A 113,863-nucleotide genomic window follows, 5' to 3' on the forward strand; every position below is an offset into this window, starting at 1 on the left:
ACTCCCCGAACTGGCCGACTGCACGGTCGTCGGGGTCGCCGACGACGGCGTACGGGCGGACTGGGACGGCGACGGAGTGGCGGAGGCGTACGCGCTGCTCCAACTCGCGGACGAAGTAGGCGGCAGCGACGCGGAGTTGACCGAGCTGGTCAATACGGCCCTCAAGGCGTCCGCGTTCCCCCCGGTCACCCGCGCCCTGCGCATGAAGCCCGAAGACGTCGCCAAGGGCGCCACCGGCAAGGTCCTCAAACGGGTGATGCGCGACCGCTTCGCCGCTTCCTCGCCCAAGGAGCAGCGATGAGCACGGAGGACGTCAACTACCGTGCCCGGGCCGGGGAGGCGTACCGGCTGTGGTGGCAGCACGACGCAAACTGGTACCAGGGGGTGGCGAGCCGGTTCGGGCAGGAGGCCGCGAACGAGCTCAACGCCGAGGCGCTGCGCAAGGTCGCGACGCACGTCGGACAGCGCGTCGGCCGCCTCGCCGGCCCGCTCCCCGCCACCGGCGACACCCACAAGGACCTGGAGGAACTGCGCCGCCGGTACGACGACTGCGGCGACCGCATGTTCCCGCCGGAACTGCGCAACGCGTCCACGGAGGTCGAGGACGTGACGGAGCAGGACGGCCTGATCGTCCTCACCCTGCGCCGCAGCTTCGCCGTCACCATGGTGCGGATGGCCGGTTCGCTGGACGGCTACCGGTGCCCGTGCACCGACATCCACGCGGGCTGGTCCGAGGGCCTCGGCGTGACCTTGACGGAGAACCGCGCCGAGTCGTGCCTGCGCGACGGCGACAAGGCGTGCCGCCTGCTCATGCGCGTACGCACCCCCCTTGCTCACGACGGTACGGAGGACTGAACACCGTGCGGATACTTGTCGCCGGAGCCACCGGAGTGGTCGGACATCCACTGGTGGGCGCGCTGCGGGCGCGGGGCCACCAAGTGAGCGCGCTGGTACGGGAGGAGTCCCGGACCCGCGCTCCGGAGGCGGACGCGATGGTGGTCGCCGACGCCCTCGACCGGGAAGCGCTGCTGGCCGCCCTGACGGACGTACGGCCCGAGGTGGTCGTCCATCAGCTGTCGGCGCTGCGGCTGTTGCGCGACGACCCGCCGGAGGCCTTCGCGCGGACCGCGCGGCTGCGCACCGAGGGCACCGCCAACCTGCTGGCGGCGGCCCGCGCGGCCGGTGCCCGACGACTGGTCGCGCAGTCCATCGCCTTCGCCGCCGCGCCGACCGGAGACCCGGTCGTCGACGAGGACGCACCGCTGTACGTGGACGCCCCGGACCCCGGCTGGGCGGCCACCGTACGGGCCGTGGCCTCGCTGGAGTCACAAGTGCTCGCCGGAGAAACGGAGTTGCGCGGGCTGGTGCTGCGGTACGGGACGCTGTACGGCCCCGGCACCGCGTACGCCCGTACCGGCGGCACCGGACAGCGGGTGCTGGCGGGGAAGTTGCCGCTGCCCGAGGGCGGGGCCGGGATCACCTCGTTCCTGCATGTGGAGGACGCCGTGGGGGCGGCGGTGGCTGCCGCGGAGTCGGAGGCCACCGGGGCCTTCCACATCACGGACGACGAACCGGCCCCGGCCGCCCAGTGGTTGCCGCACTTCGCCCATGCGCTCGACGCCCCGCCGCCGCGTACGGTCCCGGCGGCGATGGCTCCCCGGCTGCTCGGCTGGTTCATGGCCCACCAGCTCACCTCGGCGGCCGGCGCGTCCAACGCCCGGGCGCGTACGGAACTGGGCTGGAAGCCGGTGCGGCCGAGCTGGCGCGACGGGCTGGGCCAGGAATGACCGGACCCGGGCCAGGCTCTTCGGGCGGCGCCCGCGGTGCCGTCGTCGTGTGCGTGATCGGTGCCGGGCCGCGCGGCCTCTCGGTCCTGGAGCGGCTGTGCGCCAACGCGGGCCAGGCGGGCCCCGCGGTCGTGGTCCACCTCGTCGACCCGTACCCGCCCGGCCCGGGCGCGGTGTGGCGCACCGACCAGCCGTCCGAGCTGCTGATGAACACGGTCTCCTCCCAGGTGACCCTGTTCACCGACGACAGCGTGCCGTGCGCGGGCCCGTCGATCCCGGGCCCGAGCCTGTACGAGTGGGCGCGCACCTTGGGCCCCGAGGGGCATCCGGCCGGGGTCCTGGCGGAGGCGCGGAGCCTCGGCCCGGACACCTATCCGACCCGCGCCTTCCACGGCCACTACCTGGAGTGGGTCTTCCGGCACCTCTTACGAACCGCCCCGCCCGAGGTCACGGTCCGCACGCACCGGACGACCGCGACCTCGCTGGCCGACGGCCCGGACGGCAGCCAGACGGTGACCCTGGCGGACGGCGAACGGCTCACCGGCCTGGACGCGGTCGTACTCGCCCTGGGACACGGCAAGTTGACCCCGAGCCCGGAGGAACGCGCCCTGCACTCCTTCGCCACCCGCCACGCACGCACCGGTTCCCGTACCCGTACCGGTTCTGGTTCGGGAGTGGCCTACGTGAGTCCCGCCAACCCGGCCGACGCCGACCTGAGCGCCCTCCTGCCCGGCAGCCCTGTCGCCCTGCGCGGACTCGGGCTGAACTTCTTCGACCAGCTGTCCCTGCTCACCGAGGGCCGCGGCGGCACGTTCAAGCAGGGCGACGACCGGGACGGCCGGGGCACCGGGCTCGTGTACATCCCGAGCGGCAACGAGCCTGTTCTGTACGCCGGTTCGAGACGCGGAGTGCCGTACCACGCGCGCGGCGAGAACGAGAAGGGCGCGCTCGGCCGTCACCACCCCCGCTTCCTTACCCCGGAGGTCATCGCCGGCCTGCGGCAACGCCCCGTCGGCTTCCGTACGGACATCTGGCCCCTGATCGACCGCGAGGTCCGGACCGTCTACTACGAGGCGTGGATCCGGGCCGCCCAAGGCCCCTGGGCGGCAGCGGAGTTCGTGCGGTCCTGCTACGCGGGCCGCGAGACCGAGTCGGTCCTCCTCGACCGGTACGACATACCGCCGGACGAGCGCTGGGACTGGCAGCGCATTGAACGGCCCTACGGGAAAAGGCACTTCACGGACCGCGCCGACTTCCGGCACTGGCTGTTGGGACATCTGCGGCAGGACGTCGCAGCCGCCCGCCTCGGCAATGTGAACGGCCCGCTGAAGGCGGCGCTGGACGCGCTGCGTGACCTGCGCAACGAGGTCCGGCTGGTGGTCGACCACGGCGGGGTCGTCGGCGAGTCGTACCGGGCCGAACTGGACGGCTGGTACACGCCGTTGAACGCGTTCACGTCGATCGGCCCGCCCGCGTTCCGGATCGAGCAGCTGATCGCGCTGATCGAGGCCGAGGTGCTGCACGTGGTCGGTCCGGGGATGCGGGTGCGTCCGACGGACGGTGAAGGCGGGTTCGGGCACGCCGGTTTCCTCGTGGACGCGGAGGGCGTGGCCGAGGCGCCGGTGCTGGTCAGGGCGCTGGTCGAGGCTCGGCTGCCCGACATCGACCTGCGGCGCAGCGCCAGTCCGCTGCTGCGGGGGCTGCTGGCTGCGGGCGGGTGCGTCCCGTACCGGCCGGGCGGCCACAAGACCCATGAGACGGGCGGGATGGCGGTGACCGACGGTGCGCCCCGGCTGCTGGACGCGGCGGGGCGACCGCACCCGCGCCGGTTCGCCTTCGGGGTGCCGACGGAGGGGGTGCGCTGGGTGACGGCGGTCGGCATCAGACCGGGCGTGGGCTCGGTGACGCTGGAGGACTCGGACGCGATCGCACGGGCGGTACTTGGGCTGGAGAAGTCCGAAGTGCTGCCGCAGCAACCAGCCATGACTGTCCCTCAGACCAGTTTCACGGGGAGTTGACGCGCATGAACGGGAGGACGACTTCCGCCTCCGTGGGCACCGACTCGGGGCTGCTCGCGCCCACCTGGGCGGGTACGCCCGCGGCGGCCGAGGTGACCGACGAGGCGTGGCTCCAGGCCATGCTGGACGTCGAAGTGGCGCTGGCCCAGGCCCAGTTCGAGGTCGGGCTGACACCCACCGAGGCACTGGCGACGATCGCCGCGGAGGCACACGCGGACCGCCTCGACCTGGTCGCCCTGGCCCACGCGGCCCGAGCCGCCGCCAACCCGGTCGTCGCGCTGGTCACGGCCCTCACCGAGGCGGTCGCCGCCAAGGACCCGGCCGCCGCCGACTACGTACACCGGGGTTCGACCAGCCAGGACATCCTCGACTCGGCGGCGATGCTGATCGCCCGCCGCGTACTCGCCCTGATCGCCACCGACCTCGAACGCACCGCCACCGCCCTGGCCACCCTCTCCGACACCCATCGCCACACCGTCCTGGCGGGCCGCACCCTGACCCAGCACGCGGTTCCCACCACCCTCGGTCTGAAGGCGGCGGGCTGGCTTCAGCTCGTCACGGACGCCCGCACGCGAGTACGGGCGGTGGCGTCCGCGCTGCCGGCCCAACTGGGCGGTGCGGCGGGCACGCTGGCCGCGTATCGCGAGTACGCGACCTTGGACGGCGGGGCGGGAAGGGCGTCCGGGGACGAGGGTGGAGTGGTGGCCGGAGCGGAGGCCGGAGTCGAGTTGCTGGCTCCGTTCGCGAAGGCCCTCGGGCTGGCGGAGCCGACGCTGCCGTGGCACACCGTACGCACGCCGATCGCCGAACTGGGCGCGGCACTTCAGCTGGTCACCGGGGCGCTCGGCAAGTTCGCGCTGGACGTGCAGACACTGTCCCGTACGGAGATCGGCGAGGTCTCCGAACCGGCGGCGGAGGGACGCGGCGCCTCGTCCGCGATGCCACAGAAACGCAACCCGGCCCTCGCCACCCTCATCGTGTCGGCCGCCCGCCAAGTCCCGGCGTACGCATTGGTGTTGGCCCAGTGTCTGCTGGCGGAGGACGAACGCCCCGCCGGGGCGTGGCACGCCGAGTGGCAGCCGTTGCGGGAGGCACTGCGGCTGGCGGGCGGCGCGGCGCACACGGCGGTGGAGCTGGCGGAGGGCCTGATCGTCCACCCGGACCGCATGCTGGCCAACCTCGAACTGACCGGCGGAGCCGTCGTCACCGAGCGACTGGCGGTCGTACTGGCCCCGTTGCTCGGCAAGGCGCACGCGAAGAAGCTCCTGTCGGCGGCCTCGGCCGAGTCGGCCGCCACCGGCCGCCCGCTCACCGAAATCCTCGCCGCACAACCGGAGTTGGCGGCCGGACTCACCCCCGCCCACCTTTCGGACCTGCTCGACCCGACCCGCTACACGGGCGCGGCGGACGCGCTGATCGACCGAGCACTGCGTACATACGAGGGCAACGGAGGCGTCGTCCGATGGGCGAAGTGAGAGCGAGCGATGTGAGCGGACCAGGTGCCGCGGGTGCTCCTGACGCTACGGGGAAGGCCGGTCGACCGCCGTCGTGGCCCGTCCTCCTGGTCGTCGTCTGCGCGCAGATGCTGATCTGGCTGGACACTTCGGTCCTCAACGTCGCCGTCACCACCCTGGCCGACCCGGCGGACGGACTGGGCGCGACCCCGGCCGAGTTGGAGTGGGTGGCGAGCGCCTACACCCTGGTCTTCGCCGGTGCCCTCTTCGCGGGCGGTGCGCTGGCCGACCGCTTCGGCCCCCGGACCACACTCCTCGCGGGCCTTGCACTGTTCGGCGCGGCCTCGGGAGCCGGTGCTTTCGTCTCGTCGCCCGGCTGGCTGATCGTGGCGCGGGCCGGGATGGGCGCGGGCAGCGCGCTGCTGATGCCGGCGACGCTGTCGGTGATCGTGCAGACCACTCCGGAGGAGAAACGCACCCGGGCGATCGCGATCTGGAGTTCGTCCAGCGGTCTGGGGGTGGCTGTGGGCCCGGTGGTCGGCGGGGCGCTGCTCGGCAACTTCTGGTGGGGCTCGGTGTTCCTGGTCAACGTACCGATCGTGGCACTGTGCATGGCCGGAGTGGCGGCCGTCGTACCGGAGTTGAAGGGCCCGAGGCGCAGACAGCTGGACCTGCCCGGCCTGACGCTCTCGGTCCTGGGCCTCGGCGGGGTGGTCTACGGCATCATCGAACTGGGCAACGGCCGGACCTGGTACGGCTCCCACGTCCTCCTCCCCCTCCTCCTGGGCGGCGCTCTGCTGGCCGCGTTCGTCGCCGCTCAGCGCAGGTCGCCCGCCCCCAGCCTGGACGTACGGCTCTTCCGCCGGCCCGGGTTCGCGGCCGGGAGCGTGGTGCTGCTGATCGCGTTCATGGCACTGGCCGGTCACCTCTTCTACGCGGCCTTCTACCTCCAGGGACCCCGCGGGCTGTCCCCCTCCGACGCCGGACTGGTGATGATCGCCGCCGCGATCGGCATCGTCCTGGGCAGCCAGGCGTCCCCCGCGACGAGCCGTCTGCTGACGGCCCGCTGGACGGTGGCGTCGGGAGTCCTGGCCACGGCGGTCACGTACATCGCGTACGCCTGGCTGGACGGCAGCACCCCGCTCTGGTTCATCGCCGCGCTGCTGTGGATCCAGGGCTTCGGAATGGGCCTGGTCGGTACGCCGGTCACGGCCGTCATGATGAGCGGGGTGCCGCCGCAACTCGCGGGCGCCGGCTCGGCAGTCAACAGCGTCACGCGTCAGGTCGGCGGCACACTGGGGGTGGCGATGGCCGGTTCGATCCTCTCCGGGGTGTACCGGTCACGCATGTCGGACACCGCCGAACTACCCGATTCTGTACGCGAGTTGCCCCCGGCGGCTGCGGAGCAGGCCCGCACCTCGGCCGAGGCGGCCCGCTCACTCGCCGAATCCCTCCGCCTACCGGAACTGGCGACGACCGCCGACCGCGCCTTCCTCGACGCGATGTACGCCACCACCCTCTCCATCGCCGCCCTGGCCCTCGTCGGCTTCGCGGTGTCGGTGGCGGGCCTGCGCACACGGACGAGGAAATGACGACGGCGGAGAAGAGCGAGAGGGAGAGGGAGAGGGAGAGGGACATGGAGGGGGATATGGAAAGGGAAGCCATGATGGCGCAGGCGACGCCTCGTTCGGTCTTCGTCACTGGCGGGAACAGGGGGATCGGGCTGGCCATAGCCCGCCGTTTCGCGACGGCCGGCGACCGGGTCGCGGTGACCTACCGAGGCGAACCGCCCCCCGAGGCTGAGGGATTGCTCGCCGTACGCTGCGATGTGACGGACAGTCAGCAGGTCGACCGGGCCTTCAAGGAGGCCGAGGCGGCACACGGCCCGGTGACGGTCCTGGTCGCCAACGCGGGCACCTCGAACGACCGTCTGCTGGTGCGGATGACGGAGGCGGACTTCACCTCGGTCATCGACACCAACCTCACCGGAGCCTTCCGTGCCACCCAGCGCGCTGTGCGCGGCATGCTCCGCGAGGGTCACGGCCGTATCGTCCTCATCTCGTCCACGGCGGCCCTGCACGGCTCCGCCGGCCAGACCAACTACGCCGCGGCCAAAGCGGGGTTGATCGGCTTCGCCCGCTCACTCACCCGGGAGCTGGGCCCCCGGGACATCACGTGCAACGTGGTGGCACCCGGACTCACCGAGACGGACATGAGCGCCGCCCTCACCCCGGACCAGCGCCGCGACCTGCTCCGCCGGACCCCGGCGGGACGGCTCGCCCGGCCGGACGAGGTCGCGGACGCGGTGGCGTTCCTGGCGGGGGCGGGGTATGTGCGAGGGGCCGTGATTCCGGTGGACGGGGGTGCGGGGCTGGGGCACTGAGGCGGCACACCCGCAACCCCGCAACCCGACGTCAGGCGTCAGGCGTCCCGGTCCTGCGGACGTGCAGCACGTTGCCGTCCAGGGGCAGAGGTACCCGGCCCACCAGGGTGAGGCCCGCGTCGGCGAACAGCCGGGCGTAGTGGTCGGCGCGCCGTTCCCGTCCGCCGACGTTGCACATCATGTGCAGGTCCCAGGCCGTGGCCAGCGAGGCGGATCCGTCGGCGGGCAGAACGCGTTCGACGACGAGCAGATCGGCGCTGTCGGACATCGCGCGGGCGCAGTGACGCAGGATCTCGCGGCAGCGGTCGTCGTCCCAGTCGTGCAGGACGCGGGACAGGACGTAGACGTCGCCGCCCGCGGGTACGTCCGCGAAGTCGCCCGCCCGGAAGGTGCACCGCGCCGCGTGGCCGGCCGCGCCGAGGAGGACACGGGCTGTCTCGACGGTGTGCGGGCGCTCCAGCAGGACGCCGCGCAGGCGGGGGTGTGCGGAAAGGATTCGGCTGAGCAACTCCCCGCTGCCGCCCGCGATGTCGACCACGGTGGCCCCTTCGTCCGCCCCGGCGAGGACCGGGTGGGTGGGCAGCGGGTCGAACATCCGTGAACCGGCGGCCATCGACCGGTCGAAGAGTTCGGCGAGTTCGGGATCGCGGACGAAGTGGTCGAAGTGGTTCTCGCCGAAGCGCTGCTCGAAGGCGACCTGTCCGGTGCGCACGGTGTGCCCGAGTCCGGCGAAGGACTCGTAGAACGGTCCCCCGTACATCAGAGCCAGCGACCGCATCGACCCTTCCGCGTCCGCGCGCAGCAGAGCGCCGGTGTCCGTGAGCCGGAAACCGTCCCGGTCCTCGCTGACCACGCCGAGCATGGTGAGGTAGCGCAGCAGGGTTGCCAGGTTCGGCTCGAACGCACCGACGCCGTGCGCCAGTTCCGCCAGGCCGACGCTCCGGTCCTCGGCCATCGCGTCGGGTACCTCCAGCCGCGCGAACGCGGCCAGGGCCTGCGTCGTCCACGCCCCGGTCAGCAGGCGCAGCAGGATCTCGGCGGGATGGCGCCCGCGGTGCTCGTCGAGGTGGGCGGCGAGGATGTCGCGATGGTCACCGGGGACGTACAACTCCACTTGCCGGTAACCGGCCTTGGACTCTGCGGGCGCGGTGAAGTAGAACACCGTGCCGTTCTCGTGCGGGTTGTAGCCGCCGCCGCTGGGGGTGGCCCCGTACTGTCCGAAAACCGCGCACAGGCCGCGCAGCACCAACGGATCCGGTGCCTCGACCTCGAAGGCGACATGCGACTCGTGCTGCCGCTCCCGCTCGTGCGCGGCGACCGTGCCGAGGTCCGACCCGGGTGGCACGGTCAGCGCGAACACCTCGACCATGCGCCGCGCCCCGTCCGGGCACTCCACCACCGGGCGCAGAATGCCGACGTCGAGGTCCGCCGTACTCCGGTTGTGCCGTACGGCGAGACGCTCGCGCACGACGACACTCGGCTGCGGCGGCCCGTCCGCGACGAGTCCGCAGTCGGCGAGCGTGGTGTCCAACGCCGCCTCGTCCGGCGGGAAGACGAGCAGCGCAGCGTGCCGGAACTCGCAGCGCTCCACGAGACTCCGCAGTTCCGGGCCGTCGAGCCCGGGAAGCAGGAGCGGAAGCAGAGTGGCGGTGTCCTGTTCCTTGACGAAGTCGACCGTCGCGCGCAGGCGGGACGTATCGCCCGACAATGCCGTGATCATTTGCGGGGGGAGCCTCATTCCGGGGTTCGGATACGTGCGTACGGACGTACGCAGGGGTGGAGTTCGCAGGGGTGGAGTTCGCAGGGGTGGAGTTCGGGGGCGGCGGGCTATACGCCGACGTAGTGCTCGGCGAACCAGTCCTGGTGGCTGCGCGAGGTGCGCAGTGAGGTGAGGCGGGAGCGGCGCAGGGAGTTGTGGAACAGCGACTCGGCGTCCGCGCCGGACGGGCCGTGCAGCAGCCCGATCATCCAGTGCGAGAACTCCTGCGCACGCCAGATGTGGACCAGACTCCGCGCCGAGTAGGCGTCGAGGCCCTCGGGATCCCCGAGGGTGAGGTCGTCGATCAGGGCGCGGGCCAGGAGAGACGCTTCGAGGACCGCGAGATTGGCGCCCTTCGCGGCGGACGGGCTGATCAGACCGGCGGCGTCGCCGACGAGGAACAGCGCGCCGTGGCGCAACGGTTCGAGCACGTCGGACTCCAGGTCGACGACGGATCGCTGCACGACGCGCCCGCGGCGCAGCGGGCCGTACTCCCGCGCCCGCATCCGCAACTCCAGCTCGTCCCAGATCCGTTCCTCGGACCAGTCGTCGGCCCGGGTGCCGCGCTCGCACTGCAGGTAGTAGCGGGTGACCTCGCTCGTGCGGGCCATGTGCCCGGCGAACCCGCGCTCGTGCACCGCGTATCCGACGGCGTCCAGACTGGGCGGCGCCTCGGCGAGCAGGCCGAGCCAGGTCACGCCGTGATCGCGGTGGTGGCGGACCGTGCCTGGCGGCAGTGAACGCCGGGCCGCGCCGTGCCGGCCGTCGCAGCCGGCCACGTACCGCGCCCGCCACAGGCCCGGCCGCCCGTCGGCGTCGCGCACATCCACCTCGGGCCGCTCGCTGTCGGCGTCGCGTACGGCCAATGCCTCGACACCGAAACGGAGTTGTCCGCCACGTTCCAGGAACCGCGTCAACAGGTCGGTCACCAGCTCCTGTTGGGGGTAGACGGTGTGCCGCTCCCCCTGCCCGAGCCCGCTGTAGTCCAGCCGGAACCGGCCGTCCTCGGTACGGAACTCGCAGGTGCTGTGGAGTTGCCCGCGCCGCCGCAACCCCTCGGTGAGACCGTGCCGTTCCAGGATCCGTACGGTGTTGGCGGCCAGGAACCCGGCACGGGCCCGCGTCTGCACATGCGTGCGCTCGGCCCGCTCCAGGACGACGCAGTCGATCCCCCGGTCCACAAGGATGTTGCCGAGCACGAGCCCGGCCGGCCCTGCCCCGAGGACGACCACATCGGCCACGTGGTCGGCCGGTCGCCGCCGCCTCTTCCCAACTGTCACGGAACTAGATGCTAAGTAGCCAGAAGTCCATGTCAGCGCATGAATCACCCGAATGCCCGGCTCGAACGACAACTCGAACGACAACCTGAACGGCGACCCGAACCGCTGAGAGAGCGGGGCTCCGGACCGGCCCTGAATCCTGTTGTCGTGGGGCACCCGGGAAAGTGACGAGAGGACCTAGCATCGCCACATGCGTTTCTGGCGGAGTCATGACACAGTCGCAGTCGCGTCCCTCCCCCGCGACCCGCGAGCCGACGAGTACCCGATGCCGTTCGTTCCGTACGGCTGGTACGCCGTGCTCCGCAGCGCCGAGCTGCCGCCGGGCAAGGTCGTCAGCCTCCACTACTTCGGCCGGGCGCTCATCGCCTTCCGCGGGACCGACGGGCAGGCGACCGTCCGGGACGCGCACTGCCCCCACTACGGCGCACACCTGGGCGCCGGTGGGAAGGTCGTGGACGGCACGGTGGTGTGCCCGTTCCACGGCTGGCGGTTCGGTACGGACGGCAAGTGCGTCGAGGCACCGTTCGCCGCCCGCACCCCCAAGGTGTCCCTCGGCGGATTCCCGGTCCGTGAACACAGCGGACTCGTCCTCGTCCACGTCGGACCGGGCGAGCCGTCGTGGGAGGTACCGGAGATCCCCGAGACGAAGTCCAAGGACTACGCCGCCCCGATCGACGACACCTGCCGGGCGCGCATCCACGTGCAGGAGATGCGCGAGAACATCGTCGACGAGTCCCACTTCCACTACATCCACGGCCAGGTCGAACCCCCCGTCCAGGACTGGAGCCAGGACGGCCCGTACGCCGAGGCCCGCGGCCGGATCGCCCGACGCGTCCTCCGCTGGGACATCAACAACACCTTCGACGCCTTCATGTACGGCCCGGGCGTCATGGTGGTCCGCGTGCACGGCCCCGTCCTGTCGGTGACCGCGGTCGCCCTCACCACCCCGATCGACGACCGCACCAGCGAACTCCGGATGCTGTACTACCTGCGCAAACCGGCCCGGCTCCCCTTCCTGACACCTTTCCTCAAGCTCGTCTTCCGCGCGGAGGCCCTGGGCGAGGTACGGGAGGAGGTCGAGATCTGGGACCACAAGATCCACCAGGCCCGCCCGGTCCTGCTTCCGCACGAGAAGGGGATCAGGGCGCTGCGGCGGTGGTACGCACAGTTCTATCCGGCTGAGGTGACGATTCCGGGGGCGCGCCAGCCGGAGCTGTCGGCCGGGGCCGGGGCTGATGCCGAAACCGTCGGACGGACAGGGAGCGACGAGCCGGTCCGGACTGCGCCGTAGAGCGGCGGGGCTCGATCGGGGCGGGCCTCGATCGCCCCTGGAGTCCGAGCCGCCAGGCGGGGCCCCGCTGCTCAGTCGGCAGGCGGGGCGTCTGTCGCGGTTCGAGCCGGCGTTTGGGGGCCGGCCTGGGAGCACGACAGCTCCCAGGGGCTGCTCCCGACGCGGCCCCGCCACAGCACCCGGCCGTACTTGCGTTCCCAGTGGGCGACCCGTGCGGCCTTCGCCGCCCATCCCAGACCCACCATCAAGGGCGCCAGACAAATCCACGGTCCGAAGAAGAAGGCCATGCCCAGAGCCGGCACCAGAAGCACCAGGAGGAAACCCGGCTGGACGGGTCGGTCGTGCCAGAAGTCCTCGGTGGGCAGGACCGTCTCGGGGGCCAGCGGAGTCGCGGCGTCGAAGTCGCGTACCTCACCGAACCATTTGATCCGGGTGTTCTCGAGAAACGTGAACAGCGCCCAGATCGCGAGAAAGCCCGCGAAGGTCTGCACCGAACGGTCGCTGATCCGCACCGCAGGGAACCCTCGTACGAGACCCACGACCACCGCACTGACGGCCACGGCGAGCAAGGCGGTCAAGGACGCCCGTAGCTCGTGGTGCAGCAACCTGTCCATCGCTTCCCCCCGTACTGCCCGCGCGCTGAACGCCGTCAACTGTACTTCCAGAGCGCTCGGTTCGGGTCACCTCGGCGACCGTTCCGGGCTCACCGCCAGGAATTGAGTAGGCGGCCACCCGGTGTTCACGGATCATGTGTGTATGGCCGATCAGCTGACGATCAGCACCTTGACCTTGCAGCACAGGATCCCGGACGAATGGGCGGTGGATCCCTGGGCCGAGGTAAGGCCTCTTGTCGACGGCGTGGACGTCATGAACGAGGTCCACCCGGACGGGTATGCACGCAGCTGCCGGGACTGGACGGGCCCGGCCGAGAGCTGGCCGTTGGCGGTCACGGAGAAACCCCGCAGGATCATGATCACCGAGCCGATCTGTACGGCCGGCTGCTGCGGCGCCCTGTATGTCACCATGCGCCGCGAGGGCGACCGGGTGATCTGGGACGCCTGGGAGAACACCAGCGACATGACCGCCGTGCCGAGGGACTTCCACTTCGACAGCGCCCAGTACGAGGCCGAACTCGCGCGGGCCGCCGCGGACCGCAGCTGGGAGGAGCCGGTGGACACCACCGCCCGACTTCTCGACGAAGCCCTGGCGGACAGTGGCTGGTTCGAACGCTGGGGCTGCGTCCTCACGAGTGTCTCGCCACGACGCGCGAAGCCCGGCCTCCCCGCGAAACTCGCAGGGTCCGAGGGCGTCGATGTCCAGTTCCACGAGGACCGAGGACCGGGCGAGCACGCAGATCTGTACGGATACGAGTTGCTCACCGTCCGCGACCAGTCCGCCGAGGAACAGGTACGGCGGTTCACCGACCTGATTCTGGCGGACGATCCACGGAAGACCGCCGACCGAGAACGCTGAGGACCGACTACGGGAAATCACCCGTGAGGACCGCCCCGTCGGTCACCAGGCCATCGGTGACCGGGGCATCGACGACCTAGCCATCCCCTTGGCCAAATGCCTTCACCGTGGCCGGGGCAGGACCGGAGCAGGTGTGGAGTGGGGAGTGGGGAGAGCGCGCATGGAGGTCGCGGCGATCCCTCGCCACGCCTCCTCGGTGCTCTCCGCTGCTCACGCAGGTGCCGGCACCCTGGCTGTCGATCAGGACCGCTTCCTGCTCGCCGCGCCGAGTGACGGCATCCGGGACAGCAACAGGGCACCCCCGGCCGCCACCCCCACCGCTCCCACGGCCAGGAAACCGCCGGTGGACCGCCAGGACAGCACCGACCACCGCGACTGGGCGGAGAACAGCGATCCCGTGCTCAGCCACGACCCGGTTGAGATCAGCGACAGGGCGGAGCCGATCGAGCCGACCGACAGGGCACTTCCGATCGAGCCGATGGACAGGGCCGAACCTACGGACCCCACCGACAGCACCGACCCCACTGAGCCGATCGACAACACGGAGTCCTGAGACCACAACGAAAGCACTGAACCAGAAGAGGTACAACCGATCGACTGTTCGGGCAGCTTTGTCATGAGGTCATGATGCCCGACGGCCGCTCCACCACAGTGGAGTTGCCGCGGGCGCCCGGCGCAGCCCTACGGCGCGGTCCTGCCGATCATCATCGTGCTCGCGTCGGCGGCCGGGTCGGTGACGTTCAGGACGATGCCGGACGGGTGGTCGGCGGCGTAGGCGAGGGGTACGGGTCCGGCGGCGGCGAGCACGGTCAGCAGACCGGCGGCCACGACCAGACCGACCGCTCGCCTCTCACGCGGGGTCGGGGTGGGGTGGGGGGTGGTGGGGGTCATGCGAAGTCCCTGGAGCTGAAGGGATGCTGGATCCCAGCTTTGCTCAAGTGATGCCAAGTTGTTGAGAGTTAAGGCACTCCGGAGGCAAAGGTGGCGTAAATTCACTGGCACCATCGGGCGATTATCGTGGCATTCCATGACATTCACCAGGAGGCCAACCAACCTTTTTCATTTGCCATTTGAACGTGTAACCACCTGACGGGCCAGAGAATCACTACTGGAAAGTAGCCGGCGAACTCCGTGGAGCTTTCTCGCAGCAAGCCCACAGTCGCAAGATGACCTCGATCTCGGGGACTTGACCACTCCATTCGGGAAAGGCACCACCTTGCCCCAGCAACACCCGGGCCGGGGCCTCATCCTCGGTGTCATCGACACCGGGATCGACCCCGGCAACCCCTCCCTCGCCGCCCTTCCGGAGCCCCTCGGCGACGGCACCGACACGGTCGGCTCGACCGTCCTGACCGTCGAGCCGTAACAGCACACGAGCAATCACACGAACAGGCATACAAACAAGGGAGGTTGCTTCCGTCGCTCGCATGCGACGGAAGCAACCCCCCTTGTTTTCGGCCTACTTGACGGTCCGATAGGCCCGATGGATCGTCTGCTTCAGGGTGTTGCCGGCCGTGTCCCTGAGGGTCACGCGCAGGGAGACCGTGCCCGCCTTCGCCGGGTGCCGCAGGTCGAGGCGCTTGCCGTCGACCGCCTTCGCCGGGTGCCAGGTCCGGCCGTCGTCGTACGAGACGGAGAAGGCGAGCTTGCGGGCGGTGCGTGCGGTGGCCGCGCCCTCGACCGTGAACGGGACCGAGAAGCGCGTACCCGCCTTGGCCGTGCTCGCCGCGCTCAGCCTGGGGGTGAAGCGGACCACCGACAGCGGCAGCCGCTGCCCGACGCCGGTGACGTGCGCGGAGGTGAAGGTCCACTCGACGGCGACCCGGGTGCTCACCGAGGAGAGCGAGGTGGGGCGGGAGACGTCCGTGGTGAGGCGGAACGTGCGCTTGGCGGCGGGGAGTTCGTACGAGACGCCGGCCAGGTCGGTGTTCGTGGCGAACACCTGCTCGGCGCCCGCGTACAGGGTGCTCCTGGCCTTGCCGTAGCGGGAGTCACCGACGTGGCCGGCTCCGTCGGAGAACAGCGGAAGGTAGGCCAGGAAGGTGTCGCCGACGCGCACCGCGCCGGGACGGTCCTCGCCGTCCGGCAGCGGGCCCGTGAGGTGCGGGCCGAAGACGCCCGTGTTGAAGCGCTCGGTGTACTGCTTGCCCGCGCTGTACGAACGGGGCTTCGCGGTCCACTGACCGGCGTCCCACACCGGGTCGCCGTACTCGTCCGTGCCGCTGTTCTGCGTGATGGCGTACCGCCACTTCACGCCCGGCAGGACGTATTCGGTGAGGCCGGCCGGCAGGGAGATGTCGGTCGGGGAGAGGTCGAACCAGGGGCCGCCCGGCGTGATCGGCGCGGCGACGAGCCCACCCGTCTTGCCCTTGAGCGGCGATCCGGCGGCGAGCGTGATCTTGGCGAACTGCACGTGCTTCAGGTTCGCGGTGAAGCCCGACAGATCGCCGGTACGGTTCCAGGCCGGCCGGTAGTTCGTACTGCCGTGCGTCCAGGTGCCGTTGTACTGCGCGAACGCCTCGTTCGCGGGCAGCCTGGCGCCGAACTGCCCGACGCGCAGCCTGCTGAAGCTGCCCATGTACGTGGAGATGCTCCGGTACCCGCCGATGTCGACCCCGTAGTTGAGGGTGCTGTCGGTCTCCTTGGCCTTGCTGTCCGGGACGGTGATCCGGATCGGCTCGGCCTTGCGGGCGTCCATGACGAGTCTGGTGTCACGGGTGAGCGAGAACTTCGGGTTCAGGAGGAGGGCCAGGTCACCGGTCCTGGGGGTGGCGCCCGTGTCGATACGGCCTTCGAGGCTGTAACGGCCCTTGGGCAGCCGTACGGTGAACTCGCCGTCCGTGTCGTCCGCGTAGTCGCTCCAGATCCCGCCGTCCAGAGCCTGCACCCCGGTCTCCGAGCGGGCGGCGGGCTTGCCCTGCAGGTCCAGGTGCTTGACGGTCAGGTTGTACGACTCGACCTCGCGCTGTACGCCGATACCGGTCCGTACGGTGGTGCCGGCGCCGTCCGTCGCGGTGACCGAGCCGCCGAAGGCGCCGTCGGCCGTGCCCGCGCTGGTGTCGGCGGTGACCTGGGCGGTCGCGGTGGCGCCCGCCGGGACGGTGAGCTGCTTCGGCGAGACCTCGAACATGCCCTCGGCGGCGGGCTTTCCGTCCTCGCCGTACGCCTCGGTGGTCAGGTCGAGGGTGAGGGGGCGGTCGCCGTCGTTGCGGTAGGTGACGGTCCTGGCGATCGGCCGGTCGTCGGTGTGCGGCCACTGCTGGGCGGCGAAGCCGATGGTGGCGGGCGTAGTGGTGAGCTGCTGGTCGAGGGCGCGGACGATGTCCGTACGGCCCGTGCCCTGCGCGAACGCCGAGACACCGGCGGTGGGTTCGGCGGACGCGGTGAGCGCCGCCTTGATGCGCTCGCCGGTCCAGTCGGGGTGGCGCTGGGCGAGGATCGCGGCTGCGCCCGCGACATGCGGGGTCGCCATCGACGTACCGCTCTTCGAGACGTAGCCGTCGGCGGCCGGGTCGCCCTCCGTGCCCTGGGCGGCCTTCGCGGCGACGATGTCGACGCCGGGGGCGGTGAGGTCGGGCTTGAGGGAACCGTCCGCTGTCGGGCCGCGGCTGGAGAACTCGGCCATCGCGTCGATACGGTCCACCGCGCCCACGGTGAGCGCGGCGGCGGCGCTGCCCGGCGAGCCGATCGTGCCGGCGGCGGGGCCCTCGTTGCCTGCGGCGATCACGAAGAGGGCGCCGGAGGAGGCGGACAGCTCGTCCACCGCCTGTTCGACGGGATCGTCACCCGGGCTGTCGGGACCGCCCAGGCTCAGGTTGACCACCTTGGCGCCCTGCGCGACGGCCCACTGCGCACCGGCGATGACAGCGGACTCCTCGCCGTCGCCGCTGTCGTCGAGTACCTTGCCGCTGATCAGCCGGGCGCCCGGGGCGACCCCCTTGTACTTCCCCCCGGAGTGCGCGCCGGAGCCCGCGACCGTCGAGGCGACATGCGTGCCGTGGCCCACCCGGTCGACCGTGTCCGCCGCGTCGGAGAAGTTCTTCGCCGCGTCGATACGGCCCTTCAGGTCCGGGTGCGTGCCGTCGACCCCGGTGTCCAGTACTGCGACCTTGACGCCCGTCCCGTCGTACCCGGCCGCCCAGGCCTCGGGGGCGCCGATCTGGGCGGTGCTCCTGTCGAGGGCTGCCTCGACCTTCCCGTCCAGCCAGATCTTCTCGACCCGGTCGGCGGCGGCCGACCTCTCCCGGGCCGTCCCCCCGCTGCCGGTGAGCGTCTCCCACAGCCCGGCGCCCTCCGACTTACGGGCCTTCAGCGCGTCCCCGTTGACGCTGGGCAGGTCCCGGCTCACCCGGGCCCCGGCGGCGGACAGCGCGCTCGGCGCGAGGGTGCGGCCCTCGGCGTACGTCACGATCAGCGGGAGGTCGGGGCGCGCCGCGTCGTCGTACCCCCACTCGACCAGCTGCGTCACGTCGAACAGCCGCCGGTCGGCGGTGCCGTTCGCGAGGAGCCGCTCGGCGTCACGCGGGACGACGTAGGTACGGTCGGCGTTCCGCGCTATTCGGAACGTGGTGCCTTCCCGGCCCTTGCCGGGCCGCACGCCGGTGACCTGTCCGGTGGCGTCCAGGGTGACCCGGTCGCCGGTGACGAGGGTTACGGTCCTGGCCTTGCCAAGGGTGGGGGCCGTGCCGGCCGTACCGCTGCCGGACTGCGCGGCCCCGGATTCCGGGGCGCCGAGCAGAGCGGCGGTAAGGGCGGCGGCGGTGAGCACGGCGAGAGCCGAAGCCTCACCCGCTCGCCTCTTTCGGTGATTCAAGGCATGCCTTTCTCTCCGGACCTTCGGGCATGGCAAAGCAGCCCGGCGGACGGGACAAAGAAACAAAGGAGGGAAAAGAGGCGCCCCTTTGAGGAAAGGGGCGCGGGGCGTGCGGTCTCAGACGAGCCGCTTACGGCCCCAGAAGAAGAGGAACGCCACGACACCGGCCGTCAGGGCGAACAGGATCGAGGCCCCGAGCCACTGCATGCCGTTCATCTGCGAGATCGGCAGATAGTCCACGGACCAGCCCACGACACCCTCCTTCTTCAGGCACAGCTCACGCGCCTGATCCGTAGGCCCGTTCGCACAGGTGCTCCAGCCAAGGAGATCCCCGCTGCTGGTGAGGTACGACTCGTCGATCTGGTACGCGGCGTGGGGCAGGTCCGGGAACGAGTTCTCGGCGGTGACGCCCTTGTTCGTCGTGATCGTGACGACATCGCCGAGCGACAGCCGGAGGTAGTCCCAGACGAGCTGGACCGCGACGGCGAAACCGAAGGTGACCACCATGGCCATCAGCGTGCGGCGCAGCACCACGCCGATCGCCACGCCGCCGACGACGGTGAAGAGGGTGAGGGCGACGGGCACGGGTCCCGTGACGTCGAAGGCGGAGCCGGAAGTCCACTCCAGGACCGTGTTCTCGTCCTTGACCGGGTTCCACCACCAGCCGAACGCCACCGACAGCGCCACCGTGCTCACCACGACCACCAGCGTGGTCACGCCGAGCTTGGTGGCCAGCCAGCGGGTCCGGCTCGCCGACTGGGCGGCGACCAGCTTGGCGGTGCCGTTCTCCAGGTCGCCGGCGAGCAGCGGAGCGCCGAGGAAGACACCGAGCAGGACGGGTATGAACCCCAGACCGCCGGAGACGAAGGTGAAGGCGCTGCGGTACGGCTCGAACTCCGGGCCCACTTCTTCGAGGCTGTTGGTGGGCCAGCCGTAGCCGGTGAGGAAGTCCATCATCTGGTTGCGCTGGAAGACGATCCACGCCACGGAGAGCGCGGTGGCGGCGAGGATGGTCCAGAACGCGGCCCGGTGCTGGCGCCAGACCAGCCAGTTCATACCGCTGAGGCGGGGGCGCCGGGTGGCCTCCGTGGTGGTCGCGTTCATGGTGCCGTTCCTGCCGTCGGTCGTGCTGCCCGTCGAGGTCGAGGCGTTGGTGAAGGTGCTCATGCCGCCACCGTCCCGGTGCCGAACGCCTGGCCCTGGACCTGGGCGGTGGGTGTGATCAGCGGCGGAGCGTCGGGGGAGCGGAGATACGCGAGCAGGAGTTCCTCCATGTTCGGGGCGTTGGTCTCCCAGGGGCCGGTGACCGGGCCCTCGGGGCGGATGAGCGCGGTGAACTGCCGCCCGCTGGTCCGGGACTCGACGAGGGTGTGGTGCCCGAGGGCGGCGGGCATGCCCTCCCCCTCCCTGGCCCCGGTGACCAGGGTGTGCACGGACATCAGCTCGTCCACGTCACCGGCGAGGCGCACTCCGCCCCCGGAGACGACGACCAGGTAGTCGCACACGTTCTCCAGTTCGGCGAGGACGTGGGTGGACATCAGCACGGTGGTGCCGCGTTCGGCGGCCTCGGCGAGGAGGGTGCCCATGATCTCGTGGCGCACGACCGGGTCGAGGTCCGACATCGGCTCGTCGAGCAGCAGCAGGTCGGGGCGCTTGCCGAAGGCGAGGGCGATGGCGACGCGGGTGCGCTGACCGCCGGAGAGGGTGCTGATCTTCGCGTCGAAGGGCACGTTGCCCGCGCGGATGACGTCCTCGGCGGCACGCTGGTCCCAGCCGGGGTTCAGCTCCCGGCCCAGACGCAGGGTCTCCGCCACGGTGAAGCGGCGGAACAGGGGCTTCTCCTGGGCGAGGAACGCGGTGCGCCGGCCGGACTCCGCCGAGCCGGGTGCCTCACCGAACAGGCTGATCGAGCCGTTCGTCGGCTCCAGGACATGGGCCGCGATGCTCAGCAGTGTGGTCTTGCCCGCCCCGTTGGGTCCCACCAGCCCGCAGATCCGTCCCGCCGGGAGCCGGAAGGAACAGTCCCGCAGCGCCCAGCCCCGCCGGTAACGCATCCCCAGCCCGTACGCCTCAAGCGCCGGTTCCCCCGCGTACATACCGTCACTCACCTGTGCTCCTAGTTGTCGTGGCCCCCGTGGACCCCGTCGTCGTGAACCCCGTGGTCACGGCCCCCGTGGCCGCCGTCGCCGCCGCGTTCCCGGCGGCGTACTGCTTCTCCATCGCCGACGTGACCAGCGCGGCCACGTCCTCCTGCTCAAGACCGGCCCCGGCCGCCTTCGCCATCCACGCCACCAGCTCCGCGTACAGCGGTGAGTCGGTGCCTGCCGACGGGCGGGCCAGCGTGCGGCGTACGAAGGTGCCCTGGCCCGGTCGCGGTTCGACCAGGCCCTCGCGCTCCAGCTCGCGGTACGCCTTGAGGGTGGTGTTCGGGTTGACCGTGCTGGTCTCGGCGACTTCCTTGGCGGTGGGCAGCCGGTCGCCCGGCACCAGGACGCCCAGGCGCATGGCCTGCTTGGTCTGCTGCACGATCTGCTGGAAGGCGGGGACCCCGCTCCGCCTGTCGATGCGGTACTCCACGATCACCACCACCTCCATCATCATTCCACTACTTGATTAGTGGAATGATGATGGAGGGGTGCGAGGGCGGTTGTCAACGCCGAACCGGAGAGCGGGGAGGGCGGGGGCCGGGTTGTCCGAAGTGACCGGAGGGGCTTCTTGGACAACGTTTCGGTGGTCAGCCTGGGTCCAGGCCTCGCAAACGGCCGCCCGAACGACCGCCCGACAGGAAGTGCCTCCGGCGTGAACCAAGATCTTTCTGTACCCGAGCACCCCTCCGTCCTCGTGGTCGAGGACGAGTCCGGCACCTCCGACATGCTGGTCATGGCGCTGCGCTTCCTCGGCTTCGACGCGCACCTCGTGCCGGCCGGCGCCGAGACGATCCAGGAGGTCCGCCGCCGGAAGCCCGACGCCGTACTGCTGGACCTGGCGCTCCCCCACCTGAACGGCACCGAGGTCTGCGGGAAGCTCCGCGCCGCGGGCATCGACACCCCGGTGATCTTCCTCAGCGCCCGTACGGCGGTCGAGGACAAGTGCCACGCCCTGGCCGTGGGCGGCGACGACTACGTCACCAAGCCCTTCGACCTCACCGAGGTCAGCGCCCGCATCCGGGCCCTGATCCGGCGGGCCCGAGGCGCTGTCCGCCCCGCCCCAGCGGCTCCTCGCCGACTGTGCGCGGCCGGCGTCGAGCTGGACGAGTGCACCCACGAGGTGTGGCGGCACGGCACGGCCGTACCGCTGTCGGCGACGGAGTTCGCGCTGCTGAAGGTGCTCCTGGAGAACGCCGGCCAGGTCATCTCCAAGGCACACATCCTGGACACGGTCTGGAACTACGGCTTCCAGGGCGAGTCGGGCGTGGTCGAGACATACGTCTACTACCTGCGGCGCAAGCTGGGCGACTCGGGCCAGTCGCTGATCCGTACGGTGCGCGGCGCGGGGTACATCGTGCACGCGGACCCGGTGGGGACGTGACGGGCGTGGCACGCGTATCGCATGTATCGCACGCATCCCGGTAGAGCGGAAAAGGGGTTCGCCGACCGCTGTACGCGGTCGGCGAACCCCTTCTGCCTGCACTCGGCCAGGTTCGTCTAGCCGATGTCGAGCCGGATGGTGTCGCCGTTCTTGTGACCGTTCGCCGGGACAACGCGCTGCTCCCAGCGCCAGCCCGTGCTGGGCTTGCGGTGGTGGAACTCGACGGACCGGCCGGCCAGCCACCACCAGCCCTCGGCCGTGGTGCAGCCCTTCGGCGGGATCTCCCAGAACCGGGAGCCGACCCAGTCACCGTGCTGGTTCTCGCCGACGAAGTAGAACTTGACCGTCTCGGTCGACGCGCTGCAGACCCGCAGCTGGACGAACTTGCCGCCGTCCGCCGAGGCCGTCGCGGGCATCGCCAGAGCACCGACGACAGTGGCCCCGGCGAGAACCGCCATCGTGACCTTCCGCTTGATTCCGTTCATGGAACTGCCACCATTTCTGTTTCGATTTCTGCTTCTGTCGCGAGCCGGGCATGCCTGCTCGGGCATGCCCGGCCGAAAGGGAAGGGGAAATGCGGGGTGCGGAGGAGAAATACGGAGGAGAGAACTCCGGACGAGGAGAGAACTCCGGACGTGGAATTCAGTGGCCGCAGTGCTCGTTGCGTTCCTGCTGGGTCATCGGCGCGTCCTTGAAGTTGGCGTAACCGCCGTTCGACTTGCCGACGTCCCAGCCCGACTCGGTGTAGTTGTTGACGTACCAGTCGAAGTGGCCCCAGTGGCGGTTCTTGTACTGGATCTCGTACCAGCCGGTGGCCTTCCGCTTGGGCGTGCCCCGCTCCACCCAGCCCTTGAAGCCGGCGGGGACACTCGTCCCGAACTCGACCTTGTCCATGTGGCTGCGTTCCCACGTGCGGTTGTAGCTCGTCTCCAGGCCGACCTCGAAGACCTTGGCGAACCCGGCGGTGGCGGTGATCGTGAGGCCTACGGAGTCCGAGGATCCGACCGTTTCCTCACCACCGACCGTGAGGGTGTTCGCGTTCGTCGCGCAGTTGTAGACGGTCGGTCCGAGGTGGTGGCTGGGGCCGGTGTACTCCTGGAAGCTCTGCGGGTGGAACACGCAGAGGCTGGTGCTGACACCGCAGGTCGCCAGCAGTTCCTTCGGGGTGGGATTGTCGGCGGCACTGGCCGCCGGTGACGCGAGCAGAGTGGCGCCGACCGCGAGAGCGGCGACCGCCCCGGCGGTACGGGGCAGGCCCTTCTTGGACACGAGCCTGCGGGGTGAGATTGCCATTGCTCATTTCCTTCCGGAGAGCGGGTGCCTGTGGAAGTCCCACCGGCTGCGCCCATTCCACAGGCGCGGCCGGTTCGGTTGATCAACGCGCGATCAGAAGGCGGCCCAGAGTTTCCTGGGGGATTCATCAGAGCCGGATCAGAGGCCCGCGCGCCCGCCCGGGAAATGCGGTCGCCGTCGGACTGCCGGACCGTTCCGCGTCGATGGTCGCGATGCGAGGGAGATAGCCTGACCGTCTTTTCGAGACAGTGACGGACGGGGAACAAGACATGTCCAGCAGGAGACGTCTGGCATTGGCCGGATTCACGATGATCCTCATGGCCGGGCTCGGCGCGTGCGGAAGCGGCGACGGCTCACAGGACGACGACCCGTGGACCGCCGACGACGGCACCACCAGCAGCCAGTACGACGACGCCGGCGGCGCCGACGTCCAGGAGACGGCGCCGGTGCCAGTGCCGGTGACGCCCACCGTCCGCGGTCGCCGCAACGCCGTCCGTCACGTCACCGCCAAGACGGCCAGGGCCACCCGCCCGCACCTCGTCAAGAAGTGCACGTCGGCGACCAGGCAGGTCAAGCACACGGAGCGGACGGGCAGGGGCACCGCGAAGAAGACGCGCACCTGGTACACCACAGAGCACTACCAGAAGTGCTCGAAGGTCCGCAGCGGCACCGAGACGTACACGCGTGTGGTCCGCCAGGAACGCTGGTGCGTGAGCCTGGACGACGTGGACGGCGACGCCAAGCGGGACGCCGTCTGGTACCAGGTCACGAGGGTGACCTACGACGAGGCCGCCGCCACGGACCGGCTCGCCCCCATGAAGTTCACGCCGGAGGCCATCGGCTGCGACCAGTGACGTCCCGTTCCCCCAATTAGACAGTGAGTCAAGTTACTCAACCGTAACCTCCCGACTGCTACCCGAAGTAACCGACCAGTAGGTACGGTCCTGGCGAACCGCCCGGTAAGGAGAGACCACCCCTCGGCCTCTCCCCGGGTTCTTCATCGCTTCCTTCCTGCCCCACGCCCCACAGGAGGTTCGCCATGCCCGCACGCAGACGGCTCCTGGCCGCAGCGGTCACCGCTGCGACTTGTCTCGGCGCCCAGGCACTCTCGTACACAACAGCCACGGCATCCGACGCCTCCTCGACGGAGACTGTCGTGTCCCGAGGCGTGCAGATCCCCACGTTCTACACGCCACCAGCCACTCTCCCCACCGCCAACGGCGCGTTGATCCGCACCGAGCCCCTTCCCCTCGCCGTCTCCCTCCCCACCCTCGACGGTCCCTTCCCGGGCCGGGCGACCCGCCTGATGTACAAGTCCACGGACTCGAACGGCGCCCCGGTCGCGGTCACCGGCGCGTACATCGAACCGACGGCGACCTGGAAGGGAGGCGGCCCGCGCCCGTTGGTCGCGGTGGCCCCGGGCACGATGGGCCAGGGCGACCAGTGCGCCGCGTCCCTCGGCCTGGAGAACCCCCTGTCGTTCAACGGCCGTACGGTGTCCGTCGGTTACGAGGACGTGGCGATCTACCGCCTCCTGGCGACCGGCGCCGCGGTGGTCGTCACGGACTACGCCGGTCTGGGCGCGACGGACCGCCTCCACACGTACGTCAACCGCCTCGACGAGGCCCACGCCGTACTGGACGCGGTACGCGCCGCCCGTTCCCTCCCCGACACGTCGATCACATCGGCCTCCCGGGTGGGCCTGTTCGGCTACAGCCAGGGCGGCGGAGCAACGGCGGCGGCAGCGGAGCTCCAGTCCTCCTACGCACCCGACATCACCCTCGCGGGCACCTACTCGGGTGCCCCACCGGCCGACCTGACCGCGGTCACGAAGGCGATCGACGGCAGCGAACTGGCCGGCGCGCTGGCCTGGTCGCTCAACGGCTTCCTCCAGTCGGACCCCACGCTGAAGCCGATAGCCGAGGCCCACCTGAACGCGGCGGGCAAGGCGGCGCTGACCGACCTGTCGACGATGTGCGTGGGGGACGCCCTGTTCGGCTACGGCTACGCGAAGAGCACGAAGTGGACGACGGACGGCAAGTCCATCTCCGACATCATCGCGTCCACCCCGGCCCTCCAGACGTTCCTGAACAGCCAGCGCATAGGCACGTCGAAACCATCGGGCCCGATCCGCATAGCAACAGGCACCAGCGACAACCTGGTTCCCCACGCCCAGGCCCGCCGCCTGGCCGCGGACTGGTGCGAGAAGGGCGCGAACATCACGTACAGGCCGGTGATCCTGCCGAACGTGATCAGCCCGCTCCTGAACCACTTCACCCCACTCCTCACGGACCAGGGCAGCGCGGTGAACTGGCTCACGGACCGCCTGTCGGGAAAGCCGGCCACATCGAACTGCGGGGTGTTGCCGATCCTGCCGTGAGCGGGTGAGCAACTGCCGTACGCGGTGACAGCGAGGCCGACCAGGGGCTACGACCCCACCGGTCGGCCTCGCTGTCGCCGCCACGACGGATCACGCCCCGCGAGCCCCAACGCCTGCTCGAACAGGGGCGCGTCGGCCGGCACCGGCACTTCGGGCCCGAACACGCCGTACCGTCTGGCCGTCTCCGCCTTGCCGGCGATGTCCTCGTACAGCGCTGCGGCAAGCTCGTCATCCACGTCGACGGCGACCTGCTGCCCGGTGGCGACGGCAAGATCCCACCCGTGGACAAGCCACTCCCCGAGCAGGATTCCCCCCACGAAGCGGGCGGGCATGGATCCGCTCCCGGCCCCGGTGAGCGCGGTCTCACCCGCCCAGGCGTCGGGCTCACTCCAGACGAGGGCGGTGGCCGCCGACCGGGAGGCGTACGCGTCGGCCCACCCGGCGACTCCGGTGAAGTCGAACCCGTCGACGAACCGATCCTCGTGCGGTGCCTGCTTGAGTCCGGCGGCATGTCCTCGTACGCCGGTCCAGTGGGCCAGGTGACCGACGAGCGCGCGGACGTTCAACTCGGTGCAGGGGGTGGGCGATTCGAGGTCATCGTCCCGAATGCCCCGCACGATGTCGACGGCCACCGCCGAGGCCCGAACCATCAGAGACCGAGGTTCCACGTCATCCCTTCCCACCTTCATGCTTCCTGACTTCCTGACTTCTTCACTTCCGCATCCCAGGGGGCCAAGGTAGACAGGGGACCGATGACGAGTCTTGAACAAACGCGACGTGAGCACCGGGGGGCCCGTCGGCGGGCCATCCTCGACCCGCACACGGCAGCCGAACGCTTCCGCCTGACCACCGAACCGCCCCCGGAGGACCTGGCGAGGTTCCTGGACGGCTACTGGATCCTCCACTGGAACCTGACCGAGCCACACCACCAACAGGTCCTCACCCACCCGATGGTCCACCTCACCTTCGTCACCGGCGGCGAGGCCCAGATCACGGGCATCGTCAGCAACACGTTCACCCGAGAGATCTCAGGCACCGGCCGCGCACTGGGCCTACGCTTCCGCCCCGGCGGCTTCCGCCCGTTCCTCAACTCCCCGGTGTCCACACTCACCGACCGAGTCATCGACGTGGAAGACCTCTTCGGCGAGACGGCACGAACAGCGGCCAACACGGTCATCACCGAGCCGGACGTCCCCACGGCACTGGAACTGGCTGCCACGTTCCTGCGCACCTTCGCCCCGGATCCCGCCGCGACGGCACCCTCCGTGTACCGAGACATCGAGGTGGCGACAACCCTGGTCGACACCATCACCACGGACCCTTCGCTCCTCCGGGTCTCCCAACTCGCCACCCTCGCCGACATGAGCACCCGCCAACTCCAGCGCCTCTTCGCGGAATACGTCGGCATCGGCCCCAAATGGGTCATCCGCCGCACCCGAATCCAGGAGGCCGCGTCCCGGGCGGCCACGACTCCCCAGGACTGGTCGGCCCTGGCCACCGAACTCGGGTACTCCGACCAGGCCCACTTCACGCGGGACTTCACGGGGGCGGTAGGGGTTTCACCGGCTCAGTACGCGAGTTGGGCTCGGCGGGGGGAGCGGGAGGACGGCTCTTGTCAGAACCGTCCGTAGGTTCACCGCGCCGATCAACCTCCCGTCCCCCGAGATGGCCGACGGGACCGGCTGCACGGCGCTACCAGGCGGGGCTCGGATCCCGGCGGTCGCTCGGGGTCTGCTCAGGCAGGTCGGAGCCTCGATCCGTCCTGAGCAGGTAGGCCGGGTCGCAGGCGGAGATGTTCACGCGCCGATCCGCCTGCCACACGCCAGGCCACGACCTGGTCGATGCCACCATCGCGAGGCAGCTCGCTCCGTTCACCACGCAGACCCGCGAAATCACAGGACAAGTGCGCCCCGGCTCCTCGACCATGGGCCGATGACCACGAGACCGGACCTTCTCAGTCTGAGCATCGCGTGCCCTCCACCCGACGAGGGCTGCGTGGAGGTCCGCCCGATCGTCAACGGCCGGGATCTTCTGGCCGAGATGGTTCCCGGTGGCGTGGGAGGCTCCCGGTACGTGGGAGCAGGCCCCAGGTATCTGCTGGGCCAGGACGGGCCGTTGCATGCCACGGCGACGCCCCACGAGGTTCGTCTCGCCCGGTCCGGGTGCGGCGTGGAGGAGTGCTGTGGCGCGCTGTACATGACGGTCACGCGTAGCGGGAACCATGTTGTCTGGACGGGCTGGCGCGACCCGGCCAATCAGGACTTCGACCTGCCGGAGCTTCGGTTCACCACAGGTCAGTACGAGGCCGAGGTCCTGCGAGCCGACGAGGACCGCGGTTGGGAGTGGCCGGCAGGAGCGGTTGCGCGACTGCTCGAGGCGGGGCTGAGGGGACGCGCGGACTGGCTCGTCAGATGGGACTGCGAGTTGGAAGGCGTCTGGGCCTCCCACAAGGAACCCGATCGAATCCACGTCGTCCTTTGGCATCCCCGTGACCGGACCGACGCAGATCTGCCCTGGCTCCAGTTCGGGATGACCCTCCCGATCTCCGCGGACGCCCCAGCGGTCCAGGCCGAGCGCCTCGAAGCGCGGCTGACCGCAGGCGATCCCCGTGCCACCGCCGAGATCTGGGGAGGTTCGCACGATGCCGAGCAACTGGGCTATCCATGGCCGCCGATCGACCTGCTGTCCATGGAACGGCAGGGAGAGGCGTGATGTCGGGCCTGCCGCTCGGTGGTGACAGGCCGGCTCGCGGCAACGAGCGCGAGCTCAAACGGACGGCGTGACCGGGGACCGGACGCCAAGCCACTGCTCGGCGCCGTAGTCCTCGAACCGCTCCACCTCGGTGAATCCCAACTTCGCCGCGAGGCGCATCGAGCGGTCGTTGGCGGTCTGGGGGGTGAGCACGACTGGCTCGCCGGGAAGCGTGTCGGCGAACCAGTCGAGTGCCGCTGCGCATGCCTCGGTGGCGTACCCGTATCCCCACACCTGGGGCAGGAACATGTAGCCGAGCTCGGCCTCCCCGCCTTCCGGGCGGACGTGCCCCGGACGCTCTGGGTCGCGCCGATCGAGCGTGACGATGCCGATCATCGCTCCGTCGAGCTCGACCACAAAAAAGCCAGGGCGTTGCCCGGGCACCTCAGGCACCGCGCGCTCCAGCTCATCGCGCGGTCGAGGGCCACCGATGTAGGTGCCCACCTCTGGCGAGGCGAACAGCTCGATCAGCGCCGCACGGTCCCGGGCCTCGGACTCGCGGAGTACGAGCCGCCCGGTCCTGATCGGGGCAGGTGGCCAGGCGACCGGTCCAAGTTCAACCACGGCGGGCAAACTACCGCGCGCCCGCCGGGCAGGAGCCTCAGCTTGTCTTCTCAGCCTTCTGACCTCTGTGCGCTTGGGTGTGCGGGTGTCTCTTCGGCAGGGCGCGGTATCTGGTCACGCGGAAGGGGAGAGCTGTTCGCGCACCCATCCGGGATCGGGGTTGGTGTGTGGCCGGCCCGCCACGACGACGGTCGGCACGGTCTCGTTGCCGTCGTTGGCCGCTCTCACCGCTGCGGCTCCTGCCGGGTCGCGCCAGATGTCGACCCAGTGCAACTGGCGGGCGCCGCGGCCCAGCCGGATGCGCAGCCGTATGCAGTACTTGCAGCCCGGCCGCCAGAAGACGACCGGTCGGCCGTCGACCGCGCTGCGGCGTTGTGCCTCCTGCGCGCCGATCGACCTCGGGAAGATCAGGGGCGAGTTCACACCGGCGAGCACCAGGAACGCCAGCAGGAGTGCCACGGCTGCGCCGGGGCTCCCCTTGACGATCTGCCCGGTCGCGACGGCTGAGCCGCTGAGCACAAGCAGCATCGGCAGGATCCAAGCGCGCATCATGGTGATGCAGGCTACCGACGAGTCGAGACGCTCCTCGAACCAGGCCGCTCGCCTGGGCGTTCGCCGGACGCTGGGGCGCCCTTCGTCTGAGCATTTGTGCTCCGACCAAGGGTGCAGAACCGGCCGGATTCGAACCGGCGTCCTCGCGATTTTGGAGACCGCGCGCGACGACCTCTGCGCTACGGCTCCGCCCCGTCCGCCATGCTAAGGACTCCCGCTGCTGCCGAGGTAGCACACGTACCCGTTCGCCACTCGGGCCCGATCCGCATACGCGATCTTCCAAGCTCCGAGCCAGTGGCGGCCAGTCGCGCCCCGTAGCCTCAGCCTGTGTCGACGGAACAAAGACCAGCGAGTGCTCTTCGGCTGAACCTTCAGCTGAACTGGGAACTGGTGGGCCATGGTTGGGCAACGTGCCACCTGGACGATGGATCTCAGACGGCATCGGTGACCGCCAGTTACTGCACTGACGCGTTGGCGGACCTCGTAGCAGGCACGGGAGAGTTGTACGGGCAGCATCGCTCAGTCCGGTTCTTCTTCGACGCCGAGCCCCAGGAGCTTCGCTGGGTGCTCCGCACCACGGATGACGCGATCAAGGTGACCATCCACGAGTTCCCCGACATCGACGTCAGCCTCGACCGTCCGGACTCCGACGGCACGGTGATCTGGCAGTCGGCCCATCCGCGTTCGGCGTTGGCGCACGCTGTCTGGAACGCCGCCGACACTGTGCTCAGGGAGCATGGCGAGGCCGGATATCGCGCCAGGTGGGCGATGCATCCGTACCCTGTCGGGCTGGTCCAGGACCTCCGCAGACTGCACGTGCGCGACGACGTCTGCGACCTGCCACACGACCGGCCATGCCCGTAGGCGGTACGCGTGACCGTCTCGGTTTCCGTCTCGTTCAGACCTGTTCGTCGCCATCGCTCAGGCGCCCCAGTTCTCGGCATGTTCCCAAAGACAGTCGGCGAGTTCAGGGCCGCTACGAAAGGCCGATCGTGGCACCGAGTTCTTCCATCACTTCGCGGCGTCGAGCCGAGTCAGTCGGCCAGACGACGGCAGGCGCGACACCTGTCGTGCGCGCCTGCCGCATGGCGGTCTCTCAGCCCTGCGGTGCGACGCGGATACGGTTCCCGTCAGGATCGGCTGCGAGGAAGGTCAGCCCGAACCCCGCGTCGTAAGGCTCGCGCAGGATCGTGACCCCCTTGGAACTCCACTGCTCGAAGGTCGCGTTGAGGACGTCGGGTCCACCGTCGAGTGCCAGGCACACCTCACTGGTGCGCGGGACGTCCGGTGACAGATCCTCCAACTGGCCGGACCACAGACCGAGGTCAGCGCCCGGCCCGAGGTCGAAGGTGATGTATCCCGGAGTCTCGAACGAGGGGCTCATGCCGAGGAGGTCGCCGTAGAAACGAGCTGCGGCGGGAGCGTCGTTCACGTAGATGATGGACACGACGGATGTGGTCATGGTTGTCCTACCTTTCAAGGGTGGTTGCTCTGGTCATTCGTAAGATCGGAGGGCCCAGGGGCTCTGGGTATGGCTGTCATGCGGGAGACCTCTCGATGGCTTAAGGAACTTGGCCGCCCGGAGCCCCGCGACGACTCGACCGCCAATTGGGAGATGCGACTCCGATCGCTGCTGTAGGACAACGTCGGCGAGGTCGTCTGCGGGATTGATCTACGACGAGCTGGCGGAGGGGAACGTGCCCGAGATCTGGGCCGGAGCGGACATCGGCAAGACGCATCACCACTGCGTGGTGATCAACGCGGAGGGCAAGCGCCTGCTGTCCCGCCGAGTCGCGAACGACGAGAGTGAGCTTCTCGCCCTGATCGGCGACGTCCTGGAGATATCCCGGGACGTGCTGTGGGCTGTCGACCTCAACCACGGTGGTGCCGCACTGCTGATCGGCCTGCTGGTCAGCCACGGTCAGCCGGTCGCCTACCTCACCGGCCTGGCGGTCCACCGTGCCTCGGCCGCCTACCGGGGCGAGGGTAAGACGGATGCGAAGGACGCCTTCGTCATCGCCGACCAGGCCCGCGTCCGCCGCGACCTCGGCCTCCTGCGGCCCGGCGACGAGATCGCCGTCGACCTGCGCACCCTGACCACCCGCCGCCTGGACACGGTCTTCGACCGGACTCGGCAGATCAACCGACTCAGGGCCCAACTGCTGGAAATCTTCCCTGCGTTGGAGCGGGCCCTGGAGCTGACGAACCGGGGACCGGTGATGCTGCTGACCGGCTTCCAGACCCCGGCTGCGATCCGTCGGGCGGGAGCGAGCCGGATCGAGACGTGGCTGAAGAACCGCAAGGTCCGCGGCGCCGCTGCACTGGCGAAGACGGCCGTGGAGGCCGCCCGGGCCCAGCAGACCGCGCTGCCCGGCGAGAAGCTGGCCGCCGCCATGGTGGTCCGCCTCGCGAAGGGGGTGATGGCCCTTGATGAGGAGATCGCCGAACTCGACGCCCTGATCGAGGCCCGGTTTCGCGAGCATCCGCACGCCGAGGTGATCCGCAGCCTGCCCGGCATGGGCACGAAACTCGCGGCCGAGTTCATCGCCGCCACCGGTGGCGACATGGACGCCTTCGGCAGCCCTGACCGCCTGGCCGGCTTCGCCGGCCTGGCCCCCAGGCCACGCGACTCCGGCCGCATCAGCGGCAACCTGCGCCGCCCCCGGCGCTACCACCGCGGTCTGCTGCGAACCATGTACCTGTCGGCCATGGTGAGCCTTCAGTGCTGCCCTGTCTCGAAGGCGTTCTACGACCGGAAGCGGAGCGAGGGGAAGGGACACAAGCAGGCCCTGCTGGCTCTCGCACGCCGACGCCTCAACGTCCTGTGGGCGATGATCCGTGACGGAGAGTGCTTTCATGTTTCACCTCCCGTCACGGGAGTGGCTTGACAACACGATTGGGAAGTTCCTTCTCACAGGTGGTAGGTACGCATCCGCCAGCCTGACCGGGATATGCGCCGCATCCTGTCGCAATTCGCTGAGAAAATTGGTGGGTGACCCCAGACCGCTTCTTCACCCTGATGCTGCTCCTCGAATCGCGGGACGCCGTGACCACACAGGAACTCGCCTCAGCGCTCGGGGTGTCCCTTCGAACCATCACCCGGGACCTGAACTGGCTCCGCGACGCCGGTCTGCCGGTGACCGCACACCGGGGCCGCCTCGGAGGCGTGACCATGCTGCCCGGAGCCGGGCTCGACCTCGCGCGACTCACACCGGGCGAGCTCGATCATCTGTCGCTCACCGGGCTGGACGAGAAGCAACGTGCGGAGCTCGACGCATCGGCCGAAAGCCGGCGCGCGCTCTCCAAGATCGCCGCCGCGCAGCCACGACGAGTTCATGAGCTCGTGCCACTCACCGACGTGGTGCACGTGGACAGCCGTCCCTGGCGTCAGGCACGAGCTTCCGGCACGACTCCGGCTTCGCTGATCGGCGCGGTGCGGCGAGGTCGCCGGCTACGGATCGAGTACGACAGCACACGCGAGTCATGCCCACGCGACCTGGTCGTGGATCCCTACGGGCTGCTCGCCAAGGCCGGCGTCTGGTACCTCGTCGCCGACCGTGCCCGAGTGCCACGGATGTACCGACTCGAACGGATCACGACGTGGAAAGAGGTCGACCAGCCACGACGGATCCGCGAGAGCCAGACCCTGGCCACCGTCGCCGCAGCGCTCATTGATCAGTGGGAGCACAACCACGCGATAGAGGTCAGCGCCACCATCGACCGGACCCAGATCGAGCGAGCGCAACGGATCTTCGGCCTACGACTCGTCCGGGACGACCATCAAGAGTCCGCCACCGGCCACAGGGTGACGATCCGCTTCCCGCATCTGGAGGACGTGCGAGCACTACTGCCGTTCGGCAGCACCATCACCGTGCACGGCCCCACCGAAGCCAGGGCGCACCTCCGCGACCTCGCCACCGCTCTTGCCCACCACTATGCGCCGTCACCAACCTCCTGACCCGCAGCAACTAGCCCTTGGCCGCGAGCAGTTGCAGCTCCCGGAACTGCCGCTTGTCGGTGGGCTTCGGCTCGCACAGCACCCGGGCGATCTCGCGTACGCCGACATCACGCAGCAGCCCCGCCAGGCAGTCGGGCGACCAGCGATAGGCAGTCATCACCGAGTGGTCGAAGGACTGCGTGGGAATCGCGGCGTCGTCGGTGGCGAAGCAGCTGATCAGCAGGTGACCGCCCGGGGCCAGGACCCGGGCGAACTCCGCGACCACGGTGGGGAGGTCCTGCGGTGGGACGTGGATGATCGAGGATCGCGAAAGCACCCCGCCCAGCGCACCGTCCGCGATGTCGAGTGCCGTCATCGAGCCCACCTCGAACCGCAGCTCCGGGTTGGCCCCCCGGGCCAGCCCGATCATCGCGGGCGACGCGTCGACACCGAAGGCACGCAGTCCCAACCCCCTTAGGTGAGCGGTGATATGCCCCGGACCGCAGCCCAGATCCGCGACCTCGCCTTCACCACCGGCGCGCACCGACTCGGCGAACGCGGCGAGCAGCGCACGCTCCAGCGGCCTGTCGCGCAGAGTGTCGGCGAAGCTCTGTGCGTAGCGCGTTGCGACGGCGTCGTAGGCGTCGCGGGTGGCGGGGAGGGAGTCCAGTTCGACCATTCCGGGAATGTAGAGGGTGCCACTGACACGGGCAGCGCCCGGAGCGACGCGACTCGCATCGTGGTCAGGCAAGGCTGCGAGCCGCCCCCGGTCGCCGATGTCATTTCCCGTCCCGTTCGGTCCCGTCCCGTTCGGCGCCGTTCATGCCGGGTGACGAGAGGTCGGCTGTCAACTCTCCGGCGCCGATCACGCACCTGCTGCCACGCCGCCCGAAACGACTGCGAGTCGGCTGCCTGACCCGTATGGTTTCCGCCATGTTCGAGACGATCCGTTGGCGCTGTCACGTACACGCGAACGACCGCCGCGCCGCCGAGCGGGTGGTCGGGCGTCTTGCGGCTCGGCTGGATCGTCCCGTCGAGATCGAGAGCTATGAGCGGTACTGCAAGTTCCCCGAGCTCGCCGTGTTGCGACTGGTCTCTCCGCTCGGGTGCCCCGCTCCTGAGCATGCGCTGCTGGCCGTCCTGGAGAGCGCGTGGAAGATCGCGACGCCATGGAGCCTCGGCAGTCAAGGACCGGGCAACCACCACGAGTTCGAGGGAATCGCGGCCGCCAACATCGGGGCGCACTTCAGCGTCCCGGGCATCGAGTGGATGGAGTTCCACGTCACCGATCGGTCCTGACGAAGTCACCGCGGCGGCACCTGATCCGGGCCGACGCAGCAGCATTCGGCGCTTGCCGACCCCTGTGGCCCTCATGCTGCGCGGTCGGGATCATGACGCATTGACAGCGTGACAGAGACCGGGACCGACCACGTGAAGGTGCACTTCCGCCTGGAGGTCGAGGATGGCGGCGGCGCCACTCCGTCTCCTTGGTCAGGATGGCCACGCCTCCAAGAGCTCTGCCGGGCCGTACTCGGCGTCGAGTCCCGTGCAGTCGGTCCCGCTCCGCGAAACCGCGACCACGGGAATCGCTTCGGGCGTGAGCAATGCGCGGTGGCGCAGGAGCGCCGACAGGTCGTGGCGCTCGAAGGGGGCGTTCTCCAGCCACTTCACCGAGCCGACGAACAGCAGCTCCTTGGCGATGGGGGCTCGGTCGGCTCCGACGATGTCGATCTCCACATCGTTGGTACGGGTCCAGTAGGCGCCGATCGCAGGCGCGGCCGGCAGGTGCGCGTCCGGTAGCAGGCGTGCCAGGGCCTCGCGTACGAGGGGCTCTACGGCGCGGCCACGCCAGCTGGTCCAGTTCTCGCGGATCCTGCTCAGCGTCAGATCGCCCCGGCCCCGCTCGATCTCCTCCATCGCCGGTCCGAGGAATCGCAGCCAGAAGCGGAGATACGGGTCCGCGACCCGGTAGCGCCGATCCTTGGAAGGGCCTGTGGACACAGGGAGTTCAGCCGCGATCACCCTCTTCTCCGTGAGGGCCCCCATCGAGCGCTGGAGCGGGGTCGACCCGATGCCACCGGCCGCGCGGGCGATGTTGCTGAAGGTCCGTTCTCCACTCCCGATCGCCGACAGCACCGCACGCGCCTGCGTCTGCTGCGGGAACTCGGCGGCGAGCGACCGCTCCGCCGAGACCAGCAGGGCGGACACCGGATCGTTCAGCACAGCCGACAGGAAGTCCCACATTCCAGCGCCGTGCGGCCATTCCGCGCAGATCAGTGGGAGCCCGCCCGTGATCAGTGCCGCGTCGAACGCCTCGGCGGGTTCGAGGCCCAACATTTCGCCCACTTCAGCCGGGCTGAGGGGACCGAGCACCATCTCCCGTCCGCGCTGGTGGAAGGGGCGGCCATAGCTGTTCAGGGCTTCCATCATGGAGAGATCGGAGCCGATGAGGATGAGCAGAACCGGCCGACGCTCGAGAACTCTGTCCCACGCCCGCTGCAACGTGCCCTCGAAAGCCCCTTCCCCGTCCATCAGATACGGCACTTCGTCCATGACCACAACGCTCGCCCGGTCGGAGGGCAGGACTGCCGCGAGTACGTCGAAGGCGTCGTCCCAGCTCGCAGGACGGGCCGAGGCCAGCAGGCCGGCCAGCGGGAGGGTCGACACCTGCGCGTCGCGGCCGAGTCGCTGGAGATCGGCCTCCGACGACGCTCCCGTGGCCGCGTAGAAGAGAAAGGGCGCGCCGGACCGCTCGGCGAACCGCTCGACCAGACGCGACTTCCCCACGCGTCGGCGCCCCCGCAGCATCAGACACCGCCCGGGGCGCTCCCCGCCGACACCGGCCGACACTTTGCCGAGCTCCCGGCTCAACGTCTCAAGCTCTCGCGTCCTGCCTACGAAATCACCCATGTCGTTGCCCTCCACTCGTCCGCCACAGCCCGAGACAGGATAACTAACATCGATGTTACAAACATCAATGTTAGTAACATCGATGTTAGCTCGAAAGGGGTCATGGCGTCGCAAATGGCAGACACCCCCAGGTCAGCGACCCGAGGGTGTCCGAGGTACGGCAAATCCACTCAGCCTCGTACGAGAGGCGGCAGGAGGCGGACTCCCTACCCCCCGAACGTCACCACCAGCTTGCCGTCCGAAGCGAACGACCAGTGCAGGGCGCCCGCGTACGACGAGCACCTCGACCCGTTGGTCCCCGACCAGAACTGGTTCGTCGTGTCGGCGTTGCCGATGATCCGGTCGTTCGTGCCGCTGGCGCTGCGGCATGACGTGTTCGTACGGAAGACCGATGTGCCGCCGTCGAAGTTGAAGTTGCGTTCCGTGTTGTCGATGCTGACGTTGTCCGACACCGTCATCGTGCCGGGGTTGCTGTTCCAGGTGAAGCCGTGTTTGCCGTTGTTGTAGGCGATGCTGCGGCGGACGATGTGGTTGACGGCGATGTCGTCGCCACCGAGCTTGTAGCCGTTGCGGTCGCCGTTGCCGGCCTGGGAGCCGTCGGTGAGCGTGCCGTTCTTGTAGGCGAGGGAGTCCTCGACGGTCACCGGGCCGATGGCACCCGTGTCGGTCTTGGTGTAGAGGTCCCAGCCGTCGTCGATGTTGTTGTGCGAGACGGCGTAGCGGAAGACGTTGCCGGAGCCGGTGGTGAGCTTGGCCGCGAAGCCGTCGGCGTCCTCGCCGTCCGAGTCGGCGTTGTCGTGCGACTCGGCGCTCAGGATCAGGTTGTTGGCCGGCCAGTCGGCGGCCGGGGTGGTGGAGGCGATACGGCCGAGCTGGAGACCCGTGTCGCGGTTGAAGCGGGTCACCGTGCGCTCGACGACGTTGTTGCTGCCGCCGACGTAGATGCCGTTGTCACCGGCGCGCTCGACGACCAGACCCTTGATGTGCCAGTAGTTGGCGTTCAGCTGGAGGCCGCGGTTCGACGAACTCTCCGTCTGCGCCGAGAAGTTGAGGACCGGGGTCTCGCCCGGGTAGGCGGCGAGGGTGGTGCGGGCGGAGCTGGTGCCGTTGTTGCCGACCGGGATCGTGACCGTGGAGGAGTAGTTGTACGTGCCTCCGCGGACGTAGATCGTTCCGCCTGCGGTGATGCGGCTGATCGCCGAGGTGAGGGTGGTCGGCGCCGATGACGTACCCGCCGCGCTGTCCGTACCGGACGGGGACACGTAGAGCGCCGAAGCCGTCGGCGGAGGCGTGGTGCCGCCGTCCGGGACGTTCGCGTCGAGGTAGTCGATGTTGGGGAGGCCTGCGGCGGCCGTCGGGTTGAGGCGGATCGTGTTGCTGCCCGCGACCACCGGCACGGTCAGGGTCTTCGTCGTCCATCCCGTCCAGGTGCTCGTGCCCTCGAAGGTCGCCGTCGAGACCGTCGTCCCGTTCACGATGACGCTCACGGCACGGGCTGTGGTGGTGCCGTTGGCGAAGCGGACGCCCAGTGTCGCCGTGCCCGATGCGGGTGCGGATACGGTGAACTGGGCATACGAGCCGGCCGAGTTGGTGCCGTTGCAGAATCCGCTGCCGGAGTAGCCGGTCCAGTCGGAGTCGATGGTGCCGGTGCAGACCGCCGGTGAGGTCTCGGCCTCGTAGCGCGTGGTCGCGGCCTGTGCCGTGGTGCCGGAGACTGCGACGAGTGTGCCTGCCAGCAGGCTGACGCACGCCATGACGGGTCTCAGTTGCATCGTGGTTCTCCATCTCCAGGGCGGTTGGATCAGGTGGAAACAGCTGCCGGACCGGATTGGAAAGCGCTTTCTCTCGGAAGTTAGAGGGGTGGCCATGGACCCGTCAATAGACGCGTACTTGATCGTTGTTCACATGCATGGACGAGATTGAGGGAGTTCGTGCGCCCCACCTGCCCAAATGCTTGGCCTTCGGCTTGGGCGGCGCCGTACAACCCAGGGCGTACCCAGGCCGTCTCACATGGCGTCACCGAACTCCGAACCACTCCAAGTGCCCATGTGACCCTGGAGGTTACGCAAATGCTCTCTTCCCCCACCGGCCGTCGGACGCCCCGCGTCGCGTCGGCATCGGCACTGGCGCTGACGCTCGTCCTCGGCACCGGACTGGCTGCCGTTCCGCTCCTGCTGGCCGGTACGGCCGGGGCCGCGACGCCGTCCGCGAAGGCCGAAGTCAGCTCCAACAACCGGGAGTTGAGCTACACGGCCGCTGCCGGCCAGGCCAACAAGCTGAGCGTCGCCGAGTGGTACGACGACATCACGGACCGCACGAACATCACGTTCGCGATCAACGACGTCGTTCCGATCAGCGCCGGACACGGGTGCGTCTACCCCAACCCCCCGGTCCACACCCACGTCCTGTGCACGGTCGTCACCGTGGACAGTCAGAGCCCGTACCAGATCCTGAACATGAACCTCGGTGACGGCAACGACGTGATCTCGTTCACCAACACCACCGACCAGGCCTACTACACCAACGCGATCTTCCTGGGCGCCGGCAAGGACAAGCTGACCGACATCGGCGACGTCGACGCCAACTACGTCGACGGTGGGGCGGGCGACGACAGCATCACCGCTGGTCCGGTGTCGTTCGTCCGTGGCGGTGACGGCAACGACACCATCAGCACCGTCGGCGATGTCGCGGAGGGCGGTAGGGGCAACGACGTGATCCGTGGCGGCGCCGGAGACCAGCAGCTGCGTGGCAACGACGGCAACGACACCCTCTACGGCGGTACCGGCAACGACCTCCTGTACGGCGGCGCGGGCAACGACGTCATGTGGGGCAACAGCGGCATCGACCAGCTGTGGGGGAACAACGGCGACGACAAGCTGTACGGCGGCCCCGGCAAGGACATCCTCTCGGGCGGCACCGGCAGGAACGTCGTACGTCAGGACTGACGGCCGTGGGTCACCGAGGTGATCCTGCCGAGTGCGGACGCGTCAGAGGCCCCGGATTTCTCCGGGGCCTCTGGTGTCGGGGCCGGCCTGACCGTGCGTACGGGATCAAGCCGCTGCCTCGGCCAGGCGGTGGAAGGCCTGCGTGGTGTGAGGGTGGGCGATCTCGTCCAGGAGGTGTCGCCAGTCCGCGTCCACGACGGTGACGGCGGGGTGCGCCTGGTCCCAGGCCGTGAGCAGCGGGGTGAGGTCGCCCTCGGAGGAGGTCGCCGTCCGGGTGTCCGTCAGGGTGATCGGCTTCGAGGTCAGCAGCGCGTTCATGGGAGTACCTTCCGGGCCGGGGTGGTGAACCGCCGGATTCTCCGGGGTTCGTTCGTGCGGTTCGTCGGAGTCAACGATGCCGTCGCCCGGGTGCCCGAACCATGGAGCGGCCTACCGGATCGGGGGTGTAGGTGGCTGCACCTCCGAGGGGGCTGTTCTCCCCCTCGTCCCCCTCGGAGGTGCGGCACACGGCCGGAATCGGTTACCGGATGCCAGTTACTGGTTACCGGCTACCGCTTACCGGTTACTTGACGTCGATCAGGTCGTGCGGCGGCACTGTCACCGTCCGCGCGCCTTCCGTCCCGCCGAGGATCACCTTGCGCAGGGCGACGTTGTTGTTGAGGTTGGTCTCCTGGAGGCGCTTCTCCGGGTTGGCGATGACCTGGATGTAGTACGTGCCGTTCGGGAGGCCGGTGATGTCGAAGGACTGGCCCGGACGGTACTGGGTGTACGTGTCGCCGGAGCCGACGTCCAGGACCTCACGCACCGAGAGGGAGTTCTTCTCACCGCACGCGGTCGACAGATCGGTGTTGTAGGGGTGCCAGTTGGCGTTCTTCACCGTGTAGTCGATCGCGTCGGTGTTGGCCAGGCAGAACGCCTCCTTGCCGCTGCGGACCTCCTTGGTCTGGTCGGCGCTCAGGAGGCGGTAGCTCGCGAAGTCCGTGAAGTGCCAGTGCTCGTGGCCGATCCGCGGGTCCCACTCCATGGTGCCGGTCGGCGTGTAGCCGACCTGCTTGCCGTTGGCGTCGTAGAAGTACTGGTAGGCGTCCATCAGGCCCGTGCCCGGCTTGCGGAAACCGTCCACGACAAGCGGGGCCGGCCCGGCGTTCCAGACGTTCGCGCTGAACGCCAGGTAGTCCTTGCCGGGTACGTCCCCGTCCTCGCCGTCCGTGACGGCGATGTCCCACGCCGGCAGTGAACGCAGGTCCGGCTTGGGCACGTTGGCCGGTACGCCCGCCCTGCCCGTGGGCCGCTTGGCGGCGGCCTTCAGCCCGGGCGCGACGCGCGAACCGTCGGTGTGGCCCGGACCGTCGCCCAGGTGGTGTGCCGTACCCCGGTCGACCAGCGCGTTGGGGAAGGCCGGGACGGTGGGCATGTCCGCGCCGCGCGGACCGTAGTGGTGCCCGGCGTGCGGGGCGGACTGCTGGGCCCCGTGAGCCGCATGGGTCCCATGAGCTCCGTGAGTTGTTCCGTGCCCTCCTCCTTGGTGGGCGGAGGATCGCGCGGTCAGGCCCACGCCACCGCCGCCGCCACCGCTGCTGCCGCCGCCTTCCTCCCTCGCCGGCAGTACCGTCACCTTGACGGTCGGCTGGTCGTTCGGGATGGCGAACAGGTCGCGGTACTTCTTCCCGACCGACACCTTTGCCGTGTACTCGCCCACCGGCAGGTCCACCGGCTTCTCGTAGTCGATCGAACTGGCGTTGGTGGCCCAGCCCTTCTCCACGCCCCAAACGCTGCCCAGCGTGAACGGGTTGGTGGGGCAGCCCTCCGGGAAGTGCGAGGTCGCCGGGGCGTCCGGGCGGATGCGTCCGGAGGCGTTGTTCGGGCAGAACGTGCCCTTGTCCTTGGCGACTTCCTGTCCGGCCGAGTTCCTGAACGACACCTCCAGGAAGCCGGGAAGGCCCGCGAAGTCCTTCACGATCCCGGGAGGCAGTCTCTTCGCCGTCGTCTTGCCGCCCTTGCGGAAGATCTGCTCGGCGATCACCGGATCCTTGTACGACTTCCGGGTCACCTTGAACTCCAGCGGTACGTCGTCCACCGTGACGTACGTCGAGAGGTCGAGGTAGACGCCGGGTTCCTCCGCCCAGCGTTCGACCGTCACGGAGTCCGTCGCGGCCAGAAGCCTGAGCTTCGGTTTCGTGGGCGCGGCGCTCGCGGCCGCTCCGGCCCCGGGCGCCGCTCCGGCCACCGACACGACGACGGCCAACGCTGCCCCCGCAGCGAGCGCCGAGTGCTTTACGCGGTTGTTGTTGCGCCGACTGTCCTTGTTGCTGGTGGTGTTGTTGTCGGCGTTGTTGTTGTTGCTGGTGGTGGTGCTGTGCTGCTGAGTGGTCATCGGTTCCTCGTCTGCCAGTGCCATGGTCAAGTGGCATCGGACTGGACACAGCCCACGACCGGCCGACTTACCTACGAGCGCACCCCAACGCGCCCAGGCCGGACCTGTGAGCAACCTGTGAGACAGGGGAAGTCGTGTCCGGGTTGCTCTGCGAGGAGAAATTCAACCGAAAGCGGTGCGATCGCCCGATCAGCAGCCACCGGGGTCAGGAACCGGGGTTTCCTCAACCGGGCCAGGATCCACGGGAGTTGGAGTGACCGGGTCCGGGTCCGGATCTGGGACCGGAGCCGGGTCGGGGTCCGGGACGGGAGTGGGGTCGGGGTCCACGGGAGTGACCGGGGCCGGGTCGGAGGCAGGATCCACCGGAGTCGGAGTGACCGGGTCCGGGTCCGGGTCCGGGTCCGTGACAGGAGCGGGGTCCGGCACCGGATAGGCAGGATCCACAGGAGGCTCGGAAACCGGCGGTTCCGGCGTCTCGACCACAGGGGGTTCCACAACAGGCGGCTCCGCAACAGGGGGTTCGACCACAGGAGGTTCCACCACCGGAGGCTCCGCAACAGGGGGTTCCACAACAGGCGGCTCCACCACCGGAGGCTCCGCAACAGGGGGTTCGACCACAGGGGGTTCCACGACCGGAGGTTCCACCACAGGGGGTTCCACCACCGGCGACACCACAGGGGGTCCCACAACAGGCGTCTCCGGAGGCACAGGTGCCCCAGGTGTCTCGCTCACCGGCGGAACCGGCTGCTCTTCGACCGGAGGTTCCGGCACCGAAGGCTCAGCCTCGACCGGCGCAGCGGGAGCAGGCACCGGCGACGCACCCGTACCCGTACTCGCGCCAGTCCCCGTCCCCGTACCACCACCACCGTCACCGGTACCGGTCCCCCGAGCCACCGCGACCACCGACGCGACCCGCACCCCAGCCGACACCCGACCCGGCACCGGCATCGGTACCGTCACCGGACTTGCCTTCAGCGGCAGAGGCATCGTCGCCGGTACGTCCGCCACCGGCGCCACCGGCTTGCCCGCCAGCGGAACCGGGGGCCGTTCGTGCAGTTCGACCTGCGGAGAGGTGAGCACGACGGTGAGCACGACGGCCGCTGCCGCGGCCCCCGTGCTCAGCGCGAGCGCCTTGGGCACCTTCGTGCCACCGGCCACGGCATGACGCACCGCGTGCACCGCGTGCAGCACGCCCCCACCGGCATGCCCGGCCGCCGCGGAGGCCGCGGTCGACGCTCCGACGGATCCCGCCGCGAACGACAGCAGGTACTTCCCCGTGCCACCCACCAGCAGCACCAGCAGGGCCGGGCCGACGAGCGCGGGCAGCCGGTCGTTCGTGCGCATCAGCAAAGCGAGTCGGTGACGGCAGTCGTCGCAGGTGTCGGCGTGGGCGAGGATCTGGTCGGACTGGCGGCGGGTCGCGGTGCCGCGTACGTACGCGGGCATGCGGACCCAGTACGGCTCGCACGCCGTGTTGTCCGGGACGCCGGGCTGCTCGCGCAGGAAGGCCTGCCGCATGCCCTCGCGGGCACGGTGGAGGAGTACCGCGGTGGCGCCCTCCTTGGTGCCGGTGCCGATCTGGGGGCCGATCGCCGCCAGGGGCTGGCCCTCCGCCTCCGCGAGCCACAGCGCCTTGACCCAGCGGTCGGGGAGTTGGCCCAGCACCCGTACCAAGAGGTCGACCGAGGAGACCTGTTCGGCGGGGTCGTCCACGTGCCGGCCCTGGGACACGACCCGTTCCGCGCGTTCCGGCCCGTCCTGCGGATCCTGCGGGGTCTCGCGCGCCGAGTTGCTGCCCACGGTGGCCGCCAGGTGCCGGACCGTCGTCATCAGGTACGCGGGCACGTTGTCGATCTCGTGCCCCGCCGACAGGCGTCGCCACACGCGGAAGTGCGCCTCGGCGACCAGGTCTTCCGCGGCCCAGCTGCTCTTGGTGAGCGAACGCGCATATGCGACGAGACGCGGTTGCTGCTCCTCGTAGATGCGGGCGTACGCGTCGGTCGCGGTGGCGGTGTTGTCAATCATGGGCAGGAACGCTCCAGTTACCTGCGGATGGGGCATTGGGGATGAGTTTGTAAGGCTAGATGACAAAAAACTCAAGTAATTACAGAAGGTGACGCACGTCACATGGGGTAACTCCCGTATCGGCGTAATGGCCGGGCACTCCCGGAGGTCGAGAAGGCAGCTCGGCACAACTGGCCCAACGCCTCACCCCGACGGGAAGACGATCATGTACAGAACCCTGGAGCAGTCCGCACGCGCCCGCCTGATAACCCCCGGTTACCAGGAGCTTCCACTGGTCGTCACTCTGCGCTACGACTCCGCCGACCCGCTCGCCGTCCACATCGACTTCCCCATCGAGGTCTCGGTCGACGGCGAGGCGGTGACATGGACCTTCTCCCGAACGCTGCTGGACGAAGGGCTGGACAACCCGGCGGGGATCGGCGAGGTCCACCTGTGGCCGTGCGGCTCGACGCGCACGGTCGTGGAACTCCACTCGCCGTACGGGCTGGCCGTTGTCCGGTTCCGCACGGCGCAGCTCCAGCGCTTCCTGCATCGCTCGTACGGGGTCGTCGCGCCCGGCATGGAGGATCTGGGGCCGATGGTCGAGCAAGGGCTCGCGCTACTGCTCGGCGGGGTCTGAACTCCGCACAGGCCGCCACTCGGTTCACTCACAGCGGCCCCACAGCTTCCTCGGGAATGCTCGGCGCATGTCCGGCATGACTGACACCCCCGAAGCAGCGGGCCCCAGAGCCGTGGCCCCCCGAGCAGTGGCCCCCGAAGGCGCCGTTCGTGTGCTGATCGTCGACGACGAGCCGGAACTCACCGAGTTGCTGGCCGTGGCCGTGGCCGGAGCGGGCTGGCAGCCGTTCCTCGCGGCGGACGGGCACAGCGCGCTGCGGATGGCGCGCGGCTGCGCCCCGCATGCCGTCGTGCTGGACGGGATGCTGCCCGACGTGGACGGGCTCCAGGTGTTGCGCGGACTGCGGCAGGAGCACGCCGGACTGCCCGTGCTCATGCTCACCGCCCGGGACGCCCTCGAACACCGCATCGACGGGCTGTCGGCGGGCGCCGACGACTACGTCACCAAGCCCTTCTCCCTCGAAGAGGTCATGCTGCGGCTGCGCGGACTGCTGCGCCGGAGCGGCGCGGAGGAGGCGGCCGAGGACGAGTCCGTACGGGTGCTCGGCGATCTCGTACTGGGCGAGAAGACGCGCGTGGTGCAGCGGGGTGGGGTCCATGTCCCGCTCACGGCAAAGGAGTTCGACCTTCTTCGCTTTCTGATGGAGCGTCCGCGTCAGGTGCTCAGCAAGGCCCAGCTCCTCGATCACGTCTGGAACAGTTCGTTCGACGGTGAGGGCAACCTCGTCGAGGTCTACATCTACAGCCTGCGCGCGAAGCTCGACAAAGGCCGGGCGCCGATGATCCACACGGTGCGTGGGGCGGGGTACACCATCAGGGCCCCGGAGAGCGGCAGTTGACCCGTATCCGGGTGTGGCGGCGGCAGCGGTCGCTGCGGACCGGTCTCGTGCTGTTCATCTCCGGCACACTCGTCGTCGTCTGCACGGTCATGGCGCTCGCCACGGTCTACGTCCAACGCGCCTATCTGCTGGGCGACTTGGACCAGCGCGTCACCGACGCCGCCAATCGAAGTCAGGGTGGTCTGCAGCGCCGGACGGGCAGCGCGACCGACCTCGGCTTCCTCAACGAGCGCGGCCAGCCCGCCGGCACCGTCGCCGCACGTTTCTCCGGCGAGGGGAGCGACGCGGAGGTCATCGCCGCCGAGGTCGTCACCGCCGACGGGCTTCAGCGCACCCTCACCGCCGCTCAGCGCGCCGCCCTCGACGGGATCACGACGGACGGGTCCCTGCACACCCGCACGATCCCGGGGCTCGGCACCTACCGCGTGACGGCCATCGGCGGCGACGGGGTGCCCGTACTGGCGGGGCTGCCCATGGGCGACGTACAGCGCATGATCAACCGACTGGTGGTGGTCGAGGCGGCCATCGCCGTCGTCAGTCTCGGGGTGGCGGGGTGTGTCTCGGCGGTCGTCATACGGCGTCGGCTGCGGCCCCTCGACCGGGTCGCCGCGACCGCCGTCGAGGTCTCGCGGGTTCCGCTGGACCGGGGCGAGGTGGCCGGGCTGACGCGGGTCCCGGCCTACGACACCGACCCCGGCACCGAGCCCGGGCAGGTCGGCGCCGCCCTCAACCGGATGATCGACCACGTCGAGTCCTCGCTCGCGGAACGGCAGCGCGGCGAGGTGCGGATGCGGCGCTTCCTGGCCGACGCCAGCCATGAACTCCGTACGCCGCTCGCGTCGATCGCCGGATACGCCGAGCTGATGAGCGGCGGCGAGGTGGTGCGGGGGCTGGAGCCGGACCAGGCGTGGCGGCGGGTGTCGGCGCAGTCGGCGCGGATGACCGGGCTGGTGGAGGATCTGCTGCTGCTCGCCCGGCTCGACGAGGGGCGGCCGTTGCGGTCGGCCCCGGTGAACCTCGCGACGCTGGTCGCCGAGGCGGTGTGGGACGCGCGGGCCGCTGGTGCCGACCACGACTGGCAGCTGTCGCTGAGGCTTGGGGGCCCGTCGACGCCGGCGACGGTCGTGGGGGACGCGGAGCGGCTGCACCAGGTGGTGGCCAACCTGTTGGCCAACGCGCGCGTGCACACGCCCGCCGGTACGAGGGTCACGGTCGTCGTGGAGGCCACCGACACCCACCGCGTGATCCGGGTGCGCGACGACGGCCCCGGTATCCCGCCCGCCCTCCTCCCGACGGTCTTCGAACGCTTCACCCGGGCCGACGCGTCCCGCTCCCGAAGCCGCCCGGACCGCGATGGCGACGGCGGCGGCTCGGGCCTCGGGCTGGCCATCGCGACGGCGATCACCGAGGCGCACGGCGGCCGGATCGACGTACGGAGCGAGCCCGGCGGTACGGAGTTCACGGTGACACTGCCGACGGCCGAGAGCCCTTCCTCCTCCACCTCGGACAAACGCTAAGCAGCTCCACAGAAAGCCAGTTCGGACGCTGTGCGTACGCCCTTCAGGGAGCCCTTTCCGACCTCCGCGCGAGGTCCGTTTCAGCCCTGCCTCAGTTCGCTGGACCAGGGTTGTCGACGTGCGGCCGGCCGGTCACTGGGGACGCGGCCACGACGAAGGGAACCAGCGCGATGACCGAGCACGAGACCGGGGAGTTCGGGCAGACCGGGGAGTCCACGGCGGCGCCCGGGACCGGACGTCACGCGCTGGCGGACCGGCGCAACTTCATGCGCAAGGTGTTCTTCGCCAGCGGTGCCACGGCCGTCGCGACGATGGGCGGCGCCGGCGCGTGGACCGCCCTCGCGGACGACACGACGGGCACGGCGACGGCCGACGCCTCCGCCTCTCCTGCTCCCAGCGGGGCGCCGAGCGGCGGCCCGGGCGGCGGTACCGGGGGCGGCCCCGGCAATATGACGATCACCGAGGACTTCTTCGGCCTGACCACCGACGGCAAGCGGATCGACGACCTCTTCACGATCCATTCCACCAAGGTCGCCACCGCCCCGGTCATCACCGCCGCGAACGCCTTCCTGGCCGGACTGACCGACACCCAGAAGTCGTCGACGCAGTTCACCGTCCACTCCACGGAGTGGAGACTGTGGAGCAACATCGACTCCTACGAGCGTCAGGGCGTCTCCCTGGCAGATCTGACGGATGATCAGAAGGCCCTGGGCACCGCCCTGTTGAAGGCCGCTCTGAGCGCGGACGGCCTGGAGACCACGGAGAAGATCCGCAGGATCAACCAGGCGGCCGGCGAGGCGATCGACAACACCACCGCCTTCAATGAGGACGCCTACTACTGGACGGTGATGGGCACCCCGTCCGCCACCGAACCCTGGGGTTTCCAGTTCGACGGTCACCACCTGGTCGTCAACTACTTCGTGCTCGGCGACCAGGTCGTGATGAGCCCCTGCTTCTGGGGTTCGGAACCGACGTCCATGGAGATCGACGGAGAGACGGTCACGGTCTGCCACGAGGAGGTCGTGGCGAGCCTAGCCTTCATCAACTCCCTCACGACAGCACAGCAGTCGGTCGCCATCGAGTCGGCGACCAAGTCGAACGAGTCGATGAAAGCGGGCGCGTTCTCCGACAACACGGTGCAGGCGTACACCGGTCTGCGCGGCAACGCGCTCAACGCCGCGCAGCGGAAGAAGCTGCTCGGCATCGTCGAGGCCTTCGTCGGCCGCGCGAAGGCCGACGCGGCGAAGGTGACGATGTCCGAGGTGGGCAAGCACCTCTCCGACACCTACGTCACCTGGGCCGGCGGCACCGCCGACGACTCCGCGTTCTACGTCCGCGTCCACAGTCCCGTCATCTGGATCGAGGTCGACTGCCAGGCTCCGGGCCCGCTGGCGGGCGCGTACGGCGCCACACAGGGGAGTGGCGCGACGCAGAAGCACGTCCACTCGATCCTCCGTACCCCGAACGGCAACGACTACGGAAAGGAGCTCCTCAGGCAGCACTACCTGACGTCGTCCCACCACCACTGAGTTCTCTCTGTCATGGCGATGGCCGCACCCGTGTTCACGGGTGCGGCCATCGCGCATGTGCGGGCGGGCTGAACGTCAGCCCAGGCCGGCCGACTTGAGCCAGGCCTTCGCGACGTCGAGCGGGTCCTTGCTCTCCAGCTGCACCTGGGAGTCCAGGTCGAGCAGGGCCTTCGTGTCGAGCTTGGCGGAGACGGCGTTGAGCGCGTCGATGCCCTCCTGCGAGAGCCCGCTCTTGTAGACCAGCGGCGTCACGTTCGCGAATCCGAAGAGGTTCTTCGGGTCCTGGAGAACGACGAACTTCTCCTTGGTGATGGTCGGGTCCGTGGTGAAGATGTCCGCTGCCTGCACGGTGTTCTTCTTCAGCGCGGCCTGGGTCAGCGGGCCGCCCGCGTCGAGGGCCTTGAAGGACTTGAACTTCAGCCCGTACACCGACTCCAGGCCGACCATGCCCTGTTGGCGGGTCTGGAACTCGGGCGAGCCGCCGAGGACCAGCTCCGGCGCGATGTCCTTGAGGTCGGCGAGCGTGGAGGTCGCGGTGAGGTTGTACTGCTTCGCGGTCGCCGCGTTGACCGTGACGGAGTCCTTGTCCTCGGCCGGCGACGACTCCAGCAGCGTGAGCTTGGAGTCGAGCTTGGCCTTCGCCGCAGCGTTCACGGTCGCAAGGGAGGTCTGCGCGGCCTTCGCGTCCAGGTAGGCCAGCAGCGAGCCGTTGTACTCCGGCAGGACGGTGATGGAACCGTTCTTGAGCAGGCCGTACGTGGTCTCACGGCTGCCGATGTTGGGCTTGTAGGACACCTTGATGCCCTTGGCCTTCAGGGCCTCGCCGTAGATGTCGGCGAGCAGGATGCTTTCGGCGAAGTTGTTGGAGCCGACGACCACGGTGTCACCGGCTGCCTTGTCGCCGGCGAGCGGGTCGGACGTGTCGTCGGACGAGGAGGAGCATCCCGCCAGCAGGACCGTCACCGCCCCGAGGGCGACGACCGCCGCACCTGGGTGGTTCCTGAGGGACCTGCTGCTGTGGGCGTTGGTGGTCACGGTTCCCGTTCCGGGCTTGGGGGTTGATGAAGACTCAAACACTCAGCCCTGATCCAATCCAGCCACTTCTTGATCAGTCAAGGGGAACCTGGTTACCGATTGACTTCGATCCGTGATCACTTGCGGGAAGCCCTCGCATACCGCTTCGTGATGGATTCTTGACTTAGGGCGACGCGCCCGCCCGTTCGAAGACGGGATAGTCTCGCCGGAGTTGGCGTCCGTCACAGCAGTCGGCGGGGGCCACAGCGGTGTGCGGGGGCCGCTTCCGTATCGTTCATATTCGGACACGTGCGCGCAGCAAGTCGGCATGCACGCGAACGCCTTTGCACGCCTGCAACACCTTCTTGAAGGAGGCCCGGTGTCCACGAAAGAGGTGGACGCGTCCCCCCGGTCGGCATCCTCTGCACCGGTACACACGCGCCGGGGCCTGCGGGGTTTCGCCGACCGATGGCCCTTCCGGCGCAAACTGAACGTACTCGTCGGTATCCCGCTGACGGTGATCGCGCTGCTGCTGACGTACCTCATCGTCGACCTGGTGCAGGAGTCCGAGCGCGCGGAGGACGCCGCCCAACTGGTGCGCGCCAGCGCCGAGGTGGCCCGACTGGTCGCCGATCTGCAGGCCGAACACCGGCAGGCGATCCTGCTCTCGGTCCGATACGAAGCGGAGTCCGACGCCGGCACCCCCTCCACCACGCTCTACCGGCAGGCGCAGTCCGCCGTGGACACCCAGGTGCGGACGGTCGTCGACGCCTTCGGCGACCGGCTGCCGGACACCGAGGTGCAGGCGCTCAGGGACGTCCAGGGCCTGGCGGGCCTGCGGACCACCATCGAGCAGGGCTATCTGCCCGCCACCAACATCGACCCGGCGTACTCGGGTGCGGCCGACGGACTCATCGACGGCCTGAGCCTGGACCGCAACGCCGCCCTCGCGACCACCTTCACCGGTAACCTCCTCGACTCGCTGCTGCGCGCCGACGCCGCCCACGGCGCCTACGAGACCGGCGTCTTCTCCGCGGGGACCCGCGACAGCAACGCGCTCATCGAGTTCACCGGAGCGGTCGGCTCCTACGAGCTGTTCACCTACCAGGCCGAGCGGTTCGCCCGGTTCGCCGACGAGGCGCAGACCGACGAGTTCGGCGGCATCGAGCACAACTCCTGGCAGGCCACCATCGGCCGGCAGTACGCCGAACTGGCCGTGGACCCCAGCGCGTTGCAGGCCGAGTCCAAACACGAGATCCAGGTGGCACTGCGGGCGGCCATCGTCTCCTACCCCAACTACCGCGCGCAGGCCGGGACCCGGCTGGACATCTCCACCTCGCTCATCGACCAGATCGCCGACCGGGCCGACGACAGCGCCACCAGCGCCAAGTGGCGCGCGGGCCTGTTGCTGAGCCTGGCGCTGTTCGGCTTCGCCCTGTGGATCGCCTTCTCCATCCTGGTCCGCCGCTCCGTGGTCCGCCCGGTGCTTGCACTGACGGGAGCCGCCCAGGAGGTCGCCGACGTGGCGGGCCGTGAGCTCGCCCGCGTCGCCGACGACGACGCCGAGGAGTCCGGCTCCCCGCGGCTGCGCCGGCTGCCGGTCACCGCGGACGACGAGATCGGCGAACTCGCCCAGGCGTTCAACAACGTGCAGACCACCGCCGCCGCGCTGCTGGAGCGCCAGGTGCACAGCCGGCGCAACGTCGCCGAGATGTTCGGCAACGTCGGTCGTCGCGTCAGCAACCTGACGACCCGTCAACTCGCGCTCATCGACGCGGTGGAGCGCGGCGAGACCGACCCGGCACTGCTCGAACGCCTCTACTCCATCGACCACATCGCGGTCCGCCTGCGCCGCAACGCCGACAGCCTGATGCTGCTGGCCGGTATCCGCGAGACCGTGCTGGAGTCCGGGCCGATCGCGCTCACCAACGTCGTACGTGCCGCGCTGGGCCAGATCGAGGGCTTCCAGCGGGTACGGCTGCGTGCCGCGACCGAGGCCATGGTGGAGCCCGAGATCATCGGCGACCTGACACTGATGATCGCCGAACTCCTGGAGAACGCCGTGTCGTTCTCGCCTGCGGACAGCCTCGTCGAGGTCGTCGTCGGCTCCGACCACGACAGCGCCTCGATCATCGTCTCGGACCACGGCCTGGGCATGAGCGCCGAGCGCCTCGCCGAGGAGAACTCCCGCCTCGTACGCCGCGAACGCCTCGACGTCGTCCCGACGAAGGTGCTCGGCCTGTTCGTGGTCGGTGCGCTGGCGCGCCGCTGGGACATCGACGTCACCCTGTCCCGTACCCCGGGCGGTGGTGTGACGGCCGAGGTGCTGATCCCCTCGACGCTGCTCCTGACGGAGAGCGAGGCGGCATCGGCCGGCCGGCTCGGCTCCGCCGACGTGCCCGCCCCGCCCGCCGCGCTCGCCGCTCCGTCGGCCCCCGCGGCCGGCCCCTCCCCGTCGTCCTCGGTCCCGTCCACGGTCCCGTCCTGGGCCACGAACGACGACGAGGCGACCGCCCTCCCCCGCCGGGTCCCACGCCGCGACGCGCCCCCCGGCGAGCAGGAGATCGAGACCCCGCCCTCGACGACCGACACCGGGGCGCCGCTGCCCTCGGCGACCGCACTGCCTTCGACGTCCGGCCCCAAGCACCTGACGGACCCGGCAGGCGACACCGCCGCGACCGTGACAGGCGCCTCCGCCGACACCGACACGGCCGGTCCCTTGGTCCTGGCGGGCGATACCGGTTCCACCAGCCGTACGGCTGCGGCCGGTTCCTCCGGCCACTCGGCCGAGACCGGCCTCTCCGTCCGTACGACGAACTCCGCATCCCTCGGCGTCTCCGCGCGGCCCGGAGCTCCGGCCACCGCCGGGGCCGAGCCAGGGGGTGCCGCTCCCCTGTCGGGTTCGGCGGCCCACGACGGCCTGTCCGACGGGGCCGGAATCCCGGCGCCCCGAGCCTTTGAGCCGACGCTCCACACCCGCACGGAAGACGGGCCCGAGAGCGGCATCGCCCGTAGGGCGAGCGGTCCCGGTGAGTCCGGCCGCGGGGCGGAGCGGGTCGCGGGCGACCACGGCGCCACGCCGTCTCCGCGCGACCGTACCGGCGGCCCCGCCGGGGCCGACCCGTTCGCCGTCGGTCCCGACGGCTCCCGTCCGCTCCGTCGACGGGTGCGCGGAGCGACCCTGCGGACGCCCGTCGACGCCGGCGCCCAGCAGGCCGCGCGACAGGCCGCCCGCCCCGCCGACGCGGACGCCGTACGCGATTCGCTGGAGGAGTTCGAGGCGGCGGTGGCGCGCGCGCACCGTGACACCGGCGAACGCCCTCGCCCCGCCGAGGACCTGGCCGCCCGCCGGAACGAACACCGGCACGACCACCGTCCCGACGCCTCGCCCGACCCGACCGACCCGACCGACCGGACAGCGCCGTCCGACCCGATCACCGTCGGGGACACCCCGCACCACCAGAACCACCTTCCGGAAGGAGCCGAGCAGTGAGCACGTCGACAGGTGAGACTCCCGCCGGAGACCCCAGGCCGACCGATCTGCGGGCCGCCGCAGACGACTTCACCTGGCTGCTAAACCGTTTCGCCACCGAGACCGCAGGGGTCGTGGACGCCATCGCGGTGTCCTCCGACGGACTGCTGATCGCCGTGTCGGCGCTGCGCGAGCACGCCGACTCCGAGCGGCTGGCCGCGATCGTCTCGGGCATCACCAGCCTGGCCGCGGGCGCCTCCGGCAACTACGGCCTGGGCGGTCTGAACAAGGTCATCATCGACCTGGAGGGCGGCCATGTCCTGGTCTCCGCGATCGGGAGCGGCGCCGTGCTCGGCGTGGTCACCGGCAAGGAGGCCAAGCTGGGCAACATCGCCTACGAGATGACGGTGTTCGCCAACCGCGCGGGCACCGCGCTCAGCCCGCAGCTCGTCCTGGAGCTGAAGAACACCGTAGGCGCCACACGTTTGCTGTGAGCGCGTGGCGCGTGCCACCGACGCAAGCCGTGGAAAGCCGTGGGAAGCACGAAATACCGTTGAGAGACCGCAGAGAGACGTAGAGAGAGCGAACACCGATGGCGGACGGCCGCACACCGCGCGGGGCCGGCGACGGCGACGTCGCACCCGTCGGCCCCGCACCCGCCGTCCGGCCCTTCCTGGTCACCGCCGGCCGGGTCGCGGGTGCCGCGGGCGAGGCGTCGTCCGGCCGGACGATGCCCGTGGAGACCCAGCTGGTGGCCACCACCGGCGGGCTCGACGCGCTCCACCGGCTCTCCTTCGAACAGCACGACATCGTCGCCGCCTGCCGCGTACCGCAGTCCATCGCGGAGATCGCGGCCAGGCTGCGGCTGCATCTGAACGTGGTGCGGGTCCTCGCCGAGGACCTCCGGACGGCGGGGCAACTGTCGGTGCACGTGCCCGACGCCGGCGTCACCCACGACGCATCCGTTCTGCGCAGGGTTATCGATGGCCTGCGGGCCATCCCCGACTCCCGGAGGGTACTCCGTGACACCGACTGAACCGCTGGTCCGCACCTCGGCCGGACAGGCCGCCGTACGGCCGCCGTTGCCGGTGAAACTGGTGATCGCCGGTGGCTTCGGCGTGGGCAAGACCACCGCCGTCGGCTCGATCTCCGAGATCGAGCCGCTGACCACCGAGGCGGCCATCACCGAGGTCGCGGCGGGCGTGGACGACCTCAGCCACACCCCGACCAAGACCACCACCACCGTCGCGATGGACTTCGGCTGCATCACCATCGACCCGACGCTGAAGCTGTACCTGTTCGGCACACCCGGACAGGAGCGGTTCGGGTTCATGTGGGACGACATCGTCGAGGGCGCGGTCGGCGGGCTGGTCATCGTCGACACCCGCCGTCTCGACGACTGCTATGCCGCCGTCGACTACTTCGAGCACAAGCAGATCCCGTTCGCCGTCGCCGTGAACGCCTTCGACGGCCGGACCGCGCACACCCTGGACGAGGTCCGCTGGGCCCTCGACGTGTCCGAGGGCGTCCCCCTGCTCGTCTTCGACGCGCGCGAGCGCGGCTCGGTACGGGACGCCCTGCTGGTCGTACTGGAACAGGCGCTGGCACGCTCCGAAGGCTGACGGAACGGGAAGGACCGCGACCGCGCTTGCGGCATTCCTCATCCTCACCGGCTTCGGGCGGCCGGAGACCCGGATCTGCTCCGACGATGCCGAACGGCACCTGGAGGAGATCCCCTTCGGGGCCGGGCCCGGTGCGGGGTCCGAGGCCGACTTGTGCGGATGCCTCGTCCTGCGTCACCGAGGGTCGTGTCCGGCTCGTAGGCGGTGCAGCACGACAACGGGAACGGCCGCCCGGTACTTCACCGGGCGGCCGTTCGCCTTTTCATCCCAGGCCGGAGGTCAGGCCCCTTCCTGCCTCCAGGCCTGCGCACCACTCCTGTTGCAGGTGTACTGCTGCACCCGGGAGCCATTGGCCGTGCCGGAGTTCGCGACGTCGAGGCAGAGGCCGCTGTTCTTCGACATGATCTCGAGTTGACCGTTGCCGGTGTCGTTGATCCACCAGGACTGGGCGGCACTGTTGTTACAGTCCCAGATCTGGAGCCCGACACCGTTCTGGGTCGAACTGCCCGGGACGTCCAGGCAACGCTGGCTGTTGAAGTTCACCAGCGTCGACGAGTAGTCGGAGTGCGTCGCCCGGGAGAACTTCTGCGCGAGTGACCAGTTGCAGTCCCATATCTGCGCGATGGTGCCGTTGGCCTTACCACCGGAGGCGATGTCCAGGCACTTCCCGCTCTGCGGGTTCACATACCGGGTGCCGACGTAGGGGTGGTTGACACCGTCGGCGACCATGGTCGGCCGGCCGGTCCACTTCAGGTTCTCGAAGTTGTTGTAGTAGGTCGCGTAGACCTGGTCGATGCTCAGCCCACCGACCTGATGGACGTTGAGCAATACCTCGTCGGCCTGCCGCAGGGAGCCGTACGTCATGTTCGGGCTGCCTGTCCAGACCTGGCGATTCCCGCTGGAGTCGTTGATCAGGATGTACTTGGAGTGCACATAGGTCGATGCCTGATAGTCGATCCAGACACCCGCGCCGCCGTTCCGGAGAGTGGTGGTGGAGTCGTTGTCCTGGTCGGTGACGGTCTCGACATCGCAGCCCCTGGTCTCGGCGTTGACCAGGGCGGCAGGCACGTATCGGTCGGGGTTGGAGGTCTGCCACGTCGGGACGGCGATTTTGATGCTGCCCCGGGCGTCGTTGTTCTTGCAGTCGACACTGTTGATCAGATTGACCACCGGGTCGCTGCCAGTGGTCGGGAAGAACTGGATGTCTGCGTCGCCTGCCGAAGAGGTGACGCCCCGCTGCCCGCCGTAGTTGAGGTTCGTCGATCCGGCACCCGTGCCGGCGACGCTCCACATGTCGGTGAAGAACTGGCGGAGCTTGTCCTGCATCGAGGACCAGCCCACATAGACGACGGCGTTGTTGGCCGCCTCGAAGCCGCCGTCCCACTGGGACCAGTTCTGGGACGTCACCAGCACGACATTGCTGGATCCACCGGTGCTGTCGAAGGCGATGAACTTCGCGTGCATGTCGACGTCGGCGAAACAGCCGTCACGTCGCTGCAGATTCTCGCCGCACACGCGCGCGTCGGACCCGGATGTGGTGGCACCGAAGGTGTTACGAAGCTTGGTGACGCCGTCCTCGACGATGAAGTTGCCGTTGGTGTCTACGTGGCCGCCGGTGACGAACTGCACCTTGATGCCCCGCTTGGCGGCGTTCTCCAGCGCGATGCGGACGGGGTTCCCTGCGCCGTAGTCGAGCAGGTGGTAAGCGGCCACCTTGATGGTGCCGGTCGCCTTGTTGATGAGGTCGACGGCCTTGTTCTCGATGGCGTGGTCGCCCGGCATGGTCACGATGACTTCGGGCGTCACCCCCGCGGCGTAGGCGGGTTGAGCGACCAGGACCGGTATGAGGGCCGCCGGGAGCAGCAGCGCGGTCAGGGTCGAAGAGAACCTCCGCAGGATTCCACTCCTTGGCGGAGTCCTTCGACCGTGACGGTCGCGGATCTTGGTTCGATGAGCTGCCGGGCCGGCCGTCGCCACGTCGATTCCGACAGTGCGCAGTGCGGCCGCGAGTGCGCCGCCGATGGTTCTTCCGAGTGTCATGGGCGATCCTCCCGTAGGTTCTGACATCACCTCGCGGCGAGCTCCGTCCACCCGAGAGTCGCAGAAGCCCCAGACCCCGCCGTACAGCGGCAGGTTGGCTTTTCGCGTAAACCTGTGCGGTAGCACCTGCTGCCCGGTTCCACCCAGCGCGGTACACCTGACCTGGCACCTGCCCGGCCGTCGCAGGGGTACGAACCACTCCTGGCCGAAGCGGACGACGCCCCCGTGCACACCGGCTCGGGGAACCCAGGCAGCCGTGACGCCAGGGCCAAATGCCGTTGCTCGACGGGATTGGACCTAGTTGCTCCGACGCACACCCGGTGAGACCGCCGCCCGGCCCACCGCCCAGAACAGGCCCAGCGTCGCGAGCGCCATCCCGGCGACCAGGGTGGCGCCGCCCACCACCTTCTCGTAGTTGTGCTGGTAGAGACCGTCGACGATGTAGCGGCCGAGGCCACCGAGGCTGACGTACGCGGCGATGGTGGCCGTGGAGACGATCTGGATGGCCGCCGAGCGCAGCCCGCCGAGGATCAGCGGGAGCGCGACGGGCAGTTCGACGCGCAGCAGGATGTCGGCCTCGCGCATGCCCATGCCCCGCGCGGCGTCCACGGGGGGCGGATCCACGGAACGCATCGCCTCGTAGGTGGTGACCAGGATCGGCGGTACGGCGAGGACGACCAGCGGGATCATCACGGGCAGCATGCCGAACCCGAGCACGAGGGTCGTCACCACCAGCAGGCCGAAGGTGGGCAGCGCGCGGCCGGCGGTGGCCACCAGGGAGAGGACGTTGCCGCCCCGCCCGTAGTGACCGGTGACCAGGCCGATCGGGAGCCCGATCGCGGCGGCGATGGCGAGCGCCTCCAGGGAGTACTGGACGTGCTCCCACAGCCGGGTGGGGATGCCGTCGTAGCCACTCCAGTGGGCGCTGTCGTCGAAGAAGGCGTGGATGTAGTTGATGACGTTCACCGGGCTGCGTCCTCCAGGGCGGGCACGGCCGGCTCGGGCCGGACACCGGCGGGCCTGGACTTCGCGCCGCGCGTGGCGCTCGGCATCCAGGGAGTGAGCAGAACGCGTACGACGACCAGCGCCGCGTCCGCGAGCACCGCAAGGGCGGCACTGGTGATCACGGAGTTCCAGGCGAGTTCGGGCCGGTTGTAGATCTGCGCGTCGTGGAGCAGGTTGCCGAGCGCGCCCTGGTTGCCGATCAGCATGCCGACGCTGACGAGGCTGATGCTGGACACGGTGGCGACCCGCAGACCGGCGATGATGGCGGGCACCGCGATCGGCAACTGGACCTGGACGTAACGGCGTACGGGCCCGAAGCCCATGGCGGTCGCGGCGGCGAGGGTCTCCTGCGGGACCGAGCGGACACCGTCGACGATCGCCGGGACGAGCACGACCAGGCTGTAGACGGTGAGCGGGATCATCACCGTCAGCTCGGTCTGTCCCGTGTAGTCGATGAGGACGACGAAGAAGGCGAGCGACGGGATGGCGTAGAGCACGGTCGTCACCCACAGCACGGGCGGGTACAACCAGCGCAGCCGCACGCACAGTTGGGCCAGCGGGAGCGCCAGCAGCAGCCCGCCGAGCACCGGCAGCAGGGCCTCGCGCAGATGGAGCCCGATGAGGCCGAGCCAGTCGTGCTGGAGGTCGCTGGGGATGTCGAAGAAGCGGTTCCAGTTCACCTGACGACCTTCTGCCCGCTCTTCCCGCTGCCCCCTGGGGTCGGCCCCTCCGCACTTCCTGCCGCGTGGGCGTGGGCGCCGCGGATGGCGTCGCCGATGGCCGTCTGTGAGACGACACCGGCGGCCCGGCCCTCGGCGTCCACGGCGACCGCCCAGCCGGTGGGCGACAGGACGGCACAGTCGAGCGCGGCGCGCAGCGAGTCCCGTCCGGCGACGAACGGCCGCCCGCACGGCAGCAGTCGGCCGGCGTCGACCTGTCCGGCCGTCAGCTCACCGGGCTCGCTCCAGCCGAGCGGACGCCCGTCCAGACCGGTGACGAGGAGGTACGGGGCCTCGGTCGCGCCGCGTGCGGCGATCTGCTCGGCGGTGGCATCGATCGCGACGATCGGGGTGGTGAGCAGCTCCAGGCCCGCCGAGGAGAAGAACGACAGGCGCCGGATGCCCCGGTCAGCGCCGAGGAAGTCCTCGACGAACGCGTCGGCGGGGTCGGACAACAGCTCGGCGGGCGGCGCGAACTGGGCCAGCTTGCCGCCGGTGCGCAGTACGGCGACCATCGTGCCGAGCTTGACGGCCTCGTCGATGTCATGCGTGACGAAGACGATGGTCTTGCCCAACTCCTCCTGGATGCGCAGGAGTTCGTCCTGAAGCCCCTTACGCACAACAGGGTCGACGGCGGAGAACGGCTCGTCCATGAGCAGCACCGGAGGGTCGGCGGCCAGGGCCCGTGCCACACCGACACGCTGCTGCTGGCCGCCGGAGAGCTGGTAGGGGTACCGCTTGGCGAACGAGGCGTCGAGCCCCACCCGTTCCATCAGTTCCCGGGCCCGCGCGCGGGCCTTGTCCTTGCTCCAGCCGAGCATCCGGGGCACGGTGGCGATGTTGTCGACGATCGTCCGGTGCTGGAAGAGTCCGGCGTTCTGGATGACGTAACCCATGGACCGGCGCAGGGTGTTGACGGGCTGCTGACGGCTGTCGACACCATCGATGAGGATCGTGCCCTCGCTGGGCTCGACCATCCGGTTGATCATCCGCAGGGTGGTCGTCTTGCCACAGCCCGAGGGGCCGACGAGGACGGTGATCGAACGATCCGGTATGTCGAGGGAGAGCCGGTCGACGGCGACCGTGCCGTCCGGATACCGCTTGGTGACTGAATCTATCCGTATCAAAACGCCGAATACCCTTCGGGTCTGGCTGTTTCCGCCCACTCTTGACCAGCCGAGTTTCGGGCCATTGCGGGGAGAGTCTAAACCTCGTACGTTTCGGACGTTTCCGCGGGAGAGACGCGTTCCGCGCGTCCTGCTGACGGCCGATCAGCGAGGGGCGGCCGAAGTCGGCCGACGGCTGTCGGATGCCGGCACCCCGAACAGGACGTAATTCTCTGCGCACCCTCTTCGAGGACCTGTACGTTCCCTCCCATGACCGACAACCGAAAGGGCAGTGCCGCGTAGGCGCCCCTCCGCCCTGCGGGGCGGGATTTCCGTCCGGAGGCAGCACTGGCGACGGCGCGCCTCGATCGACCGTCTCTCCGGTTCCTGCGCTGCCGACATCCGCCGGCTCGAACTGAGCCGCCACTGGCCCGAGTCGACGGCGGAGGCCTTCTCACAGTGGAGGTCTCTGGCGTACGGGCCGCTGCGCCGATTCACGGAACCCTTTCCGGCCGAGGCATGCGGCATCCCCGGATGCTGGTGCTGCCCGGGGTACTTCCGCGACCACCTCGAAGACGTGATCCACGCCCTGCCCAGGAAGAGCGCCCGCGAACTGCGCGCGCTCGTACGGTCGTTGGACCGCACGATCCTGGACCGGGCGAGGATCCTCCGAGCCGACCACCCCGACGAGCCCTGGTGGCGGGGCCAGTTGTGAAAGGGAGAGAGCGACAGTGAGCAGGAGACGTTACGTCGCCCGGGGCGTCCCCGGTGGCTACCGGATCTGGAACAACCGAGGGCGCCGTTGGTGGGGCGACCTCTACGAGCTGTGCCCCGACGACCTGCTCGCCGAGCTCAACGGGGCGGCGGACCAGGACCGGATCACCGCACTGCTCAGGCGATACCGGGCGCTGAAGCGGTAGCGGTACCGGTTGCGCGCGATGGTCGGGCCTCAGGCACCGACCTCCTCGTCGAGGACGGCGCCTGGGGTCCTTGCGGTCAGTCGCTGATCCGCGGCAGAAAGGAGTCGATCCTGTTGCCGCTGCGGGCGATCAGCACATCCTTGTAGAGCAGGAGTTGGGCCGAGTCCCCGAAGTCGGGCCCCGGCTTGTCGATGTCGACGTGACCGTGCCAGACCTGGTCGCCCGTGAGCAGATCGAGTGCGGACAGATCTCCGGTGGGGCCGAAGAAGTACACGACCCCCTGCCCGTCCGACACCACGGGAGACGCGATGCCCTGCATCAGGTCCTGGTCGGGCATCTCGATGCCAACCGGGCCGGTCCACAAGGTCTTTCCCGTGGTCAGCGAGTAGGCCGAGGCCTTGCCCTGCCGGGATACGGAGATCAGACGGTCACCCACGATCTCCGATGCGACCACGGTCGTCCCTTCGACCCGATAGCGGTGTGAGGTCCGCTGCCCGGAGCCGCTGACGGTGGTCAGCTTCTTGTCGGCGCTGAACGCGTCGTTCTCCTCGATCAGGACCAGCCGACCCTCCGAGGTCCCGACGAGCGACTGCCTGCCGGGGATGGTCGTGACCTTCCCAGCGCTTCCGGTGGCGGGATCGAGACGGAAGATGTCGGTACCGGAGTCGTCCGGCTTCCCGGCGTCCCGCGTGCACAGGAGATACGGCGTGTCGCTCAGCACCGCCCGTTGGCACGCGATGCCCTTGTCCCAGGTGTGGCGCCACTTCTCCTTGCCGGTCAGCGGATCGAGGGCCGACATCGTGCGAAGCGACGGGGTGTTCGCCACCACCGCGCCGTCGATGAGCATGGCGGCCTGATCGCTGCGGTCGTCCTGCGGCATCTCGACCGACCACAGCAGATGGCCGTCGCCGGCGTCGACCGCCATCAGATCGGTGCCACCCCGGTAGTTCCCGTTCGGCAGGTTCTCCGAGGTGTGATTGCGGTACGCGTAGACCACCCCGTCACGCACAGCGACCGGATGGTCGAACCCGTCTCCTTCTCGATTGACCTTGACCGTCCACAGCCGCTTGCCGGTGTTGGCGTCGATCTTCGCGGCGTCGTACTCGGACCCGGCGCAGTACAGCGCGGAACCGTCCACCAGGCAGCCTCGTTCGTCGGCGCCCGGATCGTCGCTCGCCCACGGCTTCCAGCCCTCCGGCGACGCCGCCGGCCGCACAGGCCCGTGCTGCTCGGCCGTACCGCCGCCCCCGAAGCCCAACACCGCCACCACAGTGATCGCGGCAACGGCGGTCGCCGCCCCCGCGGCCTGCGAGAAACGGCGCCGCCCGCGCCGTCGCACCACCTTGTCGGCCAGGTCACCGGGCGCCCACACCCGGTCCAGGGCGACCGCGTGCAGCGTCTCCCGGACCATCTCCTCCACCCGTGCCTCCGCCTGCTCCGTCACGTGCTCCCGCGTCATCCCTGGGCCCCCTTCGGCGTGTAGCTGAGCGACTGGACCTCTGCCGCAAGCCCTCCTGGACCGAGCTCCGGCACGAGCACCCGGAGCTTGGCGAGCGACCGGTACGCCGTACTGCGCACCGTGCCGACCGGGCACCCCAGCAGCGCCGCGACCTCGGCCTCCGGCAGGTCCTCGAAGTAGCGCAGCACGACCACGGCCCGCTGCCGCTTCGTCAGACGACCGAGCGCCGCCCACAACGCGATCCGCAGCTCGGTGTCCGCCCCGGCGTCGGCGTCCGTGCCGGACTCGGGCAGTACGGGCACCGTCGTCTCAACACTGTGTCTGCGCAGCCGCCAGCGGTTGACCTGCTGGCGGTACATGACCTTGCGGACATAGGCCTCGTGCTGCCCGATGTGCGCCCAGCGCCCGTAGGCCTTCATGAGCGCGATCTGCAGCAGATCCTCCGCGGCATGCCGGTCCCCTCCCGTGAGCAGTACCGCGAGCCGCAGCAGCGCGGTGGAGCGCATTGCTACGAACTCGCGGAACCCGTCGTGATTCGAGGCCTTCATCGAACCTCCCCTTCTCGAACATTCACGACGCGGTGAGCCGCCCGCGGCTATCCCTCCTCCCGCCACAAAGGTGTAGCGGGCTACACCCCGGGTTCGGGAGAGCGCTCCCTCGTGGCGGAGAGGCGTTCCCGGGATCGTTGATCTCGGAAGCGAACGCTTCCCCACCACCTCTCCCACCTGGCCCTTTCCGGGGCCCACCTGGAAGGAAACCCCATGAAGTCCCTGCTCGCCTCCAAGCCCGTCCTCTGGTTCCTGTTCCTCTTCAACCTCGCCGTCGCGGCCGTCGCCCCGTTCGTCGTGGACGGTACGCAGGGCGTCATGACCGGTGTCGGTATGGGCGTCGTCTCCCTCGGCGCGGGCGTCAGCCTCTTCAAGGGCCGCGGACAGCAGCAGGGGCGACAGGGACCGCAGGAGCGCGGCGCGCACCGGCAGCAGATCTGACGCGCCCCTCCAGGGAACAGGGGAGGAAGCTCCCTGACAGCCGAATGGCTCCACGTCGCGACCAATGCGGTGCGCCGAGGGAAAACGCTGGTCAGCGGGGTTATGGAGACCGAGACAGGGATCACTGAGAGTCCGCGAGCGGTTGCGGGCGGTGGCGGGTGTTCGCACCGTGGGCCCAAAGAGAGCAGCTCTCGAAAGGACTGCGCATGCGCGCCCTCGTATCCCGTTCCGGCCTCGGCCCCCGCTCCCGCGGGCTTCTCCTCCCGTCGTCCGTCGTCTGTGCCGCGCTGATATTCGGCCCGGTCGGCACGGCCGTCGCCGTCACCGACGCGAGCCGGGACGTCTACGCCTCCATCGGCGCCCACACGTCGTGGTCCACCACGTCAGGCACCTCCTCCACGGCCTTCAACTTCGCCAAGGCATCCGCCAAGGCCTCCGCCGATCCCTCCTCCTACGCGGACCGGGTTCTCAAGCGGCTCGGCGCCCTCGACCGCGCCGACCGCAGGGACATCCTCGCCCCGGTGCTGAACGTCCTGACCGACCTCACCGAGCAGACAGGCACCGGCCGCCTCACCGCGACCCAGGCGGCCGGGTTCGCCAAGGCGGTCGGGACGGCGAACGCCTCGCTCAAGCAGCGCCTGGCGGAACGGACCGGGACGACGAACAGGGCCGCGGCAGCCATGGCCGACCCGATCTCGGACCTCCTGGACCAGCTCCAGGCCACCCTCAGCGGCCTCCTCGACACAGTCACCGGCCTGGTCGGCGGCCTGTTGGGCACGGTCACGGGCCTGGTGAGCGGGCTCCTCGACACCCTCGGCGGCCTCCTCGGGGGTCTGCTGGGCGGCCTGCCGCCACTGCCGGTGGAACTGCCGCCGGTGGAACTGCCGCCGGTCGAACTGCCGCCGCTGGATCCGCCGCCGGCCCCGCTGCCCGCGCTCCTCGGAGCAGAGGGTCTGACGGGGACAGGGAGTACGGCAGACACGGTCAAGTGACAGCAACGCGCTAGCCCTGTGGCCCGTCCCCTAGAAAGCGCCGACTGTCGGCGGGGCGGGCCACAGACCGGGTCCGGAATCGGCGCCGGTCAGCGCAGCGCCGACGCACCCGCGCGGACGGCACGCAGGGCGCGCTCGACGCTCTGCTCGTTCTCGCCGACCGGAGCCACGTAGTCGAGGACGTCACGCGCGGCGGCCTCCCCGAGTGTCCGGGTGATCACCCACGTGGCGAGGTACTGCGAGGCCAGGCAACCGCCCGCCGTGGCGATGTTCCCCTCGGCGTGGAAGGGCACGTCCAGCACGGTGACACCCTCGGCCTCGACGAAGGGCCGGCTCTTCCTGTCGGTGCAGACGGGCATGCCACCCAGCAGACCGAGCCGGGCGAGCACCAGCGCGCCGGAGCACTGGGAACCGATCAACTGCCGTACGGGGTCGAGCGACAGCCTGGCGATCAGCCGCTCGTCGGCGACCACCTCACGTGCCTTCACCCCGCTGCCGATCAGCACGACATCGGCCTCGGTCACGAACTCCATCGACCGCTGCCCGGTCACCTCGACACCGTTCATCGACGTGACGACGGGCGTCGGCGTGGTGATGAAGGCCTCCAGACCGTCCTTACGGCAGCGGTTGATCAGCGCGGAGGCGATGAAGCTGTCGAGTTCGTTGAACCCGTCGAAGGTGACAACGGCTACCTGCATCACAACTCCCCAACTACGACTACGACTTCGACTTCGACTACAACCGCAACCGCACGTTCAGTGGCGGTCACCGGCGGATCAATGGGCTGGCGGGACAGCGCGGGCGGGTCAACAGGCTGGCTGGTCGACAGCCGGTCGGTGTCGCGAGTATGTCCCGTCCCCGCGAACCGCGCCCACCGCACCGGCCGGATGTGATTCGCTGCCAGGGTGACTCAGGACCTGGAGACCATTGCCTTCCCGTCCGCCGAGGCCTTCGAGGCATGGCTCGGCGAGAACCACGCGGTATCGCCCGGCATCTGGCTCAAGCTGCGCAAGAAGGGCCCCGGAATCGTCGCGCTGAACTACGCCCAGGCCCTCGACGTGGCGCTCTGCTACGGCTGGATCGACGGCCAGAAGGCCGCGCTCGACGACCAGTTTTGGCTCCAGCGGTTCACCCCGCGCAGGCCGCGCAGCAAGTGGTCCAAGGTCAACTGCGGCAAGGTGGCCGTCCTGATCGAGCAGGGCCGGATGCGTCCGCAGGGGCTGGCGGAGATCGAGCGGGCCAAGGCGGACGGCCGCTGGGAGGCGGCGTACGACAGTGCGAGGACGGCCACGGTGCCGGACGACCTCGCGGCGGCCCTGGCCGCGGACCCGGCCGCGGCGGCGTCCTTCGAGACCCTGGACCGGCAGAACCGCTACGCGATCCTGTACCGGATCCAGGACGCCAAGAGGGCCGAGACCCGAGCACGCCGGATCGAGAAGTACGTGGAGATGCTGGCCAAGGGCGAGAAGCTCCTCCCCTAGGCAGGTGGCCACGCAGCGAAGTGACCAGTGCCCGCTGCCCAGTCACCAGTCACCAGTCACCAGTCACCAGTCACCAGTCACCAGTGAGTCTCAAGCCACCTCAGCAACGCCGCGAACCCCGGAGACATGGTGGTGTCCGACTGGGTGAGGACGGTGGTGGAGCGGCCGCCCTCCTCCACGGTGATCGTGTAGCTCATCGCGTCCCGCGCCCGGCCGGACCGGTCCACCTCGGCCGCCGGAACCGCCGCGGCGGCGACCAGTCGGGCCAGCTCCGCCGCATCGTTCGCGGACAGGGCGTCGCTGTCCAACTCCTTCGGCGGGAGGCGGCGTTGGATCGCAGCCGCCTGCCCGCCGTGCTTCGCCAGAGTCACCCTCATCCGTGGGTCACACGTTCCCGCTGGAGCGCGGCCACGGCCTTGGACAGCCCCGCCACCTGGGCGGCCAACGCCTCGACCTGCCGGTTCAGCGCCACCAGCCCGTCCTCCCGGCCCGCTCCACCGTCCTGGCCGGCCGAGCGACCCCGCGCACCGTTCCGGCCGGCGCGGCTCCGCGCCCGGGCGACCCCGGCCGGGACCCCGCTGATCCGGATGCCGACCTCCTGCCACGCCGCCAGCACGGCCAACTGCTCGGTGCTGTCGGCCCCGTAGAGTTCCTCGGCCTTCTGGTGGGTGGTGTCCGCGAAGCCCTGGAACTGCGTGTCGACGCTGGAGGCCTTGAGCGACTCGTACCAGATGAGTCCGGGAGCCTCCCACGCGAACCCGCCGATGTTCGTCGCCGTCAGGTAGAACGCCTTGTTCGGGATGCCGGAGTTGATGTGCACCCCGCCGAAGTCCTCTCGCTCGGTGTCCGGCAGGTGGACGAAGTGACGCATGTGCGCAGGCTGGGGATCCTTGCCGAACAGGTCGTTGTCGTACGCGTGTCCCGGAGCCTTCATCGAGCGCAGGGCGTCGGCGTCGATCCCCGGGGTGAAGATGTCGGCCCCGATCAGCCAGTCCGCCGTCTCGGCCGACTGCTTCATCGACCACTGTTTGACCAGCGACCCGAAGACGTCCGACATCGACTCGTTCAGCGCCCCGGACTGATTGTGGTAGGCGAGCCCCGCGGTGAACTCCGTGACCGCGTGCGTCAGTTCGTGGGCGATCACGTCGAGGGATCCGGTGAAGTCGGTGAACATGCTCTCGTCCCCGTCACCGAAGACCATCTGCCGTCCGTCCCAGAACGCGTTGTTGTACTGCACGTCGAAGTGGACATAGCCGTCCAGACGCATTCCCCGGTCGTCGACCGAATTCCGTTGCAGCACACTGCGATAGAAGTCGCGCGTGGTGCCGAGTCCGTCGAAAGCCCGCTTGACGGACTCGTCCGCGGAGGCCGGTCCGTCCTCCGACTGGGCCAGCGCAGCGAAGGGGAGGAACCTGCCCTGCTGGCAGTCGAAGACTGTCCGCCTGCCGTTTCCCGCGGAGGCGGCGCCGACGAAGGACGCCCGGACTCCACGCTCACCCCGCAACCGGGCAGTGGTCAGCAGGGTGTCCAGGGCGGCTTTGCGAACCCCGGAGTTGTCGCTTTCCAGAAGCTTGTCGAGAAGGTGCGGCGGGATGATGCAGTTGACGCGACGGGTCCTGCTCATGGCATACCTCCTGTGCAATGGGAGCGCCGGTGACATGGTCAATTGATTACCGAGAAGACCGGGCGGAAAATGCCATCGCAGAGAAAAGCAAGACATGAACAGTTTCCTGCTGACCATGGCGACTGGCAAACGCAGCGCGAACCATGGCCTCGATCATTTCCGCGTTCGTGTTCACGATCATGTTCGCGGCCAGGTTCGCGGCCGTGTCCCATCACCCGGACGGCCCTCGCCGGTGGCGGCCCGGGGGAGTGGTTGCTGGCCTGGGACCCCGTCCGCCATCCGCCATCAGAGGGAGTCCGCATGCCCGGCCCGAAGGAGAACCCCGGCCCGCACAGGACCGACAACCCCACCGAGACCTTCGCCTTCCGCTGTCTCGCCTGCGGCGCGGCCTGGAACCGCACCTTCGAGGTCGTCGTCCTCCTCCCGGACCCGGCCGGCTGCCTCAACCCGATGGAGTACGTCGACGAGGACAGCCGTGCCATGCACTCCCCCCTGACCGACGCGGTGTGCGCCACCTGCGGCAGCCGAAGGGTACGGGTGGGCTGAAGGGGACCCGAAGAGGCGCTGAAGGGGCCAGAAGGGAGCGGAAGGGGAGGGCTGAAGAGAGATCAGCGCGCCGCCGACTGCCAGGAGGCCCGCCTACTTCTCCTCGAAGGAGGCGAAGTACGCCGCCGCCATGTCCTCGTCCCCGTGCCCCTGTTCCTCTGCGCGCCGGAACCGTTCGGCGCTCGCGGCGGCCACATCCAGCCGTACGCCGTTCCGCTCGCCCGCCTCGACGATCAGCCGCGCGTCCTTCGCGGCCGTGGACACCGCGAAACTCGCCGGAGTCAGCTTGTCGTCCAGGATCAGACCGGCCTTGGCCCGCAGATAGCCCATGTCGAGCGGACCGCCGGCGATGACGTCGAAGAAGCTCTGCGGGTCGACGCCGAGCGCCTGGGCCAGGGCCAGCACCTCGCCGGTCGCGCTGGTGGCGGCGAGCACCCAGCTGTTGGCGACGAGCTTCAGCCGTGTCGCACTGCCCGCGGCCCCCTCCTCGCCGGTCCACACCGTACGGGCACCGACCGCGTCGAGGACCGGCGCGACAGCCCCCCGGTGCTCCACGGGACCGGCGGCGAGCACGAGCAACTGTCCGGCCTCGGCGGGCTGCCGGGTCCCCAACACGGGCGCGTCGAAGAAGGCGAGCCCCAACTCCGCTGCCATTGCCCCCAGTTCACCGATCGCGTCCACCCCTGCGGTGGTCGACTGCACCCACGCGGCCCCCGGACGCAGCGCGGGCCCGGCCTCCCGCATGACGTCCCGGACGGCGTCACCGTCGTACAGCATGGTCAGGACGACATCCGCGTCCCGTACGGCATCGGCGGGCGTGTCTGCGACCTGGACGCCTGCTTCGGCGGCCAGCGGTTCGGCCTTGGCGCGGGTCCGGTTCCAGACCCGGACGGCATGGCCGGAGCGGGCGAGGTTACGGGCCATGGCGGCACCCATGATGCCGGTGCCGAGGACTGCGACGGTGCGGACAGGAGTGTCGGTGTCGGTCATGGGCTCAGTAAAGCAAGCGGGCGGGGTCTTGCCGTCGGGTGATTCCATCCACCAATATTCCGCGCAATGGATAAAATATTGAACCGGAGCCGGCCGTGACCCCGGCGCTGAAGTCAGCGAGCGGTCTCCTGGCCGCACTGGCCCTCTGTGTGCTGGGCAGCGCCCCGGCCCCCGCCGCAGCGGCAACGCCCCATTCCGCCAACGCGTCCACCGTCCCCCACATCTGGCCGACTCCCCAGCAGGTGAGACCCGGCCACGGCACCCAACCGGTCCCGAAGCAGGTCGTCGAGGTCATCGGCCACGCCACCGACCCCGCCGCCCGCGCCCTCGTCGAACGCGTCCTGCGCGACGCCGGAGCCCGCACCATCCGTACGGTCACAGCGGGCCGCCCGGCACCCCCCGCCGCCCTCACCGTCTACGTCGGCGGCCCCACCGAGAACCCGGCGACGGCAAAGGCCCTCAAGCTCCTGCACGCCGCACCCCCCACCCAACTCCCCTCCGGCGGCTACACGTTGGCCACGGGCCAGGGCACCATCGCCCTGTCCGGCGTCGACCCGACAGGCACCTTCTACGCGGCCCAGACCCTCCGCCAGCTCATCACCCACCGCTCGGTCCCCTCCACAACAGTCCGGGACTGGCCGACGACCGCCCTGCGCGGAGTGATCGAGGGCTTCTACGGCGCCCCCTGGACCCAGCGCGACCGCCTCTCCCAACTCGACTTCTACGGCCGCACCAAACAGAACGTGTACGTCTACTCCCCCAAGGACGACCCGTATCTGCGCGCGAACTGGCGCGACGACTACCCGCCCGCCCAACTCGCGACCCTGAAGCAACTGGTCGACCGCGCCGCCGCCAACCACGTCCGCTTCACCTACGCCCTCTCGCCCGGCCTGTCGGTCTGCTACTCCTCGGCCGCCGACGTCAGGGCGCTGGTCGCCAAGTTCGAGTCGCTGTACGCGATCGGCGTGCGCTCGTTCGCCGTACCGCTGGACGACATCAGCTACACCGCTTGGAACTGCCCTGCCGACGATCAGAGGTTCGGCACCGGAGGCGGCGCGGCAGGCACCGCGCAGTCGACGCTCCTCAACGCCGTCGTCAAGGACTTCGTCTCCGCACACGACGACGTGACCCCGCTGGAGATGGTCCCGACCGAGTACTCCGACCTCACCGGCTCCCCGTACAAGACCGCGCTGCGCGAGAGGCTGGACCCCTCGGTCGTCGTCGAATGGACCGGCGTCGGAGTCATCGCGCCGACGATCACCACCGAACAGGCCCGCCAGGCAAGGGAGTTGTTCGGTCACCCGATCCTCATCTGGGACAACTACCCGGTGAACGACTACACCACCAGCCGCCTCCTCCTGGGCCCCTGCACGGGCCGCGAGGCAGGCGTGGCCACCCAGGTCACGGGCATCACCGCCAACCCGATGATCCAGGCGGAGGCCAGCAAACTGGCCCTCTTCACCTCGGCGTCCTACGCCTGGAACCCCACGGCGTACGACCCCCGGGCAGCCTTCCTGGCCTCGGTCCAGGACTTCGCGGCCGACGCGCCCAGGTCCACGGCCGCCTCCCTCCGGCTGTTCGCGGAGAACAGTTACTCCTCCCCTCTCGACGCCACCGAGTCCCCGACGCTGACCCCCCTCCTCAAGGCGTTCACGACGGCGTACGAGAGCGGCGAGGGCCTGGCCGAGGCGGCCCGCGCGCTGACCGCCTACTTCAAGGAGATGGCCGCAGCCCCGGCGGACCTCCGCGCGAATCTCGCCAACTCCCCGTTCCTCACGGAGACTTCGCCCTGGCTGGACAAGCTGGGAGCATACGGAGAGGCCGGCGGGACGGCAGTCGAGTTGATGCTCGCGCAGAAGAACGGCGACACGGACGGCGTCTCAACCCTCTACGCCCGCCTCCAGTCGCAGCGCAAGCAACTCGACGCGGTGCCCCAGCAGATCGCCCCCGGCGTACTGGACCGCTTCCTGTTCGACGCGACACTGAGAGCGGCCCCCGACCCGGGCCCGGACGCGTCCTTCACCCCGACGTCCCTGTCCCTTTCCCCCGGCGGCAGCGCCACCTCCACCCTCACGATCGCCGACAACCGCTCCACGACGGACGCCACAACAACCTGGCAGATCAAGCCGGTTGACGGCCTGACCGTCACCCCGTCCTCGGGCACGGTCACCGTCCCGGCAGGCGGAAAGGTGACGGCGACCCTGACGTTCACGGCGGCGAGCGGGGCGGAAGCGGGCACAAGGTCGCTAGCGGTCACCGGAGATGGACTGGTGAGCCGGGCGATCCCCGTACAGATAACCGGAGTTGACGGCGGCAGCACCCGCGCCCTCACCGCCAACTTCAGCGGCGCCTCGGTCAGTTCGGTGGACCTGGCCTCCGGTACGTCGACGGAGATCCCCGTCGGCAACAACCCGGGGGAGGTCGTGGTCAGTTCGGACGGCCGTACCGCCTATGCGGCGAACCAGGGTTCGGACACGGTGAGCGTCATCGACATCGCCACCGCGAAGGTCACCTCGACCGTGGCGGTCGGGGACGTACCGGCGGGCCTCGCCCTCACCCCGGACGGCCGGACCCTCTGGGTCGCGGACTACTCCGACGACGCGGTCCAGCCGATCGACCTCGCCACCGGCACGGCGGGCGCGAAGATCACGGTGGGCGACGGCCCGGAGAACATGGCGATCACCCCGGACGGCACCACCCTGTACGTGGCGAACATCCACGACAGCACGGTGAGCCCGGTGAACCTGTCAACGGGCAAGGCGGGAGCAGCGATCGCGGTCGGGCCGAACCCGTTCAACGTGGTCGCGGCTCCCGACGGGAAGACGGTGTACGTGTCCAACTCCGGCGGCTCGACGGTCACCCCGATCGACACCGCCACGAACGACACCCGCCCGACCTATCTGGTCACCGGTCAGGCGTACGGCCTCGCCGTCTCCCCCGACGGCCGCACCCTGTGGGTCAGCGCGAGCAACGGTGACACGATCACCCCGCTCGACACGGTGACCGGCGCTCCGGGCACCCCGGTCACCGTCGGCCGCTCCGCCTTCGACGTCACCCTCGACTGGAACGGCACCACGGCCTACGTCACAACAGCCGACGCCGGCACCCTCGTCCCGGTGACAACGGCAACGGGGAAGGTCGGTACACCCCTGAAAACGGGCGCATACCCACTGGCCGCGACGGTGACGGGAGTACCGGTCAACTGAAATCCGGACGGTTCACCCGCGCCCCTTCAGGGGCGCGGGGAACTGCGCGACCAGCCACAACACACCCGCGGCCAAAAAAGGCACCGCCAGACCACGCACCGCCAGACCAGCGGAGCGTTACTGCATCTCGGCCCAGGGGTCGATGACCGCCGGACGGGCCGGCGCCGCCGCGGCGGCCGGACGGCAGGTGAAGCCGAGCCGATTGAGCGCGGCGATCATTTCCTTCTCGGTGAAGTCCCGCCGGTCGAGGCGGGTGATGACCGCCCCGACCTGCTTGACGGGGTAGTCCACGCCACCGATGCTGACGGCCGCACTGGTGATGGGCTCGGGAGCGACCCCGTCCATCTTGTGCGTGACCTCGCTCATGATCAGGTCGAACGGGAATCGGGCGATCACACAACGCATGGTGCCTCCGCAGGTCAGAGAAGGGTCCGGGGTCAGTGCTTCTGGGGCCGGTCAGTTGTTCTGGGCCAGGTGATACGGGCGCCGGTCGGCCTGGAACCGACCGGCTGAGTGGATCCGGTACGGCGCTGGTGTCAGCCGGTCTGACGTGCGTCCGAGCCCGGGCGCCGGTTCCGGGGCGCCCGGCGCCGGCGGCTGCGTGGCTCGCCGTTGGGGTCCTGCTCCGTACGGGCGGACGGGTTCCCGCCCGACACACGCGGCGGCTTGGCACCGCCACCGGTCGGACGCGACGCCTTCTTGGCAGTGCCGCCACCCGTCGCACGGGTCTTGCCCGCGGCACCACCGCCCGCGGTGCGCGCCGTGGCCGCACCGCCTTCGGCGGACCCGCGGCGTGAGCGCGAACCCGCGCCGGAACCGGATCCGGAACCGGCGCCCGATCCGGACCGGGACCGCGAGGATCTGGACCGGCCGGAGCCGTCGCCCTTCGGGGCGGACGGCGGGGTCGGGGCCGGGACCGGGATGACCACAGGTATGCCCGAAGGCGTACGGGCTCCGGTGATGCGGGTCAGTTCGGCGGCGCCGGGGGAGACCTTGGCCGTGTTCGGGTCGACGCCCGCCGCCCGGGTCAGGCTCCGCATCTCGCGGCGCTGCTCGGGCAGGACCAGGGTGACCACGCTGCCGGAGGCTCCGGCACGAGCCGTACGGCCGCCGCGGTGGAGGTAGTCCTTGGCACCGCCGGGCGGGTCCACGTTGACGACCAGGTCGAGGTCGTCGATGTGGATGCCCCGGGCGGCGACGTCGGAGGCGACCAGCACGGTGACCTCGCCCGTCTTGAACTGGGCGAGCGTACGCGTGCGTTGGGGCTGGGAACGGCCGCCGTGCAGGGCTGCCGCGCGGACGCCGCTCTTCAGCAGGTGCTTGGTGAGGCGGTCGACGCTGCGCCGGGTGTCCATGAACATCAGGACGCGTCCGTCGCGGGCGGCGATCTCGGTGGCGACCGTCTTCTTGTCGACGTCGTCGACGTAGAGCACGTGGTGCTCCATCGTCGTGACGGCGCCGGCGTGCGGGTCGGTCTGGTGCACCACGGGCTCGTGCAGATAGCGGCGGGCGAGCCGGCCGACATCCGCGTCGAGCGTGGCGGAGAACAGCATGCGCTGGCCCTTGCGCGGCACCTGGTCGAGCAGATACGTGACCTGCGGCAGGAAGCCCATGTCGACCATCTGGTCGGCCTCGTCGAGGACGGTGACGGAGACACGGTCGAGGCGGCAGTCGCGGCGGTCGACGAGGTCACGGAGCCGGCCGGGCGTCGCGATGACGACCTCGGTGCCGGCGCCGAGCGCACGGGCCTGACGGGCGATGGGCAGCCCGCCGACGATCGTGGTCATCTTCAGGCTCATGGCGCGGGCGTGCGGGGTGAGCGCGTCCACGACCTGCTGGGCGAGCTCACGGGTCGGTACGAGGACGAGTGCCAGCGGGCGGCCCGCCTCGGCACGCTGTCCGGCGAGACGGGCCAGCATGGCCAGGCCGAAGGCCAGGGTCTTGCCCGAGCCGGTCTGACCACGGCCCATGACGTCGCGGCCCGCGAGGGTGTCCGGCAGCGTGGCCGCCTGGATCGGGAAGGGGACGGTGATGCCCTCGACGGTGAGGGAGGCCAGCAGCGAGGGCGGCAGGCCCAGGTCGGCGAACGACCGGTTCATGCAGAACCTTCCTCAATGCGGCACGTCGACAGAATCACGGCAGCGCTCAGCGTCCGCCACGAGAGCGGCGGCACACAGGACAAAAAGGCCGTGGGGACGGGCCGAAAGGAAACGAGCGGTGAAGGGGGACTACCCCCGAGAACCAGGGACGTGCAACCGGAGCCCGGCGCGAAATCGTCCCTAAAAAACTGTGAGCCGGGGCCCGCACCCCTAGGTGCGGGCCCCGGCCACAATCACGTGTGTCGATCCACTAGTGGATCGCCAGGATCACGCGGATCAGGCGGGGAGGATGTTCTCCGCCTGGGGGCCCTTCTGACCCTGCGTGACGTCGAACGTCACCTTCTGGCCCTCGTGCAGCTCACGGAAGCCCTGGGTGGCGATGTTCGAGTAGTGAGCGAAAACGTCGGCGCCGCCGCCGTCCTGCTCGATGAAGCCGAAGCCCTTTTCCGCGTTGAACCACTTCACGGTACCGGTGGCCATGTTAAATCTCCTTGGGGCATGCTCGGGGGCCCGCACCGTGCGGACCCCGCGTCGCCGGAATGATTGCCCCGACCGGAGAAGAACACCGAAATCTTTGGGAACCACAACTGCAACTGAAAACCACGCTAGCACACAACGCGCTGGCAGGGGGCTGCGGCAATGTCACACGTCCGGCGGGAATAGTCTCCGCAGCTCAACGCGGTCCGCAGCGGTGGGAACGTCCTCGCGGGTGCCCAGGGTAGCCGCAGCCATCCGGTGCCCCAGATGCAGCCCCTCGGCGGCGTCCCGATCTTCGAGCAGGGCCGCGAGATACCCGGCGGCGAAGGCGTCGCCCGCGCCGATCCGTTCGACGACACGGGAGGCGGGCGTGGGCACGAAGATCTCCGTGCCGTCCGCCCCGTACGACGTCGCTCCGTGACCGGCGTCCTTGACGACGATCACGCGGGCCGGGCGCAGCAGGTCCCGGATCTCCTCGGGTTTGCCGGTGTCCCACAGGGCCTCGGCCTCGTCGCGGCCGACGAAGACGATGTCCGCGGCGCGGGCCAGGTCCAGCAGGGCGGCGGGGGCCGCGCCGGCGGGGCGGTGGCGCCAGAGGGCGGGCCGGTGGTTGACGTCGAAGGAGACGAGGGGGCCGGGCACCGCGCGCCGGACGACGAGGGCGGCGAGCAGTTCGGCACAGCTGTCGGAGAGGGCGGCGGTGATGCCGGAGACGTGCAGGAGGCGGGCCGAGGCCAGCAGGGGCAGCCGGGCCAGGCCGGGGCCCATGAGGGTGGCGGCGGAGTCGCGGCGGTAGTAGTAGGTGCGGGTGCCGTCGGGGGCGGGGTCCTTGAAGTAGACGCCGGTGGGCCGCTCGGGGTCGGTCTCGACGGCGGACACGTCGACTCCCCGCCCGGCGAGTTCGTCGAGGACACGCCGCCCCAGAGGATCGGCCCCCACCCGCCCCACCCAGGCCACCCGGTGCCCAAGGGCGACAAGCCCACAGGCCACATTGGACTCGGCCCCACCGACACCCAGCGAGAGCTGCGTCTGCCGCCTGAGCGGCGAGGCGTCCACCGGACCGAGTACGGCCATGGACTCCCCGAGGCAGACGACCTCGGGTCCATGAGGAGAGGTACGCGAAGACGGAACGAACACGAGGGGGTGCTCCTTGGGCGCGGGCCGGGGGCGGGGGTCGGCGGGCTTGGCGGGCCGACGGAGGCCGAGGGGTGCGGCTCGGCGGGCTGACGTGGCCGACGCGGGTTGCGGAAGGTACGGGCCGACGGGCACGAAGGACTGCCTGGCGGTCCGAGCGGACCCGATGGGGGATGGGGCCGGGGTCGCGACAGCGCCCCGACAGGGGCGATGGAAACTGCGCGGCCGACCCCCCACCAGCCCGCAGCCGAAGAACCGCCCACCCGGCGGAGCCCTACGTCTCAAGCACCCGGTGCAGGAACTGCTGGGTCCGCGCCTCGGCCGGAGACCCGAACACCCGGTCCGGCGGGCCCTGTTCGAGCACGACGCCGCCGTCCATGAACACGACCCGGTCCGCCGTGTCCTTCGCGAACCGCATCTCGTGCGTGACGACGACCATGGTCATGCCGTCCTCGGCCAACGACCGCATGACACCGGTGACCTCGCCCACGAGCTCCGGGTCGAGTGCGGAGGTGGGTTCGTCGAAGAACATGACGGCGGGGTCCATGGCGAGCGCACGCGCGATGGCGACGCGCTGCTGCTGTCCGCCGGAGAGCTGGGCGGGGTAGGAGTCCGCCTTCTCGGACAGCCCGACCCGTTCCAGGGCGACCCGTCCGCGCTCCTCCGCCTCCCCCTTCTCCAGCTTCCTGACCTTGCGCAGGGCAAGCGTGACGTTGCCGAGGGCCGTCTTGTGCGGGAAGAGGTTGAACTGCTGGAAGACCATGCCGACGTGTCCGAAGATCTCCGGCGCGCGCTTTGCGTCGTGCAGGGGCACGCCGTTGACCCACACCTCGCCCGCGTCCGCGCGCTCCAGGTCGCACATGATCCGCAGCAGGGTGGACTTGCCGGAGCCGCTGGCGCCGATGAGGACGACGACCTCGCCGGGCGCGACGTCGATGTCGACGCCCTTGAGGACGTCGAGCGCGCCGAAGCGCTTGTGGACACCGGTGAGGGAGATACCGGCGGCTGCCTTCTCCACGGTGGGGACGGGGACGGTCGTCATGCGAGGACAGCCTTTCGTTCCATCCGCCGCACGACGAGCGACAGCGGGTAACAGATGACGAAGTAGAGGACGGCGACCGCGAGATAGGTGGTGGCCGGGTCGCCCGCGCGGTCGATGACGGCCTGTCCCTGGCGCAGCAGTTCGACGTAGCCGATGACGACGGCGATCGAGGTGTCCTTGATGAGGGACAGGTACTGCCCGACGAGCGGCGGCAGCACGATCGCCCGGGTCTGCGGAAGGATCACGGAGACGAACGTCCGCACCCGCCCGAGCCCGAGGACCCTGGCCGCCTCCCACTGCCCCTTGGGTACGGCCTCGATGCCCGAGCGGAAGATCTCCGCGATGTAGGCGCCCTGGTAGAGGGTCAGGGCGAGCAGGGCGGCGCCGAAGACGGTGATGCCGGCGAGGTTGAGGTAGGCCGCGCCGAAGTAGATGAACAGCATCTGGATGAGGAGCGGGGTGCCCCGGAAGACCTCCAGATAGACGCGGGCGAGCTGGGCCAGCACGGGCACCCGGCTGGTCCGTACGCCTGCCACGACCAGCCCGGCGAGGGTGCCGGTGACGATGGCGGCGGCGGACAGCCGCACGGTGGCCCACAGGCCCGAGGTGAACAGTTCGCGGTTCGACCAGATGACCGACGAGTCCATGGGGCTCAGGCCTCCTTTCGCACGCGTACGGGCAGGAGCCGGCGTACGGCGTCCAGTGGGCGGGGTCGTACGGCGGCCGGGCGCAGCGGGGGTCTGAAGGTCGCGCGGCCGATCAGGCCGGCCGCGAGGACGACCAGGTTGGTGAGGACGAGGTAGAGGACGGCGGCGATGCCGAAGACCTCGATGGTGAGGAGGGTGCGGGAGTTGATGACCGTGGCCGTGCCGGTGAGTTCGGGTACGGAGATCGCGGAGAGGAGGGAGGAGCCGAGGATGATCTGCACGAGCTGGTTGACGACGGCCGGGTAGACGTTGCGCAGCGCCTGGGGGAGGACGACGTGCGCGAAGGTGCGGGCCGGGCCGAGGGCGAGCACGCGGGCCGCCTCGCTCTGGCCGCGCGGCACCGCCTGGATGCCGGCCCGGAAGATCTCGGTGAGGTAGGCGCCCACGTTGACGCCGAGCGCGAGGACGCCCGCCTGTACGGGGCTCAGGTGCAGGCCCGCCGAGGGCAGGGCGAAGTAGGCGACGAACATCTGGAGCAGCACGGGGGTGTTGCGGATGACCTCGACGTACACGGCGGCCGGTGCCCGCAGGACGGCGTACCGGGATCTGCGGGCGAGTGCGCCCAGCAGGCCGAGGGCGCAGGCGAGGGCGAACGCAGCCAGGGAGAGGCGCAGGGAGAGCCAGGCCGCGTCCAGGTAGGTGGGCCAGTCCTGGAGGGCGTAGTTCCAGTCGGTGAGCACGTCGGGTCCTCCTCAACAGGTCAACGGGGCTGTCAGTAGGAGGGGTTGAGGGGGTACGGGCGCTCGACGCCGAACCACTTCTTGTAGAGGGTCGCGGCCTCGCCTGAGGTGTTGAACTCGCGCAGCCAGGTGTTGACCCACTGGAGCCAGGTCGGGTCGCCCGCCTGGACACCGATGCCGTTGTACTCCAGCGGCACGACGGAGTCCTTGGTGACCTTGAGGGAGGAGTCCAGCTTGGCCTGGTAGTTGAGGAAGTTGGAGTCCTCGACCATGGCGTCGGCCTGGCCCTGCTTGACCGCGAGGACGGCGGCCGCGGAGGTGTCGTACTCCTGGATGGTGGCCTTGGGGTTGCCGGCCTTGACCGCGTCGCCGTTGGTGGAGCCCTTGGTGACGGCGACCTTCTTGCCGGTCAGGTCGGCGAGGGTAGAGATGCCGCTGGCCTTCTTCACCAGCATGACCTCGCCCGCGACGATGTACGGATCGCTGAAGGCGACCTGCTTGGCGCGTTCGGCGGTGGTGGTGAAGTTGCAGACCACCGCGTCGACCTTCTTGGTCTGGAGGTTGGGGATGCGGTTGGCGGACGTCGTGTCGACGATCTTCACCTTGACGTCGAGGGCCTTGGCCATGGCGGTGGCCACGTCGACGTCGAAGCCCTGGGGCTTGTTGTCCTTGCTGAGCGAGCCGAACGGCGGGAACGTCAGGCAGCTGGCGACGTTCAGCGTGCCGCGCTTGATGACCGTCTGGAGCGTCGAGGAGGCCGCTCCCGAACCGGTGGTGCCGGAGGCGGAGCTGCACGCGGTGAGGAGTGCGGCGCCGGTCACACCGGCACAAATCACCATCAGCGGGCGGGTACGGTGACGAAGGCTCATCAGGGGTTCCCTTCGGGCGCGAAATCAGGGGCGTGATTTTGCTATGCAAAACGTCATTTCGCAGATTGCGGAACGTTGGGCAGAAGTTAGCTCCGGGCATTCGCGGTCGTCAATGGATGATTTCAATACGTGACATCCGGTTTTGCTATGCAGCACGCTAGGATGCCGGTGTGACCGACACACCCGACTCCCCCGAGACATCCCCGGCCCGCCGCAACGCCTCGTCGTCCCTGCGGCGCGCGCTGGGCATCCTGATGTACCTGGCCGAGGACCGGGGGCATCCGCACGGCGTCACGCTGACCGACCTCTCCGCCGGGCTGGAGCTGAGCAAGTCCACCGTCCTGCGGCTGGTCGGCCCGCTGCGGGACGCCCGGCTCGTGGACCAGGACGCCGAATCGGGCCGCTACCGGCTGGGGCCGCAGAACGCGCTGCTCGGCCAGGCGTACCTGGAGCGCCGCGACACCCGGCAGATCACCTCACCCGTCCTCCACCGGCTCGCCGAGGACAGCGGCGAGACCGTGCATCTCGTCACCTTCGACCCGCCGGAGATCGTCTACATCGACAAGGTCGAGAGTCCGCAGGCGGTCCGGATGCACTCACGCGTGGGCAGCCGGCAGCCCGCCTACTGCACCGCCACCGGCAAGGTGTTCCTGGCCCACGGCCCGGGAGACGTGGTGGACAAGGTGATCGCCGCGGGCATGCCCGCCCGCACCCCGGCCACCATCACGACCGCGGAACGCATGCACGAGGAGCTTGCCCGCATCCGCGCCCACGGCTACGCCGTCGACGACGTCGAGAACGAGCAGGACATCCGCTGCGTGGCGGCCCCCGTCTACGACCACAAGGGCGAGGTCACGACCGCCGTGAGCATCTCGGGCCCGGCGGCCCGCGTCACCCGCGACCGCCTGCCCGAACTGGGCGCACTACTGGCGGCGGCGACCCGGACGATCACCGAGGACCTGGGCGGGGCGGTACGGCCCACGGAGGCGTAGGAAGCCAGGAAGCCGTGTCGGCTCCGGCGATCTGTGACGTGTTCAGGGCGTCGTCCGAGCGGGTGGCCTCAGACGAGGCGCTCGCCCTTGTGCCGTACGTGCACATGGCCGTCGTGGGGGAATTCGGGCGGTGCCGCCGGCAGGACGCGGTCGAGTTCGTATCCGCTCTTGTGCGCCACGCGGCACGACGCCGCGTTGTCCACCTGGTGCAGGAGTTCGAGGCGCTGGAGCCCGACCGGGCCGACGGCGTCGAACGTCTCGAAGGCCCAGGTCGTGAGTGCCTCCAGGGAGCGCGGGGCCACTCCCCGGCCGCGGGCGTGGGCGACGGTCCAGTAGCCCACCTCGGCCGACTGCTTGCCGGGCGCGATCTCCTTGACGACCGCGCTGCCCACCAACCGGCCCCGCCCCGCCCCCGGCCGATCCTCGAAGGCCGCGAAGGCGAACCGTTCCCCGGCTGCCCAGCCCCGCCGCTGGCTCCGGACCCATCGCAGCCCGTCCTCGTCGTTCTCCACGGAATGACTCGTCCAGCGGCGCAGTACGGGATCGCGGCACGCCTCGACCAGTGCGGCGACGTCCTCCGGGTGCCAGGGGCGCAGCCGGAGGGCGGGAGCGGTCGGTGTCGCGGGTACGTGCAGGACGTCGGGGGCGATCGCCGGGAGGGGCGTCGCCGTCACGAGTCGTCCGAGCCGTCCTGCCCGCCCGACGACGACCGCTTCGAACCGGCCGACGACTTGCGCAGCACCTCACCCACCGTCAGCACCGTGAGGGCCACCCCTCGCACCCAGCGCGGCCCGCCTCGCGACGCCCACACGACACACACGCACCCTCCGACGACCAGCACGAGAATGCCTATCAGGACGAGCACAGCCACGTTCTTCCCCCCTGCTTCGATGGTGATCGGCGCCATCCTGCCAGCCCGCGCCGGGGACAGGCCGCCGTGAGCGGCCTGGCTGCCGTCGTGCTGCCGTCGTGGTTCGTCGGACCGGCGCCGAAAGTTCATGGTGCACCTTTTACGGATGCCTTACAGAGACGAAAGGTTCCGGCCACCACCCGTATCCGTATCCCTCCTCGACGACTCCCCGTCGCATCAGGAGGCAAGGTGCGTTTCACCCGGAGCTCGACCGGCACCCTTTTCGTGGGTGGCGCGTTGGGGCTGACCCTGGCCGCGCTCGCCTACCCCGCCATGCTCGGTGTCCAGAACGTGTCCAGTTCGCCCTCGCGGATCGTCGCGCAGACCTCCGCCGGGCCGTTGACGGAGGCAGACCGCGACTTCGTGGTGAAGGTGCGGGCGGCCGGACTCTGGGAGTACCCGGTCGGGCAGATGGCGATCGCGAAGGGGACCTCACCGGCCGTCGTCACCGCCGGACAGCATCTCGTCGCCGGGCACGCGGCGCTGGACGCGACCGTGCGGCGGATCGCTCCGCAGCTCGGGGTCACCATTCCCAACCTGCCCAGTCCGCAGCAGCAGGGGTTCATCTCCACGCTGACGGCGGACAGCAGGGGGACGCAGTTCGACAGCGACTTCGCCAACATCCTGCGGATCACCCACGGGTCGATCTTCAACACGGTCGCCAAGATCCGGTCGACCACCAAGAACACGCTGGTACGCGCCCTCGCCGACCAGGCCAACACCACCGTCCTGGACCACATCACGGTCATGGAGAAGACCGGGCTCGTCAATTTCGACACCGTGCTCTTCCAGGAGACCTCCCCGCCGAAACTGCCCGCCTCCGACGTCACCCCGCCCGTGCCCGTGGCGGGCGCCCCGACCGTCGTCCTCACCCCGCCGCCGGACAACGCCTTCAGTCCGTCCGCGAGCCCGACCTATCCCACGGCGGGGTGAGTTCGGCCCTTACGGCCTCGACGGGCCCGGGCTTCCGAGCCAGGCCGTCGTGTCCGGGCCGAGGCGGCCGTCCGCCTCCAGCGGTGCGCTGCTCAACAGGACTTCCCCCGGCGGCAGCTCGACCGGCGTGGCGGACAGGTTCGTCACACAGCGCCAGTTGTCCTTGCGGGTGGACGTGCGGGTGGACCTGCGCGTGAAGTCCAGGACACCGGGGGCGGATTCCGGCGCCCAGGTCAGGTCCTCGCCGTCCAGCAGACGGCGGCGCAGGGCGAGGGCCGTGCGGTACAGCTCCAGGGTCGAGCCCTCGGCCCCGTCCTGTGCCTCGACGGCGTACGACGCGAAGGCCGGCGGCTGCGGCAGCCAGGCGCCGCCCGCGCCGAAGCCGTACGACGGGCCGGTCGTCGTCCACGGCAGCGGCACCCGGCAGCCGTCGCGGCCCTTGCTGGTGTGCTCCGTCTGTTCCCAGATCGGGTCCTGGAGGGCCTCGGCGGGCAGGTCGGCCACCTCGGGGAGGCCCAGTTCCTCGCCCTGGTAGACGTACGACGAACCCGGCAGCGCCAGCATCAGGAGGGTGGCCGCGCGGGCCCGGCGCAGGCCAGCCGACTCGTCGACCGGCGGGGCGGTGCCGTCCGACAGGAGCCAGGCGTTCGGGTCGGTGCCCGGCGGGAGTGTCAGTCGGGAGGCGTGGCGTACGACGTCGTGGTTGGAGAGGACCCAAGTGGCCGAGGCGCCCGCCGAGTGAGCCGTGGCAAGGGAGTCCGTGATGACCTGCTTCAGTTCATCGGCGCCCCAACTCGCTTGCAGATACTCGAAGTTGAAGGCCTGGCCGAGTTCGTCCGGGCGGGCGTACAGGGCACGGCGGGCGCCCGGGACCCAGGCCTCGGCGACCGCCATCCGGGGCGGGGTGTAGGCGTCGAGGATCTTGCGCCAGTCGCGGTAGATCTCGTGGACCTCGTCGCGGTCGAAGAAGGGGTGGGTGCCCGGCGGGAGCGCGGCGAGGGCCTGCTCGCCGCTCAGCTCCGGGTTGCCGAGGTCGCGCAGCGGCACGTCGAGGTCCTTCGCCAGGGCGTGGGCGACATCGATGCGGAAGCCGTCGACGCCCCGGTCGGACCAGAAGCGGAGCGTGCTGCGGAAGTCGACGCGGACCTCCTCGTTGGCCCAGTTGAGGTCGGGCTGTTCGGGGGTGAAGAGGTGCAGATACCACTGGCCGTCGGGCGCCTGGTCCGCCGCCACGCGTTTCCACGCGCTGCCGCCGAACACCGACTGCCAGTCCGTGGGTGGGAGTTCGCCGTGCTCACCGCGCCCGTCGCGGAAGACATAGCGGTCGCGGGCCGGGGAGCCGGGGGCCGAGCGCAGCGCCTCCTCGAACCACACATGCCGGCGCGAGGTGTGGTTGGGGACGATGTCGACCATCACCTTGAGCGCGAGACGGTGTGCCTCGGCGACCATGGCGTCGAAGTCTTCGAGAGTGCCGAGACGGGAGTCGACTTCACGGTAGTCGGCGACGTCGTAGCCGCCGTCGGCGAGTTCGGAGGGGTAGAAGGGGCTGAGCCAGAGGGCGTCCACGCCCAGCGTGCTCAGATGCGTCAGACGCCGGGTGATGCCCGCCAGGTCGCCCAGTCCGTCGCCGTCGGCGTCGGCGAAGCTGCGCGGGTAGACCTGGTAGAAGACGGCCTGGCGCCACCAGTCGGGGTCCCGGGAGGAAAGGTCCAGAGTCGGTTCGGGCACTCGCTGTCTCCTTGTTGTGGCATTTCTCCGTCGGACGACAAGCCCAACCCTGTCCACTTCGCCGGGAAAGTGAACCCCCGCGCCCTCGGAACACACCATTCCTTCTATGGCGGAATAGTGATGAACCGCGAACATTCTTTTCATTCCAGCAAGTTGACACCCCGCGCCGCACGATTCACGATGTGCAAACGCTGTGGCGCATGTGACCAATGTGCTCAGCGTTCCTCAAACAAGACTCCTCGGCACGGCCCGGCCGCAACGCGCTGCCCTCCCGCCGTACCCGGGTTCTCGCACACGCCACGATGGGATCCGCATGTCCATACTGAGACGTGTCAACGCGCTGCACCTCCTGGGGACGGGCGCCGCCACGATCGCCCTCTGTGCGGCCTCCGCCTCGGGTGCCTGGGCCACCGGCACACCCGGCGGTGACGGCTGGGGTTCCAAGACCGGCGGCTACAAGCCCGGCGCCGGCGCGGGCACGAAGACCGAGACCGACCGCTGCCAGTTCTCCCTCGACGGGCAGCACTTCTTCGACTCGGTCCGCGTCGACGACCAGAACCTCAAGCCCACCGACGACGGCAAGGTCCACATCCAGGTCCGCACCGCCGGTGACGCCAGCACCTGCACCGCCTCCCTGGCCTCCTACATCGCCCACGGTCCCACCTTCGGCACCTCCGGCCTGCAGGTCTTCGTCGACTTCGACACCGTCACGGTCAAGCAGGGCCAGACCGACTCGCTCGACATCGCGGTGCCGGACGCCGGCTGCTTCGCGCAGATCGACCTCTACCGCGGCAAGGTCAAGTTCGACGGCGACTTCGACGCCAACGACGGCTTCGAGCACGGCGACGTGCCCAAGGGCCCGGACCGTCCGGTCATCAAGGACAAGCTGATCGCCGCCTGGAACGGCGGTACGAAGGACTGCACGACCACGCCTCCGCCGGCCGAGGAGACCCCGGGCACCCCGACCCCGACGCCTCCGGCCGAGGAGACCCCGGGTACGCCGACTCCCTCCGAGCCCGCGTCCGAGACGACCCCGCCCGCCTCCGAGACGCCGTCGACGCCGACCCCGTCCGAGTCGACGCCCTCCGAGTCGGCTTCGGAGTCCACCCCGCCGGCCACTCCGGCGAGCCCCGACAGCTCCCAGCCCCCGCTGGCCGAGACCGGCGGCGGCAGCGCCACCGGCCCGCTCGCGGGCGGCGCGGCGGCGCTGCTGATCGGCGGCGCGGCGATCGTGCTGGCGACGAAGCGACGCAAGGCCGCTCGCGCCGGTTCATGACCCCGTGCGGTAACGCTTGAACACGTCCGCCCCGGTACCGCTCCTCGCGAGCGGCACCGGGGCGGACGTCGTTTCCGGACTCCTGAGCACCTGGGCTTCCGGACTCCTGGGCTCCTGGCGCCCTTTCCTATCGCTATCGCTTCTCGACCGTCCCGAGATACAGCCGTACGTACCTCTCCACGTCGATGTCCAAAGCCACATCCACCAGTGGCTTCTCCCGCGTGCCGTGGTGGATCTCGGACTCGCCGGGGCGCGGTCTGCGGTCGACGACCGTCTGGCCCCGGGTCGGGCCGGGGGCCAGGGAGACCTCGACCGGCAGCAGGCTGGTGGTCAGCCCCGCCGGATCGGCGACCGCGCAGACGGTACCCGCGTCACCGAGGCTGCCGCTGGGGGTCGGGTCGCCGGTGGCGGCCGGGTCGCGGTGGGCGAGCAGCCGACCGGCGAGCCGCGCACCCGGTTCCGTGGCGGCGCACAGCCGCTGGACATCGGCTGGAGGCACGACGACACGCGTGAAGACGTCCAGCCCGTACATCGTGATCGGCACGCCCGCGGTGAGCAGGATCGCGGCGGCCTCCGGGTCGTGCCACACGTTGAACTCGGCGACGGGCGTCGCGTTCCCGATCTCCACCGCTCCGCCCATGAAGACGATCCGCTCGATGTTGCGGGTCACCTCGGGGTACGTACGCAGAAGCAACGCGATGTTGGTGAGCGGCGCGGTCGGGATGAGCGTGACCGGGCGGGGCGAGCCGAGGATCTCGCGGCGCAGCAGAGTCACCGCGTCCACGTCGACGGGCATCCGGGTGGTGGACGCGGACAGGCCCATGTCGCCCATGCCGTCCCGCCCGTGCACATGGGCGGCGGGCCGCGCGGGCTCGATCAACGGCCGCTCGGCCCCGCGCGCTACGGGCAGATCGGGGGCGCCCGCCTGGTCGAGAACGGTGAGGGTGTTGCGCAGGACCTGGTCGACGTCCGTGTTCCCGGCGACACAGGTCACCGCGCGGAGGTCGAGGCCCGGGTGGCGTACGGCGAACAGCAGGGCCAGGGCGTCGTCGATGCCGGTGTCGCAGTCGATGATGACGGGCACGGGGTGAGCTGAGCCGGCATCGGGGTGGGCGTGGGTGGTGGGTTCCGCAGTCGTCACGGTGGGGCTCCTTTCCCGGCTGCACAGGTTCTCAGAGTCCGGCCGCCCGTTCACCGCCGCGCTCCGCGCACCTGGTTCCCGATGGCCGCGCGCCTGAGGTGAGCGGTGCCCCGGCCGCCGCTCACCCGTACGGCCCGGCCCGCTGGTGGTGGCGCGCGCGTGATGGTGCCGTCGGAGGAGAGATCTGACGTACCGGCACCTCTGGAGGAACCCCTTGATGACCCGTCGGCCCTCTCCCCGTGCCGTACGTCTGCTCGCCTCGGCCCTCGGGATGGGCACCCTGCTGACGATGGCCGCGTGCATGCACGACGAGGACCGCGCCGGGGGCGGCACGGAACGCGGGCAGGCCAGGTCCGTCGCCTCCCCCACCGCCCCGGCCCGCGCCGCGCACCGGGCCTCCGCCGCCCCGCCCGCCCCGACCGCCCTCACGGATGCCCAGGCCCGGGACGCCCTCCTCACCGACGCCGATCTCGGGGCGCCGTGGACCCCCACCGAGGGCGCCGCACTCTGGCGGGACGCGCTGCTCAAGGCGACGACGGACGACGCCGACTGCGGGCGCCTCCTCGATGCCGTGTACACGGAGGAACTGCTGGGCGAACCGTCCGGCACCCGTGCCGTCGCCGCCTTCGACGACTACGACGAGGGCGGGCAGCTCCGCTACCAGGTGATCGCCGCCCACCGCGCCGACGTGGACGGGCGGCTCGCCTGGCTGAAGACGATGCCGCAGAAATGCGCCCGCTTCACGGCGGTCGGACCACGCGGCGCCCGCCAGGAGGTGCTGGTCACGGAGGTCGGGCTGCCGGAGGCAGGGGACGCCGGACAGGGCCTGCGGCTGTCGACGCGCGGCGAGTTCGACGGCGCCCCGGTGACACTCACCCTGGATCTCGCCGCGGTACGGGTCGGCGACGACGCGATCGTCCTCACCAACGGCGGTCTGACCGAGCCCCGCACGGAGTACACGGTCCACGCGCTCCAGGTCGGCGCCGAACGCCTGAGGCAGACCAGGACGGAGGCCCCGCCCCAGACCCCGGTGCAGGACCAGAGCCAGAGCCCGTCCGAGAGCCCGGCCGAGAGCCCGAGCCCGACGCGGGGCCCGGTCCGACCTCAGCCCCAGCCCCAGCCGCAGGAGCAGGAGGTGGAAGCAGAGGGAGAGGGGCAGGACCGGGAGCAGGCACAGGACGAGGACCAGGACACGTACCAGGACCTGTACTGAGCCGCACCAGGACCTGTACTGAGCCACCGTGCGGCCGTGGGAGCGGGCACCAGGGTGTACTCAGCACCACCCCCACATCCACCGCTCAGGCCCAGGGACGAAGAGCGCCGTGACCGGCACGATCCCTTACATGGACAACACGACGAAGACGCAGCGGACAACCACCGTGGGAACCGCGGCCAACTCGCCCCACTCGGCCGGAACGACCGAGACGACCGCCCGCCGCCTGACCGGCGCCGCGGGCATCGCCACCGCGGTCGCCCTGATCGTCGAAGTGCCCCTGTACTTCGTCTACTCGGGCCCACCCCCGGACGCGAACGTCCTGGCCCGTCTCCTGATCGGGATCTTCGCGCTGGCGTTCCTGATCGTCTTCGTGACGAGCTTCCGCGAACTGGTGAAGCGGGTGAACCCGGCGTACGAGTGGGTGGCCTCCCTGGCCTGCTCGACAGGCCTCGCCTACGCGACGATCACCCTGGTCTCCATGGGCCTGGAGGCCGGCGCGGTGATCGCCACCGACCACTCGATCGACCCGACGATCGACGTGAACGGCACGTACATCCTCTACGGCTCGATCAGCCGCCTCCTGCTCGCCCTCTTCCTGGCGGCGACCGGTTGCACGATCGCCCGCACGAACATCCTCCCGCGCTGGACCGCCCGCTCGGCCTACGTCCTGGCAGGGATCAACCTGGCCTTCGTACCGTCCCTCTTCTTCGGCAACAACCCGGCGAACTTCTACGCGGCGAACGGCTGGGGCACGACGGCCTCGATGGGCGCGATCCTCAGCTACTGGCTGCTGGCCCTGGGCATCTCGACGTACCGCAGCGGCACGAAGCGCTGAGACACACCCCAACTACCTTGTCCCGTAAGGCTATTGCGGCGCCCCGCCTCTCCGGCAGGGAGCCGCTGTCCGTGCGCCGGTACGGGTCAGCCCGCGGCGGCCGTCTCCCTCGCACGGGACGACGACGTACGGCGCTCCAGGTGGACGACGACGTGGGCGTGGAAGCGGTCGACGGATTCGTCGACACTGCGGATGAACCCGGACTCGGCGTTGCCACGGGTGTTGCCCATGCTCCGGAACAGGGACAGCCGGAAGCCGGTGATCGGCGTGCCGTCCTTGGGCAACAGGTCGGCCGGTTCCGGGCGGAGGCGTTCCAGGGTGCCGCGCGGACCGGGCACCTGGCCCGCGAGCAGCGCCTCGACGTGCAAGTCGGCCGGGGCATCGGCGAGTTGGCGAACCAGCCGCTTGGACCAGGTGAGGGGGTAGCCCTGTTCGGGCGCGGGGATCTCGATGGACGTACGCAGTTTGCCGGTCCGCAGATCCGCGCAGAGGGCGAGGATGCCGGGCGTGCCGTCGATACGGAGTTCGGCCTCCAGCCGTCCGTCCGCGCACAGTTGGTCGGCCAGGGCGGCACGGCGGGTGCGTGGATCGCTGCCGCGTTTCGCGCACTGAACGGACAGTACGAGAACCTGTCGGTCACGGGACTGGCACGCACCCGGCTGGGCCTCGTTCGTGAACATGCTGGAGTACAAAGCACAACGGTACGGACGGACTCTGGTCAAGATCGGCCGGTTCGAGCCGACGAGTCAGGTCTGCTCCACCCGCGGCGTCAAAGGCGGGCCCAAACCCCCTGAACGTGAGGGAATGGACCTGTACCGCCTGCGGCACCGTCCACGACCGGGACCACGATGCCGCGATCAATGTCAAGACGGCCGCCGGACTGGCGGTATCGGCATGCGGAGCGCCGGTAGGACCAGAACTCGTTCTGGCACAGCGCGAGGAAACAGGAAGCCACGGATTCCCGACCGAATGCCGTGCCGCGTAGCGGCACAGCAACGATCGAGAAGGCCCGAATCCCCGGGCTTCAGCCCGAGGTGCAAGTCAATTCTTCGGGGTCTCGAAGGCCTCCCGGAACATCGTCCGCGCCTCGTCCGTGGCCTCGGTCGTGCCGCCACAGGTCGGGACCATGCCGTCGTCGGCGGTGACGAGGTAGTGGGCGCCGATCTCGAAGCCAGGAGCCTCCGAGGACCCGTCGTCGTTGCTGAGGCGGACTTCGTGGGAAGGGTTGGCCAGGTTGGGGTCGAGGCGGTACCAGTGGTCGACCTTGAGGACCACGCGGTCGCCGTTTTCGGCCGTCACCGTGCCCTCGAAGGCGAGTTCGTGGCGGCGCAGGATGTCGGGCGTGGGTTCCGCGCACGCCGCCAAGCCGTCCTCCGGGAGCGTCAGGGTCAAGGGCTGAAGCTGGGGCACGCTACCGACTCCCGCCGCGCCTGCCCCCGCCTTGTCCGCCGGACCCTCTCCGCCCTGCGCGACACCCCAGGTGACACCGCCTCCCACCAGCAGCAGCGCCGCGAAGGCCAGTGCCGGTACGAGGCGTCGGCGCGGCCGTGCGTCCTGACTGGCTGTGGCTTTGGTTGCGACTGTGTTCGTGTTCATCGTGGCCTCCACAAGACGGGTGACGTCGGGTCGCGGAGCCTTCGAGGTCAGTGCCGGGTCCGTGGCCTTCAGGTGGGCCAGCAACTCGTCGTCGTTCATCGACTGCTCCTTCCGTTTCCGTGTCCTTCGTCCGTCTCATGTCCGGGGTGCGGGCCGGTCTTTCGTTCCAGCTGGGCCGCCAGTCTCTTCTTCGCCCGGTGCAGCCGGATGCTCACGGCGTTCGCGCTCAGGCCGGTCACCTCGGCGATCCGGCTCGGGGTCAGTTCCTCGTACGCCCACAGGAGGACCACCTCCCGGTCCAGCGCGCGGAGTTGGGCGAGCGCAGAGTGCAGGGCCGTGTGGTCGGGGTCCTCCGTCTCCCGCGCCGGGCCCGCCGCCGTCCACGTCAGGCGTTCCAGCAGGGAACGTCTACGCCGGTCCGCGCGACGGGCGTTGGCAAGGCAGCCGCGGGCCACGCCGTAGCACCAGGGCAGCACGGCGTCGGGGTCGGGATCGGGGACGCGCCCCGACGCCTCCGGATCCGGTACATCCTCCGGATCCGGGTCGTCGTCCAGACCCGGTACGTCCTCGATACGGCGCCACAGCACCAGCAGCGTCTCCGAGAGGACGTCGTCGACCTGGTCGGCGTCCGCGCGCCGCAGCAGATAGCGGTGCAGCGGCTCCGTCACAACGCGCGCCAGCGCCTCGAAGCGGGCCCGCTGATCCCGGGTGGCCCTCTGTTCCGTCTCCGTCATGGATTCCACGACCTGCCTTGTCCGGCACTCGTGGAATCCTTTCACTACGGCTCGGTCACGAGCCGCGATCACCTTTTCTCGTACGGATTCGACGGCTCCGCGACCTTCTTCACCGACCCCGCGTCCAGCACGGGCGGCCAGGCCGCGTCCGAGCCCAGCTTCCCCTTGGGCACCCAGGTTCCGGTGACCGTGACCCAGGTGTCCGTGACCGGGGCGTCGGCGTCGCGGATCTCGACCTTGCTCGTCGAGGCGTCGGCCGCGCAGCAGGAGACGAGGAGGCGGGTGACGTACCAGGCACCGTCGTCCCCGTGGGTGACGAAGCCGGTCAGCCGGACCGTACGGCCTTTCAGGGACCGCCCGCTGTCGAAGATCGCGCGCGAGCTGAACTCGCCGACCGTCAGCTCCAGCGGATTCCCGGCGGCCAGCGCGGGGAACGTGCCCACGCCCTGCGCGGCCCGCTGAGCCGCCTCCCGGTCCGCGCTGTACGAGCCCAGGGCGGGCGGTGGGAAGAGGAGCAGCGCGAGAGCGGGGAGGGTGAGCAGCCAGGCGACCCGGGACCCGTGCCCATGATCATGTCCATCCCCGTGATCATGACCGCCATCGTCGTCGTGATCGTCATCGTGATCGTGCTGCTCGTGTTCGCCCCGCCCCCGCGTCACGGCGGCCACCACGCCCAGCAGGACCAGCACCACCCCGGACACCACCAGATACGGCCGCAGCCCCTCCTGCACGTACCGCAGATACAGCTCGCTGAACAGCGCGATGCGCAGCACCGCCCCGCCCGTCAGCAACAACAGGACAGCGGACCCGTACCGCCTCACAACAACCACCACCCGACGACCACGCTGCTGGTGACCGCGACCACCCATGTCACCGACGAGAACCGGACGGCGAAGGACCGGCCGAAGGTGCCCGCCTGGAGGGCGATCAGCTTCAGGTCGACCATCGGGCCGACCACCATGAAGGCGAGCCGGGCCGTGGGGGAGAAGCCGCTGAGCGAGGCCGCGACGAAGGCGTCCGCCTCGCTGCACACGCACAGCACGACCGCCAGTACGGCGAGCAGCAGCACGGACAGCCACGCCGAGCCGGTGAACACGTCGAGCACGGATCTCGGTACGACGATGTTGAAGGTCGCCGCCGCCCCCGCACCCAGCACCAGGAAGCCGCCCGCGTGCAGGAAGTCGTGCTGGAGCCCGGCCAGGAACCCGCGCCAGCCGAAGGCCGACGGCCCACTGCTCCCCGATGTGGGCCTGCGCAGCCACTCCTCCCGCCCGAACCGTGCCCACAGCCAGCCCATGACCACCGCCGTGGCCAGGGAGGCCACCAGCCGCCCGAGCACCATCTTCGGCTGGCCGGGGAAGGCGATGGAGGTCGCCACCAGCACCACCGGATTGATGGCCGGAGCGGACAGCAGAAAGGCGAGCGCGGCGGCCGGGGCCACCCCGCGCCGCATCAGACTTCCCGCCACCGGCACGGACGCGCACTCGCACCCCGGGAGGACGACCCCCGCCGCGCCCGCGATCGGCACGGCGAGCGCCTGGTTGCGCGGCAGCAGCCGGGTGAACACCTTCTCCGGTACGAACGCCCCGATCGCCGCCGACACCACCGTGCCCAGCAGCAGGAACGGCACCCCTTGCACCACGACCGCCGTGAACACCGTCCACCAGGCGGCCACGGCGGGCGTGTACAGGTCCAGGGCGACGGTCGGCCCGAGTACGGAGGCGACGGTGGCGATCGCGATCAGCGCGACGCCACCGACGACGGCGTACACGGACGCGCGTACGACGTACCGCAGCGCGTCGGCCACACTGCGCCCGCCGCCGCCGTATCCGCCGTACCCTCCGCCGTGCTCGCTGTCCAAGCGCCCGTACCGTTCCGATCCGGTCATATGTTCACAGGTCCGGCCGAAGAGTATCCGCCCGTACTGTGCGCCGGCCCCGATTCGTCAGAGAGGAGGCTGTGCGGGCGCCGGGCCGAGGGTGGTGGTCCCTGGAGCCGTACGATGCCCCAGCCCCGTCCGGTAGGCGTCCAGCGCGGCCTCCACCCGGCCCGTCCGGCGCAGTAGATCCCCGAGCAGCCGGCACAGGTCGGCGAGGTCGCCGGCGGCGCCCGCGCGCTCCAGGACGCTGAGGGCGCGGACGTAGTGCTCCTCCGCCCGGTCCGTGTCGCGGGCGTCCTCGGCGATGATGCCGAGCAGCCGGTGGGCGGCGGCCGAGTGGACGGCGCCGCGCTCCGAGGACAGATCCCCGAGGACGTCGTGCAGCAGCGCCGCCGCCTCGTCCGACTTGCCGCGCCGGTGCAGTACGTCGGCCAGCTCGACCGTGACCTGGCTGCTGTAGAGGGCGGCGCGCTTGGCGGACAGCATGGCGTGGGCCTCCCTCAACTCGGCCTCGGCCAGTGCGAGTTCGTTCTGCTGGGCGTGCAGATAGCCGCGCATCCAGTGGCAGTTGGCCAGCTCGGTACGGATCTGCAGCTGCCGGTACAGTTCGGCGGCCTTCGCCAGCGAGGCGTCGGCGTCCGCGTACCGTCCCTCGGCGAGCATCGTCCGGGCTACCTGCCGGTGCATCCGGGCGGCCAGCGCCGGATCGCTCACCTGCGGGGCGAGCGCGAGGGCGAGTTCTGCCGCCTGGGCGGCCCGCGCGTGGGCGCCCATGTCCATGTAGGGGGCGATGGAACTGGCGTAGAGGGGGAGGAGTGCGTCCGGATCGTGCAGCCCACTGCGATTCAGCTCGTCGATCGTGGACTCCAGAAGGTATACGGAGTAACGGAGTTCACCGGCCAGATAGTGCGCGACGGCCCGGCCGCGCAGGGCGGGGACCCGGCCGGTCAGGGGCTCGTCGGCCAGACACCGCTCGGCGAGCTCGAAGTACTCCTGGGCGGCGGCGAGATCCCCGGTCTCCACCCCGCACTCGCCGAGCCCGAGCAACGCGGCGGCCTCCTCCGCGAGGAGCCCGAGCCGCGCGGCCTCCTCCCTCAGATCCCCGTACTGCTTGGCCGCCGCCTCGGTCTCGCCGGTGGCGAGGGTGCGCTGGGCGTCGGTGAGGCGCAGCCGGACGTCGGTGGCCAGGTGGGCGGGCCGCCCGGTCACCACCTCCTCGTACGCCACCCCGAGCCGCTCGGCGATGTGCCGCAACGCCTCGTCGGAGGCGCGCACACGGCCCGCCTCCAGGGTGGAGATGTAGGCGGGGGTGTAGGCGGGCTCCGCCAACTGCCGCTGTGTCAGCCCCTGCTCGATACGCAGCCGTTGCACCCTGCGCCCGATGACTTCCGGGTCGTCGCGCTCTGCCATCGCCCAACTCCCGTGTGCCTACTTGCCGTTGAGGTCCGTCAACCTCTACGTTAAGCCACGGGTTAAGCGTGCTTAATACGTCGCTGTTGTTGCGAGGTTGCCGTGCTCTCACACTTCAGAGCGGTCTGCGCGGCGATCGTCGCCGCCGCCACACTCATCATCGCAGCGAACGCCGGCCCGGCACGGGCGGCGGAGCCGCGTCACGTCGGGCCACCGAGCCAGGAAACGAGTCAGGAACTGGGGCAGGCGCAGGGCCGGCCGGGGTAGGGAAGCGTCAGTTCCAGCAGACCATCAGAACTGCCGGAACCTCGCCCTCGCTCAGAACTCCGCCGTGTCCAGCTCGAACCCCAGGGGCGCGGGCAAGGGCACGGTCAGGCCCAGTTTGTGCTTCAGGCTCTTGGCGTAGTCGTCGCCCGACGGCTCGGAGTACACCAGCACCTCGCCCTCCTCCCGGTCGATCAGCAGATAGACGGGAATGTCGGCACGGGCGTAACCGCGGATCTTCTTGTCACGGTCGCGGGCTGCGGTCGACTCGGAGGTGACCTCGGCCACCAGGAGTACGGGGGCCGCATCGTGCCACTCCTCCCGGTCGTCGAAACTGCCCTTCGGCGCGACGACCAGGTCGGGGATGACATGGCCGGTCTCGGATGCTCCGGGAACGTTCAGGCCGATGCCTGTGTAGCGGCCCAGCCCCTTGTTGTGGTCCCGGACCTGCCCGCTGAGCTCCGACACGATCTCCTCGTGCTCCCCATTCGCCGGTGGCACCACGTAGATCTCCCCTTCGACCAGCTCTACGCGCCAGCCCTCAGGGGCCGCCGCACTGAACAGCTCGAAGGCCTGCTCGACGCTTGCGCCGCCCAGGTACTCACGCATACGCCTCTCGTAGCGCTCGCCGTCGGGATCATCAGGATCGTCGTACGGACCATGAATGGCCTCGCCCTGGTAACCCGGCATGATGATCGGCTCCGCCGTCGCCATGTCAGACCTCCTTCGCTCAGCGCGACAGTCCCAGAGTAGACCGGCGGCCCTGATACGGAATCCGAAGCCATTCACTCGAACGAGTGTGCTGTTACGTTTCCGCAGGCCGCCCGCCTCCCCTCAGGCGACAGGCGTCGCCGAAGCCTCCGAAGCCCCACGCCCCGTCAGCGGGCTCTTCCCCCCACTCACCCCGAAGTAGATCGTCCCCGCGACCAGCACCCCGATGAACCACGAGTACGGGCCCAGCGCCGCCCCGTACCCGGCGGGTCCGTACGTCGGCAGGATGCTGGAGAAGAGCGCGCCGACTGCCGCCGCCGCGAAGGCGCGGATGTTCCAGCCGCCCTGGAAGCGGAACTCGCCGTCCTCCTTGTAGAGGTCGGGGACGTTCAACTGGGCCTTGCGGATGAGGTAGTAGTCGACCACGACCACGCCGAAGATCGGGCCCATCGTCGAGCCGATGGCGTTGACGAAGCTGGGGGCGTTGTCCCAGGGGTGGAGGGGGTAGAGGAGCAGCGCGATGACCGCCGCGATCAGGCCGCCCCGCTTGAAGGTGATGTGCTTCGGGGCCACGTTGGCGAAGTCGAAGGCCGGGCTGACGAAGTTGGCGACGACGTTGATGCCGAGGGTCGCGACCGCGAACGTCAGGGCGGCCAGCAGGACCAGGAACGCGCTGTCGAACTTCGCCGAGATCGCCGCCGGTTCGAGGATGACCTCGCCGTACACCTTGCTGGCGGAGGCGGTTGTCAGCGCCGCCACCAGCGAGAACAGGATCAGGTTGACCGGCAGGCCCCAGACGTTGCCCTTCTTCAGGGTCTTCTCGTCCGGGGTGAAGCGGGCGAAGTCACCGAAGTTCAGGAACAGCGCGGCGAAGTACGTCACCCAGGTCGCGGCGATCGCCGCTATCGCGGCGAACGAACCGGGCGTCACGTCCAGACCGGTCGCGTTCTTCGCCAGCGCCGCCAGGTCCTTGGCCGGCATGTCGATGGAGAGGGACAGCGTGCCCGCCTTCACCGACAGGGCCACCGCCAGCACCAGCATCATCAGCCAGACGGCCGGGCCCGCGAAGTCCTGGAACCGGCGGACCGTCTCCATGCCCTTGCTGATGATCAGCAGTTGGGCCGCCCAGACGGCGAGGTAGCAGATGACCTCAAGGCCGCTGTGGTCGAACAGCCTGCTCGTCTCGTGCAGGTGCTTCGGGCCGTCGTAGCGGATCAGGAAGGCCACGATCGCGCCTGCCGCCGCGCTGGTCTGGGCGCCGTACCAGAACGTGGCGACGATCGCCCTGACCAACGCCGGTACGTTCGCGCCGAACGTGCCGAAGGAGGCGCGGGCCAGGACCGGGTACGGGACACCCGTCCGCACGCCCGCCTTTCCGATCAGCGTCATCAGGTAGTAGATGACCAGCGATCCGACGCCGATGCCGATCAGGAACTTGAAGGTGTTGCCGGCGACCAGGAACAGGCTGGCGGCGAGGAAGTAGCCGTACAGACTGTGTACGTCCGAGGTCCACACGTTGAAGATGCTGAACGCGCCCCACTTGCGCTCGGTGGCCGGGGCGAGGTCCTCGTTGTAGAGGCGGGGGGAGTAGCCCTCCCTGTCCGCGGTCTCCGTATCTCCGCCTGGGTCTCTGACCGTGTCCGTCATCGCGTTCTCTTCCTGCGCGGGTCGCCACGATGGCGCCGGATGGCGTAAAGAGAACGGGCAGGATGTTTCTCCCAAATGCCGCACGCGTAACCGGACTGTCAATGGAAGTTTTCTTCCACTGAACGAAACGGGGCCGTACCGATAGCCCCCAAGTACGGCTCAAAGGGGCAATGCGAGAATCGGCCGAACCGGGAGGTGAGCGAAGAAGGTCAAGAGAGGCAGGAGAGGCAGGAGATGGAAGAGACGAACGAGAAGAAGCGCGGGATTCCACTGGCCCACGTGGCCCTCACGCTCTACTCCGTCGGCCTCGCCCACTTCCTGACCACCCTGATCTTCCACTTCTCCGTCGACAACCTGATCGACGCCCTGGTGAGACTGGTCCTCGGGACGGGAACGACCACCGTGCTCGTCCTGATCGTCGTCATCGTCAGGGAGAGAAGGAAGAAAAGGAGTGCGGAGGCCTGAGCTTCGCCGTCCGGGCCCACAGCAAAAGACAAAGGCAAGGAGTTCTGAACCCCTTGCCATGTTCAAGATATAGCGCACCGGGGGGCTTGCGGCAAGGCCCCCGTCATACCGCAGAATCTCCGGCCTAGGGCCTGGAACTGCGGAAACGGGGAGTCTCGAAGTGCGTGTTCTGTTGTCGACCCATGGGTCGATCGGAGATGGCCGGCCGATGGCCGCCGCCCTCGCGGTGGCGTTGCCGGAATTCGGGGCCGAGGTACGGGTGTGCGCGCCGTCGCCCGGACGGGAGTGCATGCAGTGAACCCCCTGACCACCACCACGTCCATCACGGCCATGTCCACCACCAGCACGTTCGACCTTCCCGAGCGTCTCGCCCCCAAGGCCGACCCGAAGCTGATCGCCCGTGACGAGCGGCACTTCGCCGCCGTCGCGGAGTGTCTGGAGCAGTCGATCGCCGAGTTGTCCGACCGTCTCGACGTCCAGCGCAGAGCCCCCGGCGGCACCGGCCGCGACGCGATGGACCGGGACACCGAGATCCACCGGCTCACCGCCCGCCTGCGCGCCTTGCGCCGCTTCGGCCTGGACCTCTGCCTCGGCCACATGATCAGCGCGGACGACCCCGAGCAGGCCGTGTACGTCGGGCGGCTCGGCCTCACCGACTCCACCGGCCGTCGGCTGCTGCTCGACTGGCGCTCCCCCGCCGCCGAGCCGTTCTTCGGAGCCACCCACGGCAACCCGATGGGCCTGGCGAGCCGCCGCCGGTACCGCTGGACCGACGGCCGGATCAGCGACTACTGGGACGAGGTGTTCGCCTCGGACGGGTTCGACGGGCACGCCGCCGCGCTCGACGACCAGTCCGCGTTCATCGCCGGCCTGGGCAGCAACCGGTCGCCGCGCATGCGGGACGTCCTCGGCACCATCCAGGCCGACCAGGACGCCATCATCCGCGCCGGATCGCGTGGCGCGCTCGTCGTGGACGGCGGTCCCGGTACCGGCAAGACCGTCGTCGCCCTGCACCGCTCCGCCTATCTCCTCTACGCCGACCCGCGCCTCGGGCACCGTCGTGGCGGCGTCCTGTTCGTCGGCCCGCACCGGCCCTATCTGGCGTACGTCGCCGATGTCCTGCCCAGTCTCGGCGAGGAGGGCGTGCAGACCTGCACCCTGCGGGACCTCGTCGACGAGGGTGCCTCGGCGGCGGTCGAGGCCGACCCGGACGTGGCCCGGCTGAAGTCGTCCGCGGACCTGGTGAAGGCGGTCGAGAAGGCCGTCGCGTTCTACGAGGAGCCGCCCACCCAGGGGATCACGGTCTCGACCCCCTGGTCCGACGTCCGGCTGACCGCCGGCGACTGGGCCGTCGCCTTCGAAGCGGCACCCGGTGTGCCGCACAACGAGGCCCGCGACCAGGTCTGGGAGGAACTCCTCACGATCCTCGCGGACAGGCACGACAGCGACGACCACGACGGCGGCCACGGTGTCTCGCCCGCCCAGCTGCGCAGGTCGCTCGCGCAGGACCGGGAGTTGGTCACCGCCTTCAACAGCGCGTGGCCGCTGCTCGAAGCGGCCGACCTGGTCGGGGACCTGTGGTCCGTGCCCGCCTATCTGCGTATGTGCGCGCCCTGGCTGAGCCCCGACGAGGTACGGAAACTGCAGCGCGTGGACGCCCGTGCCTGGACCGTGTCCGACCTGCCGGTCCTGGACGCGGCACGCCTGCGCCTCGGCGACCCGGAGGCGGCACGGCGCAGGCGCCGGCACGAGAGCGTCCTCGCTGCCCAGCGCGAGCGGATGACCCAGGTCGTCGACAACCTGATCGACGCCGCCTCCGACTCCGGGGCCGACGGTGACGAAGGCGAGGGTCTGGTGCGGATGCTGCGCGGTCAGGACGCCCGGGTCAGCCTGGTCGACGAGTCCGAACTGGCCACCGCAGAACCGGACTTGCTCGCCGGCCCGTTCGCGCACATCGTCGTGGACGAGGCCCAGGAACTGACCGACGCGGAGTGGCAGATGCTGCTGCTGCGGTGCCCGTCCCGGAGTTTCACCATCGTCGGTGACCGCGCCCAGGCCCGGCACGGGTTCACGGAGTCATGGGAGGAACGGCTCGAAAGGGTCGGCCTCGACCGCGTCAGCATGGCCTCCCTCAGCATCAACTACCGCACGCCCGAAGAGATCATGGCGGAGGCCGAGCCGGTCATCCGGGCCGCCCTCCCCGACGCCAACGTGCCGACCTCGATCCGCAGCGGCGGCATCCCGGTCGTCCACGGTTCGGTATCGGACCTCGACCAGGTCCTCGACACCTGGCTCGCCTCACACACCGACGGCATCGCGTGCGTCATCGGCGATCCCGGGTTCCGACCGACGACGTCACGTGTCCGGTCGTTGACCCCGTCACTGTCGAAGGGCCTCGAATTCGACCTGGTGGTCGTCGTCGACCCGGAGAAGTTCGGCGAGGGCGAGGGCAAGGGCATCGAGGGAGCGGTCGACCGCTATGTCGCGATGACCCGGGCGACCCAGCAACTCGTCATCCTCACCAGCACCGATACCGGTACCGGCACCGGTTCCTAGGCGGACCTCGACACGGAATCGCAGGTCCCAGGGTTATCCACAGCTGTGGACGAAGAAGGCGGGCACACCGGAAGAGCATCTGGCTCGACGCACGCCCAGTGTGACGGAAACCATGACATTCCCGTCTCCTTTCACCCCCGCACGCCACATACCGTGGAGCGATGTCCCCCTTGGCCAGGATCAGCAGCACGTTCGCGCCCCGCTTCGCGGAGTTCGCGTTCGAGCCTGCCTTCACGGCCGCCGTGGACCAGCACGTCGCGGAGATAAGGGAGCGGCTGGAGGCGGGCGGCCCCGGACTCGTCCCCCGGCAGCCGCAGCGCGAACACCTCGCCGACTACGCCGTCGGGTTCCTCGACGCGCTCGACGAACTCGACTGGCGCGAACCCGTCGGGCACGACTACGCGGTGTGCCGCCTCACCGCCATCAGCTGGCTGGTGGAGCGGCACAGCCTCCTTGGGGAGGACTCGGAGAGCGCCGACTGGAGCACCGACTAGAGCGTTGGATCCGGCGGGCCCACGATCGCCCGCAGCGCCGCCAGGTGCCCCCGGTAGGCCTCCCGGCCCCGCTCGGTCAGGCGGAGCCACACGCGCTGCCGGGTGTCGCGGACGGCCTTGCGCTGCTCGACGTAGCCGACGTCCATCAGCACGGTGACGTGCTTGCTCAGCACGGAGGCCGAGAGGTCGAGTTGCTTCTGGACCAGGCCGAACTCCGCCTCGCCCGCGGTGTCCAGCAGGGCGCAGACGCGCAGCCGGTTCGGGGCGTGGACGGTGGTGTCGAAACCCTCCAGCGGGTCGTGGTCCTCGGCGCTCACGCGGTCTTCCTGTGCAGCCGGACGAAGGCGAGGTGGAAGCCGACGGACACGGCGGCGCCGATCAGCGAGGCAGCGACCAGCCATGCCGGCCGTCCCGTGAAGCGGAACGCGAACGCCGACCCCAGCAGCAGCACGGGCAGGCCGACCGCGAGCGGCACGGTCGCCCGCTTCGGCAGCACGTCCCACCGCAGCGCCACCCCGGTCCTGTTGCGCCAGTCCTTGGCCGCGACGGCGAAGAGCGCCCCGTACACCGCCGTGATCGCCAGCATGACGCCCAGCCAGGCGGGGCGCGGCAGCAGCCAGTCCGAGTCGGCCATCATGCCTCCGTAGGCGATCGGAAGCGCGGCGATGTAGAGCGTGAGCGCGATGAAGAACCAGGTCGGCCATGGTGTGGCCGACAGTGCCGAGGCGGAGGCCCGGACCTGCTCGGTGTCGGCCAGTGCGGAACGAGCCTGCTCGGCCGTCAGTCGCACCCCGTTTGTTTCCATGACGGAAAGAGTAGCCGTTTGTTTCCAGTATGGAAAGAGGCGAGTTTCCGGAACGGCAAGTGAACAGGGCACGGTCTCGGGCTAACTCCCGCACACCCGTCGGAACCCCGCGTCCGGGATGTGCGTCCGCCACTGGTCCCTGCTCAGCGCACCCCCCGCCCGTCCGCAGACCTCCCGCACGGCGTGCGCCGGGTCGATCGAGTACCGCTGGAGCGGAACATGGGCGCTTCCCGCGTACAGCGTGGTGCTGTCGGAGGAGAAGGCCAGGGTCTTGATCGCGTCGCCGGGGGTGGTGAGCGGGCCGCCCAGGGGTTGGCGGGTGGGGATGTCCCACAGCTGGAGGGTGCCCTCGTCGCCGGCGACGGCCAGGGTGCGGAGGTCGGGGCTGATGGCCAGGGCGTCGGCCGCTTCCGGGCCCCCTTCGAGTGGCGTGGGGAAGACACTGCGCATGACGCCCGTGTTGCGGCGCAGGTCGCCGTCCCACAGGGCGACTCGGCCCGCCCAGTCGCCCGCGGCCAGCAGGGAACCGTCGGGGGAGAAGGCCAGGGCGCCGATCTGGGCGCCCTGGACGAGAGCGGGTGCCGTGACGCGGCCCGCGGGAAGGCGGGCGGCACGGTTGTCCCCGACGAGGAGGCGGCCGTCGGGGCGAGCGATCAGGGGCGGGCCGGCCAGACCCCTGAGCACGCCGGTTCTGCGGTGCCGGGTGACGTCCCACGTCTCGTCGTCCATCCGGCCGGAGTCCGAGAGATGGGTGGCGTGGAGGCGGTGGCCGGCCGGGCCCAGGGCCAGTTCGACGACTGCTCCGACCCTGGCGGAGTTCGCCAGGTGGAGGGTGGTCCGGGCGTGGTGGGCTCCGACGTCCCAGACCGTGATGGGCTGCGGCGCCGTCGGCACACCGGGGGCGGAGACCCCGTACGCGAACGCCGTTCCGTCGGGGCTGAACGCGGTCACGGACAGCGTGCCCTGCGGGTCCACCGGTTGGGAGCGGTCGCCGGAGACGGGTGGGGGCGGGGACGGCAGGGTGCCCAGGACGTGGCCGTCGCGGGTGTCCAGCAGCCGGAAGCGGTAGCGGGCGCCGGTGGTGCGTTCGGCGGTGGCGAGGGTGTGGCCGTCCGGGCTGAGCAGGACGCTGTCCATGGCGTGCTCGTGCCAGACGGCGGTGGCCACGGGACCGATGTCGAGGGTGTGGACCGTGCCTCCCTCCAGATAGCGCAGGGCCGGGCGGCGGCCGGGGACCCAGGCGAGGCCGCCCGAGAGGGTCTCGTTGTTCAGGGGGTGCCGGAACACCGGGTCCGTCAGGTCGTCGAAGCGCCAGACCCGGACCTCGCTGTCGTCGGACGTCGCCAGCATCGCCCCGTCCGGGCTGAACACGACGGAGTCCACGCCCAGTGAGCGGATGTCGGCGACCTGGCGTCCGGTGTCGGTGTCCCAGACGCGGACACCGGTGTTCCCGCTGCTGCCGGTGGTTCCGTTGCCCTCGACGCGCCGCCCGGTGTCGGAGACGACCGCGAACCGGCCGCCGCCCCCGTTCCCGCCCCCGCCGAACACCACCGCCGAGTCGCCGTCGCACAGCTTCCGGGAGCGCTCCCATGCGCCGTGCACGAAACGCCGGGCGGGGATGTCCCACAGCTGCGGGGCCCGGCCCGCGGTGCAGACGGCCACCAGTCGGCCGTCCGGTCCCGTCGCCACGTCGGTCAGGTCGGCCGCGGCGCGCGTCGTGAACAGGAGGCGGCCGTCCACGACCGACCGCAGCTGTACCCGGCCGTCGGGGTCGCTGACGAGGAAGGTGGCGCGGTCGGTGCCGAAACCGACGTTCGTCCAGTCCTGCGAAAGGTGCCCGGAACCGGCCGCGAAGCGCCGGGCGGCGGTGTCCCACAGCCGGACGCCGTGCTCACCGGCGAGGGCGAGCACCCGGGCGCCCGGCCCGGCGGCGAACAGGTCGCCCTCGGGCAGTCGGCCCGAGGCGGTGCGCCGCCCGGTGGCCAGGTCCCAGGTCCGCCAGCGGCCCCCGCCCGAACTGAGCAGCGTACGGCCGGAGTCGAGGAGGAACCGCTCGGTGTCCTCGGCGGTCGCGGGGTCGGTGAAGGTGGCCCGTTCGGGCTGGGCGAGGGAGCCGAGCAGGGCGCGGCGGGCCTCGGGCAGCGGTGCGATGCGCCAGGCGGCCACGCCCAGCAGCATGGCGGTGCGCGGGTCGGTCGTCCGCAGACCGTCGGCGACCTCGGCGACCCGGCGGGCCACGTCGTCGGTGCGCCGCTCCTCGTTGTCCTGGTGCTGCGTCCACGCGGCGAGGCCGATCACGAGCGCCACCGCCAGTACGGCGGACAGTGCGCCCAGGAGCGTGCGGGAGCGCCGGGCGGTACGGGTCACGGCCCGGCGCTCCGCCTCGCGGGCCGCCAGGGCGGCGTCGAGGAACTCTCGCTCGGGGACCGTCAGTCCGCTGTCCCCGTCCGCGAACAGTTCCTCGGCGCGGGCCAGCCGACTGCCCCGGTAGAGGGCGCCGGGGTCGCGGTCGTCCAGCCAGACACGGGTGGCCTCGGTCAGGCGCCGGTGGTGGCGCAGGCGCTCACGGTCCTCCTCGATCCAGTCGCGCAGCCTCGGCCAGCAGGTGATCAGCGCCTCGTGGGCGAGCTGGACGCCGTCCTCGTCCGCGGTGAGGAGACGGGCGCGGGCCAGCCGGTCCACCACCACGGGCACGTCGTCGCCGTCCCACGCGTCGAGTTCGGCCCGGGTGAGGGGGCGCCGGGTGTCGGCGTTGCCCTGACCGGGCTCGATCAGGCGCAGCAGCAACAGGCGGGCGGTGCGCGCCCGGGGCTCGGACAGCTGCCCGTACACGTCCTCGGCGGTCGCCGCGACGGCGCCGAGGACACCGCCGGCCGCCTCGTACCCGGCCAGGGTCAGCATCCGGCTGCGGCGACGGCGCCAGGTCTCCAGCAGCGCGTGCGAGAGCATCGGCAGCGCGCCGGGCTCGTCGAGGACCTCCTCGACGATCCGCGCGGTCAGCTCCCGCTCCACCAGCAGTCCGGCCGCCTGTGCCGGTCCGACGACCGCCTCGCGCAGCTCGTCCGCGTTCATCGGGCCGACCAGCAGACCCGCGCCGCGCAGGGCGTCGGCCAGCTCGCGGTGCTCGGCGCAACGGGCGTAGAAATCGGCGCGTACGGCGATGAGCACCTTCAGCCGGCTGTGCGGGTCGCGGGCGGCGAGCAGCAGGTCGAGGAAGTGGGAGCGCTCCCGCGAGTCACGACAGAGAGTGAAGACCTCCTCGAACTGGTCCACCACCACCCAGCTCTCCGGCTCGCCCTCCTTCGGGGCCAGCAGATGCCCGTAGGTCTGGGCCGGTCTGTCTCCCGGGGTGAACACCCGCAGCACGGCGGGGCATCCGCGCCGCGCGATCTCGGCCCTCAGGTGGGGTATCAGCCCGGCCCGCAGCAGCGACGACTTCCCGCTCCCGGACGCCCCGAACACAACGGCGAACCTGTGGTCGCACACCAGTTCCCGCGCCGCCTCGACGAGCCGGTCACGGCCGAAGAAGAGCGCCTGGTCGGCGGGCTCGAAGCGGGCCAGTCCCCGGTACGGCGGCGCCGCGTCCGGCGCCTCCTCGCGCACGGTCCCCGCGGCCTCCGCGTCGGCGTCCTTCCACCGGGGTTCCCACTCGCCGAGGTCGCCACCGCAGGCCCGCACATAGCCCTGGAAGACGGCGAAGGACGGCAGTTTCCGTCCGGCCGCCGCCTCGGACAGCGAGGTCACCGAGCAGCCGGCCGCCTCGGTCATCGTCCGGTACGACGGCCCGCCCGCGGCCCTGCGCAGCTCGCGCAGCTCATGGGCGAGCCGCTGCACGGGACCGGCCTCGGGGTCCAGCTGCCTCTCGGGACGCCCCACGGGACCACCACCATCCGGATGAAAACGATGTTCAGGACGGCCAACTTACGTTTCGTGCACGGGTGTCGTAAACCGTCCCCGATGTGGCGTTGATGACAGCGGAGAACAGTCCCTCTTGGTCTAGACCTTGACGTGTTCCGTTCACGGGAGCAGCCTGAGAGCGCTCTCAGGAAAACGACGGGCAAGCGACACGAGGAGGACGAACGTGTTTGCCGAACAGAAAGCACGGAAGGCACCGAGGACACGGAACGCGCTGATACCCCTGGTCGCCGCCGCGGCCGTCGCCACGGGGCTCACGGTCGCGGGCCCCGCACCGTCCCGCGCCGAAGCCGCGGTACCCACCACCATCCCGCTGGAGTTCAGGAACAACTCCGGGCGCGGCGACCAGATCTACGTCTACAACATCGGCACCCTGCTCTCGACCGGTCAGCAGGGCTGGGCCGACGCGAACGGCACCTTCCACGCCTGGCCCACCGGCGGCAACCCGCCGACCCCGGCACCCGACGCGTCGATCGCCGGGCCGGGCAACGGACAGTCGATGACGCTCCGGATGCCGAAGTTCTCCGGCCGCGTCTACTTCTCCTACGGCCAGAAGCTCGTCTTCAGGCTGACCACCGGCGGTCTCGTGCAGCCTGCCGTGCAGAACCCCTCGGACCCCAACGCGAACATCCTCTTCAACTGGACCGAGTACACGCTGAACGACGCCGGCCTGTGGATCAACAGCACACAGGTGGACATGTTCTCGGCCCCGTACGCCGTCGGCGTCAAGAACGCCTCGGGCGCCGTGAAGAACACCGGCCATCTCAAGGCGGGCGGCTACAACGGGTTCTTCAACGCCCTGAAGGGCCAGCCCGGCGGCTGGGCCAACCTCGTCCGGACCCGGTCCGACGGCACGATCCTGCGCGCCCTCTCCCCCGGCCACGGCATCGAGTCCGGCGCCCTGCCGAGCACCGTCATGGACGACTACGTCAACCGCGTGTGGAGCAGGTACGCCGGTTCCACCCTGACCGTGACACCGTTCGCGGACCAGCCGGCCACCAAGTACTACGGCAGGGTCTCCGGCAACGTCATGAACTTCACCAACAGCTCCGGCGCGGTCGTCACCACCTTCCAGAAGCCCGACGCCGACAGCGTCTTCGGCTGCCACAAGTTCCTGGACGCACCGAACGACCTGGTGCGCGGCCCCATCTCCCGCACCCTGTGCGCCGGCTACAACCGCTCCACCCTCCTGACCAACTCCAGCCAGCCCGACACGAGTTCGGCGGGCTTCTACCAGGACACGGTGACCAACCACTACGCCAGGAAGATCCACGCCCAGATGGCCGACGGCAAGGCGTACGCCTTCGCCTTCGACGACGTCGGCAACCACGAGTCGCTGGTCCACGACGGCTCCCCGCAGACGGCGTACATCACGCTCGACCCGTTCAACTGACGCACACCCGGCGGTACTCCACCTCCGGCACATACGTCCGCCACTGCTCCAGCGAGAGGTCCACCCCCTTGCCCGCCCGCGCGCACACCAGGGTGACCGCACGTTCCGGGTCGACGGCGTACCGCTGGAGCGGGACATGCCCGCTCCCCGCGAACAGCGTGCCGCTGTCGGCGCTGAAGGCAAGCGAGTCGATCTCCTCGCCCGGTGTGGTCAGCGGGCCGCCCAGGCGCTGTTGGGTGGCGATGTCCCAGAGCTGGAGGGTGCCGGCGCCGCCCCCGACGGCCAGGGTGGCGCCGTCGGGACTGACGGCCAGCGCGCTCACCGCCTCCGGTTCCGGTTCCGCACCCGGAGGAGCGGGGAAGACGTTGCGCAGGATGCCCGCACGGTCGCTCAACTCCCCGTCCCACAGGGCGACCCGGCCGGTCAGGTCGCCCGCGGCGATGCGTGAACCGTCGGCGGCGAAGGCGAGGGCGCTGATCTGTTCGCCCTGGACGAGGCCCTTCCTGGCGACCTTCGCGGCCGTGCTGTCCGTGGACAGGCTCGCGGTGCGGTTGTCACCGACGATGAGGCCGCCGTCGGGGCGCACCGCCAGGTGGGTGCTGGTGAGCCCGGTGAGGACGGTGGTTCTCCGGCCGGTTCCGGTGTCCCAGGCCTCGTCGGTCGGATCGCCGAGGCCGGGTGTCCGGGCCGCGTACAGGGTGGAGCCGTCGGGGCCCAGGGCCAGGGCGACCACCGGGGCGGCGGACCCGGAGGTCGCGAGGTCCAGGGTCGCCCGGGGCCGGTCCCGGGCCAGGTCCCAGACCGTGAAGCGTTGCGGGGCCGCCTCCCTTCCGGGCGCCGAGACACCGTACGAGAGCGCGTGACCGTCGGGGCTGAACGCGAGGAGGGCCACCGTGTGTTCCGGGACAACCGGCTCGGCGGGGTCGGCCGACACGGGCGGGGGCGGGGCGGGGAGGGTGCGCAGGAGGCGGCCGTCGGAGGTGGACCGGAGTTCGAACCGGTGGCGGCCGTCGACGAGCCGGGCGGTGGCGTACCTACGGGCGTCCGGGCTCACCCGTACCGCCGTCAGTGGGTCCGCGCGCCAGGCGGGCGTGACCGCCGGGCCCAGTTCCAGGCAGTGGACGGCGCCGCCTTCGAGGTAGCGCAGGGTGGTCCGGCTGGTGGGGTCCCAGGACATCCCGTACAGGTGCTGGTTGTTGAGGGAGTGCCGGAACACGGGGGCCGCCGGGTCGGACAGCCGCCACACCCTGATCTCGGCGCCGTCGGCGGTCGCGAGGAAGGCGCCGTCCGGGGTGAACGCGGCCCGCTGCGCGCCCGGTTCGGCGAGGTGGGCGACCTCGCGGGCGGAGGCGGTGTCCCACACCGTCACGCCGGACTCGGAGAGCGCGGCGAGCCGGTCGCCGTCGGCGCCGAACACCAGAGCCGTCCGTTCCGCCTCGTCGCACAGGCCGTGGGCCCGGTCCCAGGAGCCGGGCAGGGTGCGGTGGCGGGCGATGTCCCGGACCTGCGGGGAGCCGCCCGCCGGGCAGACCGCGACCAGACGGCCGTCGGCGCTCACGGCCGGGGTCACCAGGCCGCCCGCCACCCGTTCCTCGAACAGCACTCCGCCGTCGGTGAGGGACCGCAGCCGTACCCGGTCGTCGTCGATGCCGCTCACGACGTAGGCACCCGCCGCGATGTCGGTGACGGAGGTGAAGGGGAGAAGGCGCGGGTCGCCGGTCCAGCGGCCGGTGGCCGTGTCCCACAGACGGATGCCGGTGTCACCGGCGACCGCGAGGACCCGGGCGTCGGGACCGGCCGCGACCACCTTGCCGCCCGGGAGCCGGCCGGAGGCGATCGGGCGGGCGGCGACCACGTTCCAGGTCCGCCAGGTGCGGCCGTCGACGCTGAGGAGCGTGCGTCCGGAGTCCGCGAGGAATCGGGTCGGACCGTCGCCCGGCGCCGGGTCGGTGAAGACCGCGTGTTCCGGCTGGGCGAGGGAGCCGAGCAGCGCCCGGCGGGCCTCGGGCAGCGGGGAGATGCGCCAGGCGGCGACGCTCAGCAGCATCGAGGTGCGCGGGTCGGTCGTCCGCATCGCGTCGGCGATGTCCGCGACCCGGCGCGCGGCGGTGTCGGTGCGCTGGCGCACGTTGTCGACGCTCAGGTGCCAGGCGGCCAGCCCACCGGTCAGGGCCACCGCCAGTACCGCGGACAGTGCGGCGACCAGGACGCGCGAGCGCCTGGTGGCGCGGGCGGCGGCCCGGGACTCCGCCACGCGGGCCGCCAGCGCGGTGTCGAGGAACTCCCGCTCGGGCGGGGTGAGCCCGCCCCGTTCCTCGTCCGGCTCACCGGCGAACAGTTCCTCGGCGCGGGCCAGTCTGCTGCCCCGGACCAGCGCACCGGGGTCGCGGTCGTGCTCCAGCCAGAGCCGGGTCTCCTCGGCCAGCCGCCGATGGTGGCTCAGCCACTCCCGGTCCGCCTCGATCCAGTCGCGCAGCCTCGGCCAGCAGGTGATCAGCGCCTCGTGCGCGAGCTGGACACCGACCTCGTCGACGGTCAGCAGCCGGGCGCGGGCCAGCCGTTCCACCACCACGGGCACCTGGTGGTCGGTCGCCGACTCGGCCAGTTCGGCACGGGTCAGCGGGCGCCGGGTGTGCGCGCCGCCCTGCCCCGGCTCGACCATCCGCAGCAGCAACTGCCGGGCGGTGCGCGCCTGGGCGGGGGTCAACTGCCCGTACACCTCCTCCGCGCTCGCCGCGATCGCCCCGCGCACACCGCCCGCCGCCTCGTACGCGGCCAGCGTCAGCAGCCGCCCCCGGCGCCGCCGCCAGGTCTCCAGCAGCACGTGCGACAGCATCGGCAGCGCGCCCGGCCGGTCGAGGACCTCCTCGACGATCCGCGCGGTCAGCTCCCGCTCCACGAGCAGCCCGACGGCAGCCGCAGGCCGGGTCACCGCCTCCCGCAGTTCGTCCGCCGTCATCGCCCCGACCAGCAGCCCGGACCCGCCGAGCGCGGCCGCCAGTTCCCGGTGCTCGGCGCAGCGGGCGTAGAAGTCGGCCCGTACGGACACGAGTACACGCAGTCGGCTGTCCGGGTCCCGGGCGGCCAGCAGGAGGTCGACGAACCGGGCCCGCTCGGCCCGGTCGTGGCACAGGGTGAAGATCTCCTCGAACTGGTCGACCACCACCCAGCTCTCCGGCTCGCCCTCCTTCGGGGCCAGCAGATGTCCGTATGTCCCGGCGGGCCGCTCGCCCGGCGTGAAGACCCGCAGCACGGCGGGGCCGGGCTGCTCCCGGACGGTGTCGCACTCCTCCCTGAGGCGGGGTATCAGCCCGGCCCTCAGCAGCGACGACTTCCCGCTCCCCGACGCTCCGAACACCACCGCGAACCGGTGTTCCCGCACCAGCCGCAGGAGTTCGCCGACCAGTCCGTCGCGCCCGAAGAACAGCTCCCGGTCGCCCTGCTCGAAGGGGGCCAGCCCCCGGTACGGCGCCGCGGCCTCACCGTCGTCGCCCCGGGCCGCGGACGCGACCTGGTCCTCGGCGTCCTTCCAGCGCGGCTCCCACTCGCCCGGGTCGCCCCCGCACGCCCGGACGTACCCCTGGACCACCGCGAGCGACGGCAGCCGTTCCCCGCGCGCCGCCTCGGACAGGGTCGCCGCGGAGAACCCGGCAGTCTCGGCCATCAGCCGGTACGAGGGTCCGCCCGCCGTCCGCCGCAACTCCCGCAGTTCATGGGCGAACCGCTGCACGGGACCGGCCTGTGGGTCCAAAGGTCTCTCGGGACGCCCCATGAGCTCCACCCTCCCCGGTTCCCGTACCGCACAGGAGCCACATCACAGGGAAAAACGGTCCGAGCGCCATACCTGTTCAGAAAGAAAACGGTCGGGGCGGTGAACACGAACTCCCGGCGACGGAATTGAACGGCCCGGCGAGAGGGGTGCCAGTCAACTTTCCGGGTGCCAGTGTCGGTCCCGCCACGCCGGACTTCACGGCACGACCGAGCCGTATTCCCGGCACGACCAAGTGGAGAGCACCCGCACATGTTCAAGGCATCCACGCACGGCAACAGGACGTCCCGTATCGGCCGGGCCGCGCTCGTCGCGGTCAGCGCCGGCGCCCTGACCGTCGGAATCTCGACGAGCGCGTCCGCCGCGATCCTTACTCCCCTGGCGGAGAACGCGAGTACCTTCCAGAAGAAGTACCAGCCGCTCTGGGACTACGACACGGACAGCTGCTTCCCCGCGGCTGCCGTCGACGCGAGCGGCAAGCTCAACGGCGGTCTCAACAACAGCGGGTCGATCACCGGCGGCTGCCGGACCGACCACCTCGGCAAGGCGAACACGTACTCGCAGAGCTGGTGCAAGAACGGCTGGTGCGCGTACGTGTACGGGCTCTACTTCGAGAAGGACCAGACGCTGAACGGCGCCGACGCCTTCGGTCACCGCCACGACTGGGAGTCCGTCGTCGTCTTCCAGAAGCAGGGCGACGAGCGTCCCAGCTACCTCGCGGCCTCCCGGCACGGCGGTTACAGCACCCACCCGATCAACGAGGTGCCGATGGACGGCAACCGCGTCAAGATCGTCTACCACAAGGACGGCGCGAGCACCCACGCCTTCCGCTTCGCCAAGTGGGACGAGGTGGCGCACGCCTGGGGCGACGGCGGCTGGGACCGGCCGGCCCTGGTCACCATGGAGAACATGGCCGACGCACCGCGCAACGCGCTGTGGAACTCCAAGTGGGGCGACGCCAACTTCCCGCTGACCGGCAACCTCCAGAGCAACATCAACAAGGCCCGGAACGCCGACAGCCGCGCCGCGGCGGCCATCCCCGCGTTCTGACACCAGGGTCCGTGACACCCGGGTCCATGAGACCCGGGCCGTCCTGAGCAGCCGCCGGTGGGACCAGAGCTCCCCCGCGCCGTCCCACCGGCGGCACCCCTCCTCCGTACCGACTACATGTCGTTCGTACCTGGCGGCAGGTCGGTCCGTTCGCGGACCGGCTGGTTGCCGAGGGCGTCGGCGCGGCCCGCCTGGTAGGCGCTGACGCTTCCCTTGGCGGTGACGGTCTCCCGCTCGACCGCCGTCAGCATCCGCTCCCAGCGCTGCCGCATCGGCGCGATCATGCCGCCGCCGACCCCGACGACCAGGATGCCGACGACCACGGCGAGCGCCGCGTACAGCACCGGCCGGGTGACGTCACGGGCGATGCCCGCCTGGCCGAGGGCGGCGATGACGCCCAGCGCCAGGATGCAGCCCCAGACGACGGTGGCGACCGTACGCCCGTACGACACGGACGAGAGCGCACCGGCGACGATCCCGCGCACGGCGTTGGCGATGGCCATCGCGACGACGATGAGGACCACGGCCACGATGCCGCGCGGCAGCCAGGCCACGATGCCGTTGATCATCGTGCTGACCGGGTTGGTGCCGAAGACACCGAGCGCCAGCTGGAGCGTGATCAGCATCAGCGCGTAGTAGACGATCCTGCAGACGATCCCGGTCAGGTCGTACGCGGAGTCCCGCAACAACCGTGCGGTACCCGCCCGTTCGGCCAGTCGCTCCGAACCGACCTTGCGCAGGACCCGGTCCAGGACACGGGCGATCAGCTTCGACACGAACCAGCCGATGGCCAGGATGACGAGGAACGCGACGAATTTCGGCACGAACGTGGCGATCTTCGTCCAGGCGTCGTCGAGACCCTGGGTGAAGTCGATGGCGAGACTGGTGCCGCTGCCGACACGGGTGGTGGTGGCCATGGATGGTCTTCCTTCGGTAGGTGATCAGGTGCTACCGGCCCCCTCCCTCGTGGATATCAGCGACGGCCGCCGGCGGCCGTGGGTGCGCGGCCGAACGAGTGACCGGTCCCCCATGTCGGAGACATACGCTGCCCCCGTGACCTCTCCGACCTCTCCCGCCGCCCGCACCGCGCTCGACCTCACCGCCGACCTCCCGGTCCCGGCCCTGGAGGACCTCTACCGCGACCTGCACCGCCACCCGGAACTGTCCCTGGCGGAACACCGCACGGCGGCCCGGCTGGCCCAGGCCCTGCGGAAGTCCGGCTACGAGACGACGGAGGGCGTCGGCGGCACGGGCGTCGTGGGCGTCCTGCGCAACGGCGACGGGCCGACAGTCCTGCTCCGCGCCGACATGGACGCGCTCCCGGTGCCGGAGGAGACCGGCCTGCCGTACGCCTCCACGGTCCCCGGTGTGATGCACGCCTGCGGTCACGACCTGCACGTGACCTGGCTGGCGGGGGCGGCCCAGGCCCTGGCAGCGGGCCGGGACGCGTGGAACGGCACGCTGGTGCTGGTCGGCCAGCCCGCCGAGGAGACGGGCGAGGGCGCGCGGGCGATGCTGGCGGACGGCCTGTACGAGCGTTTCCCGCGCCCGGACGCGCTGCTGGGACAGCATGCGGCGCCCGGCCCCACGGGCCTCTACCCGCACGTCCCCGGCCTGATCATGTCGGCGTCGACGGACGTCGACATCGTCGTACACGGCCGGGGCGGGCACGGCTCCCGCCCCGAGACGACGGTCGACCCGGTGGTGACGGCCGCGCACATCGTCACGCGCCTCCAGACGGTCGTCTCGCGCGAGATCGCGGCCCGCGACTCCGCCGTCCTGACGGTCGGCGTGTTCGAGGCGGGCACCCGGCACAACATCATCCCGGCGACTGCCCGGATCGGCCTGAACCTGCGCACCCAGTCGAACGACATACGCGACCGCATGCTGGCCTCCGTCAGGCGTATCGCCCAGGGCGAGTGCCTGGCGGCGGGCTGCCCGCGCGAGCCGGAGATACGGATCGGCGCGGCCTTCCCGGTGACGGTCAACGACGCGACGCTCGACGAGCGGGTGGCCTCCGTGCACCGGGAGGTCTTCGGCGCGGGCACGGTCTTCGATCCCGGCCCGGCCATGGGCAGCGAGGACTTCGCCCACCTGGCGGTGGAGCAACTCCCGTACTCCTACTGGTTCGTCACGACCACACCGGGGGACGTGTGGAACGCGGCGGAGGGCGGCGACGACCTGATGACGAGGCTCGCGGCGGTACCGAGCAACCACAGCCCACTGTTCGCACCGGACCTGTCGACGATCGCACCGGGGGTGCGGACGCTGGTGTCGGGGGCGTTGACCGTGCTGTCGCCGGGGGCGGCGCGGGGCGAACTGTCAGTCGGCTGACCTGGATCCGCACCCGGGGGATCCGACACACTCGCTCCGGCGGATTCAGCTCCTCCGCCGGAACGTTCCGGGTGCGGTTCCGTGTGTTCGTCGGAACGCGTTGGCGAAGGCGAACTCGGACGTGTAGCCGACCTGGGCGGCGATGGATCTCAAGGGTGCGTCCGATGTCCGCAGCAGGCGCGCTGCCGTGGTCATCCGCCACCATGTCAGGTAGCCGAGGGGCGGTTGACCGACCAGCAGGGCGAAGCGTCTGGCGAACGCGGCCCGGGAAAGTCCGGCTTCCGCGGCGAGTGTCGCCACGGTCCACGGCGAGGCCGGGTCCCGGTGAACGGCGTGGAGGGCGGCGGTGACCGGGGGGTCGTTGAGTGCGGCAGCCCATCCGGTGGTGCTGCCCAGGGCGGACTGTCCGTCGAACCAGATGCGCAGGATGTAGAGCAGGAGCGCGTCGAGCAGTGCGGGAACGGCCGCGTCCGTGCCCAGACGCGGGTTCTCCACCTCTGCGGCCAGCAGCTGCACGGCCGCGCTCAGTTCGGGATGGCGGCCCGCTCGCGCCGGCAGGTGGATCAGGTCCGGAAGGGTCAGCAACAACGGGTGGGTGCGGGACGGATCGAGTTGGCAGGCCCCGCAGAGCACCACGGTGACCGGGCCGTCGTCGCCGCTCCGGTCCACGGTGTCGGAGGCGAAGGTGCCGGACGGTTGGTCGTCGGCGGGGCCGCAGGGAGGGTCCGTCACCGGGGTGTCCGGGCTGTCGGCCAGGGTGTGGCCACGGCCGTGGGGAACGAACACCACGTCACCCGCGCCCAGTCGGACGGGCTCCGCCTCCGGACGAAGCAGCCAGCAGGAACCCTGGAGGATCACCTGGAAACCCGCCGACCCCGGGACGGAGGCGAACTCCTGTCTCCACGGGGCATGCCACCGCACGTACGCCGACCGGGAGCGGCCGGTGCGCGTCACTGTGATCACGTCGCTGAGCACATCCATGCGCCGAGCGTACGTATGCGAGACGTTCACGTATGAACCGGGCGCTCCGGAACATGGATCGTCTCCGTGTGCGGTCGTAGATTCCGCAGCATGACGATCACGACGATGATGAGGTCCGCGCGTGTCCATGAATTCGGCGATGCGTCCGTGATCCGCCACGACACCGTGCCGCGCCCTCGACCCGCCTTCGGCGAAGTGCTCGTCCGTGTCGCCGCGACCTCGTTCAATCCCACCGAGGCCGCCTTGCGCGCCGGGATGCTGCAGGCGTTCCTCCCCGTCGACCTGCCCTACACGCTCGGCTGGGACGTCGCCGGCACCGTGGCCGAGATCGGCGCGGGAGCGCGGGGGTTCGGCGTCGGCGACCGGGTCATCGGGTGGCTCGACAGCGGAGCCGCCGCGGAATACGCACGGGCGCCCGTGGCCGTGCTGGTCGCGGTGCCGGACACCGTCCCTCTCGTGAACGCTGCGGCTCTTCCCCTCGCCGGCCTGACCGCGTGGCAGGCGGTCTTCGAGCACGGGAAGGTGGCCGCCGGTCACCGGGTGCTGGTCAATGGTGCGGGCGGCGGCATCGGCGGCTTCGTGACGCAGCTCGCGAAGCATGCCGGAGCCGAGGTGA

General features: G+C 70.2%; 105 protein-coding genes, 1 tRNA gene and 1 pseudogene (2 of these 107 running past the window's edge). 48 read left to right on the forward strand and 59 right to left on the reverse strand.

The genetic code is table 11. From position 1 onward, the window contains the following. The 7 genes from OHN74_RS20525 to fabG all read left to right on the forward strand — a co-directional run. A protein-coding gene (locus OHN74_RS20525) for a class I adenylate-forming enzyme family protein (protein WP_327696017.1) crosses the window boundary here: on the forward strand, window positions 1-301 show its 3' portion. 1,370 nt of this gene lie to the left of the window's left edge; the window shows 301 of its 1,671 coding nt (coding positions 1,371-1,671); the start codon falls outside the window, past its left edge; its stop codon occupies window positions 299-301. Further along, entirely contained in the window at window positions 298-855 is a 558-nt protein-coding gene (locus OHN74_RS20530) for a hypothetical protein (protein WP_327696018.1), read from the forward strand. The genes OHN74_RS20525 and OHN74_RS20530 overlap by 4 nt, the downstream gene beginning before the upstream one ends. A gap of 5 nt (window positions 856-860) precedes the next feature. Further along, window positions 861-1,787, forward strand: coding sequence for an NAD-dependent epimerase/dehydratase family protein (locus OHN74_RS20535; RefSeq protein WP_327696019.1), 927 nt, complete (start codon window positions 861-863; stop codon window positions 1,785-1,787). Next, on the forward strand, window positions 1,784-3,805 hold the full coding sequence (locus tag OHN74_RS20540) for an FAD/NAD(P)-binding protein (RefSeq protein WP_327696020.1): 2,022 nt from the start codon (window positions 1,784-1,786) through the stop codon (window positions 3,803-3,805). Before OHN74_RS20535 ends, OHN74_RS20540 begins: the two co-directional genes overlap by 4 nt. A gap of 5 nt (window positions 3,806-3,810) precedes the next feature. Next, on the forward strand, window positions 3,811-5,280 hold the full coding sequence (locus OHN74_RS20545; protein ID WP_327696021.1) for a class-II fumarase/aspartase family protein: 1,470 nt from the start codon (window positions 3,811-3,813) through the stop codon (window positions 5,278-5,280). Beyond that, complete coding sequence (locus OHN74_RS20550) at window positions 5,268-6,851, forward strand: MFS transporter (RefSeq protein ID WP_327696022.1); 1,584 nt, start codon at window positions 5,268-5,270, stop codon at window positions 6,849-6,851. The genes OHN74_RS20545 and OHN74_RS20550 overlap by 13 nt, the downstream gene beginning before the upstream one ends. Before the next feature lie 74 nt (window positions 6,852-6,925). Further along, on the forward strand, window positions 6,926-7,642 hold the full coding sequence (gene fabG / locus OHN74_RS20555) for a 3-oxoacyl-ACP reductase FabG (RefSeq protein ID WP_327700201.1): 717 nt from the start codon (window positions 6,926-6,928) through the stop codon (window positions 7,640-7,642). 31 nt (window positions 7,643-7,673) lie between these two features. On the opposite strand, the gene OHN74_RS20560 is transcribed toward fabG, so the two are convergent. Together OHN74_RS20560 and OHN74_RS20565 are read right to left on the reverse strand one after the other, a co-directional pair. Continuing rightward, window positions 7,674-9,362 (reverse strand): methyltransferase, encoded by a 1,689-nt coding sequence (locus OHN74_RS20560; protein WP_327696023.1) that lies wholly within the window; start codon window positions 9,360-9,362, stop codon window positions 7,674-7,676. 107 nt (window positions 9,363-9,469) lie between these two features. Continuing rightward, a complete protein-coding gene (locus tag OHN74_RS20565) occupies window positions 9,470-10,633 on the reverse strand; it encodes a 4-hydroxybenzoate 3-monooxygenase (protein WP_327700202.1) in 1,164 nt (387 codons plus the stop codon). Between the two features lie 313 nt (window positions 10,634-10,946). Here OHN74_RS20565 and OHN74_RS20570 point away from each other — a divergent pair, with 313 nt between their 5' ends. Further along, entirely contained in the window at window positions 10,947-11,972 is a 1,026-nt protein-coding gene (locus tag OHN74_RS20570; RefSeq protein ID WP_327696024.1) for a Rieske 2Fe-2S domain-containing protein, read from the forward strand. A gap of 71 nt (window positions 11,973-12,043) precedes the next feature. On the opposite strand, the gene OHN74_RS20575 is transcribed toward OHN74_RS20570, so the two are convergent. Further along, window positions 12,044-12,586 carry a hypothetical protein gene (locus OHN74_RS20575; RefSeq protein ID WP_327696025.1) on the reverse strand — a complete coding sequence of 181 codons (543 nt, stop codon included), beginning with the start codon at window positions 12,584-12,586 and terminating at the stop codon, window positions 12,044-12,046. A 142-nt stretch (window positions 12,587-12,728) separates the two neighbouring features. Here OHN74_RS20575 and OHN74_RS20580 point away from each other — a divergent pair, with 142 nt between their 5' ends. Further along, complete coding sequence (locus tag OHN74_RS20580) at window positions 12,729-13,445, forward strand: hypothetical protein (protein WP_327696026.1); 717 nt, start codon at window positions 12,729-12,731, stop codon at window positions 13,443-13,445. A gap of 240 nt (window positions 13,446-13,685) precedes the next feature. On the opposite strand, the gene OHN74_RS20585 is transcribed toward OHN74_RS20580, so the two are convergent. Then, a complete protein-coding gene (locus OHN74_RS20585) occupies window positions 13,686-14,063 on the reverse strand; it encodes a hypothetical protein (protein ID WP_327696027.1) in 378 nt (125 codons plus the stop codon). A gap of 63 nt (window positions 14,064-14,126) precedes the next feature. Beyond that, window positions 14,127-14,336: a hypothetical protein gene (locus OHN74_RS20590; RefSeq protein WP_327696028.1), complete on the reverse strand. Its 210-nt coding sequence runs from the start codon at window positions 14,334-14,336 to the stop codon at window positions 14,127-14,129. Window positions 14,337-14,661: 325 nt separating this feature from the next. Here OHN74_RS20590 and OHN74_RS20595 point away from each other — a divergent pair, with 325 nt between their 5' ends. Next, window positions 14,662-14,811, forward strand: a complete 150-nt coding sequence (locus OHN74_RS20595; protein WP_327696029.1) for a hypothetical protein — start codon at window positions 14,662-14,664, stop codon at window positions 14,809-14,811. Window positions 14,812-14,904: 93 nt separating this feature from the next. Here the strand turns inward: OHN74_RS20595 and OHN74_RS20600 are convergent, their stop codons facing one another. The 4 genes from OHN74_RS20600 to OHN74_RS20615 all read right to left on the reverse strand — a co-directional run bounded on the left by OHN74_RS20600 (window position 14,905) and on the right by OHN74_RS20615 (window position 20,859). Next, entirely contained in the window at window positions 14,905-18,213 is a 3,309-nt protein-coding gene (locus OHN74_RS20600; RefSeq protein ID WP_327696030.1) for a S8 family peptidase, read from the reverse strand. 162 nt (window positions 18,214-18,375) lie between these two features. Further along, window positions 18,376-19,425 (reverse strand): ABC transporter, encoded by a 1,050-nt coding sequence (locus OHN74_RS20605; RefSeq protein WP_327696031.1) that lies wholly within the window; start codon window positions 19,423-19,425, stop codon window positions 18,376-18,378. Then, window positions 19,422-20,354 carry an ABC transporter ATP-binding protein gene (locus tag OHN74_RS20610; protein WP_327700203.1) on the reverse strand — a complete coding sequence of 311 codons (933 nt, stop codon included), beginning with the start codon at window positions 20,352-20,354 and terminating at the stop codon, window positions 19,422-19,424. Before OHN74_RS20610 ends, OHN74_RS20605 begins: the two co-directional genes overlap by 4 nt. A gap of 4 nt (window positions 20,355-20,358) precedes the next feature. Then, window positions 20,359-20,859 carry a GntR family transcriptional regulator gene (locus OHN74_RS20615; RefSeq protein WP_327696032.1) on the reverse strand — a complete coding sequence of 167 codons (501 nt, stop codon included), beginning with the start codon at window positions 20,857-20,859 and terminating at the stop codon, window positions 20,359-20,361. 198 nt (window positions 20,860-21,057) lie between these two features. Between OHN74_RS20615 and OHN74_RS20620 the strand changes: the two genes are divergently transcribed. After that, the gene (locus tag OHN74_RS20620; RefSeq protein ID WP_327696033.1) at window positions 21,058-21,786 is read left to right on the forward strand and encodes a response regulator transcription factor; all 729 of its coding nucleotides are present in this window, start codon (window positions 21,058-21,060) and stop codon (window positions 21,784-21,786) included. 116 nt (window positions 21,787-21,902) lie between these two features. Here OHN74_RS20620 and OHN74_RS20625 read toward each other — a convergent pair whose 3' ends face one another. Further along, window positions 21,903-22,271, reverse strand: coding sequence for a hypothetical protein (locus OHN74_RS20625; protein ID WP_327696034.1), 369 nt, complete (start codon window positions 22,269-22,271; stop codon window positions 21,903-21,905). A 157-nt stretch (window positions 22,272-22,428) separates the two neighbouring features. Beyond that, complete coding sequence (locus OHN74_RS20630; RefSeq protein WP_327696035.1) at window positions 22,429-23,079, reverse strand: hypothetical protein; 651 nt, start codon at window positions 23,077-23,079, stop codon at window positions 22,429-22,431. A gap of 269 nt (window positions 23,080-23,348) precedes the next feature. On the opposite strand from OHN74_RS20630, the gene OHN74_RS20635 reads away from it, so the two are divergent. Together OHN74_RS20635 and OHN74_RS20640 are read left to right on the forward strand one after the other, a co-directional pair. Beyond that, window positions 23,349-23,933 carry a hypothetical protein gene (locus OHN74_RS20635; RefSeq protein ID WP_327696036.1) on the forward strand — a complete coding sequence of 195 codons (585 nt, stop codon included), beginning with the start codon at window positions 23,349-23,351 and terminating at the stop codon, window positions 23,931-23,933. Between the two features lie 185 nt (window positions 23,934-24,118). Beyond that, window positions 24,119-25,459 (forward strand): alpha/beta fold hydrolase, encoded by a 1,341-nt coding sequence (locus OHN74_RS20640; protein WP_327696037.1) that lies wholly within the window; start codon window positions 24,119-24,121, stop codon window positions 25,457-25,459. Window positions 25,460-25,506: 47 nt separating this feature from the next. Here the strand turns inward: OHN74_RS20640 and OHN74_RS20645 are convergent, their stop codons facing one another. Then, on the reverse strand, window positions 25,507-26,127 hold the full coding sequence (locus OHN74_RS20645) for a TIGR03086 family metal-binding protein (protein WP_327696038.1): 621 nt from the start codon (window positions 26,125-26,127) through the stop codon (window positions 25,507-25,509). Between the two features lie 84 nt (window positions 26,128-26,211). Between OHN74_RS20645 and OHN74_RS20650 the strand changes: the two genes are divergently transcribed. Then, window positions 26,212-27,090 carry a helix-turn-helix transcriptional regulator gene (locus OHN74_RS20650; RefSeq protein WP_327696039.1) on the forward strand — a complete coding sequence of 293 codons (879 nt, stop codon included), beginning with the start codon at window positions 26,212-26,214 and terminating at the stop codon, window positions 27,088-27,090. A 301-nt stretch (window positions 27,091-27,391) separates the two neighbouring features. Beyond that, window positions 27,392-28,171 carry a hypothetical protein gene (locus OHN74_RS20655; protein WP_327696040.1) on the forward strand — a complete coding sequence of 260 codons (780 nt, stop codon included), beginning with the start codon at window positions 27,392-27,394 and terminating at the stop codon, window positions 28,169-28,171. Between the two features lie 54 nt (window positions 28,172-28,225). On the opposite strand, the gene OHN74_RS20660 is transcribed toward OHN74_RS20655, so the two are convergent. The 3 genes from OHN74_RS20660 to OHN74_RS20670 form a co-directional block, all read right to left on the reverse strand. Then, window positions 28,226-28,774 (reverse strand): GNAT family N-acetyltransferase, encoded by a 549-nt coding sequence (locus tag OHN74_RS20660; RefSeq protein ID WP_327696041.1) that lies wholly within the window; start codon window positions 28,772-28,774, stop codon window positions 28,226-28,228. A gap of 114 nt (window positions 28,775-28,888) precedes the next feature. Continuing rightward, entirely contained in the window at window positions 28,889-29,326 is a 438-nt protein-coding gene (locus OHN74_RS20665) for a glutaredoxin domain-containing protein (RefSeq protein ID WP_327696042.1), read from the reverse strand. A gap of 114 nt (window positions 29,327-29,440) precedes the next feature. After that, window positions 29,441-29,515: transfer RNA gene (locus OHN74_RS20670), tRNA-Trp, on the reverse strand. A gap of 282 nt (window positions 29,516-29,797) precedes the next feature. Between OHN74_RS20670 and OHN74_RS20675 the strand changes: the two genes are divergently transcribed. After that, a complete protein-coding gene (locus OHN74_RS20675; protein ID WP_327696043.1) occupies window positions 29,798-30,190 on the forward strand; it encodes a hypothetical protein in 393 nt (130 codons plus the stop codon). Window positions 30,191-30,422: 232 nt separating this feature from the next. Here the strand turns inward: OHN74_RS20675 and OHN74_RS20680 are convergent, their stop codons facing one another. Next, on the reverse strand, window positions 30,423-30,788 hold the full coding sequence (locus OHN74_RS20680; RefSeq protein WP_327696044.1) for a VOC family protein: 366 nt from the start codon (window positions 30,786-30,788) through the stop codon (window positions 30,423-30,425). 235 nt (window positions 30,789-31,023) lie between these two features. On the opposite strand from OHN74_RS20680, the gene OHN74_RS20685 reads away from it, so the two are divergent. Beyond that, the gene (locus OHN74_RS20685; protein WP_327700204.1) at window positions 31,024-32,214 is read left to right on the forward strand and encodes an IS110 family transposase; all 1,191 of its coding nucleotides are present in this window, start codon (window positions 31,024-31,026) and stop codon (window positions 32,212-32,214) included. Window positions 32,215-32,318: 104 nt separating this feature from the next. After that, complete coding sequence (locus OHN74_RS20690; RefSeq protein ID WP_327696045.1) at window positions 32,319-33,284, forward strand: helix-turn-helix transcriptional regulator; 966 nt, start codon at window positions 32,319-32,321, stop codon at window positions 33,282-33,284. Window positions 33,285-33,294: 10 nt separating this feature from the next. Here OHN74_RS20690 and OHN74_RS20695 read toward each other — a convergent pair whose 3' ends face one another. Then, window positions 33,295-33,942, reverse strand: a complete 648-nt coding sequence (locus OHN74_RS20695; protein ID WP_327696046.1) for a class I SAM-dependent methyltransferase — start codon at window positions 33,940-33,942, stop codon at window positions 33,295-33,297. 254 nt (window positions 33,943-34,196) lie between these two features. Here OHN74_RS20695 and OHN74_RS20700 point away from each other — a divergent pair, with 254 nt between their 5' ends. After that, entirely contained in the window at window positions 34,197-34,562 is a 366-nt protein-coding gene (locus OHN74_RS20700; protein ID WP_327696047.1) for a hypothetical protein, read from the forward strand. A gap of 192 nt (window positions 34,563-34,754) precedes the next feature. Here the strand turns inward: OHN74_RS20700 and OHN74_RS20705 are convergent, their stop codons facing one another. Continuing rightward, window positions 34,755-36,173 (reverse strand): ATP-binding protein, encoded by a 1,419-nt coding sequence (locus OHN74_RS20705; protein ID WP_327696048.1) that lies wholly within the window; start codon window positions 36,171-36,173, stop codon window positions 34,755-34,757. Window positions 36,174-36,379: 206 nt separating this feature from the next. Next, window positions 36,380-37,945 carry a carbohydrate-binding protein gene (locus OHN74_RS20710; RefSeq protein WP_327696049.1) on the reverse strand — a complete coding sequence of 522 codons (1,566 nt, stop codon included), beginning with the start codon at window positions 37,943-37,945 and terminating at the stop codon, window positions 36,380-36,382. A gap of 297 nt (window positions 37,946-38,242) precedes the next feature. Between OHN74_RS20710 and OHN74_RS20715 the strand changes: the two genes are divergently transcribed. Further along, window positions 38,243-39,118 carry a calcium-binding protein gene (locus OHN74_RS20715; RefSeq protein WP_327696050.1) on the forward strand — a complete coding sequence of 292 codons (876 nt, stop codon included), beginning with the start codon at window positions 38,243-38,245 and terminating at the stop codon, window positions 39,116-39,118. A gap of 105 nt (window positions 39,119-39,223) precedes the next feature. On the opposite strand, the gene OHN74_RS20720 is transcribed toward OHN74_RS20715, so the two are convergent. From OHN74_RS20720 to OHN74_RS20730, 3 genes are all read right to left on the reverse strand, one after another. Beyond that, a complete protein-coding gene (locus OHN74_RS20720; RefSeq protein ID WP_327696051.1) occupies window positions 39,224-39,436 on the reverse strand; it encodes a hypothetical protein in 213 nt (70 codons plus the stop codon). A 244-nt stretch (window positions 39,437-39,680) separates the two neighbouring features. After that, window positions 39,681-41,492, reverse strand: a complete 1,812-nt coding sequence (locus tag OHN74_RS20725; RefSeq protein ID WP_443060417.1) for a lysyl oxidase family protein — start codon at window positions 41,490-41,492, stop codon at window positions 39,681-39,683. A gap of 189 nt (window positions 41,493-41,681) precedes the next feature. Continuing rightward, window positions 41,682-43,517, reverse strand: coding sequence for a sigma-70 family RNA polymerase sigma factor (locus OHN74_RS20730; RefSeq protein WP_327696053.1), 1,836 nt, complete (start codon window positions 43,515-43,517; stop codon window positions 41,682-41,684). 205 nt (window positions 43,518-43,722) lie between these two features. Between OHN74_RS20730 and OHN74_RS20735 the strand changes: the two genes are divergently transcribed. From OHN74_RS20735 to OHN74_RS20750, 4 genes are all read left to right on the forward strand, one after another. Then, window positions 43,723-44,136, forward strand: a complete 414-nt coding sequence (locus OHN74_RS20735) for an SsgA family sporulation/cell division regulator (RefSeq protein WP_327696054.1) — start codon at window positions 43,723-43,725, stop codon at window positions 44,134-44,136. Between the two features lie 76 nt (window positions 44,137-44,212). Further along, window positions 44,213-44,974 carry a response regulator transcription factor gene (locus OHN74_RS20740; RefSeq protein WP_327700205.1) on the forward strand — a complete coding sequence of 254 codons (762 nt, stop codon included), beginning with the start codon at window positions 44,213-44,215 and terminating at the stop codon, window positions 44,972-44,974. Between the two features lie 5 nt (window positions 44,975-44,979). Beyond that, a complete protein-coding gene (locus OHN74_RS20745; protein WP_327700206.1) occupies window positions 44,980-46,491 on the forward strand; it encodes a sensor histidine kinase in 1,512 nt (503 codons plus the stop codon). A 170-nt stretch (window positions 46,492-46,661) separates the two neighbouring features. Beyond that, window positions 46,662-48,020 (forward strand): DUF3500 domain-containing protein, encoded by a 1,359-nt coding sequence (locus tag OHN74_RS20750; RefSeq protein ID WP_327696055.1) that lies wholly within the window; start codon window positions 46,662-46,664, stop codon window positions 48,018-48,020. A gap of 75 nt (window positions 48,021-48,095) precedes the next feature. Here OHN74_RS20750 and OHN74_RS20755 read toward each other — a convergent pair whose 3' ends face one another. Further along, entirely contained in the window at window positions 48,096-49,055 is a 960-nt protein-coding gene (locus OHN74_RS20755) for an ABC transporter substrate-binding protein (RefSeq protein ID WP_327696056.1), read from the reverse strand. Between the two features lie 358 nt (window positions 49,056-49,413). Here OHN74_RS20755 and OHN74_RS20760 point away from each other — a divergent pair, with 358 nt between their 5' ends. The 4 genes from OHN74_RS20760 to OHN74_RS20775 all read left to right on the forward strand — a co-directional run bounded on the left by OHN74_RS20760 (window position 49,414) and on the right by OHN74_RS20775 (window position 54,128). After that, window positions 49,414-52,527 carry an ATP-binding protein gene (locus OHN74_RS20760; protein WP_327696057.1) on the forward strand — a complete coding sequence of 1,038 codons (3,114 nt, stop codon included), beginning with the start codon at window positions 49,414-49,416 and terminating at the stop codon, window positions 52,525-52,527. Then, the gene (locus OHN74_RS20765) at window positions 52,524-53,000 is read left to right on the forward strand and encodes a roadblock/LC7 domain-containing protein (RefSeq protein ID WP_327696058.1); all 477 of its coding nucleotides are present in this window, start codon (window positions 52,524-52,526) and stop codon (window positions 52,998-53,000) included. The genes OHN74_RS20760 and OHN74_RS20765 overlap by 4 nt, the downstream gene beginning before the upstream one ends. 98 nt (window positions 53,001-53,098) lie before the next feature. Continuing rightward, entirely contained in the window at window positions 53,099-53,542 is a 444-nt protein-coding gene (locus OHN74_RS20770; RefSeq protein WP_327696059.1) for a DUF742 domain-containing protein, read from the forward strand. Continuing rightward, complete coding sequence (locus OHN74_RS20775; protein WP_327696060.1) at window positions 53,529-54,128, forward strand: GTP-binding protein; 600 nt, start codon at window positions 53,529-53,531, stop codon at window positions 54,126-54,128. The genes OHN74_RS20770 and OHN74_RS20775 overlap by 14 nt, the downstream gene beginning before the upstream one ends. 279 nt (window positions 54,129-54,407) lie before the next feature. On the opposite strand, the gene OHN74_RS20780 is transcribed toward OHN74_RS20775, so the two are convergent. The 4 genes from OHN74_RS20780 to OHN74_RS20795 all read right to left on the reverse strand — a co-directional run bounded on the left by OHN74_RS20780 (window position 54,408) and on the right by OHN74_RS20795 (window position 59,019). Next, the gene (locus tag OHN74_RS20780; RefSeq protein ID WP_327696061.1) at window positions 54,408-56,168 is read right to left on the reverse strand and encodes an RICIN domain-containing protein; all 1,761 of its coding nucleotides are present in this window, start codon (window positions 56,166-56,168) and stop codon (window positions 54,408-54,410) included. Between the two features lie 297 nt (window positions 56,169-56,465). Further along, window positions 56,466-57,134: an ABC transporter permease gene (locus OHN74_RS20785; RefSeq protein ID WP_327696062.1), complete on the reverse strand. Its 669-nt coding sequence runs from the start codon at window positions 57,132-57,134 to the stop codon at window positions 56,466-56,468. Beyond that, entirely contained in the window at window positions 57,131-57,853 is a 723-nt protein-coding gene (locus OHN74_RS20790) for an ABC transporter permease (protein WP_327696063.1), read from the reverse strand. Before OHN74_RS20790 ends, OHN74_RS20785 begins: the two co-directional genes overlap by 4 nt. Further along, complete coding sequence (locus OHN74_RS20795) at window positions 57,850-59,019, reverse strand: ABC transporter ATP-binding protein (protein WP_327696064.1); 1,170 nt, start codon at window positions 59,017-59,019, stop codon at window positions 57,850-57,852. The genes OHN74_RS20790 and OHN74_RS20795 overlap by 4 nt, the downstream gene beginning before the upstream one ends. Before the next feature lie 271 nt (window positions 59,020-59,290). Here OHN74_RS20795 and OHN74_RS20800 point away from each other — a divergent pair, with 271 nt between their 5' ends. Both OHN74_RS20800 and OHN74_RS20805 read left to right on the forward strand, forming a co-directional pair. After that, window positions 59,291-59,713, forward strand: coding sequence for a hypothetical protein (locus OHN74_RS20800; RefSeq protein WP_327696065.1), 423 nt, complete (start codon window positions 59,291-59,293; stop codon window positions 59,711-59,713). Window positions 59,714-59,729: 16 nt separating this feature from the next. Next, entirely contained in the window at window positions 59,730-59,918 is a 189-nt protein-coding gene (locus OHN74_RS20805; protein WP_327696066.1) for a hypothetical protein, read from the forward strand. 76 nt (window positions 59,919-59,994) lie between these two features. Here OHN74_RS20805 and OHN74_RS20810 read toward each other — a convergent pair whose 3' ends face one another. Further along, window positions 59,995-61,377, reverse strand: a complete 1,383-nt coding sequence (locus OHN74_RS20810; RefSeq protein WP_327696067.1) for an outer membrane protein assembly factor BamB family protein — start codon at window positions 61,375-61,377, stop codon at window positions 59,995-59,997. Continuing rightward, complete coding sequence (locus OHN74_RS20815; protein ID WP_327696068.1) at window positions 61,374-61,925, reverse strand: SigE family RNA polymerase sigma factor; 552 nt, start codon at window positions 61,923-61,925, stop codon at window positions 61,374-61,376. Before OHN74_RS20815 ends, OHN74_RS20810 begins: the two co-directional genes overlap by 4 nt. Window positions 61,926-62,138: 213 nt before the next feature. Here OHN74_RS20815 and OHN74_RS20820 point away from each other — a divergent pair, with 213 nt between their 5' ends. Together OHN74_RS20820 and OHN74_RS20825 are read left to right on the forward strand one after the other, a co-directional pair. Beyond that, window positions 62,139-62,366, forward strand: coding sequence for a hypothetical protein (locus tag OHN74_RS20820; protein WP_327696069.1), 228 nt, complete (start codon window positions 62,139-62,141; stop codon window positions 62,364-62,366). A 206-nt stretch (window positions 62,367-62,572) separates the two neighbouring features. Continuing rightward, a complete protein-coding gene (locus OHN74_RS20825; protein WP_327696070.1) occupies window positions 62,573-63,358 on the forward strand; it encodes a hypothetical protein in 786 nt (261 codons plus the stop codon). A gap of 89 nt (window positions 63,359-63,447) precedes the next feature. Here OHN74_RS20825 and OHN74_RS20830 read toward each other — a convergent pair whose 3' ends face one another. Beyond that, window positions 63,448-64,056: a DJ-1/PfpI family protein gene (locus OHN74_RS20830; protein WP_327696071.1), complete on the reverse strand. Its 609-nt coding sequence runs from the start codon at window positions 64,054-64,056 to the stop codon at window positions 63,448-63,450. Between the two features lie 207 nt (window positions 64,057-64,263). Here OHN74_RS20830 and OHN74_RS20835 point away from each other — a divergent pair, with 207 nt between their 5' ends. Beyond that, entirely contained in the window at window positions 64,264-64,839 is a 576-nt protein-coding gene (locus OHN74_RS20835; RefSeq protein ID WP_327696072.1) for a YdeI/OmpD-associated family protein, read from the forward strand. A gap of 77 nt (window positions 64,840-64,916) precedes the next feature. On the opposite strand, the gene OHN74_RS20840 is transcribed toward OHN74_RS20835, so the two are convergent. Next, window positions 64,917-65,216, reverse strand: coding sequence for a protealysin inhibitor emfourin (locus OHN74_RS20840; protein ID WP_327696073.1), 300 nt, complete (start codon window positions 65,214-65,216; stop codon window positions 64,917-64,919). Further along, window positions 65,213-66,463, reverse strand: coding sequence for a M4 family metallopeptidase (locus OHN74_RS20845; protein ID WP_327696074.1), 1,251 nt, complete (start codon window positions 66,461-66,463; stop codon window positions 65,213-65,215). The genes OHN74_RS20840 and OHN74_RS20845 overlap by 4 nt, the downstream gene beginning before the upstream one ends. A 300-nt stretch (window positions 66,464-66,763) precedes the next feature. Between OHN74_RS20845 and OHN74_RS20850 the strand changes: the two genes are divergently transcribed. Next, a complete protein-coding gene (locus tag OHN74_RS20850; protein ID WP_327696075.1) occupies window positions 66,764-67,009 on the forward strand; it encodes a hypothetical protein in 246 nt (81 codons plus the stop codon). Window positions 67,010-67,102: 93 nt separating this feature from the next. Here OHN74_RS20850 and OHN74_RS20855 read toward each other — a convergent pair whose 3' ends face one another. After that, window positions 67,103-67,999 carry an NAD(P)-dependent oxidoreductase gene (locus tag OHN74_RS20855; RefSeq protein WP_327696076.1) on the reverse strand — a complete coding sequence of 299 codons (897 nt, stop codon included), beginning with the start codon at window positions 67,997-67,999 and terminating at the stop codon, window positions 67,103-67,105. A 95-nt stretch (window positions 68,000-68,094) separates the two neighbouring features. Between OHN74_RS20855 and OHN74_RS20860 the strand changes: the two genes are divergently transcribed. Next, on the forward strand, window positions 68,095-71,205 hold the full coding sequence (locus tag OHN74_RS20860) for a beta-N-acetylglucosaminidase domain-containing protein (protein ID WP_327696077.1): 3,111 nt from the start codon (window positions 68,095-68,097) through the stop codon (window positions 71,203-71,205). A gap of 117 nt (window positions 71,206-71,322) precedes the next feature. Here OHN74_RS20860 and OHN74_RS20865 read toward each other — a convergent pair whose 3' ends face one another. The 8 genes from OHN74_RS20865 to OHN74_RS20900 form a co-directional block, all read right to left on the reverse strand. Further along, on the reverse strand, window positions 71,323-71,610 hold the full coding sequence (locus OHN74_RS20865; RefSeq protein ID WP_327696078.1) for an SCO5918 family protein: 288 nt from the start codon (window positions 71,608-71,610) through the stop codon (window positions 71,323-71,325). 131 nt (window positions 71,611-71,741) lie between these two features. Continuing rightward, entirely contained in the window at window positions 71,742-73,304 is a 1,563-nt protein-coding gene (locus OHN74_RS20870) for a DEAD/DEAH box helicase (RefSeq protein ID WP_327696079.1), read from the reverse strand. 276 nt (window positions 73,305-73,580) lie between these two features. After that, entirely contained in the window at window positions 73,581-73,784 is a 204-nt protein-coding gene (locus OHN74_RS20875; RefSeq protein WP_006373337.1) for a cold-shock protein, read from the reverse strand. Between the two features lie 162 nt (window positions 73,785-73,946). Further along, complete coding sequence (locus OHN74_RS20880; protein ID WP_327696081.1) at window positions 73,947-74,918, reverse strand: sugar kinase; 972 nt, start codon at window positions 74,916-74,918, stop codon at window positions 73,947-73,949. A gap of 271 nt (window positions 74,919-75,189) precedes the next feature. Next, on the reverse strand, window positions 75,190-75,957 hold the full coding sequence (locus OHN74_RS20885) for an amino acid ABC transporter ATP-binding protein (protein ID WP_327696082.1): 768 nt from the start codon (window positions 75,955-75,957) through the stop codon (window positions 75,190-75,192). Further along, window positions 75,954-76,604 (reverse strand): amino acid ABC transporter permease, encoded by a 651-nt coding sequence (locus OHN74_RS20890; protein WP_327696083.1) that lies wholly within the window; start codon window positions 76,602-76,604, stop codon window positions 75,954-75,956. Before OHN74_RS20890 ends, OHN74_RS20885 begins: the two co-directional genes overlap by 4 nt. A 5-nt stretch (window positions 76,605-76,609) precedes the next feature. After that, on the reverse strand, window positions 76,610-77,344 hold the full coding sequence (locus OHN74_RS20895; protein ID WP_327696084.1) for an amino acid ABC transporter permease: 735 nt from the start codon (window positions 77,342-77,344) through the stop codon (window positions 76,610-76,612). Window positions 77,345-77,376: 32 nt separating this feature from the next. Further along, window positions 77,377-78,213, reverse strand: a complete 837-nt coding sequence (locus OHN74_RS20900) for an ABC transporter substrate-binding protein (protein WP_327696085.1) — start codon at window positions 78,211-78,213, stop codon at window positions 77,377-77,379. A 170-nt stretch (window positions 78,214-78,383) separates the two neighbouring features. On the opposite strand from OHN74_RS20900, the gene OHN74_RS20905 reads away from it, so the two are divergent. Continuing rightward, on the forward strand, window positions 78,384-79,205 hold the full coding sequence (locus OHN74_RS20905; RefSeq protein ID WP_327696086.1) for an IclR family transcriptional regulator: 822 nt from the start codon (window positions 78,384-78,386) through the stop codon (window positions 79,203-79,205). Between the two features lie 68 nt (window positions 79,206-79,273). Here the strand turns inward: OHN74_RS20905 and OHN74_RS20910 are convergent, their stop codons facing one another. Continuing rightward, window positions 79,274-79,879: a GNAT family N-acetyltransferase gene (locus OHN74_RS20910; protein WP_443060418.1), complete on the reverse strand. Its 606-nt coding sequence runs from the start codon at window positions 79,877-79,879 to the stop codon at window positions 79,274-79,276. Beyond that, window positions 79,876-80,205, reverse strand: coding sequence for a hypothetical protein (locus OHN74_RS42900; protein ID WP_443060419.1), 330 nt, complete (start codon window positions 80,203-80,205; stop codon window positions 79,876-79,878). The genes OHN74_RS20910 and OHN74_RS42900 overlap by 4 nt, the downstream gene beginning before the upstream one ends. A 99-nt stretch (window positions 80,206-80,304) precedes the next feature. On the opposite strand from OHN74_RS42900, the gene OHN74_RS20920 reads away from it, so the two are divergent. Next, window positions 80,305-81,048 (forward strand): DUF4142 domain-containing protein, encoded by a 744-nt coding sequence (locus OHN74_RS20920; protein ID WP_327696087.1) that lies wholly within the window; start codon window positions 80,305-80,307, stop codon window positions 81,046-81,048. A gap of 9 nt (window positions 81,049-81,057) precedes the next feature. Here the strand turns inward: OHN74_RS20920 and OHN74_RS20925 are convergent, their stop codons facing one another. Next, complete coding sequence (locus OHN74_RS20925) at window positions 81,058-82,776, reverse strand: glycoside hydrolase family 13 protein (protein ID WP_327696088.1); 1,719 nt, start codon at window positions 82,774-82,776, stop codon at window positions 81,058-81,060. A gap of 313 nt (window positions 82,777-83,089) precedes the next feature. Here OHN74_RS20925 and OHN74_RS20930 point away from each other — a divergent pair, with 313 nt between their 5' ends. Then, window positions 83,090-84,052 carry an LAETG motif-containing sortase-dependent surface protein gene (locus OHN74_RS20930; protein WP_327696089.1) on the forward strand — a complete coding sequence of 321 codons (963 nt, stop codon included), beginning with the start codon at window positions 83,090-83,092 and terminating at the stop codon, window positions 84,050-84,052. A 133-nt stretch (window positions 84,053-84,185) separates the two neighbouring features. Here the strand turns inward: OHN74_RS20930 and OHN74_RS20935 are convergent, their stop codons facing one another. Further along, window positions 84,186-85,193 carry a nucleoside hydrolase gene (locus OHN74_RS20935; protein WP_327696090.1) on the reverse strand — a complete coding sequence of 336 codons (1,008 nt, stop codon included), beginning with the start codon at window positions 85,191-85,193 and terminating at the stop codon, window positions 84,186-84,188. Window positions 85,194-85,410: 217 nt separating this feature from the next. Between OHN74_RS20935 and OHN74_RS20940 the strand changes: the two genes are divergently transcribed. After that, window positions 85,411-86,406 carry a hypothetical protein gene (locus OHN74_RS20940; protein WP_327696091.1) on the forward strand — a complete coding sequence of 332 codons (996 nt, stop codon included), beginning with the start codon at window positions 85,411-85,413 and terminating at the stop codon, window positions 86,404-86,406. Between the two features lie 130 nt (window positions 86,407-86,536). After that, window positions 86,537-87,244, forward strand: a complete 708-nt coding sequence (locus tag OHN74_RS20945; RefSeq protein WP_327696092.1) for a hypothetical protein — start codon at window positions 86,537-86,539, stop codon at window positions 87,242-87,244. Window positions 87,245-87,330: 86 nt separating this feature from the next. On the opposite strand, the pseudogene OHN74_RS20950 reads toward OHN74_RS20945, so the two are convergent. Then, window positions 87,331-87,867: pseudogene (locus OHN74_RS20950) on the reverse strand (TerD family protein); the annotation flags it as partial. A gap of 173 nt (window positions 87,868-88,040) precedes the next feature. Here OHN74_RS20950 and OHN74_RS42905 point away from each other — a divergent pair. After that, window positions 88,041-88,229 carry a zinc ribbon domain-containing protein gene (locus OHN74_RS42905; RefSeq protein ID WP_443060420.1) on the forward strand — a complete coding sequence of 63 codons (189 nt, stop codon included), beginning with the start codon at window positions 88,041-88,043 and terminating at the stop codon, window positions 88,227-88,229. A 56-nt stretch (window positions 88,230-88,285) separates the two neighbouring features. Here OHN74_RS42905 and OHN74_RS20960 read toward each other — a convergent pair whose 3' ends face one another. The 7 genes from OHN74_RS20960 to OHN74_RS20990 form a co-directional block, all read right to left on the reverse strand. Further along, window positions 88,286-88,939, reverse strand: coding sequence for a hypothetical protein (locus OHN74_RS20960; protein ID WP_327696093.1), 654 nt, complete (start codon window positions 88,937-88,939; stop codon window positions 88,286-88,288). Beyond that, on the reverse strand, window positions 88,936-89,574 hold the full coding sequence (locus OHN74_RS20965; protein WP_327696094.1) for an RNA polymerase sigma factor: 639 nt from the start codon (window positions 89,572-89,574) through the stop codon (window positions 88,936-88,938). Before OHN74_RS20965 ends, OHN74_RS20960 begins: the two co-directional genes overlap by 4 nt. 68 nt (window positions 89,575-89,642) lie before the next feature. Then, window positions 89,643-90,395, reverse strand: a complete 753-nt coding sequence (locus tag OHN74_RS20970; RefSeq protein ID WP_327696095.1) for a TIGR03943 family putative permease subunit — start codon at window positions 90,393-90,395, stop codon at window positions 89,643-89,645. After that, window positions 90,392-91,435 carry a permease gene (locus OHN74_RS20975; RefSeq protein ID WP_327696096.1) on the reverse strand — a complete coding sequence of 348 codons (1,044 nt, stop codon included), beginning with the start codon at window positions 91,433-91,435 and terminating at the stop codon, window positions 90,392-90,394. The genes OHN74_RS20970 and OHN74_RS20975 overlap by 4 nt, the downstream gene beginning before the upstream one ends. Window positions 91,436-91,519: 84 nt before the next feature. Beyond that, window positions 91,520-92,863 carry a helix-turn-helix domain-containing protein gene (locus OHN74_RS20980; protein WP_327696097.1) on the reverse strand — a complete coding sequence of 448 codons (1,344 nt, stop codon included), beginning with the start codon at window positions 92,861-92,863 and terminating at the stop codon, window positions 91,520-91,522. 318 nt (window positions 92,864-93,181) lie between these two features. After that, window positions 93,182-93,736: a Uma2 family endonuclease gene (locus OHN74_RS20985; protein ID WP_327700209.1), complete on the reverse strand. Its 555-nt coding sequence runs from the start codon at window positions 93,734-93,736 to the stop codon at window positions 93,182-93,184. 225 nt (window positions 93,737-93,961) lie between these two features. Then, the gene (locus tag OHN74_RS20990; protein ID WP_327696098.1) at window positions 93,962-95,485 is read right to left on the reverse strand and encodes an NCS1 family nucleobase:cation symporter-1; all 1,524 of its coding nucleotides are present in this window, start codon (window positions 95,483-95,485) and stop codon (window positions 93,962-93,964) included. 234 nt (window positions 95,486-95,719) lie between these two features. On the opposite strand from OHN74_RS20990, the gene OHN74_RS20995 reads away from it, so the two are divergent. The 3 genes from OHN74_RS20995 to OHN74_RS21005 all read left to right on the forward strand — a co-directional run bounded on the left by OHN74_RS20995 (window position 95,720) and on the right by OHN74_RS21005 (window position 99,000). Further along, window positions 95,720-95,950 (forward strand): hypothetical protein, encoded by a 231-nt coding sequence (locus OHN74_RS20995; RefSeq protein WP_327696099.1) that lies wholly within the window; start codon window positions 95,720-95,722, stop codon window positions 95,948-95,950. A 330-nt stretch (window positions 95,951-96,280) separates the two neighbouring features. Next, entirely contained in the window at window positions 96,281-98,506 is a 2,226-nt protein-coding gene (gene helR / locus OHN74_RS21000) for an RNA polymerase recycling motor ATPase HelR (RefSeq protein WP_327700210.1), read from the forward strand. Between the two features lie 161 nt (window positions 98,507-98,667). After that, on the forward strand, window positions 98,668-99,000 hold the full coding sequence (locus OHN74_RS21005; RefSeq protein WP_327696100.1) for a DUF6401 family natural product biosynthesis protein: 333 nt from the start codon (window positions 98,668-98,670) through the stop codon (window positions 98,998-99,000). Here the strand turns inward: OHN74_RS21005 and OHN74_RS21010 are convergent. From OHN74_RS21010 to OHN74_RS21020, 3 genes are all read right to left on the reverse strand, one after another. Then, complete coding sequence (locus tag OHN74_RS21010; RefSeq protein ID WP_327696101.1) at window positions 98,997-99,317, reverse strand: transcriptional regulator; 321 nt, start codon at window positions 99,315-99,317, stop codon at window positions 98,997-98,999. The genes OHN74_RS21005 and OHN74_RS21010 overlap by 4 nt on opposite strands. Then, window positions 99,314-99,805 (reverse strand): hypothetical protein, encoded by a 492-nt coding sequence (locus OHN74_RS21015; protein ID WP_327696102.1) that lies wholly within the window; start codon window positions 99,803-99,805, stop codon window positions 99,314-99,316. The genes OHN74_RS21010 and OHN74_RS21015 overlap by 4 nt, the downstream gene beginning before the upstream one ends. 81 nt (window positions 99,806-99,886) lie before the next feature. Continuing rightward, a complete protein-coding gene (locus OHN74_RS21020) occupies window positions 99,887-103,681 on the reverse strand; it encodes an nSTAND1 domain-containing NTPase (RefSeq protein WP_327696103.1) in 3,795 nt (1,264 codons plus the stop codon). Between the two features lie 205 nt (window positions 103,682-103,886). Between OHN74_RS21020 and OHN74_RS21025 the strand changes: the two genes are divergently transcribed. Continuing rightward, window positions 103,887-105,113: a glycoside hydrolase family 64 protein gene (locus OHN74_RS21025; protein WP_443060421.1), complete on the forward strand. Its 1,227-nt coding sequence runs from the start codon at window positions 103,887-103,889 to the stop codon at window positions 105,111-105,113. Here OHN74_RS21025 and OHN74_RS21030 read toward each other — a convergent pair. Further along, the gene (locus OHN74_RS21030; RefSeq protein WP_327696104.1) at window positions 105,106-108,885 is read right to left on the reverse strand and encodes an nSTAND1 domain-containing NTPase; all 3,780 of its coding nucleotides are present in this window, start codon (window positions 108,883-108,885) and stop codon (window positions 105,106-105,108) included. The genes OHN74_RS21025 and OHN74_RS21030 overlap by 8 nt on opposite strands. A gap of 249 nt (window positions 108,886-109,134) precedes the next feature. On the opposite strand from OHN74_RS21030, the gene OHN74_RS21035 reads away from it, so the two are divergent. Further along, entirely contained in the window at window positions 109,135-109,932 is a 798-nt protein-coding gene (locus tag OHN74_RS21035) for an NPP1 family protein (RefSeq protein ID WP_327696105.1), read from the forward strand. 113 nt (window positions 109,933-110,045) lie between these two features. On the opposite strand, the gene OHN74_RS21040 is transcribed toward OHN74_RS21035, so the two are convergent. Further along, on the reverse strand, window positions 110,046-110,849 hold the full coding sequence (locus tag OHN74_RS21040) for a mechanosensitive ion channel family protein (RefSeq protein ID WP_327696106.1): 804 nt from the start codon (window positions 110,847-110,849) through the stop codon (window positions 110,046-110,048). 112 nt (window positions 110,850-110,961) lie between these two features. Here OHN74_RS21040 and OHN74_RS21045 point away from each other — a divergent pair, with 112 nt between their 5' ends. Continuing rightward, window positions 110,962-112,266 (forward strand): amidohydrolase, encoded by a 1,305-nt coding sequence (locus tag OHN74_RS21045; protein WP_443060422.1) that lies wholly within the window; start codon window positions 110,962-110,964, stop codon window positions 112,264-112,266. A gap of 45 nt (window positions 112,267-112,311) precedes the next feature. Here the strand turns inward: OHN74_RS21045 and OHN74_RS21050 are convergent, their stop codons facing one another. Next, complete coding sequence (locus OHN74_RS21050; protein WP_327696108.1) at window positions 112,312-113,247, reverse strand: AraC family transcriptional regulator; 936 nt, start codon at window positions 113,245-113,247, stop codon at window positions 112,312-112,314. A gap of 90 nt (window positions 113,248-113,337) precedes the next feature. On the opposite strand from OHN74_RS21050, the gene OHN74_RS21055 reads away from it, so the two are divergent. Beyond that, window positions 113,338-113,863, forward strand: the 5' portion of a protein-coding gene (locus OHN74_RS21055) for an NADP-dependent oxidoreductase (protein ID WP_327696109.1). The gene runs 413 nt beyond the window's last position; the window shows 526 of its 939 coding nt (coding positions 1-526); the start codon lies at window positions 113,338-113,340; the stop codon falls past the right edge of the window.

This window comes from Streptomyces sp. NBC_00459, from assembly GCF_036013955.1.
Lineage (GTDB): Bacteria > Actinomycetota > Actinomycetes > Streptomycetales > Streptomycetaceae > Streptomyces.

Bases quoted from the DNA above. Each gene is read 5' to 3' on its own strand.
- OHN74_RS21005 (WP_327696100.1), top strand. From the start codon at position 98,668: ATGTCCCCCTTGGCCAGGATCAGCAGCACGTTCGCGCCCCGCTTCGCG.
- OHN74_RS20945 (WP_327696092.1), top strand. From the start codon at position 86,537: ATGGACAACACGACGAAGACGCAGCGGACAACCACCGTGGGAACCGCG.
- OHN74_RS20990 (WP_327696098.1), bottom strand. From the start codon at position 95,485: ATGACGGACACGGTCAGAGACCCAGGCGGAGATACGGAGACCGCGGAC.
- OHN74_RS20720 (WP_327696051.1), bottom strand. From the start codon at position 39,436: ATGAACGCGCTGCTGACCTCGAAGCCGATCACCCTGACGGACACCCGG.
- OHN74_RS20635 (WP_327696036.1), top strand. From the start codon at position 23,349: ATGTCCAGCAGGAGACGTCTGGCATTGGCCGGATTCACGATGATCCTC.
- OHN74_RS20965 (WP_327696094.1), bottom strand. From the start codon at position 89,574: ATGACGGAGACGGAACAGAGGGCCACCCGGGATCAGCGGGCCCGCTTC.
- fabG (WP_327700201.1), top strand. From the start codon at position 6,926: ATGGCGCAGGCGACGCCTCGTTCGGTCTTCGTCACTGGCGGGAACAGG.
- OHN74_RS21015 (WP_327696102.1), bottom strand. From the start codon at position 99,805: ATGGAAACAAACGGGGTGCGACTGACGGCCGAGCAGGCTCGTTCCGCA.
- OHN74_RS20865 (WP_327696078.1), bottom strand. From the start codon at position 71,610: ATGCGTTGTGTGATCGCCCGATTCCCGTTCGACCTGATCATGAGCGAG.
- OHN74_RS20960 (WP_327696093.1), bottom strand. From the start codon at position 88,939: ATGAACGACGACGAGTTGCTGGCCCACCTGAAGGCCACGGACCCGGCA.
- OHN74_RS20585 (WP_327696027.1), bottom strand. From the start codon at position 14,063: ATGACAAAGCTGCCCGAACAGTCGATCGGTTGTACCTCTTCTGGTTCA.
- OHN74_RS20830 (WP_327696071.1), bottom strand. From the start codon at position 64,056: ATGCAGGTAGCCGTTGTCACCTTCGACGGGTTCAACGAACTCGACAGC.
- OHN74_RS21050 (WP_327696108.1), bottom strand. From the start codon at position 113,247: ATGGATGTGCTCAGCGACGTGATCACAGTGACGCGCACCGGCCGCTCC.
- OHN74_RS20900 (WP_327696085.1), bottom strand. From the start codon at position 78,213: ATGAGCCTTCGTCACCGTACCCGCCCGCTGATGGTGATTTGTGCCGGT.
- OHN74_RS20615 (WP_327696032.1), bottom strand. From the start codon at position 20,859: ATGATGATGGAGGTGGTGGTGATCGTGGAGTACCGCATCGACAGGCGG.
- OHN74_RS21045 (WP_443060422.1), top strand. From the start codon at position 110,962: ATGTCGGAGACATACGCTGCCCCCGTGACCTCTCCGACCTCTCCCGCC.
- OHN74_RS20560 (WP_327696023.1), bottom strand. From the start codon at position 9,362: ATGATCACGGCATTGTCGGGCGATACGTCCCGCCTGCGCGCGACGGTC.
- OHN74_RS20740 (WP_327700205.1), top strand. From the start codon at position 44,213: ATGACTGACACCCCCGAAGCAGCGGGCCCCAGAGCCGTGGCCCCCCGA.
- OHN74_RS20850 (WP_327696075.1), top strand. From the start codon at position 66,764: ATGCCCGGCCCGAAGGAGAACCCCGGCCCGCACAGGACCGACAACCCC.
- OHN74_RS20750 (WP_327696055.1), top strand. From the start codon at position 46,662: ATGACCGAGCACGAGACCGGGGAGTTCGGGCAGACCGGGGAGTCCACG.
- OHN74_RS21035 (WP_327696105.1), top strand. From the start codon at position 109,135: ATGTTCAAGGCATCCACGCACGGCAACAGGACGTCCCGTATCGGCCGG.
- OHN74_RS20700 (WP_327696047.1), top strand. From the start codon at position 34,197: ATGTTCGAGACGATCCGTTGGCGCTGTCACGTACACGCGAACGACCGC.
- OHN74_RS20780 (WP_327696061.1), bottom strand. From the start codon at position 56,168: ATGACACTCGGAAGAACCATCGGCGGCGCACTCGCGGCCGCACTGCGC.
- OHN74_RS20735 (WP_327696054.1), top strand. From the start codon at position 43,723: ATGTACAGAACCCTGGAGCAGTCCGCACGCGCCCGCCTGATAACCCCC.
- OHN74_RS20985 (WP_327700209.1), bottom strand. From the start codon at position 93,736: ATGCGTGAGTACCTGGGCGGCGCAAGCGTCGAGCAGGCCTTCGAGCTG.
- OHN74_RS20870 (WP_327696079.1), bottom strand. From the start codon at position 73,304: ATGAACCGGTCGTTCGCCGACCTGGGCCTGCCGCCCTCGCTGCTGGCC.
- OHN74_RS20570 (WP_327696024.1), top strand. From the start codon at position 10,947: ATGCCGTTCGTTCCGTACGGCTGGTACGCCGTGCTCCGCAGCGCCGAG.
- OHN74_RS20710 (WP_327696049.1), bottom strand. From the start codon at position 37,945: ATGCAACTGAGACCCGTCATGGCGTGCGTCAGCCTGCTGGCAGGCACA.
- OHN74_RS20630 (WP_327696035.1), bottom strand. From the start codon at position 23,079: ATGGCAATCTCACCCCGCAGGCTCGTGTCCAAGAAGGGCCTGCCCCGT.
- OHN74_RS20820 (WP_327696069.1), top strand. From the start codon at position 62,139: ATGAAGTCCCTGCTCGCCTCCAAGCCCGTCCTCTGGTTCCTGTTCCTC.
- OHN74_RS20890 (WP_327696083.1), bottom strand. From the start codon at position 76,604: ATGGACTCGTCGGTCATCTGGTCGAACCGCGAACTGTTCACCTCGGGC.
- OHN74_RS20625 (WP_327696034.1), bottom strand. From the start codon at position 22,271: ATGAACGGAATCAAGCGGAAGGTCACGATGGCGGTTCTCGCCGGGGCC.
- OHN74_RS20875 (WP_006373337.1), bottom strand. From the start codon at position 73,784: ATGGCCACCGGTACCGTGAAGTGGTTCAACGCGGAAAAGGGCTTCGGC.
- OHN74_RS20815 (WP_327696068.1), bottom strand. From the start codon at position 61,925: ATGAAGGCCTCGAATCACGACGGGTTCCGCGAGTTCGTAGCAATGCGC.
- OHN74_RS20840 (WP_327696073.1), bottom strand. From the start codon at position 65,216: ATGAGGGTGACTCTGGCGAAGCACGGCGGGCAGGCGGCTGCGATCCAA.
- OHN74_RS20545 (WP_327696021.1), top strand. From the start codon at position 3,811: ATGAACGGGAGGACGACTTCCGCCTCCGTGGGCACCGACTCGGGGCTG.
- OHN74_RS20885 (WP_327696082.1), bottom strand. From the start codon at position 75,957: ATGACGACCGTCCCCGTCCCCACCGTGGAGAAGGCAGCCGCCGGTATC.
- OHN74_RS20580 (WP_327696026.1), top strand. From the start codon at position 12,729: ATGGCCGATCAGCTGACGATCAGCACCTTGACCTTGCAGCACAGGATC.
- OHN74_RS20855 (WP_327696076.1), bottom strand. From the start codon at position 67,999: ATGACCGACACCGACACTCCTGTCCGCACCGTCGCAGTCCTCGGCACC.
- OHN74_RS20930 (WP_327696089.1), top strand. From the start codon at position 83,090: ATGTCCATACTGAGACGTGTCAACGCGCTGCACCTCCTGGGGACGGGC.
- OHN74_RS20825 (WP_327696070.1), top strand. From the start codon at position 62,573: ATGCGCGCCCTCGTATCCCGTTCCGGCCTCGGCCCCCGCTCCCGCGGG.
- OHN74_RS20665 (WP_327696042.1), bottom strand. From the start codon at position 29,326: ATGATGCGCGCTTGGATCCTGCCGATGCTGCTTGTGCTCAGCGGCTCA.
- OHN74_RS20940 (WP_327696091.1), top strand. From the start codon at position 85,411: ATGACCCGTCGGCCCTCTCCCCGTGCCGTACGTCTGCTCGCCTCGGCC.
- OHN74_RS20845 (WP_327696074.1), bottom strand. From the start codon at position 66,463: ATGAGCAGGACCCGTCGCGTCAACTGCATCATCCCGCCGCACCTTCTC.
- OHN74_RS20655 (WP_327696040.1), top strand. From the start codon at position 27,392: ATGACCACGAGACCGGACCTTCTCAGTCTGAGCATCGCGTGCCCTCCA.
- OHN74_RS20530 (WP_327696018.1), top strand. From the start codon at position 298: ATGAGCACGGAGGACGTCAACTACCGTGCCCGGGCCGGGGAGGCGTAC.
- OHN74_RS20980 (WP_327696097.1), bottom strand. From the start codon at position 92,863: ATGGCAGAGCGCGACGACCCGGAAGTCATCGGGCGCAGGGTGCAACGG.
- OHN74_RS20810 (WP_327696067.1), bottom strand. From the start codon at position 61,377: ATGACGCGGGAGCACGTGACGGAGCAGGCGGAGGCACGGGTGGAGGAG.
- OHN74_RS20995 (WP_327696099.1), top strand. From the start codon at position 95,720: ATGGAAGAGACGAACGAGAAGAAGCGCGGGATTCCACTGGCCCACGTG.
- OHN74_RS20650 (WP_327696039.1), top strand. From the start codon at position 26,212: ATGACGAGTCTTGAACAAACGCGACGTGAGCACCGGGGGGCCCGTCGG.
- OHN74_RS20640 (WP_327696037.1), top strand. From the start codon at position 24,119: ATGCCCGCACGCAGACGGCTCCTGGCCGCAGCGGTCACCGCTGCGACT.
- OHN74_RS20680 (WP_327696044.1), bottom strand. From the start codon at position 30,788: ATGACCACATCCGTCGTGTCCATCATCTACGTGAACGACGCTCCCGCC.
- OHN74_RS20540 (WP_327696020.1), top strand. From the start codon at position 1,784: ATGACCGGACCCGGGCCAGGCTCTTCGGGCGGCGCCCGCGGTGCCGTC.
- OHN74_RS20715 (WP_327696050.1), top strand. From the start codon at position 38,243: ATGCTCTCTTCCCCCACCGGCCGTCGGACGCCCCGCGTCGCGTCGGCA.
- OHN74_RS21030 (WP_327696104.1), bottom strand. From the start codon at position 108,885: ATGGGGCGTCCCGAGAGACCTTTGGACCCACAGGCCGGTCCCGTGCAG.
- OHN74_RS20730 (WP_327696053.1), bottom strand. From the start codon at position 43,517: ATGATTGACAACACCGCCACCGCGACCGACGCGTACGCCCGCATCTAC.
- OHN74_RS42900 (WP_443060419.1), bottom strand. From the start codon at position 80,205: ATGAACTTTCGGCGCCGGTCCGACGAACCACGACGGCAGCACGACGGC.
- OHN74_RS20610 (WP_327700203.1), bottom strand. From the start codon at position 20,354: ATGTACGCGGGGGAACCGGCGCTTGAGGCGTACGGGCTGGGGATGCGT.
- OHN74_RS20575 (WP_327696025.1), bottom strand. From the start codon at position 12,586: ATGGACAGGTTGCTGCACCACGAGCTACGGGCGTCCTTGACCGCCTTG.
- OHN74_RS20590 (WP_327696028.1), bottom strand. From the start codon at position 14,336: ATGACCCCCACCACCCCCCACCCCACCCCGACCCCGCGTGAGAGGCGA.
- OHN74_RS20605 (WP_327696031.1), bottom strand. From the start codon at position 19,425: ATGAGCACCTTCACCAACGCCTCGACCTCGACGGGCAGCACGACCGAC.
- OHN74_RS21040 (WP_327696106.1), bottom strand. From the start codon at position 110,849: ATGGCCACCACCACCCGTGTCGGCAGCGGCACCAGTCTCGCCATCGAC.
- helR (WP_327700210.1), top strand. From the start codon at position 96,281: ATGTCCACCACCAGCACGTTCGACCTTCCCGAGCGTCTCGCCCCCAAG.
- OHN74_RS20725 (WP_443060417.1), bottom strand. From the start codon at position 41,492: ATGACCACTCAGCAGCACAGCACCACCACCAGCAACAACAACAACGCC.
- OHN74_RS20695 (WP_327696046.1), bottom strand. From the start codon at position 33,942: ATGGTCGAACTGGACTCCCTCCCCGCCACCCGCGACGCCTACGACGCC.
- OHN74_RS20770 (WP_327696059.1), top strand. From the start codon at position 53,099: ATGGCGGACGGCCGCACACCGCGCGGGGCCGGCGACGGCGACGTCGCA.
- OHN74_RS20550 (WP_327696022.1), top strand. From the start codon at position 5,268: ATGGGCGAAGTGAGAGCGAGCGATGTGAGCGGACCAGGTGCCGCGGGT.
- OHN74_RS20705 (WP_327696048.1), bottom strand. From the start codon at position 36,173: ATGGGTGATTTCGTAGGCAGGACGCGAGAGCTTGAGACGTTGAGCCGG.